Origin of the sequence: Salegentibacter sp. BDJ18 (assembly GCF_017579965.1) — a bacterium.
In the GTDB taxonomy this organism is placed as follows: domain Bacteria; phylum Bacteroidota; class Bacteroidia; order Flavobacteriales; family Flavobacteriaceae; genus Salegentibacter.
Genome location: NZ_JAFLQX010000026.1, coordinates 57,672 through 173,014, shown reverse-complemented (window position 1 = coordinate 173,014; position 115,343 = coordinate 57,672). Strand labels below are relative to the sequence as shown.

Annotated in this window: 107 protein-coding genes and 1 tRNA gene (2 of these 108 cut by a window edge); 50 read left to right on the top strand and 58 right to left on the bottom strand. The window is 37.3% G+C overall.

The features are described from left to right. The 4 genes from dapF to J0871_RS15895 form a co-directional block, all read left to right on the top strand. On the top strand, positions 1-189 hold the 3' portion of the coding sequence (dapF, locus tag J0871_RS15910; RefSeq protein ID WP_208226209.1) for a diaminopimelate epimerase. 606 nt of this gene lie to the left of the window's left edge; the window shows 189 of its 795 coding nt (coding positions 607-795); its start codon lies off the left edge, out of view; it ends in the stop codon at positions 187-189. Continuing rightward, a complete protein-coding gene (locus J0871_RS15905; protein WP_208226208.1) occupies positions 177-701 on the top strand; it encodes a GNAT family N-acetyltransferase in 525 nt (174 codons plus the stop codon). Before dapF ends, J0871_RS15905 begins: the two co-directional genes overlap by 13 nt. Continuing rightward, positions 701-1,744, top strand: coding sequence for an endolytic transglycosylase MltG (mltG, locus tag J0871_RS15900; protein ID WP_208226207.1), 1,044 nt, complete (start codon positions 701-703; stop codon positions 1,742-1,744). The genes J0871_RS15905 and mltG overlap by 1 nt, the downstream gene beginning before the upstream one ends. Positions 1,745-1,957: 213 nt before the next feature. Beyond that, positions 1,958-2,629: a peptidoglycan-binding protein LysM gene (locus J0871_RS15895; protein ID WP_208226206.1), complete on the top strand. Its 672-nt coding sequence runs from the start codon at positions 1,958-1,960 to the stop codon at positions 2,627-2,629. On the opposite strand, the gene J0871_RS15890 is transcribed toward J0871_RS15895, so the two are convergent. The 3 genes from J0871_RS15890 to dnaA are packed head-to-tail and all read right to left on the bottom strand — an operon-like array spanning position 2,626 to position 5,259. Further along, on the bottom strand, positions 2,626-3,351 hold the full coding sequence (locus J0871_RS15890) for an SAM-dependent methyltransferase (RefSeq protein ID WP_208226205.1): 726 nt from the start codon (positions 3,349-3,351) through the stop codon (positions 2,626-2,628). The genes J0871_RS15895 and J0871_RS15890 overlap by 4 nt on opposite strands. Next, on the bottom strand, positions 3,351-3,821 hold the full coding sequence (locus J0871_RS15885; protein WP_208226204.1) for a low molecular weight protein-tyrosine-phosphatase: 471 nt from the start codon (positions 3,819-3,821) through the stop codon (positions 3,351-3,353). The genes J0871_RS15890 and J0871_RS15885 overlap by 1 nt, the downstream gene beginning before the upstream one ends. A gap of 10 nt (positions 3,822-3,831) precedes the next feature. After that, entirely contained in the window at positions 3,832-5,259 is a 1,428-nt protein-coding gene (gene dnaA / locus J0871_RS15880; RefSeq protein WP_079714042.1) for a chromosomal replication initiator protein DnaA, read from the bottom strand. A gap of 205 nt (positions 5,260-5,464) precedes the next feature. On the opposite strand from dnaA, the gene J0871_RS15875 reads away from it, so the two are divergent. Beyond that, positions 5,465-5,860 carry a thioesterase family protein gene (locus J0871_RS15875; RefSeq protein ID WP_208226203.1) on the top strand — a complete coding sequence of 132 codons (396 nt, stop codon included), beginning with the start codon at positions 5,465-5,467 and terminating at the stop codon, positions 5,858-5,860. A gap of 118 nt (positions 5,861-5,978) precedes the next feature. Here J0871_RS15875 and J0871_RS15870 read toward each other — a convergent pair whose 3' ends face one another. Genes J0871_RS15870 through ribD form a run of 4 tightly spaced genes read right to left on the bottom strand, consistent with a single transcriptional unit; the run spans position 5,979 to position 9,115 of the window. Next, positions 5,979-6,593 carry a YigZ family protein gene (locus J0871_RS15870; protein WP_208226202.1) on the bottom strand — a complete coding sequence of 205 codons (615 nt, stop codon included), beginning with the start codon at positions 6,591-6,593 and terminating at the stop codon, positions 5,979-5,981. 14 nt (positions 6,594-6,607) lie between these two features. Further along, complete coding sequence (locus tag J0871_RS15865; protein ID WP_208226201.1) at positions 6,608-7,480, bottom strand: EamA/RhaT family transporter; 873 nt, start codon at positions 7,478-7,480, stop codon at positions 6,608-6,610. Then, positions 7,477-8,085: an HAD family phosphatase gene (locus J0871_RS15860; RefSeq protein ID WP_208226200.1), complete on the bottom strand. Its 609-nt coding sequence runs from the start codon at positions 8,083-8,085 to the stop codon at positions 7,477-7,479. Before J0871_RS15860 ends, J0871_RS15865 begins: the two co-directional genes overlap by 4 nt. Next, the gene (gene ribD / locus J0871_RS15855; RefSeq protein WP_208226199.1) at positions 8,078-9,115 is read right to left on the bottom strand and encodes a bifunctional diaminohydroxyphosphoribosylaminopyrimidine deaminase/5-amino-6-(5-phosphoribosylamino)uracil reductase RibD; all 1,038 of its coding nucleotides are present in this window, start codon (positions 9,113-9,115) and stop codon (positions 8,078-8,080) included. The genes J0871_RS15860 and ribD overlap by 8 nt, the downstream gene beginning before the upstream one ends. Positions 9,116-9,143: 28 nt before the next feature. On the opposite strand from ribD, the gene J0871_RS15850 reads away from it, so the two are divergent. From J0871_RS15850 to ligA, 5 genes are all read left to right on the top strand, one after another. Beyond that, positions 9,144-9,629, top strand: coding sequence for a GNAT family N-acetyltransferase (locus J0871_RS15850; RefSeq protein WP_208226198.1), 486 nt, complete (start codon positions 9,144-9,146; stop codon positions 9,627-9,629). A gap of 238 nt (positions 9,630-9,867) precedes the next feature. Further along, positions 9,868-10,713, top strand: coding sequence for a peptide chain release factor N(5)-glutamine methyltransferase (prmC, locus tag J0871_RS15845; protein ID WP_208226197.1), 846 nt, complete (start codon positions 9,868-9,870; stop codon positions 10,711-10,713). A 43-nt stretch (positions 10,714-10,756) separates the two neighbouring features. Continuing rightward, positions 10,757-11,368 carry a TIGR00730 family Rossman fold protein gene (locus tag J0871_RS15840; protein WP_346014351.1) on the top strand — a complete coding sequence of 204 codons (612 nt, stop codon included), beginning with the start codon at positions 10,757-10,759 and terminating at the stop codon, positions 11,366-11,368. Between the two features lie 11 nt (positions 11,369-11,379). Further along, complete coding sequence (locus J0871_RS15835; protein ID WP_208226196.1) at positions 11,380-12,048, top strand: VOC family protein; 669 nt, start codon at positions 11,380-11,382, stop codon at positions 12,046-12,048. A gap of 14 nt (positions 12,049-12,062) precedes the next feature. Beyond that, on the top strand, positions 12,063-14,057 hold the full coding sequence (ligA, locus tag J0871_RS15830; protein WP_208226195.1) for an NAD-dependent DNA ligase LigA: 1,995 nt from the start codon (positions 12,063-12,065) through the stop codon (positions 14,055-14,057). 320 nt (positions 14,058-14,377) lie between these two features. Here the strand turns inward: ligA and J0871_RS15825 are convergent, their stop codons facing one another. Beyond that, positions 14,378-15,286 (bottom strand): metallophosphatase, encoded by a 909-nt coding sequence (locus J0871_RS15825; RefSeq protein WP_208226194.1) that lies wholly within the window; start codon positions 15,284-15,286, stop codon positions 14,378-14,380. A gap of 3 nt (positions 15,287-15,289) precedes the next feature. Continuing rightward, complete coding sequence (locus J0871_RS15820; protein WP_208226193.1) at positions 15,290-16,048, bottom strand: 5'-nucleotidase; 759 nt, start codon at positions 16,046-16,048, stop codon at positions 15,290-15,292. A gap of 343 nt (positions 16,049-16,391) precedes the next feature. Here J0871_RS15820 and J0871_RS15815 point away from each other — a divergent pair, with 343 nt between their 5' ends. From J0871_RS15815 to J0871_RS15750, 14 genes are all read left to right on the top strand, one after another. Continuing rightward, entirely contained in the window at positions 16,392-17,090 is a 699-nt protein-coding gene (locus tag J0871_RS15815; RefSeq protein WP_208226192.1) for a hypothetical protein, read from the top strand. A 200-nt stretch (positions 17,091-17,290) separates the two neighbouring features. After that, positions 17,291-18,169 (top strand): 4-hydroxy-tetrahydrodipicolinate synthase, encoded by an 879-nt coding sequence (dapA, locus tag J0871_RS15810; RefSeq protein ID WP_208226191.1) that lies wholly within the window; start codon positions 17,291-17,293, stop codon positions 18,167-18,169. A 285-nt stretch (positions 18,170-18,454) separates the two neighbouring features. Then, positions 18,455-19,282, top strand: a complete 828-nt coding sequence (gene bamD, locus J0871_RS15805; protein WP_232228858.1) for an outer membrane protein assembly factor BamD — start codon at positions 18,455-18,457, stop codon at positions 19,280-19,282. A 13-nt stretch (positions 19,283-19,295) separates the two neighbouring features. Beyond that, positions 19,296-19,631: a DNA-directed RNA polymerase subunit omega gene (locus tag J0871_RS15800; protein ID WP_075327552.1), complete on the top strand. Its 336-nt coding sequence runs from the start codon at positions 19,296-19,298 to the stop codon at positions 19,629-19,631. Positions 19,632-19,636: 5 nt separating this feature from the next. After that, positions 19,637-20,842 carry a bifunctional phosphopantothenoylcysteine decarboxylase/phosphopantothenate--cysteine ligase CoaBC gene (gene coaBC, locus J0871_RS15795; protein ID WP_208226190.1) on the top strand — a complete coding sequence of 402 codons (1,206 nt, stop codon included), beginning with the start codon at positions 19,637-19,639 and terminating at the stop codon, positions 20,840-20,842. Continuing rightward, a complete protein-coding gene (locus tag J0871_RS15790) occupies positions 20,835-21,722 on the top strand; it encodes a DUF4835 family protein (RefSeq protein ID WP_208226189.1) in 888 nt (295 codons plus the stop codon). The genes coaBC and J0871_RS15790 overlap by 8 nt, the downstream gene beginning before the upstream one ends. A gap of 354 nt (positions 21,723-22,076) precedes the next feature. Beyond that, positions 22,077-23,729: a DNA repair protein RecN gene (gene recN, locus J0871_RS15785; RefSeq protein ID WP_075327549.1), complete on the top strand. Its 1,653-nt coding sequence runs from the start codon at positions 22,077-22,079 to the stop codon at positions 23,727-23,729. A gap of 153 nt (positions 23,730-23,882) precedes the next feature. Further along, entirely contained in the window at positions 23,883-24,710 is an 828-nt protein-coding gene (locus J0871_RS15780; RefSeq protein ID WP_208226188.1) for an SDR family oxidoreductase, read from the top strand. A gap of 452 nt (positions 24,711-25,162) precedes the next feature. Beyond that, complete coding sequence (locus J0871_RS15775; protein ID WP_208226187.1) at positions 25,163-26,170, top strand: glycosyltransferase; 1,008 nt, start codon at positions 25,163-25,165, stop codon at positions 26,168-26,170. Then, a complete protein-coding gene (locus J0871_RS15770; protein ID WP_208226186.1) occupies positions 26,163-27,119 on the top strand; it encodes a CdaR family protein in 957 nt (318 codons plus the stop codon). Before J0871_RS15775 ends, J0871_RS15770 begins: the two co-directional genes overlap by 8 nt. Beyond that, entirely contained in the window at positions 27,116-27,706 is a 591-nt protein-coding gene (coaE, locus tag J0871_RS15765; protein ID WP_208226185.1) for a dephospho-CoA kinase, read from the top strand. The genes J0871_RS15770 and coaE overlap by 4 nt, the downstream gene beginning before the upstream one ends. Before the next feature lie 67 nt (positions 27,707-27,773). Beyond that, entirely contained in the window at positions 27,774-29,345 is a 1,572-nt protein-coding gene (locus J0871_RS15760) for a HAMP domain-containing sensor histidine kinase (RefSeq protein WP_093303682.1), read from the top strand. Between the two features lie 4 nt (positions 29,346-29,349). Further along, positions 29,350-30,072 (top strand): response regulator transcription factor, encoded by a 723-nt coding sequence (locus tag J0871_RS15755; protein ID WP_075327539.1) that lies wholly within the window; start codon positions 29,350-29,352, stop codon positions 30,070-30,072. Between the two features lie 410 nt (positions 30,073-30,482). Continuing rightward, positions 30,483-35,201, top strand: coding sequence for a T9SS type A sorting domain-containing protein (locus J0871_RS15750; RefSeq protein WP_208226184.1), 4,719 nt, complete (start codon positions 30,483-30,485; stop codon positions 35,199-35,201). Between the two features lie 706 nt (positions 35,202-35,907). Here J0871_RS15750 and J0871_RS15745 read toward each other — a convergent pair. The 3 genes from J0871_RS15745 to J0871_RS15735 form a co-directional block, all read right to left on the bottom strand. After that, the gene (locus J0871_RS15745; RefSeq protein ID WP_208226183.1) at positions 35,908-36,126 is read right to left on the bottom strand and encodes a hypothetical protein; all 219 of its coding nucleotides are present in this window, start codon (positions 36,124-36,126) and stop codon (positions 35,908-35,910) included. 60 nt (positions 36,127-36,186) lie between these two features. Further along, positions 36,187-36,639, bottom strand: a complete 453-nt coding sequence (gene coaD, locus J0871_RS15740) for a pantetheine-phosphate adenylyltransferase (protein WP_208226182.1) — start codon at positions 36,637-36,639, stop codon at positions 36,187-36,189. A 915-nt stretch (positions 36,640-37,554) separates the two neighbouring features. Beyond that, positions 37,555-38,535: a D-alanine--D-alanine ligase gene (locus J0871_RS15735; protein WP_208226181.1), complete on the bottom strand. Its 981-nt coding sequence runs from the start codon at positions 38,533-38,535 to the stop codon at positions 37,555-37,557. A gap of 178 nt (positions 38,536-38,713) precedes the next feature. Between J0871_RS15735 and J0871_RS15730 the strand changes: the two genes are divergently transcribed. The 4 genes from J0871_RS15730 to J0871_RS15715 are packed head-to-tail and all read left to right on the top strand — an operon-like array spanning position 38,714 to position 40,921. Further along, positions 38,714-39,331, top strand: coding sequence for a PASTA domain-containing protein (locus J0871_RS15730; protein ID WP_075327534.1), 618 nt, complete (start codon positions 38,714-38,716; stop codon positions 39,329-39,331). Next, positions 39,331-40,377 (top strand): RluA family pseudouridine synthase, encoded by a 1,047-nt coding sequence (locus J0871_RS15725; protein WP_208226180.1) that lies wholly within the window; start codon positions 39,331-39,333, stop codon positions 40,375-40,377. The genes J0871_RS15730 and J0871_RS15725 overlap by 1 nt, the downstream gene beginning before the upstream one ends. A gap of 36 nt (positions 40,378-40,413) precedes the next feature. Then, on the top strand, positions 40,414-40,647 hold the full coding sequence (locus J0871_RS15720; protein WP_093303672.1) for a hypothetical protein: 234 nt from the start codon (positions 40,414-40,416) through the stop codon (positions 40,645-40,647). Beyond that, a complete protein-coding gene (locus tag J0871_RS15715) occupies positions 40,637-40,921 on the top strand; it encodes a type II toxin-antitoxin system RelE/ParE family toxin (protein ID WP_208226179.1) in 285 nt (94 codons plus the stop codon). Before J0871_RS15720 ends, J0871_RS15715 begins: the two co-directional genes overlap by 11 nt. Before the next feature lie 113 nt (positions 40,922-41,034). Here J0871_RS15715 and J0871_RS15710 read toward each other — a convergent pair whose 3' ends face one another. From J0871_RS15710 to J0871_RS15685, 6 genes are all read right to left on the bottom strand, one after another. Then, positions 41,035-41,763: an SDR family oxidoreductase gene (locus J0871_RS15710; RefSeq protein ID WP_208226178.1), complete on the bottom strand. Its 729-nt coding sequence runs from the start codon at positions 41,761-41,763 to the stop codon at positions 41,035-41,037. A 359-nt stretch (positions 41,764-42,122) separates the two neighbouring features. After that, on the bottom strand, positions 42,123-42,371 hold the full coding sequence (locus J0871_RS15705; protein ID WP_208226177.1) for a hypothetical protein: 249 nt from the start codon (positions 42,369-42,371) through the stop codon (positions 42,123-42,125). Between the two features lie 94 nt (positions 42,372-42,465). Beyond that, a complete protein-coding gene (locus tag J0871_RS15700) occupies positions 42,466-42,672 on the bottom strand; it encodes a DUF2805 domain-containing protein (RefSeq protein ID WP_346014350.1) in 207 nt (68 codons plus the stop codon). A 367-nt stretch (positions 42,673-43,039) separates the two neighbouring features. After that, positions 43,040-44,020 (bottom strand): HNH endonuclease, encoded by a 981-nt coding sequence (locus tag J0871_RS15695; protein ID WP_208226176.1) that lies wholly within the window; start codon positions 44,018-44,020, stop codon positions 43,040-43,042. Between the two features lies 1 nt (position 44,021). Beyond that, complete coding sequence (locus tag J0871_RS15690) at positions 44,022-47,165, bottom strand: DEAD/DEAH box helicase (RefSeq protein ID WP_208226175.1); 3,144 nt, start codon at positions 47,163-47,165, stop codon at positions 44,022-44,024. Further along, positions 47,162-47,548 (bottom strand): (deoxy)nucleoside triphosphate pyrophosphohydrolase, encoded by a 387-nt coding sequence (locus tag J0871_RS15685; RefSeq protein ID WP_075328011.1) that lies wholly within the window; start codon positions 47,546-47,548, stop codon positions 47,162-47,164. Before J0871_RS15685 ends, J0871_RS15690 begins: the two co-directional genes overlap by 4 nt. Positions 47,549-47,775: 227 nt before the next feature. Between J0871_RS15685 and J0871_RS15680 the strand changes: the two genes are divergently transcribed. The 4 genes from J0871_RS15680 (at position 47,776) to J0871_RS15665 (ending at position 51,631) form a co-directional block, all read left to right on the top strand. Then, complete coding sequence (locus J0871_RS15680) at positions 47,776-48,267, top strand: CIA30 family protein (RefSeq protein WP_243870522.1); 492 nt, start codon at positions 47,776-47,778, stop codon at positions 48,265-48,267. Positions 48,268-48,413: 146 nt separating this feature from the next. Continuing rightward, complete coding sequence (gene yaaA, locus J0871_RS15675; RefSeq protein WP_208226173.1) at positions 48,414-49,175, top strand: peroxide stress protein YaaA; 762 nt, start codon at positions 48,414-48,416, stop codon at positions 49,173-49,175. A 745-nt stretch (positions 49,176-49,920) separates the two neighbouring features. Next, positions 49,921-50,829, top strand: a complete 909-nt coding sequence (locus J0871_RS15670) for a L,D-transpeptidase (protein ID WP_208226172.1) — start codon at positions 49,921-49,923, stop codon at positions 50,827-50,829. Between the two features lie 40 nt (positions 50,830-50,869). Beyond that, positions 50,870-51,631 carry a hypothetical protein gene (locus J0871_RS15665; protein ID WP_208226171.1) on the top strand — a complete coding sequence of 254 codons (762 nt, stop codon included), beginning with the start codon at positions 50,870-50,872 and terminating at the stop codon, positions 51,629-51,631. A gap of 494 nt (positions 51,632-52,125) precedes the next feature. On the opposite strand, the gene J0871_RS15660 is transcribed toward J0871_RS15665, so the two are convergent. The 8 genes from J0871_RS15660 to J0871_RS15625 form a co-directional block, all read right to left on the bottom strand. After that, positions 52,126-53,403, bottom strand: coding sequence for a hypothetical protein (locus tag J0871_RS15660; RefSeq protein WP_208226170.1), 1,278 nt, complete (start codon positions 53,401-53,403; stop codon positions 52,126-52,128). 52 nt (positions 53,404-53,455) lie between these two features. After that, positions 53,456-53,848: a hypothetical protein gene (locus J0871_RS15655; protein ID WP_208226169.1), complete on the bottom strand. Its 393-nt coding sequence runs from the start codon at positions 53,846-53,848 to the stop codon at positions 53,456-53,458. Positions 53,849-54,006: 158 nt separating this feature from the next. Continuing rightward, complete coding sequence (locus J0871_RS15650) at positions 54,007-55,014, bottom strand: TlpA disulfide reductase family protein (protein WP_208226168.1); 1,008 nt, start codon at positions 55,012-55,014, stop codon at positions 54,007-54,009. 726 nt (positions 55,015-55,740) lie between these two features. Further along, entirely contained in the window at positions 55,741-55,881 is a 141-nt protein-coding gene (locus J0871_RS15645) for a hypothetical protein (protein WP_156858155.1), read from the bottom strand. An 80-nt stretch (positions 55,882-55,961) separates the two neighbouring features. Next, entirely contained in the window at positions 55,962-56,498 is a 537-nt protein-coding gene (locus J0871_RS15640) for a 2'-5' RNA ligase family protein (protein ID WP_208226167.1), read from the bottom strand. 27 nt (positions 56,499-56,525) lie between these two features. Further along, positions 56,526-56,897 (bottom strand): hypothetical protein, encoded by a 372-nt coding sequence (locus J0871_RS15635; protein ID WP_208226166.1) that lies wholly within the window; start codon positions 56,895-56,897, stop codon positions 56,526-56,528. 3 nt (positions 56,898-56,900) lie between these two features. After that, positions 56,901-58,133, bottom strand: coding sequence for a diaminopimelate decarboxylase (lysA, locus tag J0871_RS15630; RefSeq protein WP_208226165.1), 1,233 nt, complete (start codon positions 58,131-58,133; stop codon positions 56,901-56,903). A gap of 112 nt (positions 58,134-58,245) precedes the next feature. Continuing rightward, positions 58,246-59,418, bottom strand: coding sequence for an MFS transporter (locus J0871_RS15625; protein ID WP_208226164.1), 1,173 nt, complete (start codon positions 59,416-59,418; stop codon positions 58,246-58,248). A gap of 266 nt (positions 59,419-59,684) precedes the next feature. Here J0871_RS15625 and sucC point away from each other — a divergent pair, with 266 nt between their 5' ends. From sucC to J0871_RS15610, 3 genes are all read left to right on the top strand, one after another. Further along, on the top strand, positions 59,685-60,878 hold the full coding sequence (sucC, locus tag J0871_RS15620) for an ADP-forming succinate--CoA ligase subunit beta (RefSeq protein ID WP_208226163.1): 1,194 nt from the start codon (positions 59,685-59,687) through the stop codon (positions 60,876-60,878). A 199-nt stretch (positions 60,879-61,077) separates the two neighbouring features. Next, the gene (locus tag J0871_RS15615; protein ID WP_208226162.1) at positions 61,078-61,395 is read left to right on the top strand and encodes a hypothetical protein; all 318 of its coding nucleotides are present in this window, start codon (positions 61,078-61,080) and stop codon (positions 61,393-61,395) included. A gap of 222 nt (positions 61,396-61,617) precedes the next feature. Further along, positions 61,618-61,950, top strand: coding sequence for a hypothetical protein (locus J0871_RS15610; RefSeq protein ID WP_208226161.1), 333 nt, complete (start codon positions 61,618-61,620; stop codon positions 61,948-61,950). 35 nt (positions 61,951-61,985) lie between these two features. Here the strand turns inward: J0871_RS15610 and J0871_RS15605 are convergent, their stop codons facing one another. The 7 genes from J0871_RS15605 to J0871_RS15575 form a co-directional block, all read right to left on the bottom strand. Continuing rightward, complete coding sequence (locus J0871_RS15605; RefSeq protein WP_208226160.1) at positions 61,986-63,149, bottom strand: IS4 family transposase; 1,164 nt, start codon at positions 63,147-63,149, stop codon at positions 61,986-61,988. A gap of 187 nt (positions 63,150-63,336) precedes the next feature. Further along, positions 63,337-64,149, bottom strand: coding sequence for an MBL fold metallo-hydrolase (locus J0871_RS15600; protein ID WP_208226159.1), 813 nt, complete (start codon positions 64,147-64,149; stop codon positions 63,337-63,339). A 64-nt stretch (positions 64,150-64,213) separates the two neighbouring features. Next, the gene (locus J0871_RS15595; RefSeq protein ID WP_208226158.1) at positions 64,214-64,672 is read right to left on the bottom strand and encodes a GNAT family N-acetyltransferase; all 459 of its coding nucleotides are present in this window, start codon (positions 64,670-64,672) and stop codon (positions 64,214-64,216) included. Between the two features lie 77 nt (positions 64,673-64,749). After that, positions 64,750-65,115: a DUF1622 domain-containing protein gene (locus J0871_RS15590; protein WP_075327510.1), complete on the bottom strand. Its 366-nt coding sequence runs from the start codon at positions 65,113-65,115 to the stop codon at positions 64,750-64,752. Beyond that, complete coding sequence (locus J0871_RS15585; RefSeq protein ID WP_208226157.1) at positions 65,112-66,110, bottom strand: formimidoylglutamase; 999 nt, start codon at positions 66,108-66,110, stop codon at positions 65,112-65,114. Before J0871_RS15585 ends, J0871_RS15590 begins: the two co-directional genes overlap by 4 nt. Then, positions 66,110-67,348, bottom strand: a complete 1,239-nt coding sequence (hutI, locus tag J0871_RS15580; protein ID WP_208226156.1) for an imidazolonepropionase — start codon at positions 67,346-67,348, stop codon at positions 66,110-66,112. Before hutI ends, J0871_RS15585 begins: the two co-directional genes overlap by 1 nt. Positions 67,349-67,593: 245 nt before the next feature. Then, positions 67,594-68,649 (bottom strand): NAD(P)-dependent alcohol dehydrogenase, encoded by a 1,056-nt coding sequence (locus tag J0871_RS15575; RefSeq protein ID WP_208226155.1) that lies wholly within the window; start codon positions 68,647-68,649, stop codon positions 67,594-67,596. Between the two features lie 179 nt (positions 68,650-68,828). Between J0871_RS15575 and J0871_RS15570 the strand changes: the two genes are divergently transcribed. The 6 genes from J0871_RS15570 to J0871_RS15545 all read left to right on the top strand — a co-directional run bounded on the left by J0871_RS15570 (position 68,829) and on the right by J0871_RS15545 (position 72,713). Continuing rightward, on the top strand, positions 68,829-69,983 hold the full coding sequence (locus tag J0871_RS15570; protein ID WP_208226154.1) for a PLP-dependent aspartate aminotransferase family protein: 1,155 nt from the start codon (positions 68,829-68,831) through the stop codon (positions 69,981-69,983). 186 nt (positions 69,984-70,169) lie between these two features. After that, positions 70,170-70,886 (top strand): bacillithiol biosynthesis deacetylase BshB1, encoded by a 717-nt coding sequence (gene bshB1, locus J0871_RS15565; RefSeq protein WP_208226153.1) that lies wholly within the window; start codon positions 70,170-70,172, stop codon positions 70,884-70,886. 144 nt (positions 70,887-71,030) lie between these two features. After that, positions 71,031-71,106: transfer RNA gene (locus J0871_RS15560), tRNA-His, on the top strand. A 191-nt stretch (positions 71,107-71,297) separates the two neighbouring features. Further along, complete coding sequence (gene mazG, locus J0871_RS15555; RefSeq protein WP_208226152.1) at positions 71,298-72,071, top strand: nucleoside triphosphate pyrophosphohydrolase; 774 nt, start codon at positions 71,298-71,300, stop codon at positions 72,069-72,071. Positions 72,072-72,161: 90 nt separating this feature from the next. After that, positions 72,162-72,392 carry a hypothetical protein gene (locus tag J0871_RS15550; RefSeq protein WP_208226151.1) on the top strand — a complete coding sequence of 77 codons (231 nt, stop codon included), beginning with the start codon at positions 72,162-72,164 and terminating at the stop codon, positions 72,390-72,392. A gap of 3 nt (positions 72,393-72,395) precedes the next feature. Beyond that, positions 72,396-72,713: a type II toxin-antitoxin system RelE/ParE family toxin gene (locus J0871_RS15545; protein WP_208226150.1), complete on the top strand. Its 318-nt coding sequence runs from the start codon at positions 72,396-72,398 to the stop codon at positions 72,711-72,713. A gap of 33 nt (positions 72,714-72,746) precedes the next feature. Here J0871_RS15545 and J0871_RS15540 read toward each other — a convergent pair whose 3' ends face one another. The 8 genes from J0871_RS15540 to J0871_RS15505 form a co-directional block, all read right to left on the bottom strand. Then, on the bottom strand, positions 72,747-73,373 hold the full coding sequence (locus J0871_RS15540) for a class I SAM-dependent methyltransferase (protein ID WP_208226149.1): 627 nt from the start codon (positions 73,371-73,373) through the stop codon (positions 72,747-72,749). Between the two features lie 10 nt (positions 73,374-73,383). After that, positions 73,384-75,660: a DUF349 domain-containing protein gene (locus tag J0871_RS15535; RefSeq protein ID WP_093303630.1), complete on the bottom strand. Its 2,277-nt coding sequence runs from the start codon at positions 75,658-75,660 to the stop codon at positions 73,384-73,386. Positions 75,661-75,772: 112 nt separating this feature from the next. Continuing rightward, entirely contained in the window at positions 75,773-76,501 is a 729-nt protein-coding gene (locus tag J0871_RS15530) for a shikimate dehydrogenase (protein ID WP_208226148.1), read from the bottom strand. After that, positions 76,498-77,523, bottom strand: a complete 1,026-nt coding sequence (locus J0871_RS15525) for a DUF368 domain-containing protein (protein ID WP_075327500.1) — start codon at positions 77,521-77,523, stop codon at positions 76,498-76,500. Before J0871_RS15525 ends, J0871_RS15530 begins: the two co-directional genes overlap by 4 nt. After that, a complete protein-coding gene (locus J0871_RS15520; protein WP_208226147.1) occupies positions 77,510-78,448 on the bottom strand; it encodes a DUF368 domain-containing protein in 939 nt (312 codons plus the stop codon). The genes J0871_RS15525 and J0871_RS15520 overlap by 14 nt, the downstream gene beginning before the upstream one ends. A gap of 40 nt (positions 78,449-78,488) precedes the next feature. After that, the gene (locus tag J0871_RS15515) at positions 78,489-79,886 is read right to left on the bottom strand and encodes a tetratricopeptide repeat protein (protein ID WP_208226146.1); all 1,398 of its coding nucleotides are present in this window, start codon (positions 79,884-79,886) and stop codon (positions 78,489-78,491) included. A 178-nt stretch (positions 79,887-80,064) separates the two neighbouring features. Next, the gene (locus J0871_RS15510) at positions 80,065-81,264 is read right to left on the bottom strand and encodes an aspartate aminotransferase family protein (protein WP_208226145.1); all 1,200 of its coding nucleotides are present in this window, start codon (positions 81,262-81,264) and stop codon (positions 80,065-80,067) included. Continuing rightward, complete coding sequence (locus tag J0871_RS15505; RefSeq protein ID WP_208226219.1) at positions 81,257-83,200, bottom strand: OstA-like protein; 1,944 nt, start codon at positions 83,198-83,200, stop codon at positions 81,257-81,259. The genes J0871_RS15510 and J0871_RS15505 overlap by 8 nt, the downstream gene beginning before the upstream one ends. A 212-nt stretch (positions 83,201-83,412) precedes the next feature. Here J0871_RS15505 and J0871_RS15500 point away from each other — a divergent pair, with 212 nt between their 5' ends. Together J0871_RS15500 and J0871_RS15495 are read left to right on the top strand one after the other, a co-directional pair. Beyond that, a complete protein-coding gene (locus J0871_RS15500; RefSeq protein WP_208226144.1) occupies positions 83,413-84,153 on the top strand; it encodes a ferritin-like domain-containing protein in 741 nt (246 codons plus the stop codon). Positions 84,154-84,182: 29 nt separating this feature from the next. Beyond that, on the top strand, positions 84,183-85,016 hold the full coding sequence (locus J0871_RS15495; protein ID WP_208226143.1) for a ferritin-like domain-containing protein: 834 nt from the start codon (positions 84,183-84,185) through the stop codon (positions 85,014-85,016). Between the two features lie 100 nt (positions 85,017-85,116). On the opposite strand, the gene J0871_RS15490 is transcribed toward J0871_RS15495, so the two are convergent. The 8 genes from J0871_RS15490 to J0871_RS15455 all read right to left on the bottom strand — a co-directional run bounded on the left by J0871_RS15490 (position 85,117) and on the right by J0871_RS15455 (position 96,835). Then, a complete protein-coding gene (locus J0871_RS15490) occupies positions 85,117-86,388 on the bottom strand; it encodes an adenylosuccinate synthase (RefSeq protein WP_208226142.1) in 1,272 nt (423 codons plus the stop codon). Between the two features lie 12 nt (positions 86,389-86,400). Then, on the bottom strand, positions 86,401-86,856 hold the full coding sequence (locus J0871_RS15485; protein ID WP_037315154.1) for a transcriptional repressor: 456 nt from the start codon (positions 86,854-86,856) through the stop codon (positions 86,401-86,403). Between the two features lie 29 nt (positions 86,857-86,885). After that, on the bottom strand, positions 86,886-89,096 hold the full coding sequence (locus J0871_RS15480; RefSeq protein WP_093303616.1) for a bifunctional (p)ppGpp synthetase/guanosine-3',5'-bis(diphosphate) 3'-pyrophosphohydrolase: 2,211 nt from the start codon (positions 89,094-89,096) through the stop codon (positions 86,886-86,888). Between the two features lie 35 nt (positions 89,097-89,131). Further along, a complete protein-coding gene (locus J0871_RS15475; RefSeq protein WP_208226141.1) occupies positions 89,132-90,370 on the bottom strand; it encodes a M48 family metallopeptidase in 1,239 nt (412 codons plus the stop codon). 52 nt (positions 90,371-90,422) lie between these two features. Next, positions 90,423-91,217 (bottom strand): RNA methyltransferase, encoded by a 795-nt coding sequence (locus J0871_RS15470; protein WP_208226140.1) that lies wholly within the window; start codon positions 91,215-91,217, stop codon positions 90,423-90,425. A 101-nt stretch (positions 91,218-91,318) separates the two neighbouring features. After that, positions 91,319-92,620 (bottom strand): amidohydrolase family protein, encoded by a 1,302-nt coding sequence (locus tag J0871_RS15465; protein WP_208226139.1) that lies wholly within the window; start codon positions 92,618-92,620, stop codon positions 91,319-91,321. Between the two features lie 15 nt (positions 92,621-92,635). After that, positions 92,636-95,629, bottom strand: coding sequence for an amidohydrolase family protein (locus J0871_RS15460; protein ID WP_208226138.1), 2,994 nt, complete (start codon positions 95,627-95,629; stop codon positions 92,636-92,638). A gap of 132 nt (positions 95,630-95,761) precedes the next feature. After that, positions 95,762-96,835, bottom strand: coding sequence for a DUF3810 domain-containing protein (locus J0871_RS15455; RefSeq protein WP_208226137.1), 1,074 nt, complete (start codon positions 96,833-96,835; stop codon positions 95,762-95,764). 239 nt (positions 96,836-97,074) lie between these two features. Here J0871_RS15455 and J0871_RS15450 point away from each other — a divergent pair, with 239 nt between their 5' ends. Further along, complete coding sequence (locus J0871_RS15450; protein ID WP_075327487.1) at positions 97,075-98,535, top strand: aminoacyl-histidine dipeptidase; 1,461 nt, start codon at positions 97,075-97,077, stop codon at positions 98,533-98,535. Positions 98,536-98,701: 166 nt separating this feature from the next. Here the strand turns inward: J0871_RS15450 and J0871_RS15445 are convergent, their stop codons facing one another. The 3 genes from J0871_RS15445 to J0871_RS15435 are packed head-to-tail and all read right to left on the bottom strand — an operon-like array spanning position 98,702 to position 101,436. Next, positions 98,702-99,823, bottom strand: a complete 1,122-nt coding sequence (locus tag J0871_RS15445; RefSeq protein ID WP_208226136.1) for a peptidylprolyl isomerase — start codon at positions 99,821-99,823, stop codon at positions 98,702-98,704. Between the two features lie 42 nt (positions 99,824-99,865). Continuing rightward, positions 99,866-100,426, bottom strand: coding sequence for a gliding motility-associated peptidyl-prolyl isomerase GldI (gene gldI, locus J0871_RS15440; protein ID WP_208226135.1), 561 nt, complete (start codon positions 100,424-100,426; stop codon positions 99,866-99,868). Beyond that, complete coding sequence (locus J0871_RS15435) at positions 100,423-101,436, bottom strand: bifunctional oligoribonuclease/PAP phosphatase NrnA (RefSeq protein ID WP_208226134.1); 1,014 nt, start codon at positions 101,434-101,436, stop codon at positions 100,423-100,425. The genes gldI and J0871_RS15435 overlap by 4 nt, the downstream gene beginning before the upstream one ends. Positions 101,437-101,795: 359 nt before the next feature. Here J0871_RS15435 and J0871_RS15430 point away from each other — a divergent pair, with 359 nt between their 5' ends. Both J0871_RS15430 and J0871_RS15425 read left to right on the top strand, forming a co-directional pair. Beyond that, the gene (locus tag J0871_RS15430) at positions 101,796-102,215 is read left to right on the top strand and encodes a nucleoside-diphosphate kinase (protein WP_079713956.1); all 420 of its coding nucleotides are present in this window, start codon (positions 101,796-101,798) and stop codon (positions 102,213-102,215) included. A gap of 350 nt (positions 102,216-102,565) precedes the next feature. After that, a complete protein-coding gene (locus J0871_RS15425) occupies positions 102,566-103,165 on the top strand; it encodes a hypothetical protein (RefSeq protein ID WP_208226133.1) in 600 nt (199 codons plus the stop codon). A gap of 74 nt (positions 103,166-103,239) precedes the next feature. On the opposite strand, the gene J0871_RS15420 is transcribed toward J0871_RS15425, so the two are convergent. Further along, the gene (locus J0871_RS15420) at positions 103,240-105,384 is read right to left on the bottom strand and encodes a M3 family metallopeptidase (RefSeq protein WP_208226132.1); all 2,145 of its coding nucleotides are present in this window, start codon (positions 105,382-105,384) and stop codon (positions 103,240-103,242) included. A 175-nt stretch (positions 105,385-105,559) separates the two neighbouring features. Here J0871_RS15420 and azu point away from each other — a divergent pair, with 175 nt between their 5' ends. Both azu and serA read left to right on the top strand, forming a co-directional pair. Beyond that, on the top strand, positions 105,560-106,108 hold the full coding sequence (gene azu, locus J0871_RS15415; RefSeq protein ID WP_075327480.1) for an azurin: 549 nt from the start codon (positions 105,560-105,562) through the stop codon (positions 106,106-106,108). Positions 106,109-106,426: 318 nt separating this feature from the next. Further along, positions 106,427-108,319, top strand: coding sequence for a phosphoglycerate dehydrogenase (serA, locus tag J0871_RS15410; protein ID WP_093303604.1), 1,893 nt, complete (start codon positions 106,427-106,429; stop codon positions 108,317-108,319). Between the two features lie 75 nt (positions 108,320-108,394). Here serA and J0871_RS15405 read toward each other — a convergent pair whose 3' ends face one another. The 3 genes from J0871_RS15405 to J0871_RS15395 form a co-directional block, all read right to left on the bottom strand. Next, the gene (locus tag J0871_RS15405) at positions 108,395-108,796 is read right to left on the bottom strand and encodes a hypothetical protein (RefSeq protein ID WP_208226131.1); all 402 of its coding nucleotides are present in this window, start codon (positions 108,794-108,796) and stop codon (positions 108,395-108,397) included. 69 nt (positions 108,797-108,865) lie between these two features. Then, on the bottom strand, positions 108,866-109,549 hold the full coding sequence (locus tag J0871_RS15400; protein ID WP_208226130.1) for an amino acid racemase: 684 nt from the start codon (positions 109,547-109,549) through the stop codon (positions 108,866-108,868). Positions 109,550-109,554: 5 nt separating this feature from the next. Then, entirely contained in the window at positions 109,555-109,800 is a 246-nt protein-coding gene (locus J0871_RS15395; protein ID WP_208226129.1) for a hypothetical protein, read from the bottom strand. A gap of 206 nt (positions 109,801-110,006) precedes the next feature. Here J0871_RS15395 and J0871_RS15390 point away from each other — a divergent pair, with 206 nt between their 5' ends. Both J0871_RS15390 and J0871_RS15385 read left to right on the top strand, forming a co-directional pair. After that, positions 110,007-111,389 (top strand): MATE family efflux transporter, encoded by a 1,383-nt coding sequence (locus J0871_RS15390; RefSeq protein WP_208226128.1) that lies wholly within the window; start codon positions 110,007-110,009, stop codon positions 111,387-111,389. A 71-nt stretch (positions 111,390-111,460) separates the two neighbouring features. Further along, positions 111,461-112,609: an MFS transporter gene (locus tag J0871_RS15385; protein ID WP_208226127.1), complete on the top strand. Its 1,149-nt coding sequence runs from the start codon at positions 111,461-111,463 to the stop codon at positions 112,607-112,609. A gap of 14 nt (positions 112,610-112,623) precedes the next feature. On the opposite strand, the gene J0871_RS15380 is transcribed toward J0871_RS15385, so the two are convergent. Together J0871_RS15380 and J0871_RS15375 are read right to left on the bottom strand one after the other, a co-directional pair. Further along, positions 112,624-113,217: a hypothetical protein gene (locus tag J0871_RS15380; RefSeq protein WP_208226126.1), complete on the bottom strand. Its 594-nt coding sequence runs from the start codon at positions 113,215-113,217 to the stop codon at positions 112,624-112,626. A 233-nt stretch (positions 113,218-113,450) separates the two neighbouring features. Further along, positions 113,451-115,343, bottom strand: the 3' portion of a protein-coding gene (locus tag J0871_RS15375; RefSeq protein WP_243870521.1) for an FtsX-like permease family protein. It continues 657 nt past the right edge of the window; the window shows 1,893 of its 2,550 coding nt (coding positions 658-2,550); its start codon lies off the right edge, out of view — the gene reads right to left on this strand; the stop codon is at positions 113,451-113,453.

Sequence of the window (115,343 nt, the reverse complement as noted above, 5' to 3'; positions counted from 1 at the left end):
ACGGGAGTTACTGCGGTTGCCCTGGCGGCACACGCTTCTGGAAAGGCAAATACAAATACGGTAAAGCTAATTGTTCCCGGGGGCGAATTATCGGTTTCTTTTAAAAAGGAAAACGAAACTTATACAAATGTTTGGTTAACCGGCCCGGCAGAGCAGGTTTTTAAAGGAGAAATAGTATGCCAGGCTTAAGAGGAAATAAGGTTTATCTACGTGCTTTGGAACCCGAGGATCTCGATTTTGTTCATACTGTGGAGAATATTGAAGAGTTTTGGGAAGTAAGTGCCACCCAAACCCCTTATTCCCGGTTTCTTATTAAGCAATACCTGGAAAACGCGCATCGTGACATTTACGATATTAAACAATTGCGCTTGGTAATTTGTGATCTTCAGGATAATGAAGTTGGTCTAATAGATATTTTTGACTTCGAGCCAAAAGACCAAAGAGCAGCTTTGGGAATCTTAATTGCCGATCCCTCTGAGCGCGGAAAAGGATATGGTGCTGAAGCTCTAAAATTACTTTGCAATTACTGTTTTACCCATCTCGCCATGCACCAGGTTTATGCAAATATCACCGAAGGAAACGAAACCAGCGTAAAACTTTTTGAAAACCTGGGTTTCCAAAGAGTTGGGATAAAAAAAGATTGGACTTATTCTGAAGGCGGTTTTAAAGATGAAATTCTCTATCAATTGATCAATAAATAATGTACATCAAAAAAATTCTACTGGCTATTGCCATTCTTGGGCTTATAGGCCTTTCTGTTTTTAGCTATTATATTTATACCAGTATTTTTTCAGGGAACACCAGTTTTACGGGAGAGAAAAAGATAGTTTACGTGCCTACGGGTGCAGACTATCAAACCGTGATAGATAGCCTTCAGCCTTACGTGGAAGATATGGAATCTTTTGACCTGGTTGCCCGAAAAAAGGGTTATGCATCAAATATCAGGGCGGGGAGATACGCTATTAAACCCGGGATGAATAATAATGAATTGGTAAATGCTTTGCGAAGCGGAAATTTACCGGTAAAACTTACATTTAACAACCAGGAGAGACTGGAAAATCTTGCCGGAAGGGTTGCCCAGCAAATTGAAGCCGATAGTGCAGCTTTAATTAAAGCTTTTAAGAATGAAGAATTTTTAGCTGAAAATGATTTTACTGAAGCTAATGCCTTAGCAATGTATATTCCTAACCAATATGAATTTTACTGGAATACTTCAACTGAAGAATTTAGAGAGCGAATGAAACGGGAATACGATCGATTCTGGACCGATGAAAAGAAGCAAAAAGCCGAAGAAATAGGCTTGAACCCTAAAGAAGTTTCCACACTGGCTTCAATAGTTCACAAAGAAACCGCTAAGGTAGACGAACGCCCAAAAGTAGCGGGAGTTTATATGAACCGGTATAAAAACGGTTGGAAATTAGACGCCGATCCTACAGTGATCTACGCATTGAAAAATAAAACCCAAAAATGGGATACCATTATTAAAAGAGTGCTTTATAAAGATCTGGAATTAGATTCTCCTTATAATACCTATATATATAAAGAGTTACCACCGGGACCTATTTTTATGCCAGATATTTCTGCAATAAACGCCGTGCTTAATTATGAAGATCACGATTTCTTCTATTTTGTAGCCGATGTTAAAAATTTTGGTTATCATAAATTCGCCAAAAATTTAGCACAGCATAATCGAAATAAGCAGGAATATGTGCGTTGGATTAACAAACAAGGTGTAAAAAGATAAAAATAATTTTTACTCCAAATTATTAAGAAAGTTCTAACGCCTTAGCATACGTACTCTTAGAGCGATGTTAAGTCATTCCATAACTTTATAATTTACTTAACAGGTTGTGCTTCAGATTTTTAAAATTTGTTGTACATTTGCACGGCAAAATTGAAAGGGGCGTAAGCTTAATTTTTTTAGCCCAAACCGTTAACCTTTCAGAAACAAAATGTAATGAGAAGGAAAATTGCAAAATTTTCAATCTTGCCTGTTTTTGCAGGCTGCATGTTTTTCAGTTTTTCAACTAGAGAAGCAGCGAATTTGGAAATTGAAGGTTATTCAACTTCCAATTTAGATCTAAACTATACCGTAGCCCTTATAGAGGAAAGCGAGTTAGCAAAAGATCAAAGCCTTGAAAGGGCGTTACCTGAACTGGGAAAGTCCTATGTTGGTTTTAAAGAAGCGCTGGGTTTTAAAGAATCTCGCGGAAATTATCAAACAATTAATGAGTTTGGTTATATGGGAAAATACCAGTTTGGTATTGGAACCCTGGAATTACTTGGCATTTACAATAGTGCAGAATTCCTTAACTCACCACAACTCCAGGAAGCTGCATTTTATACCAATGCTTCCAGAAACAAATGGATATTAATTCGTGATATTGCACGTTTTGAAGGCAAAGTAATTAATGGGGTAGAAGTAACCGAGTCTGGTATTCTTGCCGCTGCCCATCTTGCGGGACCGGGAAGTGTGAAAAAATACCTTAGAAGCTGGGGCGCCCAGTCTTTTAGTGATGCTTTTGGAACTTCAATTAGAAATTATTTGAAGAAATTTGGAGGTTATGATACTTCGTTTGTAAAGCCTGAAAAAAACCCGAGAGTAGATATTCAAGCTTTTAGAGCTTAAATTTCTTTCTGAAATATAAAAATAGCAGGCCTCTTATGGAGGTCTGTTTTTGTTTTACTCCATTCTGAAACAGGTTTGGTCATAATGTATTCCGTAGGAAGGGTGAGATCACAGGCTACACAAAGCCTGGTAGTTGGATGTAAAAGGTGTAAAAAATCTTCTAGTAATTTATTATTGCGGTAAGGAGTTTCAATAAAAATTTGTGCTTCCTGTTTTTCAAAAGAAAGGCGTTCTAAATCTTTAATTTCCTTTTTCCGTTCTTTTTTGTCTATCGGTAAGTAGCCGTTAAATGTAAAACGCTGCCCGTTCATTCCGCTGCCCATCATTGCTAATAGAATTGAAGAGGGGCCCACTAATGGAATTACCTGTATGCCTTCATTATGTGCAATTTTCACAATTTCAGCACCTGGATCTGCAACGCCGGGACAACCCGCTTCGCTCAATAAACCTATATTTCTTCCCTCTTTACAATCGTTTAAAAATGAAGGAATTTCTGAAGCTTCAGTGAATTTATTTAGATGAAAAAATTTTAAAGTAGATTGTTGCTTTTCAGGAACCAGTTGTTTTATATGTCTTCTGGCGGTTTTTTCATTTTCAGCAATAAAAATATCCAGGTTTTCCATAATTTCTTTAACCTGAATGGGTAAGACCTGCATTGGGTTTGCCGCTCCCATAGTGGTGGGAATCAGGTAAAGTTTTCCTGAATATCTAAAGTCAGCCATTATGCTTTGTTTTCTTTCTTCAGCTGGTCTGCTATTTTTTCGCAAGCTTCATCTAACATCTGGTAAACATTTTCAAATCCGTGATCACCACCAAAATAAGGATCTGGAACATCAACGTTCTCGGCTGGAAAAATCTCATCGAGAATCAGTTGTACCTTCGCCTTATCGTCGTCATTCCTGGCAAGAGAGATCACATCTTTAAAGTTCTGATTATCCATCACATAAATGCGATCGAATTTATCAAAATCTTCCACCTGAAATTGCCTTCCGCGCTGGTAGGTAATATCCAGGTTATTCTTTTTCGCTATTGCAACAGAGCGAGGATCTGGCGCATCGTCTATATGGTAATCTCCGGTCCCGGCCGAATCTACAAAAACCTTAGATTGGTCTACCTTAGATTTTAAAATTTCCTCGGCAAGCGGTGATCTGCAAATGTTGCCGAGGCACACCATCAATACCTTAGTCTTCATAAAAATGCTTTTATATGGTAAGTTTTTTGTTGAGGTCTTCAACAAACTTTTTGAATTGCTTATCGGTCGTAGCCAGGTTATCTACCGTTTTGCAAGCGTGTAAAACCGTAGCGTGATCGCGTTTTCCAATTTGAGAGCCAATGCTTGCCAAAGAAGCTTTTGTAAACTTTTTAGCAAAGAACATGGCCAGTTGTCTTGCCTGTACAATATGCCTTTTTCGGGTTTTAGACTGCAAAGTTTGCACATCCATTTGGAAATAATCACTCACCACTTTCTGAATATAATCTATAGAAACTTCGCGCTTGGTATTTTTCACGTAGTTGTCTACAATCTTTTTGGCGAGTTCTAACGTGATATCTTTTTTGTTGAAAGAAGAGTGGGCAATAAGGGAAATAATCGCACCTTCCAGTTCCCTGATATTGGTTTTTATATTATTAGCCAAAAACTCAACAATTTCTTCCGGCATTTCTACCCCGTCACGATAAAGTTTGCTTTTAATAATAGAAATACGGGTTTCAAAATCGGGATGTTGTAATTCTGCTGAAAGTCCCCATTTAAATCTTGAAAGCAGGCGTTGTTCAATATCCTGCATATCTACCGGCGCTTTATCACTGGTAAGAATTACCTGTTTTCCGTTTTGGTGTAAATGATTAAAGATGTGGAAAAATACATCCTGCGTTCCTGCTTTTCCTGAAAGCAATTGGATATCATCCACGATCAAAACATCAATAATCTGGTAAAAATGAATAAAATCGTTTCGGTTATTTTTCTTTACAGATTCTATATACTGTTGGGTAAATTTTTCAGCAGAAATATATAAAACCGTCTTTTCTGGATATTTATCTTTTATTTCAACTCCAATAGCGTGCGCCAAATGTGTTTTTCCCAATCCTACGCCACCAAAAATTAATAGCGGATTAAAAGAAGTTCCACCTGGTTTATTGGCTACAGCTAACCCAGCCGATCTTGCTAACCTGTTAGAATCTCCTTCCAGGAAATTTTCAAAATTATAACTCGGGTTAAGTTGAGACTCAATTTTTACATTTCTAATCCCGGGAATTATAAAAGGGTTTTTTAATTCGGGGTTCTTATTTTTTAAAGGCACATCTACTTCCTGAGAGGCCATATGACTGCGCTGCGTACTTGGTATTTTTTCGGTAAATGGCATTTTATTACCGTAGGTATTTTCCATTTTGATCACATAGACCAATTTGGCTTTTTCACCTAATTCTTTGGTAAGAGAAACTTTTAAAAGCTTAACATAATGTTCTTCTAACCATTCGTAAAAAAACTTTGAGGGCACCTGTATGCTTAGTGCACAATCTGTAAGTTTTACTGCTTGTATAGGTTCAAACCACGTTTTGTAAGCCTGTGGAGTGATGTTATCTTTGATAAAAGCCAGACAGCTATTCCAAACTGATTGCGCAGTTTTTGACATGCTTTGTGTTGTATTATTTTAGATTAGTAGTGGTTTATTAGCAGTTAAAAGATTTAGGAGTCTCTCAACTTTGGTAGAACAAATATGTGAACAAATTATGTAATAAAAAAACCGGTTTAGGGTTGAATTTTAAGAAAAAATTGTGCATACTTAATTCCGCTTATGAAAGTACAAAACCTCGTTCACTTTAGCTGTTAAATTCAATATGAAAAGTCACGTTTCTTATGTTAAAGTCCGCTATGCGGAAACCGATCAAATGGGTGTGGTGCACCACGGTAATTATGCTCAATATTTTGAAATTGCCCGATTAGACTGGCTTTCAGCTCTTGGTATATCTTATAAATCTATGGAAGAAAACGGGGTGATGTTACCTGTTTATGAGCTAAATACGAAATTTTTAAAACCCGCGGTTTTTGACGATGAACTTAAAATTGAAGTAAGATTAAAAGAACTTCCGTCGGTAAAAATTACTTTTGAGTATTTAGTTTTTAACCAATGTGGAGACTTAATTACAAAAGCTTACACAACTTTGGTTTTTATGGATTCTAAAACTAAAAAACCAATTCGCTGCCCAGAATATATTTTGGAAAAATTGAAGTGAATTTATTTCGTTTAGTAAATCGTCATTACAAACAGATTGAAGTAATCTGTCAATGATTAGTTCAATATTACAGATTGCTTCTCCCGATTATCATTGGGATCGTAATAACAAGAAAAAATCAATCTTCCAATCTCTTAATCTCCACCTTATAAGTTGAATCAAACTTTTCAAAAATTGTTTCGGCCTCTTTTTTTCTTACTGAAATATAAATCTTGCAATCCAGCTCCAGTTTTTGCTCAATGATGTTGAGGTTATTTTCCTTAATTAAGCGCATCACAATATTCATTTCAGGATAGTCAAAACTGATCTCGAAAAGCTCATCTATGGTTCTCTTTACGATATTGGCTTGTTCCAGTGCCATTTGCGCCGCGGTCTTGTACGCGTTTATAAGTCCGCCTACCCCAAGTTTTACTCCGCCAAAATATCTCACAACTACAATTAAAATATTGGTCACTTCAAAAGATTGTATTTGGCCATATATAGGCATCCCTGCCGAATTTGAAGGTTCTCCATCATCATTAGCGCGATATTGAAAATCGCCTTCAGATTTCCCAAACTGCCAGGCATAACACCAGTGCCTCGCTTTATGATGTTTTGTCTTTAATTCTTCTAAATGAATATTCGCTTCCTCTTCTGTCTTTACCGGAAATGCATAGCCGAAAAACTTTGAATTTCGGTCTTTGAATAAGACTTCTGGAGAAGCTTTGGTTATGGTTTTGTAGGTGTCTTTCATTTTGATCTAATCTTTTACTGGCTACTCGCCACAAGGATAATACTTATCACTGCTAACGCAATCCCAATCCAGTTTTTCTTCAAAAGAACTTCTTTAAAAAGTATAATTCCCAGTATGGTTGAAGCTAAAACAATTCCCACGTGGTTTAAGGTAAAGATCACCGAATTTTCAATTCCTGGAGCACGTAATGCCATAACCAGGAAATAAATAGAAAAATAGTTTGGAATTCCCAATGCAATACCGCCGGCTATATTTTTCCAGGTAATTTTTAATTTTCCTAAAACTGCCTGTCCAATTAAGATTGTTATTCCAATAATCCCGGCGATTCCAAAAATACTGGAAGAAAAAAGGCCAACATCGGTTTCAGAAACATAAAAATTTTCAAGGTAGTTTATGGTGGTGTCAATAATCCCACTTCCAATAAAAACTAAGAGGGGAAATATTAAGTTCCTTTTCTTTATTTTAATGCCCTTCTCGGTTTTTATTGAACTTAAATAAACCGCTGCGAGTGCAAGTAGAATTCCCGAAATTTTTAAAAATCCCAGGCTTTCATCATAAATAAATATTCCGAAGAAAACGGGAATCGCAACCGACATTTTGGTGGCTACCGAGACTACCGAAAGTCCACTGCGTTGGGTGGTAATCGCGGCAAGGTTAAAAACCGTAATAAAAAGTGCTCCCAAAATAAGTGTTCCAAAAAACCATTTTTCTGAAGGAATTCTCACAATATCATCAACACTTTCTATATAGCCAAAAAAGCCCACAATACAGGCAATAAAATAGTTAACTATGATGGCTTGCAGTGTATTTACCCCGTATTTTTTATAGAGCCTAAATACGATAAAAATTACCGTAGAAGAAATTATGCTTAGCAGCAGGTAAATCAAAATAACTCTTTTTTAGCAGTAAATAAATCGATGACATCTTCTCGGGTAGGTTCAATATTCCAGGTGTGGATTCCTAAATATTTTGCAGCATCAGTGTTTTCCTTGGTGTCGTCAATAAAAAGACATTCTTGCGGTTTCAAGCCGTGTTGTTTTAGCACAAACTCATAAATTTCAGCATCTGGTTTTCTAAAATTGATCTCGTGAGAAAGATAAAAAGCATCAAAACAAGCTTTAAAATCTTCAAAAAATGGAACATTTTCTTTAACCCAATCAATATGAATTTCGTTGGTGTTGCTTAAAAGAATTAATTGGTAATTTTTTTCTTCTGAAAGTTTCTTCAAAAACTGGTAACGATATTCAGGGAAATCTATTAAAATAGCGTTCCAGGAATTTTTAAAATGTTCTGTTTGAAGCTGAGTATATTCGCTCTGGTAAGATTTTACAAATTCTTCAGAAGAAATAAGTCCTTTTTCATATTGCTGGTTGATATTCAGCAAACTTTCTGAAAGTTCTTCGATTTCATATTTATTCATTTCACGCATCGTGGCTGGTTTGTCCAGGTTGATGAATACGTCTCCAAAATCGAAAATTATAGTTTTAATCATTCTTATAAATTTTTAAAGTATCACGCTCCAAATTAGTTTCTGAAAGCTTAATTCCTGAAAATTTTGGTGCGTTTATTCCCTCGTGAAATTCAGAAACTCCGGTAAAAACTCTCGTTTCATCCCAAAGATTGGCGTCAATAAAAGTCTGAAGCGTTTTTGCACCACCTTCAATAATAACCGATTGTAAATTATGCCGGTAAAGTACCTCGCAAATCTGTTTCGGTAGGTCTTGTTGAAAATCGAGTTTTTCAAATATTAAATTGTCTCCTGAATTTTTTACATTTTCGGTTAAAACAATGGTCTTGATACTGCCATCAAACAATGCAGATTCCTGCGGAATTTTTAATTCTTTGTCTATCACCACCCGAACCGGGTTTTTGCCATTCCAAAGCCTGGTGTTTAGTTTGGGATTATCGGCGATTGCGGTGTTAGTGCCCACTAAAATAGCCTGTTCTTCACTTCTCCATTTATGCACCAGTTGTTTAGAATACTGATTCGTGATCCAAACTGGCTCGCGTTTTTCCTGGACTTTTGGAGCGATAAATCCATCAGTGGTTTGGGCCCATTTCAAAATAATATAAGGCCGTTTCTTTTGATGAAAAGTGAAAAAACGTTTGTTGAGATCCTGGCATTCTTTTTCCAGAATTCCCACCTGAACTTCGCAACCGGCTTCCATCAATTTTTTAATGCCACGCCCGGCCACTTCAGCAAAAGGATCTACTGTACCAATAATCACTTTTTTAATACCCTTAGCGATAATTAGATCGCTGCAAGGTGGCGTTTTTCCAAAATGACTGCAGGGTTCCAGGCTCACATAGATGGTAGACTTATTTAAAAGCGATTCATCTTTCACAGAATTTACCGCGTTTACCTCTGCGTGTGGGGCTCCTGCTTTTTGGTGCCAGCCTTCACCAATAATCTTGTTTTTATAAACAATTACGCTGCCTACCAGCGGATTGGGATACGTAGCTCCCAGTCCGTTTTTGGCCAGTTCAATACAGCGCTTTATATATTTTTCGTGTATATTCACGCCTCTAAAATAGGATTATTTACCAAGAATGAGCACGTTAAAAATACGGGAAATTCAACCCGAAGACAATCAACAAGTTGCCGAAGTTGTAAGAAAGGTTTTGGTAGAAATGGGCGTTCCAAAAGTAGGAACCGCCTATGAAGACAAGGCGCTGGACGATATGTATGCAACTTACCAGCACCCGCGAATGAATTATTTTGTGGTGGAAGAGGGAGGAAAGATAATTGGTGGCGCTGGTATTGCTCCATTAATTGGACTCGAAGAAAAAATATGCGAACTGCAAAAAATGTATTTTCTGCCGGAAGCCCGTGGCAAAGGTCTGGGTGCCCAAATGATGGATACCTGTCTTAAGTTCGCCAAATCCCAGAATTTTGAACAATGTTATATTGAAACCCTTCCTTATATGGAAAGCGCCCGGAAACTCTACGCACGAAGTGGCTTCAAATCTTTAGAAAAACCCCTTGGAGACACCGGCCATTATAATTGTACGATGTGGATGATTAGGGATGTTTGAGAAGTAGGAGTAAAGAGTGAAGAGTGAAGAGTGAGGAGTCTTTTTTACGTTATCGCGAGACAGGGACGAACGCGGCTTTTTAATCAAGAGAAGAGTAGAGAGAAGAGAAAAAAGATTTAAGAAACAAGATCAGGAGATAAGAATCAGGAATTTGGATTTTCCTCAAACTGAAAACTCACAACTGATAACCGATAACCCAAAACTGAGAACCGAGAACTCACAACCGACAACCGAAATAATGAAACTAAAAGCCCAAAAAGAAATATTCACTAAATCGCTGGAAAATGAATATCCTGTGGAAGAAGTGAATTCTTTTTTCTTTATGCTAACAGAAGCTTTTTTCAAGATCAATAGGTTAAATCTTGCTTTAAACCCTGAGCTTGAAATTGATAAAAGTCAGGTTGAAAAACTAGAGTCAGCCTTAGCGCGTTTAAAAAACCACGAACCCATTCAGCATATTATTGGGGAAACAGAGTTTTTCGGATTGACTTTTAAGGTCGATAAAAATGTATTAGTACCAAGACCGGAAACAGAAGAATTGGTTGAATGGATTTTAGAAGACTTTTTCGAAGAGGAATCTGGGCGAATCCTGGATATTGGGACGGGGAGTGGTTGCATTGCTATTAGCCTGGCGAAAAATCTTCCGGAAGCTCAAATTTCGGCTATAGATATTTCTGAAAAAGCCTTGCAAATCGCAAAAATCAATGCAGAAATTAACCAGGCTAAGATTAATTTTATTTCAGAAGATATTTTAAGAACTGAAACTCTAACCGGAAATTGGGATGTGATTGTCTCTAATCCGCCCTACGTGCGAGAGCTGGAGAAAAAGGAAATGCACCGAAATGTTTTAGAATACGATCCACCTACTGCATTATATGTAAAAGACGAAAATCCTTTAATTTTCTATGAGAAAATCACGAAATTGGCTAAAACCGCTTTAAACCCAGACGGGAAACTCTATTTTGAGATCAACCAATACCTGGCGGAAGAAACCGAAAAGATGATGCAGAAACAAGGCTTTAAAACCGAATTGCGAAAAGATCTTTTTGGGAATTTCAGAATGCTAAAAGGAGAACTGCGTTAATATTAAAGTTTTAGAACCCTGTAGGTGAAAATTTCATAAACTAATAATTTTGGAAAACAACATTAAAAACCAACTTAAAAGCATTGCCGTTTTTTGTGCAAGCAGCGAAGGCAACGATGAGAAAATTTTCTCAGAATCTTATCGTCTGGGAAAAGTTTTAGCTCAAAAGAATATTAAATTGGTATTTGGTGGAAGTAAACTTGGCTTAATGGGGCAGGTTGCTGCCGGGACCCTTCAAAACGGAGGAGAAGTTATTGGGGTGATTCCAGATTTTTTAAAAACCAAAGAAGTGGTTCATACCGGTTTAACCGAATTGATCACTACCAAAGATATGCACGAGCGAAAGCTTAAAATGCACGAATTAAGCGATGGATTTATTGCCCTGCCAGGCGGATTCGGAACTTTTGAAGAGCTTTTTGAAATCGTAACCTGGGGCCAATTAGGGCTGCATCAAAATCCTATTGGATTATTAAATATTAATGGGTTTTACGACGATCTTATCGCGATGCTTAAAACCATGGTAAGAAAAGGTTTGCTTAGGAAAGAAAATTTTGATCTATTGCTTATTGGGGAAGATATAGAGGAATTGCTGGAAAAAATGTATAATTTTAAACCTATGCCGGTTCCCAAATGGATAAATAAAGACCAGACCTAAATTAAAACATTATGAAAATCCATAAACTTCAAATATATAGCGATAATTTAAAAGAGCAATTGCGTTTTTATCGGGATACCTTAAATCTAAAGATCACCGATAATAGCGATGATTATTTTGAAGTTGAAACCGGGTATTCTACCATAAAATTTCAGCAAAAAGAAAACGCAACAGCTTACCATATCGCATTTCATATTCCCGATAGGCAGCATAAAGAAGCCCTGGAATGGGTAAAAGAACGGGTTCCGGTTTTGGAAGGCAATGGGCAGGAAATTGTAGATTTTATGGCCTGGAATGCTAAATCTTTGTACTTCTATGACGAAGATAAAAATATCATAGAATTTATCTCCCGTGAGAGTTTCAGTAAACCGGAATCGGCATTGTTTTCAGAAAAAAGTGTTTTGGGAATTAGTGAGGTAGGTCTGGTAACAGAGAACATTCAGGAGAAATTCGACTTTTTAAGCACCAACTTTGAATTGGAAAAATATGATAGCGATTTTGAGCATTTTTGTGCGGTAGGTGATGACGAAGGTTTGCTCATTACCATAAACCAAAAACTTAAAGATTGGTTTCCTACAGATGATAAAGCCTATAAATCTGAATTTAAAATTGAATTTACGCACCAGGGAAAAAAGCATTCCCTTGTTTTTGAAAACGATCAACTAAAAGCCCAGCAATAACTTACCAGCCTTTTATGAATACCGAAGAAAAGATCAAGCAGTTACGCGAAGAATTACACCGACATAATTATTTGTATTATATAGAGGATAAGCCCGAGATCAGCGATTACGATTTTGATATGAAGTTGAAAGAATTGCAGGAGCTGGAAGAAAAAAATCCTGAATTTGATGACCCTAATTCTCCCACGCGCCGTGTAGGTGGAGCGATAACTAAAAATTTTGAGACTGTAGTTCACGATTATAGAATGTACTCCCTATCCAATTCCTACTCTAAAGAAGAGCTGGAAGACTGGGAAAAGCGAATCGAGAAATCTATTGGAGGTAAAGTACAGTATGTTTGCGAATTAAAATACGATGGCGCTTCTATTAGTCTGACTTATGAAGATGGTAAATTAAAACGTGCGGTTACCCGTGGGGATGGGTTCCAGGGAGATGATGTGACCAATAATATAAAAACCATTAGATCTGTACCTTTAAAGCTGAAGGGCGAATTTCCGCAGAAATTTGATATTCGGGGTGAAATAGTGTTGCCTTATGAAGGTTTTGCAAAAATGAATGCCGAAAGGGTAGAAGCCGGGGAAGAACCTTATGCAAATCCTAGAAATACAGCTTCCGGAAGTTTAAAACTCCAGGATAGTGCTGAGGTCGCCAAAAGACCTCTTGATTGCTTGCTGTATAGTTTGGTGGCCGATAGTTTGCCGGTGAAATCACAATTTGAAGGCTTGGAAAAAGCCAGGGATTGGGGCTTTAAAGTTCCACCTGAAGCCGAGTTAAAAGATAGTATTGCTGAAGTTCTCGATTATGTAAATTATTGGGACCAGCACCGCCACGATTTGCCTTATGAAACCGATGGGGTAGTGGTAAAAGTAAATAGTTTTGATCAGCAGGATGAATTAGGTTATACAGCGAAATCTCCGCGCTGGGCAATGGCTTATAAATTTAAGGCCGAACAGGAGAGCACCAAATTAAATAAGATCACCTACCAGGTTGGAAGAACCGGGGCGATCACGCCGGTAGCAAATCTTGAACCGGTGCAATTGGCCGGAACCACGGTAAAACGTGCGTCTTTACACAATGCCGATCAGATTGAGAAACTGGATGTAAGGGAAGGAGATACCGTTTTTGTAGAAAAAGGCGGAGAAATTATTCCGAAAATTGTTGGGGTTGATTTCACCAAAAGGGATCCGGAAACTCCCGAAACTAAATATGCCGAAACTTGTCCCGTATGCGACAGCGAATTAATTAGAAAAGAAGGCGAAGCACAACATTACTGCCCTAATTATAATGGTTGTCCGCCGCAAATTATAGGGAGAATTCAACATTTTATTTCTCGAAAAGCGATGGATATAGAAGGCCTGGGTGGGGAAACCGTTGCTTTATTGGTTAATGCAAATTTAATTACTAATTATGCCGATCTCTATACCCTGAAAAAAGAAAATGTTCTTCCATTGGAACGAATGGCAGAGAAATCGGCAGAAAACCTTATTAATGGAATTGAAAAATCTAAAGAAATTCCTTTTGAGCGGGTTTTATTTGCCCTTGGGATAAGATATGTGGGCGAAACCGTAGCTAAAAAACTCGCAAAACATTATAAAAATATAGATGCTTTGGCTTCTGCTTCAACCGAAGATCTTACAGCGGTTGATGAAATTGGAGAGCGTATAGCCGAAAGTGTAACCGATTTCTTTGCTTCCGAAGAAAACAGGGAGATCGTGCAGCGTTTAAAAGACTATGGACTTCAATTGGAAATTGCTACTGAAGAACTGGAAAACCAAAGCAATATACTTGATGGTAATACTTTTGTGATTTCCGGAGTTTTTGAAAAAGTTTCCAGGAATGAACTTAAGAAAATGATAGAAGATAACGGCGGGAAAGTTTCCGGCTCGATTTCAGGAAAAACCGATTATTTGGTTGCAGGCGAAAATATGGGGCCCAGTAAACTGGCAAAGGCCGAAAAACTGGGAACTAAAATTGTGAGCGAAGACGAATTCCTTAAAATGCTTGATTAAATTTTTTATTGGTTTACTGCATTAATAACTTATAGTTTGGCGGCCTACCGAAAATTTATCGTCAAATTTAAAGCGAATACACCGTGAAATTTTAGGCTGTTTGAGCTCTATGGTTATTTCTTTCTAACTAATTTATTCAGGCGAGTTCCTAAAATTTAGGTGTCGAGCGATAAATTTAGATAAAGTTTCGTAAGCCTAGATTTTTTTGGTTCGTTTTTTCATCAATGGAAAAAATGAACACGAGGAATAATAATTATAAGGTTGAGGTTTTATAGAATTATGAGAAAAACTTTCTTTATAGAGGTTTAAACTTTCAAAATTTAAACCTCAATCTTGACTCCGTTAGCTTCAATATTATTTTTATCATCTAAATAAAAATCAATTCTTCCCAGATAAAGTCCATAACAACCCACCTGGTTTACTAAAACCTTTTTACCGGCTTTGTTGGTTTCCACAGTTGGTTTATCCAAAAAAGTATGGGTGTGGCCGCCAATTATGAGATCTATATTTTCGGTGGTTTGCGCTAGTTTAATATCAGAAATCTTATCGCTGCTGTATTTATAGCCTAAATGTGAAAGGCAAATTACGAGATCACAATTCTTTTCTTCTTTTAGAATTCGACTTTGATCCTGCGCAATTTCTACCGGATCAAGGTATTTTGTTTCTTTATAAAGACTATCGTTCACCAGGCCCTGCAATTCAATTCCCAAACCAAAAATTCCAATTTTCACGCCATTTTTAGTGAAAATTTTATGATCGTGGGTATGGCCATCCATCACCGTATTACTGAAATCGTAATTAGAAGAAATAAAATCGAATTCGGCATGCGGAAGTTGCGCATATAAGCCATCTATCCCATTATCAAAATCGTGGTTTCCTATGGTAGCTGCATCGTATTTCATTTTACTCATCAGCTTAAACTCCAGTTCGCCTCCATAGAAATTAAAGTAAGGCGTCCCCTGAAAAATATCCCCGGCGTCTAATAATAATGTATTGGGATTTTCATTTTTAATCTGCTGAATTAAAGTCGCTCGCCTGGCAACACCTCCCATATTAGGATTCCTGGAATCATCAGGGCCAAAAGGTTCTATATGGCTATGAACATCATTGGTGTGTAAAATGGTAATGTGCTTTTTATAATTAGGTTTAAAAGAAAGTGAACTTAAGCCACCAATTCCTATAAAAGCGGTTGCTGCCGAGGTTTGTTGTATAAAATTTCTTCTTTTCATTTCTTACTTTCTTATAAATCTATTGTCTTTCTCGACCCTTAAAGTATCTACCTTTTTAAAATAATCTATAATGGCATTGCGCAGTTTATAGTCTACTTTATATAATTGGATTGGCTCTTTAAAAAAGTTCATATTATCACCGCCTTGCTGTAAATAATCTGAAGTAGCTACAAAATAGGTTTTATCTTCATCAATATCTTCACCGTTAATTTTTGCGCTGATAACTTTATAATCCTGATCCATTTCAATATGGATACCGCTAACGGGATGAGCGGTTTTTGCACGTTCCAGGTAAGTAAGCATTTCCTTAATTTTTTTCCCAGAAAGTTCTGCTACCACAATTTCATTTTCAAAAGGCATTAGGGCGTAAGCACTTCGGGTAGAAATATTTCCTTTGTTGAGGCCAGCTCTAATTCCGCCGTGATTTAGCAAAACCATATCTATTTCATTTCCGGTTCTGCTTTTAAAAATGGGGTTGGCCTGTTCTATTACCAAATCGGCCATTAAGTTTCCAATTGCGGTGTTGAGGTCGCCGTCACTTTTCACCATATCATTTGGATTGTAGGCTAAGGTGCTATCTAGCGTTTTATTGAGATGCTCTTTAAACGGTGCTACAAATTCATCAATTTCGGGATCGGGTTCAATATTTTCATCTATAGCAATTCGTTGCCCTTTAATTTCGGAAGGTTTAACCTCATTCCCTTTACAACTTAATAGAATTGCTGAGAGAAGCAGGAATAAACTTAATCTGGTTTTTTTCATTCGTATATAATTTTTACCCTTTTTTATGAATTTGAAGATAATTATTTATCAATTTCTGGGATTGGGAAATAGGCCGGTTATATCTCATCTTTAAAAATTCAAAGATAAATAGATTATCCGGGTCAAACTTAACTGTTCAACTCTAAAGCCCGGAATATTTTTATAAAACGACTCTTGAAATTGAATCAGCGAATTTTCTGTTAAAAAAATAAAGGTATTTCAGCGAAATAATTAATCCTTTTGTCGAAAAATGGGTTAAAATTTCTAAAAATAGCAATGCTTTACTCAAATGGACATTATTGATAACATGAATTTTATATTTTCGGTCCGCAATTGAATGAAAATGAGTCTTTTTCAGTACATTTTAATTTTACTCGTTCCGCTTCTGGCTATAAATTTATATGCTGCGATTGCTGAAGCCGATTGGTTAATGCAGGCCACACAGCTTATTTTTGTGCCCGGCCTTGCCGGTATTTATATTAAGCATAAAAAGAATATGAGTTTGAATGCTATACTCTTTTTTATCTTTTTTTTTCTGGCTCAAATTAATGGCTTCATATTTAATACTAATAACTTAACTCTTATTTCCTTCTTCTTTTATATTATAGCCTATTTTGGTTTAAGCAGGGAAGCTTTGCAGAATACCCAACTGGAAACTGCCAGTAAAACCATACTGGTTTATTTTTTTCTATTAATAGCCATAAATGCTTATTTGCTATTTACCCACGTGCTGGAACTTAAACAATATATGAGTGATGAACTTGAATTTGGTATTTATATAGCTTATTACGGCGTCTTACTGGTAATGGGCATTATTTCCCTCATTTATTATTTGAATTCTTACTCAAAAAAATCAATTTATTTTATCACACTGGTTCTTACTTTTATTTTTTCAAATGTGTTTAGGGATTCCGCTTATTTTTATATGAAAGATTCTGCTATTTTAATAACCGGTAATTTGTTGTGGTATAACGGCTTAATCTTTAGTTTGCTGTTTTTTCTAACTCCAGAGAGAAAGCTGCGTTTATTGAATCTTCTCTAAAAAGCGAAAGCTTATTCCTGTTTATTTTTTAACAGAAAAAACAAAGCTGTTAAATATGTGCTTTTCTTTGAATACAAAAGCAGATTTTAGTCCTTGAAATTGGCGAAATCTATACATTTGTCGCCCGAAAATTTTGCATTTTTCAGTTTAAAGTCGAAATCCCGCAAATCTTTTCGATTATCATAAAAAATTAAACAGCAATGAACTCATTTATTGGTACCGGTGTGGCTTTGATAACTCCTTTTAAGGAAGATTTATCTGTAGATGTGCAAGCACTGGAAAACCTGGTAGAAAACCAGATTGAAAATGGAATAGATTACCTGGTGGTTTTAGGAACTACCGCCGAAAGCGCCAGTCTTAATAAAGAAGAAAAACAGCTTGTAATAGATACAGTTGTAAAAAAGAATAATAAACGTTTGCCTCTGGTATTGGGAATGGGAGGCAATAATACATACGCCCTTTGCGAAGAACTCAAAGCTGAAAATCTTTCTGGCTTTGAAGCTATCCTTTCGGTTTCTCCTTTTTACAATAAGCCAACCCAGGAAGGCATTTATCAGCATTTTAAGGCTGTGGCTGCCGCTTCCCCGTTGCCAATAATTCTTTATAATGTACCAGGAAGAACTGCGTCTAATATCCTACCGGAAACAATAAACCGCATTGCCCGGGATTTTAGCAATGTAATTGGCGTAAAAGAAGCTGCCGGCGATATGGTCCAGGCAATGAAATTAATAAGCCTGGTACCCAAAGATTTCCTGGTAATTTCTGGAGACGATATGCTTACCCTGCCTATGGTTTTAGCCGGCGGAAAAGGAGTGATTTCGGTAATAGCACAGGGATTCCCGGTTGAATTCTCTAAAATGGTTTCGCTAGGTTTAGAAGGGAAACCTGCTGAAGCTTACGAACTTCATTATAAATTACAGCGCTCTATAGACTTGATTTTTGCTGAAGGAAATCCTGCAGGAATTAAAGCTTTACTTGCTCTAAAACAAAGTATTCAGAACAACCTGAGATTACCGCTGGTGAAAGCCACACCAGCACTTCAGCAGCAAATTGAAGATTTTTTGAAGAATTTTAGCTAAAATTATTAATTACAAGGTCTAAAAAGTTTTAAATATCGTCATCCTGTTCCGAAGCTTCAGGATTATTTCAGGAGCTAATAAATTGCTAGTCGATTTATGTTAGAAGCTGAAACCAGTTCAGCTTGACGATAGAAAAATTTCTTAGACCTTTTATTTTTTCAGCAAAAGCCTTAGATTATCTTACTTTCAGGATAATAAGAAGGCACATTTTGAGTTATCTAAGCCTGCAACACAAAGTTTTTTTTATACTGAAGAAAAATGTACTTTTGCCAGATGTTTTTACAAATGATGAAGAAAGCAATTTTATTAGTAACAGTTTTAATTTTAACTGTATCCTGTGGGGAGTATCAAACCTTACTAAAAAGTGATGATGCCGGCGCAAAGTATACCTATGCTGAAGAGCTGTACAATGAAGCCCAGGAAGAAAATAGCAATAAAAAATATCGTAAGGCCCTTAGGTTGTTTGAGCAAATTGTTCCACAATATCGCGGGAAGCCTCAAGGTGAGAAACTCAGTTATTTATTTGCCAACACCTACTACCAGTTAGGGGATTTTTACCTTTCTTCATACGAGTTTGAGCGTTTTCAACAATCTTATCCCAATAGTGATAAGGTAGAAGAAGCAGCTTTTAAAAAGGCGAGAAGTTTCTACGAGCTTTCTCCAAGATACGATCTAGATCAAACCGATACGCATAAAGCAATTGCAGAACTTCAGGCTTATTTAAACACTTATCCTGAAGGCGAGCACGCCGAAGAAGCCAACGATATGGCTGCTGAATTACGTATAAAACTGGAAAAAAAGGAATATGAAATTGCCAAGCAATATCATCTAACAGGAGAGGCCAGAGCCGGTAATTACCAGGCGGCAATTACTTCTTTTACTAATTTCCTTTCTAATAATCCCGGGTCTCCTTTTAGAGAAGACGCCCATTATTACAGGTTTGATTCTGCTTACCAATTGGCAGTAAATAGTTTTAGAGATTTAATGCAGGAAAGACTGCAACAAGCCCTGGAATATTCCCAGGAGTATAAAAAATATTACCCTGAAGGTGAATATTCTGAAGCCATAGAAGCTTCAACCGAAGACATAAAATCACGCTTACAAAATTTTTAATAGTAGAAGAAAGATGGATATTAAAAAGACAGACGCACCAATTAACACAATTACCTTCGATAAGAACAAGGTAGACGAGCCAACTAATAATATATACGAGGCTATTTCTGTAGTTGCAAAAAGAGCAAACCAAATAAATTCTGAGATCAAAAAAGAATTGTTGGAAAAGCTTGATGAATTTGCGACTTATAACGATAGTCTTGACGAGATTTTTGAAAATAAAGAGCAAATTGAGGTTTCTAAGTTTTACGAAAAACTTCCAAAACCACACGCGCTTGCTATCCAGGAATGGTTAGACGGTAAGATCTATTACCGGAATACTAAAGATTCTGAAGAAGCAGAAGCTTAATTAAGATGTCTGTACTAAAAGGCAAAAAAGTGCTTTTGGGCATAAGTGGTGGTATTGCCGCTTACAAATCTGCATTTTTAGTACGATTATTTATTAAAGCCGGTGCGCAGGTAAAAGTTGTGATGACGCCGGCTGCAAAAGAATTTGTTACACCGCTTACGCTTTCAACACTTTCAAAAAACGAGGTGTTTTCTTCTTTTACCGAAGATGATGAGGATGAGCAATGGAACAATCACGTAGAACTCGGCCTTTGGGCCGATTTTATGGTTTTGGCCCCTGCCACAGCCAATACCTTATCTAAAATGGCTACGGGCAATAGTGACAACTTTTTGCTCGCAACCTATCTTTCAGCTAAATGTCCGGTATTCTTTGCACCTGCAATGGATTTGGATATGTATAAGCACCCTTCCACAAAAAAGAGTTTCGAGAGCCTTAAGTCGTATGGAAATATTATGATTCCCGCAGGAACGGGTGAACTTGCCAGTGGTTTAAAAGGCGAAGGGAGAATGGCAGAACCCGAAGAGATTATCGAATTTTTGGAAACATATTTTTCTGAAAATTTACCCCTACAGGGAAAGAAAATTTTAATTACCGCCGGGCCAACTTACGAAGCCATAGATCCGGTTCGTTTTATCGGCAACCATTCCAGTGGAAAAATGGGCTTTGAACTTGCTAAAAAAGCCGCTGAACTTGGAGCTGAGGTGATCCTTATTTCCGGACCTACGCATTTAGAAATTGATGATTCAAAAATCAATTTAATTAGAGTGGTTAGCGCTCGTGAAATGTATTTAGCTGCACATGATTACTTTGAAAGTGTAAATGTTGCTATTGCTGCTGCTGCGGTTTCAGATTATAAGCCAAAGATAGTAGCGGCTAAAAAAATTAAAAAGGCTGAAGAAAACCTAAGTCTTGAACTCACCAAAACCCAGGATATTCTTCTTTCGCTGGGTAAAAAGAAAACCCATCAAAAATTGATAGGCTTTGCTTTAGAAACCAATAACGAATTGGAGCACGCCCGGGAAAAACTGGCAAAGAAAAATCTGGATTTTATTGTGCTTAATTCTTTAAACGATGCCGGAGCTGGCTTTAAAAAGGATACCAATAAAATTACTTTGGTCTATAAAGATTCAGAAAAACCTTTTGATTTAAAAACCAAGGCTGAGGTTGCAACCGATATTTTAAACGAAATTGTACATTTGTTAGATGCGTAAATTGCTATTTCTTATTCTTTTAGTTGCCGGGATGCCTTTTGCGGCCGCCCAGGAACTCAACTGTGAAATAGTGATTAATACCGAGCAAACCGGGCAAAGCAATCTTTCGGTTTTTAGAACTTTAGAGAGTTCGTTGCGGGAGTTTGTGAATCAAACCTCCTGGACTAATAAAGAATTTGAACCGGGAGAGCGCATTAACTGCAGTATGTTTATCACCATAAATGAGTTTGAAGGTGAATCTTTCAGCGGCACTATCCAGGTGCAGTCTTCCAGGCCGGTTTACGGCTCTAATATGGTGAGCCCAATTTTAAATTTTAACGATTCTCAATTCAGCTTTAATTATCGGGAATATCAGCCATTAAATTATAGTCAGAACTCATTTTCCAATAACCTGGTTTCAGTAGTTTCATTTTATGTTTACACCATTTTGGGAATGGATGCCGATACTTTTTCTCCTGAAGGTGGAACCGATTATTACCAGGAAGCTAATCGAATTGTAAATACCGCGCAGCAAAGTGGCAGAACCGGTTGGAGTGGAGCCGACGGGCAAACGTCAAGGTTCCGCTTAAATGCAGATTTGCTTTCTAATATGTTTACAGAATACCGTACCGCTTTGTATAACTATCATCGCCGTGGGTTGGATGTAATGCATAAAGATCCTGAAGCCGGGAAAATTGCCATTGCCGATGCACTGGAAAGTTTAACTACAATGAATTCCAGGAGGGCAAATTCTTTATTGCTTAGAAGTTTTTTTGATGCCAAGGCCGATGAGGTAACCCAGATCTTTAGCGACGGCCCCGAAATTAACCGCCCCGGTTTAAGTCAAACACTAAGTGGCCTGGCGCCCCGTTATTCCCGAAACTGGAGAAATATTCAGTAAAGAATTTTTACTTAATAATCGCGGTTTAAAAGTTGAATATCCGTAAACAGTCATACTTTAAAATTTAGACGTCACCCTGAACTGGTTTCAGAGCCTGCTCCGATTTCTATCGGAGGTCTAAATTGAATGGTAGGTACTATTCGTGTTAGATGCTGAAACAAGTTCAGCATGACGATTTTTTCATAAATTCACTTCTATGAGGGAAACCGGATATACATTTGAAAAGTATTATTTCTTTAGCAAACGTCTGTATAATCAAATTTTTCCCTTTTGATATAACTTCCGGGTTTACCCAAAGTTTATTGTTGATTGGGAAAAATTTCTCCCGTATATTTAGCCCAAATTTAGTACACTTTGCTCACAGCTCTATCTATAAAAAATTACGCCTTAATTGAGGATATAAATATCAAACTTCAGGAAGGCTTTACCATAATTACAGGTGAAACGGGTGCCGGTAAGTCTATTATGCTAGGCGCACTTGGGCTCCTTTTAGGTAACCGCGCCGATTACGGAAGTATTCGTGATACTGATAAGAAATGCGTGATAGAAGGTTCCTTCAATATTTCCAATTACAGGCTAAAAGATTTCTTTATCACTGAAGACCTGGATTATGAAGAAAATACCATTATTAGGCGTGAAATTCTGGCTTCAGGGAAATCCCGGGCTTTTGTAAACGATACGCCGGTAAAACTGACTTCTCTTAATAAGCTTGGGGAATATTTAATTGATATTCATAGTCAGCACGAGACTTTGAGTCTCGGAAATAACGATTACCAGTTTCAGGTAATTGATACCATTGCTAATAGTGAAACTTTGCTGTTAGAGTATAAAACCGAATTAAAAGCTTATAAAAAGCTACAAAAGCGACTGGTAGAATTAAAAGAAGAACAGGCACAGGCCACAAAAGAATACGATTATAATTTATTTTTACTGAATGAGCTTGAAGAAGCGCGTTTGGTAAACGGGATGCAGGAAGAACTGGAAACCCGTTACGAAGAATTGAGCAATGTTGAAGAACTTACCGAAAACCTAAGTGCAGCTTTAAATTTACTGGAGCAGGAAGAAATTGGAAGTTTAGACAGCTTAAAACAGGCTCGTGCCTCGCTGGCCAGGATTGCCAATTTATCTGCTAACTATGAAGCTTTGCATCAGCGTATTGAAAGTGTAATTATTGAATTAGACGATCTTTCTTCAGAAGTAAGTGATGCGTTAGATAGGGTAGAGGCCAACCCTGAAGAGCTGGAAGCCACCAATCAAAAGCTTCAGCTAATTTATAATTTACAGAAAAAACATTCCGCAGAAAATATTGCCGAATTACTGAAGATCAAAGATGAACTTCAGGAAAAAGTTTCGGTAAGTGAAAATGCCGAAAATGCACTTTCAGAATTGGAGAACGCCATTGTAAAACAGGAAACCAAATTGGGAGCTGTGGCTGCAAAACTCCACGAAAAACGAAAAGCAATAGTACCGACTTTTATCAAAGAAGCCGAAAGTTTACTGGCCGATCTTGGGATGCCAAACGCCCGTTTAAAAATTGAATTAAAAAAAGCTGCGAATTTTCTAGCCAACGGACAGGATGAATTATTTTGGTATTTGGCAGCGAATAAAGGCGGCGATTTTAAAGAGATTAAAAAAGCAGCTTCTGGCGGGGAACTTTCCAGGATTATGCTAGCGGTTAAAAGTATTCTCGCGGCACAAAGTAAACTTCCAACCATTATTTTTGATGAAATTGATACGGGAGTTTCAGGAGATATTGCGCAAAAAATGGCCGGTATTTTACAACGAATGGGGAATGCCATGCAGGTAATTGCTATTACCCACCTACCGCAAATTGCCGGGAAAGGAAACAGTCATTTTAAGATTTTTAAAGAAGATTCTGCTAACGCCACTACTACCAAGATAGAAGAATTAAAAGGCAGCGAGCGTGTAGAAGAACTGGCAATGATGCTTGGCGGTAAAAATATTGGAGATTCGGCGCGGGCTCACGCACGTGCACTCCTGGATTAAAACTATGGCCTGAAAGTAATTTTGCTATCTTTACCCGATAATCGGGATTTAAAAAATTTCGGGCGGGCCCCGGAATATAAATTTTATATCCAAATCGCTTTGTGAGCTTGCTCCGGGCTGATTTATACTAACAAAACGAAAAAATTTATCACTATGTCATACAACCTGTTAAAAGGAAAAAAAGGAATTATTTTTGGCGCATTAGACGAGAATTCTATCGCCTGGAAAACCGCTGAGCGTGTTAAGGAAGAAGGCGGAGAATTTGTGCTTACCAATGCTCCAATTGCGTTAAGAATGGGAACTCTTAAAGAGCTGGCCGAGAAAACCGGTTCAGAGATTATTTCTGCTGATGCTACTAAAATTGAAGACCTGGAAAACCTGGTTGAAAAATCTATGGAGATCCTTGGCGGAAAAATAGATTTCGTGCTTCACGCTATCGGGATGTCGGTAAATGTTAGAAAGGGGAATCATTATACGGAGCAGAATTACGATTTCACCCAAAAAGGCTGGGATATCTCTGCGGTTTCTTTTCATAAAACTATGCAGGTGCTTTACAAAAAAGAAGCGATGAATGAGTGGGGAAGTATTGTTGCGCTTAGCTATATGGCTGCCCAGCGCGTATTTCCCGATTATAATGATATGGCCGATAATAAGGCGTTTTTAGAATCTATTGCGCGTAGTTTTGGTTATTTCTTTGGGAAAGATCATAAAGTTAGAGTAAATACTATTTCACAATCGCCAACCCCAACTACTGCAGGACAGGGAGTAAAAGGATTTGACGGCTTTATTGCGTACGCTGATAAAATGTCGCCGCTTGGTAATGCAACCGCATTAGAATGCGCCGATTACACGGTAAGTTTATTCTCAGATCTAACTAAAAAAGTTACGCTTCAAAACCTTTTCCACGATGGTGGTTTTGCCAATATGGGCGTAAGCCAGGAAGTTATGGAGTCTTTTATTAAAGGACAGGAGGAGAAGTAAAAAAATGAGTTTAGCGTGACGTTTTGGTTTCACGTCATGCTGAATTTATTTCAGCATCAAAAAGGAACAGAATTTCATTCAACCTAGATTCTGAAACGAGTTCAGAATGACGTTTTGTTGTAAATCGATTTACGATTTCACGTTATGCTGAACTTGTTTCAGACTTTATCCCGAATTTATTTCGGGAATCTAACATGATTTGAATCTATGTTCATCTTAGATCCTGAAATAATCCCGACGCTTCGGGACAGGATGACGTAGTGGTTTGATGAAATATAATCTAGGTGACGTTCAAGGAAAATTAGTTTTTCACGTCATGCTGAACTCGTTTCAGCATATAATATGAATTCAACTTGTACTTAACTGATATCCTGAAAACAATCCCGACGCTTCGGGACAGGATGACGTATTAAAGAAATTGATAACTAAAAGCTCAAAAACCTCTACCAGCTATGACCCTGGAATATTCCTTTATAATTCCTGTATATAACCGCCCCGGGGAGGTGAGGGAGTTGTTAGAGAGTATGCTCAAACTTAAGTTTGATCGGGATTTTGAAATTGTGCTTGTAGAAGATGGTTCCAGTATTTCTTCTGGAGGTATTGCAACCGAGTTCCAGCAACAACTCAACATTAGTTACCACTACAAAAAGAATACAGGCCCCGGAGATTCCCGGAATTTTGGGATGCGAAAAGCCAAAGGCAATTACTTTCTTATCCTGGATTCTGATGTTTTATTACCTGAAAATTATCTGCAGGAAGTAGATAAATTCCTTCAGCAGGATTACTGCGATTGTTTTGGCGGGCCAGATGCTTCTCATCCTTCATTCAGCAAGATTCAGAAAGCCATAGATTATTCCATGACCTCTTTTCTTACCACTGGTGGGATTCGAGGTAAAAAGTCGGCGGTAAATGATTTTCAGCCCAGGAGTTTTAATATGGGGATTTCAAAAAAAGCCTTTGAAGCTTCCGGCGGATTCGGGAAAATTCATCCCGGCGAAGATCCCGATCTTTCGCTTCGGCTTAAAAAAATGGGTTATAAATTATGTTTAATTCCAGATGCGGTAGTGTTTCATAAACGCCGCATAGACTGGTCTAAATTCTATACCCAGGTTCAAAAATTTGGGATGGTACGGCCTATTCTCAATAAATGGCATCCAGGGTCGGGGAAAATCACCTATTGGTTTCCCGCGGTTTTTAGTTTAGGCTTTTTATTCGCTATTTTGCTTTTAAAACTGGGAATTTGGTGGTTATTTCTTTTATATGTACTATATTTTGTGATTATTGCCACAGATGCCGCTATTAAAAATAAAAGTTTAGGAATTGGTTTCCTGGCGGTTTATGCCACTTTGGTACAATTTTTTGGATATGGTTATGGCTTTATAAAATCCCTCTGGCATATTCATATTTTAAAACAGGACCCGGAACACGAATTCCCGAATTTATTCTTTAAAAATGTTTAAAAACATAAGATTTAAAAGAATTTCTATAAAAAAATCCAGCTTAAAAAGCTTCGGGTTTTTCTTGCTGTTTTCTTCACTTATTTGGTTTTTTGTTCAAATTTCTAAAGAATATACGCAAGTAATAGATATTCCGGTTTCTTATGAAAATGTACCTTTAGATAAAACCCTATCTAAAGAACGGCCAGATAATTTACAATTAAGAATTCAGGATAAAGGTTTTGCCATTTGGTACTACCAGATCTTTAAACCCAGGGTGGAATTAGATCTTGGCAAAGCCACAGAAGAAGATGGCGAGCTGGTTTATAATTTTGAAGCCAACCGCGAAGTTTTGGAAGAGCAGGTGAATATCAATTTTGAAAAAGCCCGTTTTATCCAGGAAAGCCTTTCGGTAGAATTTCAACCTAAAAAGAATAAATGGGTAAATGTTACGCCACGTATAGATCTTAATTACGCGGTAGGTTATTCGGCAGGGGAGCCGGTAAGCCTGCAACCCGATTCGGTACAGGTAAGCGGCCCCGAAAATATTATTGATACCCTTCAAAATTTAAATACGGTTTATTTAAAGATCAACAACATTAATACTAATGTTTCCGGCAGGGTGAAAATTGATACTACCAACCTGGGAATGTTGAGTTTTTATAATACCGAGGTTACCTATAGCCAGGAGGTAGAGAAGTTTACCGAAGGCAGCGTAAAAGTGCCGGTAGAAATTCTTAATAAGCCCGAAGACACCAATATTGCTATTTTTCCGAAAGAAGTTTTGGTGTATTACCAGGTGAATTTAAAGCAATACGAAATGGTGAAAGCCGAAAATTTTAGGGTGGTTTGCGATTTTAACGATATAGACGATGGCGACGATTTTATTATCGCTAGGATTGCAGAAGCGCCTTTAATGGTAAGAAATCTTCGGCTTAACGAGCGTAAAATTCAATTTGTTATAAAACGATGATGGTAGTGGGACTCACCGGCGGTATTGGCAGCGGGAAAACTACCGTGGCCGGCTTTTTTAAAGAAAAAGGCATTCCGGTTTATATTGCCGACGATGCCGGGAAACGCCTCCTGGAAACTTCAGCAGAGATAAGGGAAAAAGTTACCGCGCTTATTGGTAAAGAAGCTTATTCTGGCCAAACGCCCAATCGCAAACATATCGCTTCCGTAGTATTTAATGAATCTGATAAACTGGAAGCACTTAACGCTATAATTCACCCAGCCGTAGCCAAAGATTTTGAAAGCTGGAAAAACGAGCAGAATTCGGTTTATGTAATTTATGAAGCAGCAATTTTGTTTGAAGCCGGCGGTTATAAAAAATGCGATATAAATATTTTAGTTACTGCTGATAAAGCAGAAAAAATAAAAAGATTACAACAACGCGATAATAGTTCCCTGGAAGAAATTAAAGCCAGGATGGCCAAACAATGGAGTGACGACCAAAAGAAAAAACTGGCCGATTTTGAAATAGAGAATCACGATTTATCCCTTACCAAATCGCGGGTTGACGAATTACATCAGATTATCTTAAAACGAGGTAAAAATTAGCAGAAGTTTTGTTAACATTTGGTTAAACGCTTGAAGCACTAAATGTTAAAATCTTACTTTTGGCAGCATGAATAAAAAGCTTTTTTTACTTCTCGTTATCTTAATGAGCCTTTCCCTTATCGGTATTATTTTTGTGCAGGGATACTGGATTAAGAGTACCGTAGACGACAAAGAAGCGCAGTTTACCTACGATGTGAAACAGGTACTCCTAAGAGTGGTTAACGAAATTGAAAACCAGGAAATTGAAGATTACTGGATGAAATTTAAAGATGCCGACAGCACAAATAGTCGGTTGCAGGCCGCCACGATTACCGAATATTCCTACGTAAACGAAAACAAATTAAGAAACCAAACCCTCTTTCATTCAGATGCTATTCTGGAAGAAGATTATAAGGTTTCTTCAGGCTTTATAGAATCGGCCCGCGATAGTATTCCCTTCACCAAGCTCATCAATAAAAAGGTGACCAGTATTGTGAATAACCGTAATAATATAGACGGTAGCGGCCTAAGCTCTCAACAGCAAATTGAGCGTATTATTCGTATGGACGAGTATGAGAAGAATTTGCTTAAAGAATATATTGCCGAGCATACCAGCAGGCTTCCGCTGCACCAAAGAGTGAACGAAGCTACTATAGAAAGGCTTTTAGCCCAGGAATTGAGCAACCGCGACATCAATTCAGAATTTGAATATGGTGTTTACAGCAATAGTATTTCTACAAATCTGCACAGCGATAATTTTTCGCTAAGCCATCCCGCCACCTACGGGGTTCCGCTTTTTGCAGACGATATGGGAAATAGCAATTACCAGTTGCTGGTTAATTTTACCGAAAAGAAAAAAGTAGTGCTTTCATCTATAACATTAATGGCTGCACTTTCTATAATTTTTACCCTTATTATCGTGATCGCTTATTCCAGCGCATTATCACAATTGATAAAGCAACGGCAAATTTCACAGATAAAGACCGATTTTATAAATAATATGACGCACGAATTTAAAACGCCTATTGCCACCATAAACCTGGCTTTAGACGCTATTAAAAACCCTAAGATTAGCAGCGACGAAGAAAAGAAAAAGCGCTATCTTAAAATGATTCGTGATGAAAATAGAAGAATGCACGCCCAGGTAGAAAACGTTTTACGAATTTCTAAACTGGATAAAAATGAGCTGGACCTTAAAAAAGAAAGGCTTCAGCTTAATGAGATTGTAGAAGATGCCATTAACCACATAGAATTAATTGTAGAAGATCGTGGCGGTTATATACAAACGCATTTTGGGGCCCTGCGCTCTTCAATTTTGGCCAATCAGGATCATTTTACCAATGTGATAATAAACATACTGGACAATGCCGTAAAATACTCTCCAGAGACGCCTAAGATTGATATTTATACTGAAAATGTAAAGAACTACATCATCCTTAAAATTCGCGACCAGGGAGCGGGAATGTCTAAGTTGGTGCAAAAGAAAATATTTGAAAAGTTTTATCGTGAACATACCGGAGATATCCATAACGTGAAAGGTCACGGTTTAGGTTTAGCCTATGCCAAAAGAATTATTGAAGATCACCATGGGCAGGTATCGGTAGAAAGCGAAAAAGGAAAAGGAAGCACATTTATAATTAAATTACCTCTAATATCTTAAATATATGGAAACTGAAGACAAGAAAATTTTGTTAGTAGAAGACGATCCAAACTTTGGAACTGTCTTAAAAGATTATTTGGCGATGAACGATTACGAAGTAACGCACGCCAAAAACGGAATGGAAGGTTTTGAAAAGTTTAAAAAAGACGATTTTGATCTTTGTATTCTTGATGTCATGATGCCTTACAAAGACGGCTTTACGCTGGCTAAAGAGATAAGGGAAAAGAACGAAGAAATCCCAATTATCTTCCTTACCGCCAAAGCGATGAAAGAAGACGTGCTTAAAGGTTATAAAGTAGGAGCAGACGATTACCTAAACAAACCTTTTGACAGCGAAGTATTGCTTATGAAGATAAAAGCCATTATGCAGCGTAAAGCTACAGATAGCGTGGCAGACTCTAAGCAATTTGAGTTCGAGATTGGTGGTTTTCACCTTAACTCTAAACTAAGGTTTTTAACCTATAAGGATGAAGAAGCTCAAAAACTTTCTCCAAAAGAGAACGAGTTATTGCGTTTACTTGCCTTGCACGAGAACGATTTGATGCCAAGAGAACTGGCACTTACCAAAATTTGGAGAGACGATAACTATTTTACCTCCAGAAGTATGGATGTATATATCGCCAAACTGCGTAAATACCTTAAGAAAGACGAGAATGTAGAGATTTTAAACATTCACGGCGAAGGATTTAGATTGGTGGTAAAAAACAACGAAAATGCCGAAGCATAACGCGAGGTAATTTTCAGTTTCCGGGAATAATGAGAGTGGCTTAAATGTATATTTAGTCCATTTGCCGTCATGCTTAACTTGTTTCAATGGCTCGTCATGCTGAATTTATTTCAGCATCTAAGTTGATGGGAGTTCTAACATGTTAGATCCTGAAACTAGTTCAGGATGACGTGATCACTGAAACTATTCCGAATTATCGGGGCAGCCTAACGTGTAAAAGCGGCTTTAGCAAAAAGCCACTCTCATTGTTTTCTTACCCGGAAAAATTTAACAACACTTCCCCGGCCGCTACCTGGCCATGCATTTTTATGCCCCGGTTTTAATTACGGAAAACCGTATAATTAACGTAATTTTTAAATCTTTCACGCCACAAGTTTTATCTTTACTGCCGGAAGCGCTAAAATCCGGCTATGAAGCAAAGTTACTTTACATCACCCGGTTTTACTTTTCGGCTACAGCCGTTTGGTACATCTTCTGCGCTTTTTTTACTCTTTTTTTTACTGAATTTTACTTTTGGGTTTGGGCAGGGAGTTACTATTTCTAGTGAAGAGCCTAATCCTACTCAAAATAATCCTATTGGAATCTCTATTGAATTTGATGAACGGATTAATGGTTTCGAAGAATCAGACATCAATGTAAGTGAGGGATTTTTATCTAATTTTCATATTGAATGGCCTGATTTTGAGTATACTGATGTTTCAAAAAGATTAAAAGATTTTGAAATAACTATAAATTTAAATCCTTTTTCTGGAAGTACGGATTTTTCTCCTTCTTCAAATTCCGTAATTGCTATTGATATCGATGAGTCAGGATTTATATATGCGCTTACCTTGGACGAAGGCGTTTTTCAATATAATCCTAACGGAAATTTAACATCAAATAACCCATTAATATCAGCTGATAAATTTACAGAACCAAGAGATTTAGCGATAGATGATACCGGAAATATTTTTATTGCTGATTCAGGTGCAGATCAAGTTTTAAAATTTGATAATGATGGGGGAAATATGCAGGTAATAAATTCTGGACTTTCATCCCCATCCGGTTTAGCAGTAGGTCCAAATCAAAGAATATACGTTGCCGATACAGAAAATAACAGGGTTGCTATTTTCAATAATAATGGAACGGTTGCCGGTGAAATCGATAATGGTACAGGACCAGAGGGTCTCATAAATCCTATAAGACTAGCTGTTGATAATATATTCAATGTGTACGTAACCGATGCAGGTAATAACAGAATTCAAATTTATGATTCAAACGGTAATCACACTGGGAGTTTAGCTGGAAATTCAGGAAATTTGAATAATCCTGGAAGTTTGGTGGTTGATGATTATGGATTTTTATATGTAGCGGATTTCGTTGGAGTTGACTTAAACACTTTCCTGAATTTTGAAAATATTGATGAATCTCAAATATTAGAACTTGTTACAAATTTAGAAAATTTGCGAATTCAAGTTTTTAGAGTAGATGATTTAAGTGAAAATCCAAAAACTTTAAAGGATGCCATAAATATACCTATAGATTTGGCGTTAAAACCTTGCGGTTATCTTGCAGTAAATAATGGGGATGCAACAATAGAATTTGAACCAAATTTACCTCCTCGAACTTATATTGAATTTATTTTTGATCTTAAAACCTATGAAATTCTACCCACCAAATTTACTGCAGCATTAGAAATTAATGCAGAATGCATTCCTGCTGAAGTAAGCATTAATGGAGAAGTTGGAGTAGATGCAAATTGTAATTCAATTTCTGCTAGTGATGAGTTTTCTATAATTTGGGACCAAACCAAACCAGAAGTTCAAACCTGTTATCAAGAAGATCAAACTGTAGAAATGGGAGATGAAATCCCAAATTATGGAGAAGAAGGTTTGGTTGTTTTTGAAGATAACTGCGAAGGAAATATAGAGATTGAGCAAACTCCAGCACCTGGAACAGAAATTACCCAACAAACAACTACCGTAAGAATAACCGCTACCGATAAAGCAGGAAATGTTTCTGATGTATGTTCTTTTGATTTGGTGGTTGAGGAAGACGATCTTTTTATAGATTGCCCTTCTGATCAAATTGCAGATTTTCAAGGCGATTGTGAATTTGAACTTCCAGATTATACCGGTGATGCTAATTTTACTTCTGGAGCAAATGTTACCCAATTCCCGGAAGCAGGAACCTTCATAACCGAAAATACAGAAATCACTTTAACTGCAGCACTTGACGGGGAAACAAAAGAATGTACTTTTACCGTTGAAACTACCAACCAGCGAGTAGATTTAGCAATAAATTGTCCTGGAGATCAAACAGAAACTGCTGACGCTAATGATGTTTTTGAAATACCTGATTATACCGATTTAGCAAATGTGGAAAATAGTTGTGGCGCTATTAATGTAACACAAAGTCCAATAGAAGGAACTGAAGTTGTGGAAAATACAACCATAACCCTTAGCGTGGTTGATGAACGGGGAACTTCAATAGATTGTACTTTTGAAGTAATTTTAAATTTCCAGGATGATCTCTTTATAGATTGCCCTGTTACTCAAACCGCAGATTTTGAAGGCGACTGTGAATATGAACTTCCAGATTATACCGGTGATGCTAATTTTACTTCTGGAGCAAATGTTACCCAATCCCCGGAAGCAGGAACCTTCATAACCGAAAATACAGAAATCACTTTAACTGCAGCACTTGACGGGGAAACAGAAGAATGTACTTTTACCGTTGAAACCACCAACCAGCGACCAGACTTAACAATTTCCTGTTCCGGAGATCAAACAGAAACTGCTGACGAGAATGATGTTTTTGAAATACCTGATTATACCGATTTAGCAAATGTGGAAAATAGTTGTGGCGCTATTAATGTAACCCAGAGTCCAATTGAAGGAACTGAAGTTGATGAAAATACAACCGTGACTCTTAGCGTTTCTGATGATCGCGGAGTTTCAGTAGATTGTAGTTTTGAAGTAATTTTAAATTTTCAGGACGATCTTTTTATAGATTGCCCTTCTGATCAAATTGCAGATTTTCAAGGCGATTGTGAATTTGAACTTCCAGATTATACCGGTGATGCTAACTTTACTTCTGGAGCAACTGTCACCCAATTCCCGGAAGCAGGAACCTTCATAACCGAAAATACAGAAATCACTTTAACTGCAGCACTTGACGGGGAAACAAAAGAATGTACTTTTACCGTTGAAACTACCAACCAGCGAGTAGATTTAGCAATAACTTGTCCTGGAGATCAAACAGAAACTGCTGACGCTAATGATGTTTTTGAAATACCTGATTATACCGATTTAGCAAATGTGGAAAATAGTTGTGGCGCTATTAATGTAACACAAAGTCCAATAGAAGGAACTGAAGTTGTGGAAAATACAACCATAACCCTTAGCGTGGTTGATGAACGGGGAACTTCAATAGATTGTACTTTTGAAGTAATTTTAAATTTCCAGGATGATCTCTTTATAGATTGCCCTGTTACTCAAACCGCAGATTTTGAAGGTAATTGTGAATTTGAACTTCCAGATTATAACGGTGATGCTAACTTTACTTCTGGAGCAACTGTCACCCAATCCCCGGAAGCAGGAACTTTTATAACCGAAAATACAGAAATCACTTTAACTGTAGCACTTGACGGGGAAACAGAAGAATGTACTTTTATCATTCAAGCCACCAACCAGCGAGCAGATTTGGCAATTTCCTGCCCCAACGATCAGTTAGAAAGCTTTGATCCCGATACCGGTTTTGAAGTTCCCAATTACGAAAATATGGCCGGGATTTCAGATAATTGTGGTGAAGTAAGTTTCCGCCAAGAACCCGCTGCCGGGGAGATAATTTATAATAACACTACGGTAAATCTTTTTGTAGAAGATGAAGGCGGCCTGGAAGCAAGCTGTAGTTTTGAGCTGGAACTAACCGAAGCCGATGTTTTAAATATTTCCTGTCTATTAGATAAAAATGTAAACCCAGACGATAATTGCAGTTTTTGGTTACCAGATTATACCTCCAATGCCGAAGTTAATTTTCCCGGTGCCGATATAACACAAACTCCACCGGTAGGCACCATACTTACTGAAAGTACCCAAATTAAACTCACCGCCAGCCTTAATGGCGAAACAGACGAGTGCTATTTTATGGTAAACCTGGTAGATGATCAGGACCCGGTTGCAAATTGTGTTTCCGGGTATGTGGTGAATTTAGACAACAATGGTACCGCAAGCATAACTCCAGAAGACCTGGACAATAACTCTACCGATAACTGCGGAATTGTTTCCATGGCTTTAAGTCAGGTAGATTTCACCACCGCCGATATTGGTAATGTACCGGTAACTTTAACGGTTCGAGATGACGCCGGAAATATAGATTCCTGTGAGACCACGGTAGAAGTACGGGGCGAAGCTTCAGGAGAATTTGAATGCCGTGAAAATATTGAAGTTTTTCTTGATGGAAACGGCCAGGCCAATCTCAATATTCAGGAGCTCTACACCGGCGACGCCAGCGGACTTAATTTAGAAGCAAGTCGGTTAAATTTTACTTGCGAAGATTTAGGTGCGGCATTTATTCAGTTAGATTATTCCGGCGATGAAACGGGCAGTTGCACCATAAACGTAGATGTTCGGGATGAACTTCCACCAGAGATCAATACAAACCTGGTAGAACTTACACTAGATAGTGAAGGTTTCGCCTACCTGGAAGAAAGCGATATTTCAGCCGAAGATAATTGCAGCGAAGAGCTAATTTACCGTTTTGGTAAGTCGGTTTTTACCTGTAAAGATGTGGGGATGAATTCAGTAAACCTTGAGGTAGAAGATATTAACGGGAACAGGAGCGATAAAAATATACAGGTAAGAATTAGCGGCGAAGGCTGTGATCTTCCCGAACCGGGGGAGAACGAATATTTATTTCTATACCCAAACCCCAACAATGGTATTTTCACCATTGCCACCCCCGAAGGAATGTTTATAGAGCAGGTTCGGGTTTTTGATTCCCGTGGGCGTTACATTATGCAGCAGGATTATAACGCCAATGCCCGCTTCTACAGAATGACTATCCAGGGTGTGGAAGAATCGGTCTACACCCTACAGATCTTCACCAACGAAGGTGTAATAGTAAAACGCGCGATAATTAAGAGATAGTTTTTTCAGTGAGCAGTTTTTTAGTTGGCAGTTTGCAGTCTCAGTTAGCAGTGATTCAGTAAGCAGTTGGCAGTCTCATTTAGCAGTGGGTTTGTTGATTGTTTTGTGGGATTTTCCGGTTCTCGGTTGTAAGTTTTCAAGCTCTTTACATTCGTCGTCGCGAGCGAGGAACGAGCGCGGCGATTTTTTGTTATGAGTGAGAATCTCCCAGGAAATAGAATTAACCCAAAACAGATTGCCACGTCCTGCTATCGCAGTTCTCGCAATGACGCTTTTTTCAAAAAGCTCTCCTCCTTCCTAAGGAGGAGTACCCGAAGGGGGAGGTGGTTTGTGTTTGGGGATTTCCGGGTTCTCGGTTGTGAGTTTTCAGGTTCTTTACGTTCGTTATCGCGAGCGAGGAACGAGCGTGGCGATCTTTTTGTTAGGAGTGAGAATCTCTCAGGAAATAGAATTAACTCAAAACAGATTGCCACATCCTGCTATCGCAGTTTTCGCAATGACGCCCTCATTTAAAGCTCTCCTCCTTCCTAAGGAGGAGTACCCGAAGGGGGAGGTGGTTTGCTATTTGGACTTCCCCATCACTTCGAGTTTACGACGGAGAAGGAAGTTGATTAGAAAACGTATTAAACGTCATCCTGAACTTGTTTCAGGATCTAAGTTGTGGTTGATTTGGAGTTTGATACCAGTTCAGAAAGATAAACTTTCATCAGGAATTTTTTTTTAAGAAAGATTCGTAAGAAACTCTTTTTCCTTTATCCAACTCTTCAATTCCCTGCCTGATCTCGTTCTGTTCTTTTTCGTTTAACTCCTCCCAGAAATCCGGATTTTCTTTTTGAACAAAATCAGCCACCTTCTGGTTGAATTCTGAATTTTCATTCTCCAAAATTGTTTTAAGTAATTTAAGCTTAGTGGTTTGAATATCCATTCTAATTTAATCTTAAAACAAACTCACTAAAAATATAAACTAATATTGATTAACGGAATTTCACTTCCTCACCACATCTGGCACCATAAACTTATAATCGCCATTATTGCGAATCACGTCCCGAACCACAGTAGAGGAAATATGACTTTTTCCGGAAGAAGTGATAAAAAACAAGGTGTCTATCCCGCTCATTTTGTAATTGGTTTGCCCAATGGCTTTTTCAAATTCAAGGTCCTGTGCGTTTCGTAATCCGCGTAGGAGGAAAGCCGCGTTTTGTTCCTTACAGAAATCAACGGTAAGTCCTTTGTAAGTGGTTACGCTTATTTTGGGCTCATTTTTAAAGGTTTCCTTTAAAAAATGAAGTCGTTCCTCCAGCGAGAACATATATTTTTTATTAGAATTGGTACCAATAGCCAAAATAATTTCATCGAATAACGGGAGTGCTCTTTCAATGATATCGGTATGGCCTAAAGTAATAGGATCAAAAGACCCCGGAAATACTGCTTTTTTCATAAATCAAATTTAGTCTTCCCTTGAAAACGGAAATCTAATTTAGTCATTTTTAGATGAATTTATTCCAGTTTTTCCGTCACTTCGGGTTTTTTGATGTAAGGAGGAAATATGTGAAGTGGAAATTACCAGGGAACGTCATCGTGAGGGAGGCACGAGTGTGGCGATCTTTTGTTAGAAATTAAAACCTCCCAGGAAATAAAACTAATCCAAAACAATTACCACGTCTCACTATCATTTTTCATTTTTTGCTCGCCCAAAAAACGAAACAAAAAAAGGCGTCCTATGTGGAGGTGTTTTTTGGCAACAAGGCCAAAAAAATCGCAAATCAGCAGCTAAATTTTCTCCAGGGCTTCAAAAATTTTTAAGGCTGCTGATTCTCTACACTCACACACGGAGTGTATGTCTCGCTACGCTCGAAAGGTCATATTTTATGTTAGATAATTTTTTCTGAGAGCTTGTACAAACAGACCTCACCTCGATTTTCCGACGTAGGAGGAAGTATGAGAAGTGGAAATTACCAGGGAACGTCATCGCGAGCGAGGCACGAGCGTGGCGATCTTTTCAAAAAGCTCTCCTCCTTCCTAAGGAGGAGTACCCAAAAGGGGAGGTGGTTTGTTGTTTGGAACTACTCGTTACTTCGAGTTCCCAACGCGAGGAGGAAGTATCGAGAAGTGTATTTTGTTACTGAAGCTTTTCTCCATACAGTTTTTTAAAGCTACCACCTTAAAAGTGTTTTAAGCGTCATCCTGAACATGTTTCAGGATCTAAGTTGTTGGTAATTAATACATGTTAGAAGCTGAAATAAGTTCAGCTTGACGAAATAAAAAAATCGCAAAATCACGAACAAAGTAGGCCCATATTTTTTCTCCAATGAGATCCCTCCTTCGGTGCTTGTCCCGAATTTACATCGGGAAGCTAGGGGGCTTTCAGCGCCGTTTCAATCGCACTTCCGTAGAGATCGGTTAACGTGATTCCGGCGGCTTCGGCTTGTTGAGGTAGAATACTCGCCTGACTTAAACCGGGAGTGGTGTTCATTTCAATAAAATGAGGCTCGCCATTATGAAAAATAAATTCCGATCGGGTAAAGCCTCGCATTTTGAGTTTTTTATAAATCAGTTTAGCGATTTCCTGTACCTGCTTGGTTTTCTTTTCAGAAATATTCGCAGGGGTGATTTCCTGTGATTTTCCTAAATATTTAGCTTCGTAATCAAAGAATTCATTTTCAGAAATTATCTCGGTCACCGGTAGCGCCTTTACTTTCCCTTTATAGGTGATCACGCCTACAGAAACCTCGGTGCCATCCAGGAAAGATTCAATAATCACTTCATCATCTTCTTTAAACGCGGTTTTTGTAGCGGGAACTAATTCTTCTTCAGTTTTCACTTTAGTAATTCCAAAACTACTGCCGGCGCGATTGGCCTTAACAAAACAAGGTAACCCCACCTTCGCAATAATTTCTTCCGCATTCACCTTATCCTCTTTATTTAGAAAATAATTAACTGCAGTTTTTATTCCGTAAGGTTTTAAAACGCTTATCAGGTCGCGTTTATTAAAAGTTAATGCCGCCTGATAATAACCACAGGTAGTTTGTGGGATTCCTACTAGTTCCAAGTAAGCTTGCAAGAGTCCGTTTTCTCCCGGTGTACCATGAATAGTATTAAAAACACAATCGAAAGAAATTGTTTTTCCGGCAATTTTTACGGTAAAATCGTTTTTATTAATCGGGTAGGGAGTATCATCATCGGCCACCACAAACCATTCTTTTTGCAAAATATGCACGCGGTATGGTTCGTACAAATCGCGGTTAAGGTGTTTGTAAACCATATTTCCGCTATTGATGGAAATTCTATATTCACTGGAAAAGCCGCCCATGGCGATGGCAATTTTTTTCTTCATTTCTCCGTTATCAGTTGTCAGTTATCTGTTTTCGGTTAACAGTTTTTCAGCTATTTGGCCTGGTTAGAATACTCTTTGAGAACTCAAAACCCAGAACCGATAACTGTAAGAACAAATCTACAAACAATCTGTCACCAAAAGCAGGGGTTTTATATCTTTGCTGCTTAGAAACAAATGTATGGGATTCTTTAAATTTATTTTCAGCAAAACCTTTTTAATTCAATTAGTGATTGCTGCCATTGTAATTGTGGTACTTGCTTTTTTAGCTCTTAGATGGTTAGATTATTCTACCAACCAGGATCAACGAATTGCAGTTCCAGACCTCTCTAAACAGTCTTTAGATGTGGTAGACGATCAACTGGCCGAACTCGATTTAAGGTATGAAATCCTGGATTCGGCAAATTTTAATCCCGATTTTCCTCGATATTCTGTAATAGAACAAGTACCGGAACCGGGACAGTTTGTAAAGGAAAACAGAAAGATTTACCTTACATTGAATCCGTCTGGTTACCGAAAAATAATGATCCCCGATTTGATTAGGAGAACCCGCCGCCAGGCCGAACCTACCTTGCGATCTTTAGGTTTTGAAATTGGTGACGTAAGTTATAAACCCGATATTGCCGAAGACGCGGTATTAGAATTAAGACATAAAGGTAAAAAACTGGAACCGGGAGATGAGTTGATGAAAACTTCTAAAATTGATCTTGTTTTGGGCGATGGCTCGGGAAGATATAGAATGGAAGGTGAAGAAGAGCAGGATAGTATAACTTCTGAAGAGGAGGAAATAGAATTTTAATGAAGGAAGACGAGCAACACGAAATAGAGGAACAGGACGAAACTTTATACGAACATCATAAATTTGAGGCCGGTCCCGGCCAGAGTCCGTTGCGGGTAGATAAATTCTTAATGAATTTTATTGAAAATGCCACGCGGAATAAAATTCAGAAAGCCGCCAAAACCGGTAATATTTACGTTAACGAAGAGCAGGTAAAGCAAAATTATAAAGTAAAAGCCGGTGATGTGGTGCAGGTAATGTTTGAGCATCCGCCGTATGAGTTTTTGCTGACACCAGAGAATATTCCGTTAGATATTGTTTATGAAGATGATACCTTGCTGGTGGTAAATAAACCGGCAGGAATGGTAGTACATCCCGGTCACGGAAATTACAGTGGCACGCTTATAAATGCACTGATTTACCATTTTGAAAATCTGCCGAATAACTCCAGCGACCGGCCAGGTTTGGTGCACAGAATTGATAAAGATACCAGCGGACTTTTAGTTATCGCCAAGACTGAGGAAGCAATGGCGCACCTCTCCAAACAGTTTTTTGATAAAACCAGCGAACGCGAATACGTGGCCCTGGTTTGGGGAAATGTTGAAGAAGATGAGGGCAGGGTAGAAGGCAATATTGGTCGTCATCCTAAAAACCGTTTACAAAACACGGTTTATGAAGGTGATGAAGCCGAAAAAGGAAAACCCGCAGTAACCCATTATAAAGTTTTAGAGCGCTTTGGTTATGTAACTTTGGTTTCCTGCCAGCTCGAAACCGGAAGAACGCACCAAATTAGGGTGCATATGAAACACATTGGGCATACACTGTTTAACGACGAGCGCTATGGTGGTGAAAAGATTTTAAAAGGAACTACTTTTAGTAAATACAAGCAATTTGTAGATAACTGTTTTAAGATTTTGCCCCGCCAGGCACTACACGCCAAAACCCTTGGGTTTATCCACCCAAAAACCGGCGAAGCAATGAGTTTCAATACAGAAATCCCTGAAGATATCCAGGCTTGTATTGAAAAATGGCGTAACTACGCCAAAAAGCAGAAAGAGGTTTTGTAAGGTTTTTTCGTTAACTTTATAAGAAAGCTTGTTGAAATGGAAAACATACACCTAAAAGTTAGTACTAGAGAAGCCTATAAAGACTTAATGGAGTTTTTGGAAAAGTTCGATAAAAATGAACTCGAAATTATCCCTGATTCAGATTTTGAAAAGCAAAAAGCAAATCTTCAAAAGGAGCTGGAAGCAATTGAAGAAGGGAATTCCGATTTAATGGATCTCGAAGAATATGACAGCTATTTGGAAAAGGTTATAAGTGAATATGAAGATTAAATTATCTTCAAAATTCAGGACTAAACTTGAACGTCAGGTAAGATATATTGCAAAAGATAAACCCGCAGCGGCTAGAAAATTTAAAACCGACTTATTGTCTGAAATTCGAAAAATTTCAGATTACCCATACTCTTTTCGTCCATCAATTTATTTTGAAAATGAAAATATCCGGGAAATGATTTTCAAAGGATATGTAATCATTTTCCGGATAGATTCTGAAAATAAAATAATTTTGGTTTTCGCTCTTTTAAAACACGAAGATTTCTCTCAATAAATTGTTTTAAAAACAACCCAAAAAGTTCCTCCCCTTATTTTCAAGGGGAGGTGGCCGCAGGCCGGAGGGGTTTCTGTTCAAATATATTTCTCAATTTTAAAACTTACTGCTTTCTAGCTCTTTCCCGTAGGTTTTATAAGCAACTCATTTACATTCACACTATCGGGTTGAGTGGTAGCATAAAGAACGGCATCGGCAATATTTTTAGGAGCCAATTTTGGTTCGCCATTTCCATAATCTTTGTCTTTCAGTAATTCCTCGTCGGTAATATCTTCCCTAAGACTGGTCTCTACAGTTCCCGGTTCAATAGAAGTCACTCTAATATTAAAGTCGGGAGAAAGTTCCATTCGCATGGCGCGAGAAAGTTCTATCACCGCAGCCTTAGAAGCACCATATACAGCGCCGCCTTCAAAGATCTCTTTTCCGTCTACCGAGGCTATATTAATTATATGTCCGTTTTTTTGCTTTTTCATTGTTGGGAGCGCGGCGTGAATACAACGTAGTGTTCCTTTTACGTTAACTTCAATAGTTTGCAGCCAGTCTTCCAGCTTTCGGTTTTTAAGATAGGTAAGAGGCATCACTCCGGCAGAATTTACCAGGATATCTATTTGTCCGAATCTATCGTATATTTTCTCAAAAGCTTCAGTCACACTTTTATCGCTGGTAACGTCCATTTCCACTTCAAAACTATCGCTAAGGCCTTTTCCTATATCTTTCAATTTATCCAGGCTACGGCTGGCTAAAGCTACTTTACAGCCTTTTTTAGAAAGTTCTTCGGCAATAGATTTTCCAATTCCGCTACTTGCGCCGGTTACAACGGCTACTTTATTATTCAAATTCATGTTGTTGTTTATTGGTTGGTTTGCAAGTTGGGAGGAATTAGAAGTTTAAGGCGTTAAAGAAGTTTGAAATAACAGGAATTTAACGAGTAGGATCTTTAATTAGGGATCCAGGATTAAGGGTTTCCCGTCCCCCCGAACTTGTTTCGGGGTCTAAGTAATTTTAATTCCATCAGATTTTCAGAGCCTGGGCCCAATTCTTGATCGGGGGTTCTAATAGGTATAGATTAATCATCATTCTAGATCCTGAAACAATCCCGAAGCTTCGGGACATCATATCGTGAGATCGTCACCCTGAGCTTGTCTCAGGGTCTAGGTTATTTCTTAAATCTGCAAAAGAATTAAATTTATAAACGCTAATCTCAATTCAACGAACAATTTACCTGGGTCATCATTTTCCAGGCGCAGCTAAATTTTGGAAGTTTTTTAGCCGAATTCAGTTTTTTCTTAAATCTTATTTTTATGAATTTCCCTCCAGAAGTCTTGTATTGGTAATTCGCCGAATTAAGCAAACGCCCGTTATAATCTATAATAATTCCTCCGGTATTTCGCCAAAGAAAACTACCGCTAAAGGCTTTAACAAGCTTGGGATATTTACGGGAACCTTCCATTTTTTTTAGTTATTTGGAAGTATAAGATAAGGAAAAGATGTGTTAAAATTAAGTTTGGGAAGAAATTAATTGATTTCCAGGGGTTTTAAAATTCTTAATATTTCTTTTTTGAAATGCGATTCCCGGTAATTTGGCGTTGTGCGGCAGACTTAAACCTGGAGATCTCCATATCCCTTAGTTTTGCGTGTTTGGTTTTTCTACCCTGTACCCTGGCGCGACATTTTCTCCAATTGCGCGGGTGCATTTGCTCTTGCATAAACTTAATCACCTCTTTTTCGGTAAGTCCAAACTGGTATTCAATAGCTTCAAAAGGCGTACGGTCTTCCCAGCCATAGCAATTACCCGGTCTTGCTGCCGCTCATCTAATTCAAATTTTTTAGCAATCTTCATTTTTTACCCGAAATTTATAAAAATAACCAAGCTTGCCTACTTCAACATTGGTGAAGGTTTTTATAAATTAGTAAGAGGATTTGGGCGTTCCCCTATCGGGTCGGGCTTTCCGCTACACTCTTTTTGCTCGATAATCGAGATTTAATGATTTATGGTTTGTCTTGAAATTGAAGTTTTTTTAAATATTTCAGGTTCTCGCTCTGGGGTAGTTTGCTCGTACCTCACAAAAAGGATTTCCACTTCAATCCCTAACGCAAAAAAAAATGTTGATTATGAATTTATAATATGAAAACTTCTTTATTATGCCATTTTAAAGCTTCCGGTGATGGAAACCAATTTTCATTTTCTGGTAATAAAATTTGCTTTCCTTCAAAATCGGAGAGAGGAAAGCTAGAGTTTTCTTCCTCTATTGTTGGTGAAATTCTAACTAAGAAATCTGAATTAATTGTTAACAGACCACGATCGAAGGCCCGATGAAGTGTTGGTGATAATGCAATACCATTCGTGACTGTGTCATCATTCGAAATGCTGAAAGGATAAATATGGCATGCATCTACCATTTGAACATTTTGAGTAGAATTTATTTTTAAACCCGAAATACAACAGGTGTAATCGTAAATTTTGGGAATAGTTTTTTTAAACATTCCACCTCGCACGAAAATTTCTTCTTCAAAATCGCTCTGCTCCAAAGTTTCCCTTAATTGGGCAATATGACTCTGATAATATTCTTTAGGCTCATTTAGTATCTCGTTTTTAATTTTATCTTCTTCATAATAATTGTCTGGTCTTAAATAATTATTTCTAAAATCAGGAAAAAATGCTTCAATTAAAAGCTGCTCGAACCACAATTGGTTTTTTGGAAGCTGAAGTAAGAAACATAAATCCTTATCTATTTCAGCAAAGGCAATTGTTTCATTTAAGCTATTAAAGCTTTTGATACTTTTAGAACTTGTGGTTACGATATCTTTTCCCGGTTTAGGAACTAGATGCCAGAAGGGCTCTGATCTCATATGAAAAAATGTTAAAGAGAAATTTCGAGAATGACCAGTGTGTACAAGTTCTTCCCAATTTTGCTTAAAAGCCAGAATAATTTCGGAGGTAATAAATATTCTATTTGATTTAATCACTCCTTTAGCAATTAGCTGAATTATGGAGAGAAGAAGGATTGGTTTATGAGGTGCTCTACCTAGATTTTTACTAAAACCACGGGTGAGTTTTTTAAAATAATTCGAATATTTATAAATAATTTCTTCAGACATATTATCCTACTGCCAATTTCTGACTTTCTTTTAAAATATAAGAAGGCATTTCTTCATGAAGTTTCCATTCAACGTTCATTGGTTTAGCGCCTTTAGATTTCACGAAATCTGCTTCACCTAAAAAGGTATAAGACATTGTAAACCCATATTCATCCACGTTCTGTTCTCTAACAAATAAGAGTATTTTTTTTCCTTTATCCCGGTGCTTAATATAGGACTCGCCTTTTGGAGAATCTGGAGCAGTACTGTTTTGCGATTGCCAATGGAATAATCTCTTATTCAATGCATAATCTTCATACATTGTGGTAGGGGAATATTCTTTTTCAGTTTTTTTAAGTGTTACAAAGAGCGCTTCTATATTCAAATCTTTATTTTGAGCTACTCCTTCCCGGTTTGACGATTTCTTCTTAAAGCTACTCAAACCTAATGCTACTAAAATTTCTTCTCTATTATATCTACTATGAAGTTTTAAAGGGAAATCGAATTCCAAATCTATATCTTTTTCTACAAATTCAATTTTTTCAATTTGATGTTCTATGAACTCCTGCATCTCCTGAAGCATAATTTTATTTTTCAGAAGGAAACGAATACTTTCTCTAACATTTGAGAAGCCTAAATTGGTACCAGTTTCTTTCCAAACGTCGTAATGAAACATTAGAAGCATAACCTCTTCCTCTTTGTTTAACAAATCAAGATTTATATTTTCCGAAATCAATTTTTTAATGAATTTCAAGTAAGTAAGAGAATTGGCGTGAATAAGTTTTCTTTGCAGACAAGCAGTTAATTCTTTCTCTTGAGGTTCATTAAAATCTGGAATTACTTTAGCATCTGCACATAATCTTTTCCAATTTCCTTTTTTATAGACCTGTCGGATATCTAAGTGGTGAAACTCTAAAAAATTATGTAATGTAAGCGGGAGTGTCGAATGATGTTTGAATCTTTGAATTTTCTGAAGAAGTTGAGGTCTTCTAAATTCAGTAGCCTCCCTAATATTTCGCAGAATTACTTCTTTAGCTTTTTTCTCTAGTACAATTGAGCATCCTAATGGAAGATGTGGAAATTCATCCTCGATCTCTGTGATTATAGATGTATGAGTTTTACCAACAAGCGCTCTAAACTTATGCTCAAAATCATACTCTGGCCTAGCATTTCCTACAAAATCAAGTACCGTTAAGCAATCTTTATCTTCAGCTAAGCGTAATCCACGCCCTAGCTGTTGTAAGAAAATTGTCAAACTCTCAGTAGGCCTTAAGAAAAGAACTGTATCAATATTTGGGATATCAACACCTTCGTTGAATATATCGACCACAAATAGATAATTAATTTCTTTTTTAATGAGTTTGTTTCTAACCAAATCTCTTGAGCCGCTATTTCCGCTAACGAGATAATCTGCTTTTAAACCAGAAAGAACAAATTTCTCAGCCATATATTTGGCGTGTTCCTGACTTACACAAAACCCAAGAGCTTGAACATCATTAATGTCGGTTAAATATTCTTCACAATTCTTTATAATGTCAGCTAATCGCCGATCATTTTCAGTATAAAGTTTAGTAAGCTCCTTTACTTCGTATTTACCTCGCCATTGAACGCTGGAAAGATCAACGGAATCGGAAAGTGCAAAATACTGGAAAGGACTAAGAAGCTTCCTGTTTAGGGCTTCAGGTAGTCTTATTTCCGCAGCAATTCTATTATGAAAATCTTCTGCTATGTCACCACCATCCATTCTTTCTGGAGTTGCGGTTAGACCTAAGAGAATTTTTGGATTAAATCTTTTTAAAATTGGACGATAGCTGTCAGCTTTAATGTGATGAACCTCATCTATAATTATGTAGTTGAAAAAATCCTCTGCTAAATCTAGCATTTTCAATCTACTGTGCAGTGTTTGAACAGACGCGAATAGCTCATCATACTTTTCTGGTTCATTCCCATCTACCCAAAGTTCACCGAAATTAGCATCGCGTAGAACGTGCTGAAAGGTGGAACGTGCCTGCATCAAAATTTCTTTACGATGCGCAACGAATAAAAATTTTGAGTTTGGATTTTTGTTCTTAAATTTCTTAAAATCAAAAGCAGAAATAACGGTCTTTCCTGTTCCCGTAGCTGCAACTAATAAATTTTTATTTCGATTGTGAATTTCTCTTTCTGCCTGTAATTTAGATAAAATTTCTTCTTGGTAAGAATATGGTTTTAGTTCGAAGAAAGTGGTAATTTGACTTGTATTATATGAACTCTGTCTTTTAAGAGCAGTGCTTAGCTTTTCTCTATGTGTGCCTTTTTTATAAAATTCGAATTCAGGATCTTCCCAATAAGTTTCAAAAGTTTTTTGAAACTTATCTATAATATGACCTATTTCTTGGGTGGTAACTTTAAGGTTCCATTCCAGGCCATTAGTTAAAGCTGAACGAGAAAGATTAGAAGAACCAATATAGCCAGTATGAAAACCTGAATTTCGTAAAAATAAATAAGCTTTTGCGTGCAGCCTTTCGTGTTCTGAATTATAGGAAACTTTTATTTCAGTATTTGCAAGCGATGAGAGGTATTCCACAGCTTTTACATCTGTGGCACCCATATAAGAAGTGGTAATAATCTTTAATTTTTTACCGCTTTTGGTAAATTCTTCTAGTTCCTTTTTAAATATTCGAATTCCAGAAAATTTAATAAAAGAAACTAGCCAGCATATTTCATCGGCAGAAAGAATTTCTTTTTTAATTTCACTCTCCAAGGAAATTCCAACATTGTTTCCGGTAAATAGTTCGCTTTGACTTAACCGAGTGTAAGGAGTAATTTCCTTCAGCCTGGCCTTCAAATTTGAATATGGAAAATCTAGTTTAGAAAAAACAGCCTGTAAAATCTTTCCTTCGTTTTCAATTAAATTTTCAGAGAATTCTGCACTCTTGAGCTCTTCTACTAAAAGATTTATAATTTTATTCGATAATTCAATTTGTTTTAAAGGACGGTCTTTATCTTTGATTTCCTCCAACGCAAATTTGATGTTTTCACTCAAATAAGTACTCAAATATTGAGAAGCTTCTTCCTTATCTAAAGGTGTTTCGCTAACGTGGAATTTCTGTAAATCTACATTTTCGAGTTTATTGGAAACTAATTTAGTTATTAGCTGCTCGTAAAGGCCTGTTTCAAAACTCATTTATACTTATTGATATAATAATTAACAATTGGAATATCTGCTTCAGCCCAATCTAAAGATTTTAATTTTTCAATAGGAAACCATTCTACTTGCGAATGTTCTAAAAGCATAATTTTGAAAGTCTGCAAAGAACATCGGAAAGGTATCAATTGAATTTTCTTTGATTCAGGATAGCTATGTTCGTTGGAGGGTAATTGTTCCAAAACTTTAATTTCTACTCCTAATTCTTCTATAATTTCTCGTGTGAGACACTCTTCAAGAGTTTCTTCTTTTACTTTTCCACCAGGAAACTCCCATTTGTTTGGTAAATGCATTTTACTGCTTCTTTGCGCACACAATACTTTACCCTCATGTTCTATAATAGCACAAGCAACTTTTATCATTAAAGGGATTTTATTAGAAACTAATTCAATAAAGAAAATTATAAAGCTCAATTTAACATTTAATTTAGAAACCAAAAAAGGTTTTCCATAAACCGATAAAATTTTATTAACTCAAAATACTCATAACTATCTCTTCTTAAAATCCCGGATTTACCAAAAGAATTCCCCTAACTTTAAAACAAAAAATGTTTCAGCAGCAATTCTTCTTAATATTAATATTCTTGGTTATGAGTAAATTACTTCTTTTCGATTTTAGTGCAACCGATGACTGGTCGGTTTGGGAAATAGAGAACGACGTGGTGATGGGCGGAAATTCTACCAGCAAACTGGAACGCAGTGAAGCGGGGAATGCCATTTTTAAAGGTTCGGTTTACCTGGAGAATAATGGCGGTTTTGCTTCGGTGCAGTATCATTTTCCATCTAAAAATATCAAAGGTTATAAAAAAGCGCTGATCTTGCTGAAAGGACACGGGAAATCTTATCAATTTAGAATAAAGGCCAATTTAAAGGATAGAGCTTCTTATATCTACACTTTCAAAACCACCGGAGAATGGCAAACAATTGAAGTTCCGCTAAAGGAAATGGAACCGGTTTTTCGTGGTAGAAAACTGGATATTCCTAATTTTTCTGCAGAGAGCATTCAGGAAATTCGCTTTTTAATCGGGAATAAAAAAGCAGAAGATTTTAGGCTGGAAATTGATAAAATAGAGTTGGAATAAGTATCTCGCTGAAAAAGATTTTCCGAATTAAATTCATCGTTTTTCAGCGATAATAAGTCTTAACTATCTTTCTATAAAAAACTAATAATAGGCAGTTTTCCTAATTGCTATGCTTTCACTTATCTTTGAAGTAAAACTACTTACCTATGAAAATTGTTGTTTCCCCGGCCAAAAGCCTGGATTACGAATCTAAATTACCTACTACTCGCGGTACTCAACCCGCTTTTTTAGAAACCACGGCGAAGCTTAATCGCAAGATGGCGAGAATGACGAAAAATGAGATTTCAAAATTAATGGGAATCAGCGATAAGTTGGCCGATCTTAATTATACCCGCTACCAGGAATTTGAGGAAGAACACAATAAAAAGAATTCTCGCCCGGCGATGTATGCGTTTAACGGCGATGTTTACACCGGCCTGGATGCCTATACCATCCCCACCGATAAACTGGACCGCCTTCAGGATACTTTACGAATACTTTCGGGACTTTATGGCCTGCTAAAACCGCTGGATCTTATGCAGCCTTATCGGCTAGAGATGGGAACTTCTGTAGGGATTGAACGTAAGAATAATCTTTATGAAGTTTGGCAATCAAAAGTTACTAAACTCCTGAATGATGAAATGGAGGAAGGCGAACTTTTTATCAACCTGGCCAGCAACGAATATTTTAAGGCTGTTGACACTAAAAAACTAAAAGCTGAGGTGATCTCACCCGTATTTAAAGATTTTAAAAACGGAAAATTAAAGATCATCAGTTTCTTCGCCAAAAAAGCCCGCGGGGCGATGGTACGTTTTATTATAGACAAAGACGTTAAGACCCTGGAAGAGCTAAAAGGTTTTGATTATATGGATTACCGTTTTAGCGAAGAACATACTGAAAAAGAGAACGAACCGGTTTTTATTCGCTAGTTTCTTCAGTTTTCAGTAAGCAGTCTCAGTGGGTAGTGGTTAGGGTTTTTGAGTTCTAAGCGATTCTTGTATTCGTCATCGCGAGCGAGAAACGAGCGTGGCGATCTGTAGTTGCAATTCCTCGTCACTTCGAGTTCTAGACGAGAGTCGGAAGTATCGAGAAATGCTTTGTGTTTAAAAGTTAAGCGTAAAAAGTTAAAAGGTAAAAGAAGAGAGAAAAGAATAAAGTGGCAGAAATCAGGATATTTTTTGAAAACCCAAAACCGACAACTCACAACTGACAACCGAGAACCGACAACAAACAACTATTCCAGAAGAGATTGCCACGTCGGCTATGGCCTCCTCGCAATGACGAAATAAAATATTCGTGAATTCGTGGCGTTCCAGTTTAAATAGGTAGTTCTCCTTGCCGTCATCGCGAGCGAGAAACGAGCGTGGCGATCTGTAGTTGCAATTCCTCGTCACTTCGAGTTTCCAACGAGAGTCGGAATTATCGAGAAGTGCTTTGTGTTTTAAAGTTAAGAGAAGAGAGAAAAGAATAAGTTTCAGAAATTAGAATATTTTTCTAAAACCCAAAACCGACAACTCACAACTGAGAACTCACAACCAAAAACCGAACAACTTTTACCAATCTCCCAACAAATTATTAACGCTTCCTTGGCAGCTGAAAAAAGATTAGCGATCTAATTTCGTAATCGTATAGGAAAGTTTTATTTCCGTGACGCACAACCTAAATCTGCCAATTTTGAAACAACAATACACTAAATTAATCCTGCTTTTTTCGGGGATTATTCTTTTAATTTTTACTGCCTGTAATAATAATGCACAGGAACCGAAGAAAGACGTTCCACCAACGCAATTAGATACTATTTCAATGGAACCACCGGTTTTTAAAACTACTTACCGGTTAGATTCTATTCAGAATAAAGAACATTTGGATAGTCTTTTTAATGATTTTTCTGAAGAAGATGCAAAGCTGGTCTATACGCTAAACCGAATTGACGCTTATCGCGTTAAACCCGGTGCCAAACTTGTAATCCCCGATTCTTTGGTAAAGGATTTGAATGTCTATGCACCTTTTCCGAAACTAATGGAAGCATTAGATTCAATAGAAAAAACTGTGATAATTTCAAAACGAATCCAGGCTTTTGCACTTTACGAAAATGGGAGTTTATTGCATTGGGGGCCGGTGAGTACCGGGAAACAAAGCACAGGCACACCTTCGGGTTTATATTATGGCAATTATAAAGCCAAGCGAAAAATAAGTACCATAGACCAATCCTGGATTATGCCTTATTATTTTAATTTCATGAATTTTGAAGGAATTGGGACGCACGAATATACGCTCCCGGGCTATCCTGCCAGCCACGGCTGCGTAAGGATGTACCGGGAAGATGCAAAAATGATTTATGATTGGGCCAATATGTGGGAATTAAAAAGTGATGTGGTTGTACAAAATGGAACCCCATTTATGGTGATAGGTGAATATGATTATAATGATATTCAACCCTGGTTTAAACTTGCAGAAAACCAGGGAAGTAATGACTTAAACAAGGCTGAGATAGATACGCTAAAAGTTTATGCCCAGCGTTATAAAAACGATCCTTTAAACTTTAAATTTGAAGACTTAAGCGACCAGGATATTGTGCTTTAGATGCTTTTAGATTTTGTATTTTAGTCAGAAATTCGTTTTTATGAAATTTAGATTTTCGATTCCAGCTTTATTTTGTGCATTTTTATTTTGCTTCGGAAGCCTGGTGGCCCAGGAAACTACGGTTATGGTTAGGGCTTTGGCAAAAGATGCGAAATTTATAGGAAGTTCTATTGGCGGCGCTAAAATTATTCTTAGAAATGCTGAAACGCGAGAAATCCTGGACCAGGGTTTAACCTCAGGGAGTACAGGAAACACCAAATTAATTTTGCAAACTCCCAAAAAGCGCTACGATAAACTCACCGATGAAACTACAGCGGGATTTGAAGCTAAATTAAATATAAAAGAACCTACGTTCGTAGATGTAGAGGCCCACGCACCGGTTAATAAAAAACAGGCCAAAGTAATTTCTAGCACTCAACTATGGGTTATTCCTGGGAAAGATATTACCGGTGAGGGGGTAGTACTGGAAATCCCGGGATTTGTGGTAGATATATTATCGCCACAAACTCACGAACGCATTAAAGCTTCTAATGGAATTAATCTAAAAGCCAACATTATTATGATGTGTGGTTGCCCCGTTACCGAAGATGGTGTGTGGGATGCCAATCAATATGAAGTAAAAGCGATCATAACTTCAGAAGGAAGTGAAATTAAAGAAGTCAGCTTAAACCCAACCAATAAACCCAGTACCTTTACTGCAAATACAAATTTAGAAAAAGGCTACTATACCATCACGATCTACGCTTTTGATCCCGTGACAGGCAATACCGGTGTAGATAAAACGAATATTATTATTAATTAAGTTCTCGGTTCTCGGTTCTGAGTTGGCAGGTGCTATTACTTCGTCAATGCGGGCAAGAAACGAAGCCGGCGATCTTTTGATTGGGTTTCCTTCCGTCCCTTCGAGACGGTAGGAGGAAGTATCGAGAAGAGCAGAACTTCTATGAGTTCTCGATACAGCGTTATTTTCGCTTTTGCTCAAATATCGCCATTCGAACTGACGACCGGACGGAATAAGAGAAAAGAGTCGGGATAAAAGAAGCAAGACCAAAGACTCTGAAATATCCCAAAACTCGCAACAACTACAAACCATAAACACCAAACTTTCAAACCCGCAACCGGTTCAACCGGGAACTGACAACCGAGCCCAGTGAAGAATTATTAGTGGATTCGTGGCGTAACAATAACTCGGAAACAATAAATCAAGTACAGATTACCGTGTCCTGCAATCGCAGTTCTCACAAAGACGGAAACTCAAAACTCCAAACAATAAACTGAAAGCTGCCAACTGCCCACTTAATTTTTACATTCAAAACATTTAATTAAAGCCGGGCTTATTTTTGCATCTTCAGAACCTTTAAGGGGTTTGTTCAGTAATTCTTTTTCAGCGATTATTCGGTGGAATTCTTTGGCGTATGCTACTAAATTTTCCCGTCGGGATTTAATCTTTTCTGCAATCTCTTTTCCGTCTAATTCGTAGATTTCCCCGGGCCAAACTTTAAAAGCATCGGCAATAGCTTCATCAGTCATTAATTCCTGTAATTTTTTTGCTTCCGAGGTAAAGATTTCTTCAGGAGTATCAGTAAGGAAATAAACATCGTTAGGATAAACCAATCCCGGCATATAATCTATTTCCTTTTCAAATGGCCGAACTTCCGGTTCAATATTCTCATTCGAAATTATTCCGGGAATAACGCCCTCTAAATTAAAAAAGGCATTATCCCTGTCACCGGCCACGGGAATGGCTTTAAAAGAATTATTTTCTTCCTGAATTACCCAGCCCCACTGCTTGGCGTGCCTGTCCCAATCGCCAATAAGCATATCAAATAATCGAGCTCTCACCAATGCATTTCCATCTATTGAAACTTTTTTAGGATGTTCATTTTTTAATTCCTGCAGGTTCTTGGTGTCAAGAATTTCAGCTACATTTTTATAACCGGTCCAGTTCTTTTCACCTTCGGTTTCATATTCTAAAAGGAACAATCTATTGCCGTATTTCTCGTTATATTTTTCGCCTAGAAAATCCTGTTTTGGAATAAAAACCACTTTGGGATGAGTGTGTAAAACATTTGCCTTTTCTGAAAGTGCAGCGGCGAGAATTGCGCCGTATGGGTGCGAGGCTGAAATTGCATCTATCACAATATTTTCCAGTCCCAGGCTACGGGCAAATTCGGGAACGTGGGTAGATGGATCTTTATTTACGCTGCGCAGGGAATAAAGAAAACCCTCTTGATCTTTTAAACGAAGGGAATGGGTTTGGGTACCGCCACCTTCTTTTACGATTTTCATTCCGCCGTAAAGCGTATCGAGAAAAAGTACAGGAACTTTTACGGGAGTGGCCCAGGCTTCGCGGTAATTTTCTCCCTGCATAATATTTTTAAGCGGATTGATTTTATATAAACTGCTTGCAGCCACTGTAACGGAGTCGTGCTCACGGAAATCTATATCTTCAATATCTTTAAAATCTTCTATCGTTGCGGTTTCAAATTCCTTATCGGTACCTAAAACCGAAAGATAAATAAGTCCTATAAAACCAATAAGAAGTATTAAAACCAGCCAAAGCAGCTTTTTCATTTTCTATAATTTATTGCGATTTAAAAATAGCAATAAAAACGAGGATAAGCATCTAAATTTGTTGAGGCTTTAGCGGAATTTCATTTAAAAGATTGTTAAGCTGATTAAGGGAATGGGAAGCGATCAAACCTTTATGAATTTTAATATTTTGATCTTCCGATTCCAGTATAAAACTATTTTTATATTTTCTAATAGCGCTAAGTTTGGTGAGATCTATACTTTTTGGAAAAAGTGAATTTTTAGTGAGGATATTATTATTTATTTGGAGGTAGTGATATTTATTTTCGTAGTACCAGGTGCCAATTTCTAAAAAGCCCAGGATTAACCAGGGATATATAAAAATAGCTGCTGAATCGATTAAAAAAGCGATAGTACCAATAATTACCGATACGATGCCGTAAAGCAGTTTATACTTCAGTCTTTTTTGTGGATAATATATGGTCACAGCTTAACGTTTAAAATAATATTTGAATAGTACTAATATCAAGATCAATGCCTATTAAGAGACACTTTGAAATTAGATAAAAGGAAATTCAAATAAATTATGATTAAGTTGCTGAAAGATTAGGGGGTAATTTTAATGAAATTAATAAAAAAACCTCATTATTTCAATAATTTTTTAATGTTTTCTTCTAACTCTTTTTCCCTTAAATTGACACCGACCACGCGACCGTTGGTATTTATAAGATAATTGGAAGGTGTGCGTTTTATCCCATAGTTTGTAAAAACGGGACCTTCCCAGCCTTCCAAAGCGCTAAGGTGTTGCCATTTTAAATTGTCTTTTTCTATGGATTTAATCCAATCGGTTTGTGAAGTATCACGTGAAACTGCGACAATTTCGAGTCCGTCTGACTTATATTTCCGGTATAATTTTTTTAGCTCTCGGTTTTGCATTTTACTGGGTTCGCAGGTAGAAGCCCAAAATTGTAAAAGGGTTACTTTACCGGTTAAAGCTGAAAATTTTCGTGTTTCCCCTGTGGGTGTAGATAATTCAAAATCTACATATTTTTCGCCAGGTTGTGGGATGTTGTCATTATTTAAAATACTAAGTATTCGCTTTCCCAAAGCGCTTTCCTGAATTTCTTCAGGAAAAAGATCAAAATAATGAGCCGTGGTTTCCTGTCCCCATTTTCCTGAAACTTCATACAGCATCCGGGCACTAATCAAGGCGTTGGGATTGTTTTTTATAAATTCTTTCTGGCGTTTTCTAAGTTCGGCTTCACTAATTTTATCATAATCTTCATAAACTGTTTTTATTTCGTCAACTAATTCCTGAGAAATAGAGCCGGTAACTTCGGCATCCTGGAAATCGGTAATGCTTGCATCAAAACGCATAGGTTTGTCCTGCAGCCATAATTCTTTGAATTTAGAACGATCTTTAGTGTGCAGCATTACCCACATTCTGGGTTCGGGAAGTTTAGTGTCGAATTTAAAGCTATTATTTTGAACTTTTGCGGAATCCAGCGTTCCTCCGTTTACCAAATCCCGAAAATAAAGCCAGCTTCCATCTTTTATATCATTGGTTTTACCGGTTAAAGAAAAAGAGGGTTCCTGAGCCGTACCAGAAAATAGGCCTAATACAAGCCCGAAAAGGAGAAAGCTTAACCGCATGATTTATTAGGTTTTGGAAATTAATTTAATGAAAATAGCGATTAAAAATTCAAATAAAAATATAGCATTGAATCTTCCGCGATAGTCTGCTTTAATCGTAGCGGTATAGAAAGAGGAATATTCTATTAAAGTGATTCCTATTATTTAGGCTCGGGAAATTTCCACTTCCAAAACTTGAATTTTCCCGTAAGTAGAAACGGAACTCCCACACCGGTTAAAGCCCCGGCAAAGAAATTTAAATTGTAAAATGCAAAGTAGGAGCTCCAGAGGAGCCCTACGAGTATAAGAAAAAGGCCGACTAATCTAGCTGTATTCACAGGGGAAAATTTTTAAAGGGCTTAACCAAGAACAATAACTTCTAAAGCCTGGTCTAAAAATACAACCAGCATAAACGCAGTGAAAATAATTCCTACTAATTTTAAAATATTGATTCGATCTTTCATGATTAAGGTTTTTTAGTATTTCGATAGATATTTTTTGATGCTGCTTTCCAGAAGAAATTCTTATGAATTGAGGAAGCAATATCTTTCGAAAAATCGGTTTTAAATAACTCGATTTTTGTAAAACAAGCGGTAAATATAAGGAAATTTTAAACTTTTAGCCAAATTTATATTTTTTTCGGAGGATTTTATATGGTTTTTGGTTAAAAAATTAGTGGTAATGTAAGACTAGATTCAATAACTTTTTAAATGAAGATAAGGTGAAAAAAAGATTAAGGAATATTCGTTAAACCGGGTTATTCCAGCCTTCTAAAGCAGCCTCTATGGTGAAATCCAGGAAGTAGATTGCAATAATTATTAGAGCTATTATTCCCAGGATTTCTAAGAAAGTATAATTATGTTTTCTGTTAGTCTTATTATTTTCCATACCTGCCTTTAGTGATAAGTAGATGAAAGTATTAAAATGTTACAGAAAACCTTAAAAAGCACTGCTTTGGATTGTAAGGTTTATTCCAATTTAAATTCACAATGGCGATGCCACTGCTTTCCATCGTGCTTTAGCAGTGAAAATGATTTCGCGGTAAAGGAAGCCTGAAACTCACGTTCTTTAAAATCTGCCCAGGCTTCAGGAAATTGTTTATAATGAAGATCTAGCGAAGCAAGCGTAATATGCGGATGAATTTTAGAAAATTTCTCGTGTTTCTTTAACTGCAAATTTGCTGAGATTACTTTTTGCAATTCGGTGTGAAGAATTTTTATTGGCTCGTGATCTTCAATATTTATAAAAATCACTTTTTGGTTAAACCTGCCAAAATCCTTTAAATCTACCCGGAAGCTTTTTTGATTCTCAGCAAAAATTTCCAGGAAACCAATAAGTTTATTCTCTTCTGATTCAGAAAGCTGAAATGGAATTTGCAGGGTAATATGCGCCGGCAGTTTCAATGCATTTTTAGCTTTATATTTTTCAGCAATTTCCTGCTTCAGCGATTTTACTCGCTTACAAATTTCTTCCGGGGGAATTATAGCGAGAAAATATAAAGGCATTTTAGATTGAATTTTCGAGAGTTAATTTTATTCTCTTTCTCTTACAAAAACCGTTTTCTTATTAAAATAATAGATCAATAAGCCGAAAGTGGATAAAAGTAAATTTTGTACAAGGCTGTCTACCATAAAATTTAAATCATCTCCCGTCGCGATTTTTATGAGCTTTCCTATAATTGAAAGCCCGGGGCCAACCATCATGATAATTGCCCAAAAGTGGATGGCCATTTTTGCAAGTCGGTGTTTGTTAAATAGTAAATATAGCAGCGTTAATTCTATAACCACCGCAATTAAGCCGAGGTAATTACCGGAAAGAACCATATAGGTATTCCAAATAAGTATTAGGAAAATATAAATAATGAGCAGCCTATAAAACCATTTGTTTTTAAAAACTGTTTCCATAAATTATTTAGAAGCTTTTACAGTTTTTGGAGTGAAATCCATAACTTTTTGATGCCTTAGCAAATCCTCAAAAGTTTCGCGCTCCCTTATTAAATGGCCTTTACCTTTATACCATAAAACTTCTGGTGGGCGGTAACGTGAATTAAAGTTACTGGCCATTGAAAATGAGTAGGCCCCGGCATTGCTAAAAGCCAGGATATCTCCTTCGGTAATTTCGGCAATTCGGCGGTTATTGGCAAAAGTATCGGTTTCGCAAATATAGCCTACCACCGAGTAAAACCTGAATTTACCTTCGGGATTAGAGACATTTTTAATATCGTGATGTGACCCGTAAAACATTGGGCGAATTAAATGATTAAAACCGGTGTCTACCCCGGCAAAAACCGTAGAAGTGGTTTGCTTTATCACGTTCACTTTAGCAAGAAATTTCCCGGCCTCACTCACTAAAAATTTTCCTGGTTCAAAAACTAAAGTAAGTTCGCGCCCGTATTCTTTACAGAAATTCTTAAAACGTTCGGTTAGTTTTTCACCTAACTCTTCAATATCGGTTTCAATATCATTTTCCCGGTAGGGCACTTTAAATCCGCTCCCAAAATCAAGAAATTCAAGGTTTTTAAAGTTTTTAGCCGAATCAAAAAGAATTTCTGAAGCACGCAAGAAAACTTCAATATCAAGAATATCACTACCGGTGTGCATATGGATGCCGTTAATATTCATCCCGGTATTTTCAACAATACGCAGCAAAAGCGGCATTTGGTGAATAGAAATCCCGAATTTAGAATCTACGTGGCCTACTGAAATTTTAGAATTTCCGCCGGCCAAAATATGCGGATTTATACGAATACAAACCGGTACTTCTGGATGTTTGGCTCCAAACTGTTCCAGGATAGATAGATTGTCTATATTAATTTGCACTCCCAATCGTACCACCTGTTCAATTTCTTCTAAAGAAACTCCGTTTGGCGTATAAATAATATCTTTTGGAGCAACCCCGGCTTTCAAAGCAAGCTTCACTTCCTGTACCGACACTGTGTCCATACCACTTCCTAAGGAATTTAAATATTTCAGGATAGAAATATTAGAAAGCGCTTTTACCGCATAATGAATACGTAAATCTTTAATTTCAGAAAACGCATTTTTAAGTCGGTTAAACTGAAAAGCAATTTTTTCGGCATCATAAACGTAAACAGGGCTTCCAAATTCTTTGGCTACAGCGAGAAGATCTTGATTGGTCATAACAATTGAAAAATTTAAGTGGCAAAAAACAGGAGAAATTTCAACTCCCACAAGTGCAAGTCTCAAAAATAACGAATTCCCCGAAATTGTTAATATTTAAAGAGTAGATACTTTAACTCGCGGTGGCTACAGCGCTTTCTTTTCGTTTTCTAATAAGAATAATCGCCAGGGCGATAAAAACGCCGAGACCCGCCATAACTGCGCCGACCAAAGATGCTGAGGTGAAACCGTAGCCAAATGCTATGGGTAATCCTGCAAAATAAGCTCCAGAAGCATTTCCCATATTAAATGCACTCTGGTTCATTGAAGATCCCAAACTCTCTGAACCCTTTGCAGAGTTGATCATTACCATTTGAATAGGAGTGGAGAGACAAAAAGCGATAGTAGCAATAAGGAAGGTCATAATCAAAATTGCAATTTGATTTTCGGCAACATAAGCATTGGTAATTAAGGCAAACACCATTAAAACCATACTCATAATTACTGCGTAAATAGGAGAGAATTTCTCGGCAAGCTTAGCGCCAATAAGGTTTCCTATTACCATTCCCACACCGGCGAGAATCATAACATAACTAACAAACCCTTCGGGGTGTCCCGCTACATCAGTTATTAAAGGTGCTATATAACTGTACCAGGCAAAAAAGCCGCCAGTACCAATAGTGGTAAGTAAAACCACCATCCAAAGTTCGCCACGTTTTAGCACATTTAAATCTTTTCTAATACCTTCAGAAGAAGATTTTGGAAGTTCAGGCATCCAGAATTTCACACTTGCAATGGCCATTAAACCTACAATTCCTACCAACATGAATGAAACATTCCAGCTATAATTATGGCCTAAAAAGGTACCCAACGGCACGCCAAATACATTAGCCAGGGTGAGCCCCGTGAACATAATGGCTATAGCTTGCGCCGATTTTCCGGGTTTTGCTAATTGGCCGGCCACTACAGCGCCAATGCCGAAAAAAGCTCCGTGTGGTAAACCCGATAAAAAACGGGAAACCAATAATAATTCGTAAGAATTAGCAAAAGCTGAAAGTGAATTAAATACCGTGAACCAAACCATAAGAAGGAGCAGGGTTTTATGCGCCGGCCATTTCCCGCCAAAGGCAGTAAGCAAGGGCGCTCCAACTACTACACCCAGGGCGTAAGCAGAGATAAAATGCCCGGCCTGTGGAATACTGATCTCTAATGCCGAAGCTACATCGGGAAGAATTCCCATAATCACGAATTCGGTCAATCCAATGCCGAATCCTCCAATAGCCAGTGCCACAAGTGCTTTATTCATTCTAAGGTTAATTTTTAGCAAAGGGCAAAATTAAAAGGGATAAACTTAATAATGCATAATTTCATCAAAAAATTACGATAAGCTTATAGTGGGGAAATCGCAGTAATGACGGGCATTTTAAAAATTCCCAAACCTTAAGGAAATGCTAAATTTTCTTCTGGAATTAGATTATCGCAGGGCTGGCAATATCCTAAAAAAGATTGGTACAATAGCTATACATTTGTTACTTTTGCTAACCGTAATTAATACTGAAGAAATAGCTGATTATGAACATACACGAATATCAAGGAAAAGAGATTTTAAGCAGTTTTGGCGTACGCATTCAGCGTGGTTTAGTTGCACATAACGCAAAAGAGGCCGTAGACGCCGCCAAAGAACTAACCGAACAAACCGGTACCGGATGGCACGTTATTAAAGCCCAGGTACACGCCGGTGGACGTGGAAAAGGTGGTGGTGTAAAACTTGCCAAGAACCTTAAAGAAGTTGAAGAAGTTGCTGGTAACATTATTGGAATGAACCTGGTAACACCACAAACCTCTGCTGAAGGTAAAAAAGTACACCAGGTATTAGTAGCCGAGGATGTTTACTATCCTGGAGATAACGAGCCTGAGGAATATTACATGTCTGTATTACTTAACCGTGCAACCGGCCGTAATATGATTATGTATTCTACCGAAGGTGGTGTAGATATTGAAACTGTTGCTGAAGAAACTCCGCATTTAATTTTTACTGAAGAGGTGGATCCTGCAACAGGACTTATGCCTTTCCAGGCAAGAAGAATTGCCTTTAACCTGAAACTTAGTGGAGCTGCTTTTAAAGACATGACAAAATTCGTAATGTCTCTATATAAAGCCTTTGAAAAATCTGATTCTTCACTTTTTGAGATCAACCCGGTTTTAAAAACCAGTGATGATAAAATTCTTGCAGTAGATGCAAAAGTAACCCTTGATGATAACGCACTTTTCCGTCATAAAGACTATGCTGAAATGCGTGATATTCGTGAAGAAAATCAAACTGAAGTTGAAGCTAAAGAAGTTGGACTTAACTATGTAGACCTTGACGGAAATGTTGGTTGTATGGTAAATGGTGCCGGACTTGCAATGGCAACAATGGATCTTATTAAACAAGCTGGTGGAGAACCTGCAAACTTCCTTGACGTTGGTGGTACAGCTGATGCAAAGCGAGTTGAAGAAGCTTTCCGTTTGATCTTAAAAGATGATAAAGTAGAAGCGATCCTGGTAAATATTTTTGGAGGAATTGTTCGTTGTGACCGTGTGGCGCAGGGAATTGTAGATGCATATAAGAATATGGGTGATGCTGTTAATGTACCAATTATTGTACGCTTACAGGGAACCAATGCAGATATCGCCAAGAAATTAATTGACGATAGCGGATTCAAAATCCACTCTGCAGTACAGTTCCAGGAAGCTGCAGATAAAGTACAGGAAGTACTTAAATAATCCCGAAGCATCGGGACAGGAATTATTTCCTGTTAAATTAAGACTGTCTAAAGTTTAATCTTATTAACCCGTCATTCTGAAACAAGTTCAGGGTGACGATAGGAAATAAGAAAAATTTTAGGCAGTTTTTTTGTGTCCTACTGTAACAGCTTAAATAAGAAGATGGTCTCTTGGTTATAAACCCATTAAATCATTCATCATGAAAAATCTAGTAGTTATTTTAGGAATTATCTTCATCGGTCTTAGTAGTTTTACTTCTGTAATAGACAAACCGGATAAAGTTATTATTAAACAGATTTATGCAATGCTGGACGATCTTCCGTTGGAAATTGAGGAAGAACTTCTGGTTGAAGTAAGACTGATAATTAATGAGCAAAATCGAATAAAAGTGTTGTTTGTTGAAGCTGAAGATCCTTTAGTGAGAAAACTAATTAGAAAGCGATTGGATAAGAATACACTGGCAATACCTTTTAAAGTTAAAGGTGCTTATCGCTTGCCAATTAGAATTAAAGTATAAATAATCGGCATTCTGACCCGAAGAGCCAGGGATATTTCAGTATTCAAAATAGACCCTGAAACGATCCCGAAACTTCGGGACAGGGTGACGAAAATTACAGAACCGGTTCATCACCGGTTTTTTTGTTCTCAGATAAGTTAAAATTTCCTGAAATTAATATAAGTCTGTAACATATAGAGGTTTAGGCCGGTCTTTATAGTATAACCTTTAAATTTTATTATTATGAAGACTTTAAAATTAGTATTGTTTGCATTGGCGCTTAGCGCCGGAAGTTTGGTTCACGCCACTCCGGGAAATTCACCTGAAACTTCAGATTCCTTTAAAAAGGAAATCCAGGATTTATTAAAAAATATTGAACTTGATATTGAAGAAGAAGTGGTGGCAAATCTTGTAGTGAGCTTTAACGAAAAGAATGAAATGCAGGTGCTTTATGTGGGAACCGAGCATATTCCTGCCGGGAAATTGATTAAAAAACACCTGAATTATAAAAAGATTAAGACCGTTTTAGATCCTTCTATTAAAAAATATAAGTTACCCATAAGATTAAAACCTTAGTATTTTTTCAATCAAAAAATATCATTACTGTCCAGTTAAAACAGACTGAGTGACAGTTGGTTATAATCAAGTTCTTTGACATTACTATAATCTATATTCATAAAAAGCTCATTTATAGGGGCTTTATCTAATAATGAGATGCCTAAAACCTGTAATATTTCGTAGGTTGAACGCTTCAATTTCAGTTTATCTGCCACGATAGAGACCAGGCAGTAAGCACTTATCGCACAATAGATCTGGATTTTTACGGCATTTTCAGATGTTCCCCAGAAGGATTTTATCTTCAAGTGTTGTTTGACCCATTTAAAGAAAAGTTCCACCTGCCATCTTTTTTTGTACAGTAAGGCAACCTCCTCGGCAGTAACTTTCATGTTGTTTGTCAAAAAGACAAAGGTTCGGTTCGACTCTTTATCATAATATTTCACTCTGCGAAGTTTTTCCGGGTACTCTTGGGAAGTATAAAAACCACTTAATTTTCCAATTTGGTCACATCGGATCCCAGTTAGCTTATCGACTTTATTGGAGTACATCCGCCTGAATTTGGTATTCGATTTTGCCCGAACCACAAAGTAGGCTGAGCAACGTTCTATTTTGTACAACCTAGTGTAATCAAGATATGCACGATCAAATATATAGTGGGCACCCGCTTCATAAACCAGCTCATCCATTGCCTTCACGTCATGAACATTAGCAGGGGTAATATGCAGAAAGGCTGGTATCTGGGTGTTTACATCATATAAGGTGTGAAGTTTAATTCCTCCTTTTGCCTTGCGAAATTTCGCCCACCAAAATACATTTAGACAAAGATCTATGGTGGAGGAATCAAAGGCATAAATGTTTCCTTTGATTTTAAAATCATCACTAGAATGCAATTCTCGGGCTATAGCGATCAGATGATAGGCAAAATCTTCAAAGATTTTTGAGTTCCGAACTTCGTTGGCTTTTGCAAAGTTACTTCTGGTTACACTTTTGCCCAATCCAAGATGATATGATTTTCCACTATGTGCATCAAGCGCAACGATCAGGTCTCGGAGGCTTTCTCGATTAGTCAGCTGACCGAATAGCATACAAAGTAGTTGGTTCCAGCAAGTAAAATGTTTCACATACCTGTTGCCATCATGCTTTTTGACAAACCCATCAAAAACCCGTTGGGGTAAATATCCCGTCAATTGGGAGAAAACGTATTTTCCTTGATTCATGGCCGCCAAATTTTAGAGGCTAAACCTAATCAATTCAAATCGTCACGCGCCAATTAGACTTGTAAAGTATAGATTATCAGTAATTTCAAAGAACATTTAAAAATTTTTAATGGACACTAATGAAAAAATATAAAAAACAAAAAACCCGGTTCATCACCGGGTTTCATTTTTTATAAAAGATTTGTAGTTATTCTTGCTCTCTGTCAGGATACCATTCCAGCATCTCTACTTCAATATCCTTATTGCCTTCGTTTACCAATTCTTTAAATTTATCTACATCTGCAAAACCATCCTGACCTCTAAAATGGTAAGGAATTACCTTTTTAGGTGCAAATGCTAAAACACCATCGGCAGCCTCTTCAACCGTCATTGTGTATGGCAGGTTCATTGGGATTAAAGCAATCTCAATATTTTCCAGTTCCTTCATTTCAGGAATGTTTTCAGTATCTCCGGCAATATAAAGGCGTTGCCCGTTTCTTTCTACAACATATCCATTCCCGCGTCCTTTAGGGTGGTATGCTTCAGGATCTTCTGGAAGGTTGTACATTGGGATAGCTTCAATATAAAATTCAAGTACACGAGTTGTAGCACCATTTTCCAAAACCCTAACTATATCTTTCATTTCGTCAGGCATTTCATCTCTTACAGCTTGAGGCACTATTATATAAGCTCCTTCTAAACTTAAAGCTTCCAGGGTTTCAATACTCATATGATCTCCGTGGATATCGGTAATTAAAACAAAATCGGGATCTTCTATTCCTTCAAAAGCTTCGGCACCACCAACAGGATCTATGTAGAAAGTGGCATCGCTCCAGTTTACCGCGGCAGTAGCGTGAGATATGGGCTTAATGTCTATAGAAGCCGAATCAGCCTCCAGCACGTTCTTTTCTTTTCCGTAAGGATTTTCATTTAGTTTATTTTCAGCATCATTGTTTTTTCCTTCATTCTTGCAGCCGGTAAATAAAATTCCCGCTGCGAGTAAGGTGAATAAATATTTCATAGTTGATTATTTTACATTAAAATTAATTAACCTATACTAGAATAGCCTCGTTTTTTTCAAAATTTTATGCCAAATCCAGTCGCATTTTTATATCTCCACGGCTGTAAGGGTTATTTTCTCCAATAGGAATTTCTTTGAAACCATACTTTTTATAGATATAAATTGCATTCTCAAGTTTTCGATTAGAAAAAATAATTAAATGATTCCAGCCCTGCTTTTTAGCAAAATGAAGGCTATGTTCCATTAATTTCTGACCAATTTTTTTACCCTGGTATTCGGGACTTACTGCCATTTTTGTTAATTCAAAGATGCCGTCTTCAATTTTCATTAAAGCCACGCAACCAATAATTTCTTCCTCATCTTTTACGAAAAATATATTTCCACCGGTTTCAATAATATATTTTTCGGGATTTCCCAGTACTTCTTTATCGTGGGGTTCTACCCAAAAATACTTTTCTAACCAGGCAAGATTTAAGTTTTTAAAATCTTTGGCGTAAGCTGAATTATAAGAGACAATTTCCATTTTTATGTAGCTGTATTTTTGAACAAAAATATAATAATTAAGCTGTAAATTCTAAGTTCAAAAAACTAATCAAAGGTTTATTTCTGGCCTGTAGTACGATCTTTTGATTGTTTCCAGGGGAATTTCCCTTCTATTTCAATTTCTAAAGTAAAGCTTAAAAAGGTACGAATTAGGATTATAAGTCCTAGATTGAGAATCTGCTCCATTTCAGCTCCATAAACCACGGTGGCAATAATATCGGCAGCAATTAGAATTTCCAGTCCAAGTAGAATTGCACGTCCTAATTCTTCTCTTATTTTTTGAAAGCTCCGTACTTTTTCTCCCTGAAGTTTAAATGCATACCTGCCCAGGGCAAGAAAGGTTCCAATTACCATAACCAGAATTCCCACCACTTCTATTACCAGGGCGGTTAGTTTAATAAGTTCTTCTGCTGTATCTGTCATGCCTTCATAAAATCTGTTATAAAAAATGATAGTGCTTTTCCTACTTGCGTGTAATTTTCCTCGCTGGGGGCGGCTTCACAAATATGTAAGTATTTACAATTTTTTTCTTCTGAAGCAATTTGAAGAAAATTTCTAAGCATATTTAAAGCAAAACCAGAAGGCGATTGTGCGCTAGATGGAAAATTTATAATGGCATCACAGTCCAGTTCCAACCCAAAAGGCTGTTTGTTAATAAACTCCAGCTGGGAATTAAAAGCGGCCATTTTTCCCTGGTGGGTTTGCAAAATTAGATCTTCAAAAAGATGAAATTTAATATTTGAAACCGAACTTATTTCGTCAAAAATATATTGTGGAGTATAATTTTTATGTAAACCGAAAATTGAATATTTCCCGAGGAAACCATCTCTTTGCGCAAAACTAAATCCATTGCCACTATGCCGGTGTTCTAACTTTCTTAAATCGGTATGGGCATCAATATTTAAAATATTTAGCGGTTTTTTTATGGCTTTAGAAGTGCCTTTAATATTGCCGTAAGCGTTGTTATGCCCGCCGCCAATAATAATTGGAATTTTCCCGGCTGAAATTATTTCATCAACTAAATAACTTACTTTTTCGTCTATTTTTTCTACCAGGTCACCAAGTTTTGCATAATAATTTGGATCGGCTTCATCAATATTGGCTGCTTTTTGCATTTCGGTTTTGCAGTCAATTTCACCAAGTAAAATAATATTTTCTGGCGCTGTGAATTCATTATTTTGAATATTCAGCAACGAATTTAAGCAAGCTTCCCAGGCTTTTGAAGCACCGGCTTTTCCATGGTTAGCTCTAACGCCAATATCTTCGGGAATACCAAAAAGCACAAATTTTGCCTTTGTTTTTTTAAGATCATCCAGACTTTCTACAAAACCTATTTTTTCCCCAAACCGGGTTTCACCGTCACGAATGGAAATAAGCTTTTCTACCGACTTATAATTATAGATTTTTAAACCTTCCATTACTCTATCATCTTTCCGTTAATAAAAACCGACTCTATAGAATTTGTGCCGAAAGCATAAGGCAAAAAGGTATAAGACGGGATTTCTCCTGTCAATATAAAATTGGCTTTTTTTCCTTTCGTGATACTTCCGTGGGTTTTGCTAAGTTCCATTGCGTATGCGCCGTTTATTGTAGCGGCGTTGATCGCTTCTTCCGGGGTCATTTTCATTTTTATACAGGCCAGGGAAACTACCAAATTCATATTTCCGCTTGGTGTACTCCCGGGATTAAAATCGGTTGCTAAAGCTAATGGTAACCCAGAGTCCAGCATTTCTCTAGCGGGAGTGTAAGGAATGCTTAAAAATAGCGAGCAGGAGGGAAGCGCAACCGGCATTGTACTTGTTTCCTTTAAACTTTCAATATCTTCCGGGCGCATTACTTCAAGGTGATCAACGCTAAGTGCATCGTGTTCAATGCCGGCTTGAATTCCACCGATGGCATTAAATTGATTAACGTGTATTTTTGGTTTTAAACCGAATTTTTTCGCTGCAGAAAGCAGTTTATGGGTATCAGCTACGCTGAAATATCCTTTTTCACAGAAAATATCTATGTATTCTGCCAGGTTTTCTTCGGCAACTTTTGGTAAGATTTTTTCAATCACCAAATCCATATAAGCATCGGGTTTTTCTTTATATTCCTTCGGAATTGCATGCGCACCTAAAAAAGTAGCTTTAATTGGAAGCTCGTAATTTTTCTGAAGTTTCTTTATAACCCGAAGCATTTTTAACTCGCCTTCTTCGGTTAAACCGTAACCCGATTTAATCTCAACAGCACCGGTACCCAGTTTCATAACTTCTTCCAGCCTTTTAGCCGATCGTTGGTAAACCTCTTCTTCCGAAGTTTCCTGCAGGGTTTTAGCAGAGTTTAAAATTCCGCCGCCGCGATTGGCTATTTCCTCGTATGAAAGTCCGTTAATACGATCGGCAAATTCCAATTCCCTGTTCCCGGCATACACAATATGCGTATGAGAATCGCACCAGCTAGGCAGGATTATTTTTCCTTCAGCATCAATAGTTTTATCGGCATTGATTTCAGGTAAAGAATCCATTTCGCCGTAATCGGCAATCTTATCATCTTCAATAAGTAACCAGGCGTTTTTTATAGTTGGTAACTCCTTCATCTCAGTTCCCGATAGTTTATCTACCTTGTTTTCCCTTACCTGAAGTAGCTCTTTTATATTTATAAATAATTGTTTCATCGTGCTTAGTTTTTTGTCTGTTTTCTGCTGAAAATGTGCGTTAAACAAATATAAAAACTAAGCCGGGAAAACCGGCTTTTTCAGTAGAAACAAAAAAAGCTGACTGAATATTCCTGATTCCGTCAAGCTGTCCCGAAGCTTCGGGATTGTTGCAGCTTCTAACATGTTGCTTACTATAATCATATTAGATCCTGAAATAAATTCAGGATGACGTTTAGAAAATCATTTTTCAGTAAACCTTTTTATTAGTTCTTATTTTTCAAGGATTTCATATCAATCACAAAACGATATTTCACATCTGATTTTACAACGCGATCAAAAGCTTCGTTGATATTTTGCATATCGATCATTTCAATATCTGAAACAATATTATGTTCGCCACAAAAATCCAGCATTTCCTGGGTTTCTTTAATACCGCCAATCACCGAACCGGCAATTCGTTTACGTCCGCCAATTAATCCGCCACCGTGCACGGGATCCAGAGGTTCAATTGCACCCACCAGGACCATTGTAGCGTCTCTTTTTAATAAAGCGATATAAGGATTCATATCGTGACCAACCGGTACGGTATTCAAAAGAAAATCGAAACTTCCGGCTTGTTTTTTCATATCCTCTTCGTTTTTTGAAACCAGAACTTCATCAGCACCTAGTTTTTTGGCGTCTTCAGATTTGGAAGGGGAAGTAGTGATCATCACCACGTGAGCTCCTAAAGCAGAAGCAAATTTTACGCCCATGTGACCAAGCCCACCAAGACCAATTACGCCAACTTTATCACCTTTTTTTACATTCCAGTGACGAAGTGGTGAATAAGTAGTAATCCCCGCGCAAAGTAGGGGAGCGGTAGCTTTCGCGTCAATATTTTCAGGAATGCTAAGTACAAATTCCTTATCTACCACAATTTGTTCAGAATAACCTCCAAAGGTATGGCCGCCCAAATGTTTGTCTTTACTATTGTAGGTTAGCGTGGCGCCTTTTTCGCAAAATTGTTCGAGGTCTTCTTTGCAAGAATCGCATTCCTGGCAGGAATCTACCATACAGCCCACGCCTACAAGATCACCTTCTTTAAAATTACTTACGTTTTTCCCAACCTGGGTTACCCGACCAATAATTTCGTGGCCCGGTACCACAGGATATTTAGAATTTTTCCAGTCGTTTCTAACCTGGTGAATATCACTATGGCAAACTCCGCAATATTCAATTTCAATTTGAACATCGTCTGCGGTAATTTCCCTGCGTTCAATGTTAAGTTCTTTTAAATTGGCATCGCTGGCTTGCGCGCCGTATGCTTTTACTTCATTCATATCACTCATTTTTCTTAAAGATAAAGAATAGAAAAGCTAATATTAAATGCCTATCCTGGTTTAACTTAATTTAACTTCTGTTTGATTATGAAAGTTTTTAGGAATAGGAAACAGCCCAAAAACAAAGGATATTTAGAATATTTCTTTTTACATTAGGGCGAATTTTGAAAGCTTTAAAAATGACAAAAAAACATCCCGGAATAAATACCATTTGCACCCATAGCGGAGAACTGGAAGACAAACAATTTAAAGGCGCGGTTTCACCATTGTATATGGCTACATCTTATGCGTTTGAAGATGTTGAAGTGAAGCGCTATCCAAGATATTTTAATACTCCAAACCAAGTGGCTTTGGCTCAAAAAATGGCAGCTTTAGAACACGGGGAGGCAGCGTTGATATTTGGAAGCGGAATGGCAGCGGTAAGCACAGCGCTTATGGCTTTTGCGCAGAAGGGAGACCACGTGGTTTTTCAGAATACACTCTATGGCGGAACCAGTAATTTGATTACCGAAGAATTTGAGAAATTTGGATTGGAATATTCATTTACTAAAGATTCAAAACCCGAATCTTTTGAGGCTGAAATAAAAGAAAATACAAAGGTGATCTATATTGAAACACCGTCAAACCCACTACTTACTGTAACCGATATAAAAGCGATTGCCGAAATTGCCAAAAAGCACAATTTGGTAAGTATGATAGATAATACTTTTGCTTCCCCGGTGAATCAGAATCCTATAGATTTTGGAATTGATATTGTATTGCATTCAGCGACCAAATATATGGGTGGGCATAGCGATATTCTTGCAGGAACGGCGATTGCTTCTGAAGAGCATATAGATAAGATCTTTCAGCTGGCTAAGAATTTTGGCGGAAGTTTAAGTGATTTCACTGTATGGATGTTAGAACGTAGTTTAAAAACTATGGGATTGCGGGTAAAAGCCCAGAATGAAAATGCTTTAGAATTAGCTCGTTTCCTTGAAAAACACGAAGACATTTCCAGGGTTTATTATCCCGGTTTAGAATCGCATCCAGATCACGAACTTGCAAAATCACAAATGAAAGGTTTTGGTGGCATGATGTCGTTTGAATTGCGTGAGGGATTGGATTTTGATCTTTTTCAGAAGAAATTAAAATTGATAAAATCTTCAATGAGCCTGGCTGGAGTAGAATCTACGATCTTATCGCCTTCAAAAACTTCTCACGGCTTACTTTCTCCTGAAGAAAGAGAAGCCCAGGGAATAAAAGATGGCTTGATGCGATTTTCAGTAGGAATTGAAGAAAAAGAAGATTTGATGGAAGACCTGGAACAGGCGTTGAAAGGAGTTAGAGGGTAGAAGTACGAGATGTGAAGTTTGAACGTGAAAAATATCAAATGGTAAATTTCATTTTGAAACGTCATCCTGAATTTATTTCAGGATCTAACTTGTGCGAGAAAAAGAATTTCCTGAATAAACTTAACCTAAGGTGAGTTTGAACAAAATTAAGATTTCCGCCTGCGCGGAAATGACAAAATAAATACTATGAAACTAGATATATTAGCTATAGGCTCGCATCCAGACGATGTAGAATTAAGTTGTTCGGGCACTATTGCAAAAGAAGTAGACCGAGGAAAAAAGGTAGGGATTTTAGATCTTACTCGTGGTGAAATGGGCACGCGCGGCACTGCCGAAACTCGTGATAAAGAAGCAAAAGAAGCTGCAAAAATACTGGGCGTTTCAGTTAGAGAAAACCTTGAGTTTAGCGATGCTTTTTTTGAAAATAATACCGCCCACAAACTGGAAATTATAAAAATCTTACGAAAATATCGTCCCGAAATTGTTTTATGCAATGCAGTAGACGATAGGCATATAGACCACGGAAAAGGAGCGAAATTGGTAAGTGATGCCTGTTTCTTAAGCGGCTTACGTAAAATAGAGACTATTGTTGATAGGGAGAGTCAGGAGGCCTGGCGCCCAAAACACGTTTATCATTATATACAGTGGAAAAATTTAAAGCCTGATGTGGTAGTAGATATTTCGGGATATATGGATAAAAAGATGGAATCGGTGCTGGCTTATAGAAGTCAGTTTTACGATCAGGATTCTAAAGAGCCTGAAACCCCTATTTCCAGTAGTAACTTTTTAGACAGCATTAATTATAGGGCAAGAGATCTTGGTAGATTAATTAATACGGAACACGCGGAAGGTTTCACCGTAGAACGTTACCCGGCGGTAGATTCAATTTTCGATTTAATATAGATTGATTTTTAGTTTTTCCTAATTATTTAATTAGAAGCTTTTTAGCTGTATGTACAGGAAATAGCATTAAAATTCGTTCTAATATTAAAAATTTTTCTTTGGGAAATAGCTAAAATAACCTACATTTGCAACCGCAATTAAAATGGTGGTTGTAGCTCAGCTGGTTAGAGCGCCGGATTGTGGTTCCGGAGGTCGCCGGTTCGAACCCGGTCTTCCACCCCTTTATTCAAGCCTTCAGTTTTCTGAAGGCTTTTTTTATGCAGTGAATTTGAGGAACCTAAGATATTAAATTAGACGCTATGCTGAATTGGTTTCAGCATCCAAGTGGAATTAAACAAAAACTATTTTTTCTAATAAGACTTCCAAAAGCCTAAAATCAATCCTTATTTTTACAACACAAAAATTTCTACTATGAACTCCAGAGAAGAGCAATTAAAAGCATTTGATCGATTATTAACTATCATGGAAGAGCTAAGAGAGCAATGTCCCTGGGATAGAAAACAAACTATGGAATCGTTGCGGCATTTAACCATTGAGGAAACCTACGAGCTGGGCGATGCAATTTTAGATAATGATTTAGAGGAAGTACGAAAAGAATTGGGAGATCTACTGCTGCACCTGGTGTTTTATGCAAAAATAGGAAGCGAAACAAAAGAATTTGATATCGCTGATGTTGCTAATGGAATTTGTGACAAATTAATAGCCCGTCATCCGCATATTTATGGAGATGTAGAAGTAGCAGATGAAGAAGAAGTAAAGAAGAACTGGGAAAACCTGAAACTTAAAGAAGGAAAAACCAGCGTTTTAGAAGGAGTGCCGCGTTCTTTGCCGGCAGTGGTAAAAGCCAGTAGAATTCAGGAGAAAGTTGCCGGGGTTGGATTTGATTGGGAAAAACCGGAACAGGTATTTGAAAAACTTCAGGAAGAATTAGGAGAATTACAGCACGAAATAAATACCGAAAATAAAGATAAAATAGAAGCTGAATTCGGCGATGTTATGTTCTCTATGATTAATTATGCCCGTTTTCTTGGTATAAATCCTGAAAACGCTTTAGAACGTACTAATAAAAAGTTTATTACCCGGTTTCAGTATTTGGAAGGCAAAGCACAAGGACAAAATAAAGCTTTAAAAGATATGACTTTAGCTGAAATGGATGTCTTTTGGAATGAGGCTAAGTTGTTGTGAGATCCATATTTTTTTGAGAAAATTAATCTGGTTTTTAAGTAAATACCTATAAAATTGAAATTCTGTATCTTTGATAAAAAGCTTATTAAAATGGACTTACAAACAAGAAAGAGGAAGTTTATAAAGGAATTTTTGGAAATTGAAAGTGAAGAAACCTTAGAACGATTGGAAGTATTATTGAAGAAAGAAAAAGAAATTTCAGAGCGCAAATTAGACTTAATGAGTAAAGAAGAGTTAAACAGTAGAATTGAACGTTCTGAAATAGATTTTAAGAATAATCGTTTTAAAACCAGTTCTGACTTGTTGACGAAATATCAATAAAAAATGAAGATAATTTGGTCTGAATTTGCTGAAATCCAAATTGACGAAATTTTTAAATTTTATGAAGAAGAAGCGAATTCAGTAATCGCAAGTAAACTTGTTCAGAATATTATTTTGGAAGCTGAAAAGTTAAAAGATTCACCCTACATCGGCCAGAAAGAATGGCGGCTTCAGGAAAGAAAAATTACCTATAGATATCTAGTTTATGCTCATTATAAGATAATTTATTCTGTACAGGAAAATCCTGGGTATATTAAAATTGCAGATGTTTTTGATACAAGACAAAATCCACCCAAAATTGGAAGAAGCAAAATTAGTTGAATAAAAAATACTTACATCTCAATCTTTTCAATCTTATTTCCCAAAAATAATCACCTTAGGATTAATCTCCAATGCTGAAAATCCCAGGTTATTTTTTATCCATTCCAGGCTTTTTGCAGTATAGAAAAAAACATGGGTACGATCGTTTTTATAATACCAGTTATCAAAATCTATTTCTTCAGAATAAATAGAGGTTTTACAATACAATTTTCCACCAGCAGTTAGTCGTTGGGCTAATTCGCTGAATTCACGCTTTGGCTCATAGAAATGTTCCATGACTTCACAACAAATAATAAAATCGTATGTAGCGTTTAATACGGCGGTATTCGGGTAAAAATAAGGATCGTATAAAGCTATGGAATATCCTTGTTTTTCAAGAATGTTTGCGGCTACCGGCCCGGTGCCACAGCCGTAATCCAACCCCGAATGTTTTGAAGTAAAATCCTTGAGAATTTGAGAGGTTATGGGGCTTACAAAATCCTGGTAGCCGAGATCTTCTATGTCGTTATTGTGAGTGAGGTATCGTTTTTCTTCGGCGTATTTTGAAATATAAAAGTCGGGTAAAAGTTGAATGCCACCACAAGTGGTGCATTCAACAAATTCCCTATTCTTACTTTTCCAGAATTCTTTAGTTGCACCTTCGCAAAGAATACATTTCATATCGCTTTTCTTAGTAAAGCGACTTGATTTTACGAAGTTTTTCTTTCCAAACTTCCAGTTGTTCTTTCTGGTCGGCTATATTTTTGTGTACATCCTGTACCAACGGGTTATCATCATCTACATTAGAGAAAAACTGTAAGTTGTTTTCTAACTGTCTAATTTCCGCCTTTGTTTCCTCAATTTTCTTGGTAAGGAAATAATGCTCATTACGAAGTTTTTTATCATCGTCTGCATCATTTATAGCCTGTACCTTATTTTCGTATTTCAGCATCTCAGCTTTGGTGTGATCTACATCTAATTTATTGAAAAGCTGATCTAAAGCTTTATTGAATTTCCCTTCAATAAAACGCTTATTGTGAGGTACTTTTCCAAGATTTTTCCAGTCTTCAATAAATTGTTTAATCTTAGGTAGGTCTTCTTTTTTATCGCCGGTTAGCTCTACAGATTTTACCTGCTCTAACAATTCTTTTTTCTTATCAAAAGCTTCAAATTCTTCTTTATTCTCATCGTCACGATTTTCGTGCATACGTTCAAAATAATGATTGCAGGCAGCTTTAAATTGTTTCCAAACCTTGTCGCTATCTTTTCTTGGCACGTGACCAATCTTCTTCCAATCCGCCTGGATTTTCTTCATTAAAGGCGTTACCGTCTTAAAATCGTCGCTATCCTTATTTTCTTCAGCAATTTTAATTAGCTCTTTTTTCTTTTCAAGATTATCGTATTGCTGCTTTTTTAGGTTTTTGTAGAAAGCGTTTTTATTTCGGTTAAATCGGCGAACGGTTTGTTTGAAATCAGTCCAGGTTTCTTCGTTTTTACTACGCGGTACCTTCCCGGCGTTAAAAAATGCTTCCCGAAGCGCTTCAATTTCCTTAATTTTTTGTTGCCATTTATTGTGGCTTTTATACTCTTCGTCTGCGATTTCCCTAATTTTCTCAATAATAACCTGCTTGGCCTTCCAATTCTCCTCGTAACGCTCATCCATCGTACTAAAGAATTCCTGGCGCTTATCGTGAATTTGTTTGGTAGCACTGCTAAAACGCTCCCAAATATCTTCCCGAAACTCTTTTGCAACCGGCCCAAGTTCTTCTTTCCACATTTTGTGAAGCATTTGCAATTCCCTAAACGCACGGTTTACATCGTTTTCCTGCACCAGTTCTTCGGCACGGTCTATTACTTTTAATTTTTGATCGAGGTTGTGTTTAAAATCAAGATCGCGGAATTCACGATTTAAATGAAGGAAATCATAGAAATTCTCTACGTGATGGTGATAAGTATTCCATACATCGTTATATTTTTCTCGCGGAATAGGCCCCGCAACACGCCAACGATCCTGGAGCTCTTTAAAATGCTTGTAAGTGGTATTTATATTTTCTTCAACATCAATTAGACCTTTTAATTCTTCAATAATTTCCAGGCGTTTGGCCAGGTTTTTATTAAGGTCTTGCTTTAGTTGCTTGTAGTAATTATTACGTTTTTCCCTGTAATCAAAATATAGTGAATTGAAACGTTTTTTTAGCGGAGTAGAGTAGTGGAAGTCTATAATATTCCCGCCTTCAGCAAGAAATTCCTCTTTTTTCTCCTCTTCTTCTTCGTTAAATTTCGCATTAAATTCAGCACGAATTTCAATTACGTGGTCTTTAATTGCCTGAACTTTTTCCTTTTTAAGCAAGGATTCAAATTCATCTGCCAGCTGTTCTTTGCTCATTGCGTGATAATCTTTCTTCGGAATATCATGCCGCTCAGCCTTAGTCTCATCTTCACTGTCTTCTGCAACAGAATCGTCTATATGCTCCTGGTGATGTTTTGAAGTTCTACCGTCTTCTTCTGAAGTTTCATCATCCTCATCGTCATCGTCATCATCATCATCAGAGTGGGCTTCACCTGATTTTTCTTCAGCTTTAGCACCTGTTTCAACCTGATCTTTTTCCTCTTCAGGTCGTTTTTTCTTCCTGCTTTCTTCAAGAATAGCATCATCTTCATCGTCTTCCTCCTTGCTCGCTTTATTTTCTTCTGAAGTGTTTTTAGTATCACCCGCTTCAGCAATCATAGCATCTTCCAGGCTATCATCTTTAGATTTAATTTCAGAGGCAGTTTCTGCCGGTTCAATTACAGCATTTTTCTCTTCTGAAGTTTTTTGGGTTTCAGACTTTTGAGAAAATGAATTTTCCTCTGCATTAGCATCATTATTTTCTTCGCTCAACTTCTTCTTATCCTGAGTTTGTTCAGAATTATTTGTTGATTCGTTAGAAAACTCCTCTTTGTTTTTATCATTTTCTTGCTGAGACATATCTTTCAATGTAAAGGTTCGTGTAAATTAATTAGGCTGAAAGATAGTAACTCCACTAAAATTGGGCAAACAATTCCCTTTTTTTGTAGAATTTAAAAGCAAAAAGTAGTGGTCATTTTGTCCATATCTTCCAGGCGCTTTCGGCTTGTAATTCCAACATTTTTAACCCGTTGGTTGCCGTGGCTCCTTTTGCCTGGGCACGAGCCATTAATTTTGTGGTGCGCGGATTGTAGATAAGGTCGTAAACCAGGTGTTTCTCGTTTATAAACTGAAAAGGAATTTCTGGATTCGCGTCAACATCTGGGTAAGTGCCTAATGGCGTGGTATTTATTATAAGGCTGTATTCTTTCATTATTTCTTCAGAAAGATCATCGTAACTCAATTTATTTTCTCCAGCAGATCTTGATACAAATTTATATTCAATTTTGAATTTCTTTAGGGCATAAGCTACCGCTTTAGAAGCCCCGCCGGTTCCCAGGATAAGTGCTTTTTTATGATGCTCTTTCAAGTAAGGTTTTAAAGATTCAGAAAACCCTATATAATCGGTATTATGGCCAATTAATTTATTGCCAATTACATTAATGCTATTCACTGCACCAATTTCTTTAGCTTCTGGCGCTAGATCGTCTAAATATGGAATAATCTCCTGCTTATACGGGATCGTAACATTTAAACCCTGCAGATTAGGTGTTTCTTTTATAACATCCCGGAATTCTTTTATATTATCCAGGTCGAAATTTCGATATTCTGCGTCAATATTTTCTTTCTTAAACTTTTCAGTAAAATACGTGCGGGAAAAAGAGTAACTGATATTTTTTCCGAGTAGCCCAAAATTTTTCATCGCTTTGCGGGTTTTTGGTTTTTCTTTTCGTACCAGGCGAGTCCCAATACTATAAGTATTCCTACAAAGATAAAGAAAATTGCGAGCCAGGTCTCGGCAGAGGAGAATGCGGGGAAATACCGGTCGTAATAATCTATTACTGCATTTCCCTGGCTGTCTAAAATCATTTCCCCGTTAGCGTCTACTTTAAAAATTTTTTCTTTCCAGGGCCAAACTACACCAAGGGAGCCGGTAATAAAGCCAATAATTGCAGCAAAAGTATCGGTTTTATAATTTTTTAAAACGAAACCAAGAAGGTGGGAAAGGCTTACCAATCCTGCCAGTGAACCTGCCCCGAAAACCAGTAATACTTCTAACAGCCTAATTCGTTCAGGGTCGGCAAGGAAGCTTAGATCCCAAAGTAATAGATTGGCAATAGTATCATAGAGGGCATTTACAGAATCGACTAAAAGAAGTACATAATTCCCTAATAAAATTAGGATAAAAGACCCTGAAAGTCCGGGAAGCGTCATTCCTGAAACGCCTATAATTCCGCAGAAAAATACAAACCAGAGATTATCATTTTCTTTAGCAGGTTCCAGAAAACTTATAGCCACGCCTACAATTATTCCCAGCAATACAAATACCAGGGAACGTTTGCTCCATTCTTCAAAATCTTTACTTATGTAATAAATGGAACCTACGATCATTCCAAAAAAAGCGGCCCAAACGTAAAGTTCATAATGAAGAATTAAGTAATCCAGAACTTTAGAAACACTAAAATAACTAATAAGCATCCCGAGAATAAGTAAGCTCAGGAATTTTCCATTGGTATAGTAGTATAAACTTCTAAACCTACCGTTGATAAGCAGAATAAAAGCTTTGTAATTTATTTTTTGAAGGGAATAGATGAATTCTTCATAGAAACCGGCAACAAAAGCTACAACGCCACCAGATACACCGGGGACTTTATTAGCTGCTCCCATAGCTAAACCTTTAAGTACCAAAAGCACTTTATCTGTAAAGGTTCTAGTTTGTTGCATTTACTTTGGTTGAACTTTTTGCGGCGAAAATTTCCAGACCCAGAATTAATAAAAATCCTGTAAGCATCAAAATAACGGCAAAGAAAGTTTGAGGTTCACCATTAAAATTCCACGGTAAAACCGAAGCTTCCCTTAGAACAACTTCCTTATCGCCATACATTTCTGTTTGCAAGACATGTTTCCAGGGCCAGATCTTATTCAGCGATCCCGCTATAAAACCGGTTAATACGGCCAGGGTTAGACTGCTGTAATGTACAAACAGCCATTTTAATATTTTAGAAAAGCTAAGTAAGCCAATTATGGCTCCTACAGCAAAGATGGCCAGGGTTTGAAAATCGAAATCATGTACGGCATCGGTAAGCCTTTTATAGGCTCCTAAAAGGACTAAGATAAAGGCACCCGAAATACCGGGGAGGATCATTGCACAAATGGCTATAGCTCCTGAGAAAAAGATGTATAAATTACTTTCTTTGGCGGCCATTGGGGGTAGGGAAACGATGTAGAAAGCTACAGCTGCTCCTATTACCAGGGCGAGAAAGATCTTCACATTCCACCTGGGGATTTGTTTTCCTACATACCAAATACTGGCCAATACAAGGCCAAAGAAAAAGGACCAGATCATAATTGGATGATTCTCCAATAGGTATTTAGCTGCCCGCATAAGCGAAAAGAAACTGATAAGGATACCGGTGAAAAGCGCTAATATAAACGGCCCATTTAGCTGTTGCCACATGGATTTAAAACCTTGCTCTTTCCAGGTGGTGATCAGTGAAAAATTAACCCCGCTAATGGTAGAGATCAGTTCTTCATAAATACCTGTAATAAAAGCGATAGTGCCTCCTGAAACTCCAGGAACAACATCTGCCGCGCCCATCGCCATACCTTTTAAGGTTACTGAAAGATGGTCTTTAAAGCTTTTCTGCATGTGAACAAATTAAAATTCCAGGTCAAAGTTAGTAAAATAACTAAGAGAGATTTATAAAGGAATTTATAATTTGCTTTACGCTTTTTCTGTTAAAGATTTGAGGGAATAATTCTTCGATAACTATATAATACTCGGCATCTAACTTTAATCCTTTATTCAGGTGAAAGTAAGCTTTTTCTCCCTCATTATGACTAAAATAAAGTCCGGCTAAACGGAATTCAATCTCGGCGGTATCAGGATAAAACTCTAGCGCCTGATTAAGGTTTTGAATAGCAGTTTCAAATTCGCCAAGATCTATTAAGATATCGCAGCGTCTAACCCAGGTTTCTAATTCATAATTACCAAGATCAAGACTTTTTTTATAGCCGCGCTCTGCTTCTTCAAAAAACTTAAGGCGGTTATTGATTTTAGCGTAACGTTTCCAGTATAAAACATTTTCCTCATCTATATTTATCGCCTTATTTATATAATAAAGCGCTTTCTGGTAATTTTTCTTTTTAATATAGAAATCGGTAATCGCAATCCAGCCTTTATCTAAAAGCGGATCTTCGTGTACGCAATCTTTATAATGTTTAAGGGCGAGTTCGTTTAAACCTAATTTCTCAAAACATTTTCCAATTCGCAAATATGCAAAAGAAGTAGGATCGTCTAACTCCAGGGTTAAACGATAATTTTCTATAGCTTCGTGAAAACGGCCTAATTTTTCCAGAACTTTTCCTTTTTCAAGATAAGCGCCAATAAAATAATCGTCACTAATTATGGCAAAATCGAAAGCCGATAATGCTTTTTCGTAATCTTTTAGGTCAAAATATTGTTTTCCTACCTGGTGCCAGGCAACCTCGCAATATGGATTTTTATCTAAATACATATTAAGGTATTCAATGGCTGCTGTTTTTTGATCAAGAAAATCAAAACAGTACATAATATTGTAAAGTGCCGAATAATCTTCTTCGTCGGCTTCCAGGCATTTCATAAAGCTGAATTTTGCATTTTCAAAATCCTCAAGAAACAAATATTCCATCCCGATTAGGGAATAAACCTCAGCAGGATCCAGGGTAATATCAAGCGCCATTTCTAAAACCTGAATGGCGTGAGCGTGGCGATCGCGTTTAGAAAGAATTTGTGCTTTTTGTATATAAATTTCTTCGTTAGAAGATTCTAATTGTTGTAAATCGGTAAGCATTGCTTCGGCTACATCCAATTTATCTTCAAAAACTAAAATCTCTATTTTAAAGAGTTTTAAGTTGGTAGAAGTAGGATGCTGCGCCAGGCCTAATTTCACGGCTTTTTTAGCCAATGCAAATTTCCCGTTCTCTAAATAATAGTTAATAATATCTTCAAATTCCGCTGAATCAAAGAATAAAACATCGTTAGTTTTAAGCATAGATTCAAATCGGGAAAGTGAGAAATTGTTTTCGTCGTTATGGCTTAATTGCATACGTAGGTAATTACGGGATTTCTACTTTACTCACTAAGTGAGATTTATATATTCCAGGTTAAACCGGAATTATTGATCTTTTTGAATAAAATGCCTTGCGGCACTGCTTTAAGGTATTTCCTAAAATTAAAAATGAATAATGTTAAAAAGCTCAAATATCAATATTGTTGTTAACAAATTAATTAACAGCTTCCTGTTTCTTAATTATATCCTCCAATACGTCAATAATGATGCCACAGCCTTCTTTTATTTCTTCTTCAGAAATGGTGAGGGGAGGAGTTATTCTCACCGCTTTTTTCTCAAATAAAAGCCAGAAAAGAATAAGGTTTTTTTCTTTACATTTTAAGATTAACTGATTCGCAATTTCCTCTGAAAGTGTAATGATTGCAAGCATTAAGCCCATTCCTCTTACTTCTGAAATTAGGGGATGCACCAGTAATTTTCTGAATAATTTTTCTTTTTCCAGGCTTTCTGACATTAAGTCTGATGAAGTGATTTCTTTTAATGTAGCTAAAGCTGAAGCAGCAATTACAGGATTTCCCCCAAAGGTAGTGATATGTCCCATTTTTGGATTGTCAGAAAGGCTATCCATCATTTTAGCTGAAGCCGAAAAAGCGCCAATTGGCATTCCGCCGCCCATTCCTTTGCCTAAAGCAACAATATCTGGCACCATATCAAAATTCTGAAATCCAAAGAGTTTTCCTGTTCTGCCGAAGCCTGGCTGGATTTCATCTAAAATCAATAAGGCACCAACTTCTTCACAACGTTGTTTGATCTTTTTTAAATAATTATTTTTTGGAAGTATAAACCCGGCTCCACCCTGTATACTTTCCAGGATTACCGCCGCGGTTTTTTCGGTAATCTTTTCTAAATCTTTCTCTTCGTTAAACTGAATAAAAGAAATTCCACCTAAAAGAGGTCTAAACGGTTTTTGGCGTTCTTCGTAATCCATTAAGCTTAAGGAGCCCATGGTATTGCCGTGATAAGCCTGGTGAGCTGCAATAATTTCAGCTCTTCCGGTGTAACGCCGTGCAAGTTTTAAAGCACCTTCAATAGCTTCGGTACCCGAATTGGTGAGATAAGTTTTTTCCAAAGGTTTAGGGAATTGTTCTGCCAGTAACCTGGTTAATTCAACGGCGGGTTGCTGGGCGTATTCTCCATAAACCATAACGTGTAGGTACTTTTCGGCTTGTTCCTTTATTGCCTTTACCACTTTTGGATGACAATGTCCCAAACTACAAGCTGAAACCCCTGCTACAAAATCCAGGTGCTTTTTTCCATCTGTGGTAAAAATGTAGGAACCCTTGGCCGATTCCACTTCCAAACCTAAAGGATGGGGAGTGGTTTGTGCCTGGTATCTCAGGAAATCTTTATTCATCTTTTTGATCTTCTTCAGCTTCAGGATTAGCTTTATTTTCTTGCTCTGTAGCTTTAATCATTTCCTGTTGCTTCTTTAATTGAGGGATAGAATCTCTTAGCCTATTTTGTAATTCTTCGGCTTCAGTTTTAGCTGCATTTTCTTCATCTCCGTTTTCAGTATTAATTAACTGCTGTGCATCTTTTAGCTGCGGAATACTATCTTTTGCCCTGTTTTGAAGGTCTTCGGGTTTTAATCTTGATTTATCGTTAAGCAGCATATCGTCTCCTTCTTCGCGTTCATCAAAAAACGCTTCATCTTCTTCCGGCAACGGGATTCCTTCAATCTTAACCAATTCGGGCACCGGTTTGCCTTTAAACAAATCTTCTTTTGTAAGTAATCGCTCATCACCCCGCCAGTTAAAGCCAATCAATTCCCGAACGTTTACGGGAAAATCTTCTTCTGGGGTTAAATTACCATCAACATTCTGGTAGTAATAAATATCTTCAATTTCCCGTTCTTCAAAAAGGATTTTAATTGAACTGGAGAGGGTTTTGTTAATCCCAATAAGTTCCTGGTCGCTATTACGACTGTAATAAAGGGTTTCGGTATTTTTATTAATATCTACCTGATATAGCTCATTGTCTTCAAATAATCCTACCAGTTCCATTCCTTTTACCTGGTTGTACCCATCTATAGTATCTTTTTGAATAAGAAAAGCATTGTTAAAAACCCGCATAGAATCAAGCTGTTCGGTTTTGGTATTGCTTTGCAAATGAATAGTATCTCCCGTCATTTGGCTAAGACCGCTCCACAGCACGGGACTTCGACGTTTCGTGACCGAAGTAACCGGGCCGCTGGTAATATTGATCATTTTGGTTAGACCGGTTTGCTGATTTATATGTACCGAATCACTCTTCCCGCTCATATCGCTTTTGAAAAGTCTAACATCATAAAATCCACGAATTATTCGTTTTTCTGGTTTTCCGGTGATCATTATGGTATCGCCGTGAATAAACAATGAATCCCTATCCTGAACGCTGGCTGCAACCGCTCTTTTAGTAATAAAAACCGAATCTTTATCCCGAAAAACTTCAGCATAATGCCCTGTGACCACACTCTCGTTAATGGTGTCTATCACTTCAATATTATTAGTGGCTGAAGCGAAATTAGTATTCCGGTTAAAATACATGCTGTCGCCTTTAACCGTTCTGTTTTCGTAATCTATTTTTGAATTTTTTACAAAATAACCGGTATCGCCCCTGGTATCATAAAAGCCACGTTCACAATAAACAGTGCTGGTTTCACTTTCTATGGTTGAAGGGCCATACAGATACGCGTGGCCGGTTTCGCCATAAAAATCAAGTTGTTCTGAATTGATAATGTATTCTGGATTAGTAAGCACTACCTCTGAAACAAAAGAATATTTATCATCTTCCATAAAATACCGACCAATATTACTGGTAATCACCCCGCCGGTGTCAATTACTTTACCACCGCTTCTGTAATAAGCCTGTTGTTTTAGCCGGTCAAAGAAAAGACTGTCAGATTCCAGGGTGGTTTGGGGGCGCTTCATCACCACCTCACCACTGGCGAAGGCAAACTGGGAGTTTCCGTTATATTCAGCATAATTACTATTTAATTTTACGGTATCGCCCTGTTGCATTCTCACATTGCCAAAAGCCCTGAAGAAGTTTTCATCTTTATAATGAATGGCGAGATCGCACCAAACTTCAATACCTTCGTGCTTAAAATACACCTGGTTTTCAACCTTACTTAAAACAAATGCTCCGGGATATTTTTCATCCTGAATATTCCTATCGGCACTATAGTCAATTTCTTTTGCTTCCTGAGCCTGAGTTAAAGCGGGAAAAACCAAAAAGGCAAATACTATAAAAAGAATGAATTTTTTCAAGGTGAAAATTTTTTCAAAAGTAATTAAAATTCTTCCATCCATAATGGTAATTGTAGTAAGTCCGTAATCAGATTTTATAATGGAATAACGCAAAAAGCAGTTTTTATTAAATCTTGCTTTAAAAAATTCCAATACTTAATAAAGTTTATAAGGTTTAAGGTGTTTCCTTTTTTTATTTAGAAAACTTTAACGCTAATACAAAAACCGTTGCCGGAATTACTGCGTAAGTATAGGAAACAACTAAAAATTAAATTATGGAAAAACCACGTATTAAGGTTGATGAAGTTTCTGTGAAGCCGGTAAACAACAGCAAATCCCGTAGAAGATTTCTAAAAATGGGAGGACTCGCTATGGCAGGTTCAGGATTATTACTTTATGGATGTAGTAGCGATGACGACGTTAATAACCCGGAACCTATGCCAGAAGAAGTGTTTGACCTGGGCAGTGGCGATGTTGGTATTTTAAATTATGCTTACGCGCTGGAGCAACTGGAAGCTGCATTTTATACCAACGTATTAGATGGTTCTTACTGGGCCGGAGCGACCGCTGAGGAGAAATTGATTCTGGAAGATCTCTATGACCACGAGGTAATTCATAGAGAATTCTTTAAAGCTGCAATTAGTGCAAATGCTGAAGCCAGCCAGGTTTTACCAGAACTTGAATTTGATTTTAGCGGTGTAAATTTTGCCGACAGAGATTCTGTACTGGCTACAGCCCGTGTCCTGGAAGATACCGGAGTGGCAGCATATAATGGAGCAGGTAGATTATTGCAAACACCAGATTTTTTAGTAATTGCAGGAAAAATAGTTTCGGTAGAAGCAAGACATGCGGCTGCTATAAGGTCTATATATCTTGAAAACGATACCGCTTTCGCAGGTGATGATATTATTGATAGTAATGGTTTAGATCTCACCAAAGATCCTCAAACCATTCTTAGCGAAGTGGGAGCTACGGGCTTTGTAGTGACCCCGTTTACCGCTAATAACTTACCTTAATAAGTATTAATCAACTTAAAAACAATATTATGAATATTATAAAATTTTTAGATGAATTTACTTCAGAAGACCTTATCAAAAAGTCTTCTTCAAGAAGAGAAATGCTTGGTAATCTTGGGAGTCTGGGGAAAAAGGCGGCTATGGTAGCTGTACCTTTTGGCCTCGCTTCAACTTCCGGAAAGGCATTTGCACAAAGTAGTGGGAATGATGCTATAGGAGCATTACAACTGGCACTTACCTTAGAATATCTTGAAGCTGAATTCTATATAAAAGCGTTAGATTCTGGAGTATTACCAAGCGGCGGAAGAGCGGAAGCGGTATATAACCAAATCTCAAAACACGAATCTGCTCATGTTGAATTTCTAAAGGCAGGTTTGGGTGACAACGCAGTAGATTCACCAGAATTCGATTTTACTGCTGGCGGAGCTTTCGATCCATTTAATCCAAATAATGATATGGCTTATGCTCAATTATTAGCCTTAGCCCAGGCGTTTGAAGATACTGGCGTGAGAGCATATAAAGGACAAGCTACAAATTTAATGGGCACCGATTTTTTGACGCCTGCATTACAAATTCATTCTGTAGAAGCAAGGCATGCATCTGAAATAAGAAGGTTAAGAGCTGATGTTTTAGGTGATAATACTAACGAGAATGCACTTGGTTGGATCACTTTAAACAATCGCGGACCGGGAATGCCAGAAGCAACGCAGGCTGTGTACGATGGAGAAGAGAATGTAGTACAGGGTGGAGTAAACCTGGTAGATGCTACAGGATTTAGCGCCGAAGCGGTATCACAATCTTACGATGAGCCCATAAGCGGAGAAGTAGCCCAGCAAATCGCGGGATTATTTATTGTGTCATAAGTATAATTGGCTCAATTCTAATTTTTTGTTATTAAGAATTTTTGTGCTAAAAAAAGCCGTTTCAACTGAAACGGCTTTTTAAATTTATAATTGCTTTTTTTTAGCGTTCTATAGTTTGAGTTCTGTCTGGCCCTACAGAAACCACTTTAATAGGTATTTCCAGTTCTTTTTCCAGAAATTCCACATACTCATTAAATTCTTTCGGAAGTTCATTAGCCTTCGTCATTCCTGTAAGATCTGCTGCCCAACCTTTAATTTCGGTATAAACAGGTGTTACATTTTCTGCTTCAATATTATAGGGTAAATGTTGAATTTCCTTTCCCTTATAATTATAGGCGGTACATACTTTAAGCGTTTTAAATCCGCTAAGTACGTCACCTTTCATCATAATTAACTGGGTGATTCCATTTACCTGAACCGCATATTTTAAAGCTACTAAATCCAGCCAGCCACATCTACGGGCCCTACCGGTGGTTGCACCAAATTCGTTACCAACCCGTCCCATAGTTTCACCGTCTTCATCAAAAAGCTCTGTAGGGAAGGGGCCGCTTCCAACGCGGGTGGTGTATGCTTTAAAAATCCCGTAAGCTTCGCCAATTTTATTTGGTGCCACACCAAGACCTGTACAGGCACCTGCCGCAGTAGTGGTAGAAGAAGTTACAAAAGGGTAGGTCCCAAAATCTATATCGAGTAAAGATCCCTGGGCACCTTCAGCCAGAATAGTTTTTCCTTGTTTTTGCGCCTCGTGCAAATAAGCTTCACTGTCTATAAAAGTTAGTGATTTAAGCGTTTTAACCGCATTAAAAAATTCCTTTTCCAATTCGGCAAGATCATATTGAACATCTACATCGTAGAATTTGATCATTTTTTCGTGCTTATCGGCCAGGGTTCTATATTTTTCCTTCCAGTTAGAAAGTTCTAAATCTCCTACACGAATTCCGTTTCTTCCGGTTTTATCCATATAAGTAGGACCAATACCTTTAAGGGTTGAACCAATTTTGGCCTTGCCTTTAGAAGCTTCAGAAGCAGCATCTAAAAGCCTGTGAGTAGGCAAAATTAAATGTGCTTTTCGTGAAATAAGGAGTTTAGATATGTAATCTATATTATGTTTGCTAAGGTTGTCCAGTTCCTTTTTAAAAATTACAGGGTCTATCACAACACCGTTACCTACAAGGTTGATGGTTTCATCGTGAAAAATTCCTGAAGGAATAGTATGTAATACGTGTTTCTGGCCGTCAAATTCCAGAGTGTGGCCTGCGTTTGGCCCGCCCTGAAATCTAGCAATAATATCGTATTTAGAGGTGAGTACATCAACAATTTTTCCTTTGCCTTCGTCACCCCATTGGAGACCGAGTAGTAAATCTACCGCCATTGAAATCTTAAGTTAATTGGTTGTTTTTTTGTTGCCGTAAAAATATAAAGAATGTTTGGTTATTTCTATATCAAACACTTCTTCGATAGTTTTTTTAATAGATTGAATACGCGGGTCGCAGAATTCTATTACTTCACCGGTATCGGTAAGAATAACATGGTCGTGCTGCCGGTCAAAATATGATTTCTCATACTGAGACTGGTTTTGTCCAAACTGGTGTTTTCTTACAAGTCCGCATTCCAGTAATAATTCTATGGTATTATAGAGAGTGGCACGACTTACCCGGTATTTTTTATTCTTCATTTTAATGTAGAGTGATTCTATATCAAAATGATCGTCGTTATTGTAGATTTCCTGAAGTATTGCAAAACGTTCGGGGGTTTTTCTATGCCCTTTTTCTTCCAAATACTTGGTAAAAACGTTTTTAACTACTGCCTGATCGTTCTTATTTACAACTTTTTTGCTCATAGTTCTTTGTACCTTACAAAGGTATGGGATTATTCACGGCTAACCTTATCTATGCCGTTAATTTTTTTGAGTCGGTTCATGATTTTTGTAAGTATCGCATTGTTCTTAACCCTTAGTGTAATTTGCCCGCTAAAAACACCGTCTATACTTTCAAAATTAATCTTTTGCATATTCACATTCAGGTTACTGGAAATTTCCCGGGTTATCTCACTTACCAGGCCTAAATTGTCGATTCCGGTTAGTTTCACCACGGCTTTAAAGTCTTGCTGAGAAGAGTCTATCCATTTGGCAGGAATAATTCTATAGGCATAATTACTTTGAAGCTGAAGCGCATTAGGGCAGTTTTTCTTATGGACTTTAATACCATCGTTTACCGTTACAAAACCAAAAACCTGGTCTCCCGGAATTGGGTTGCAACAATTCGCCAATTTATATTCTAAAGTTTCATCTTCATCGCGTCCAAAAACAAGTTGGTCGTATTTTGAAGTTATTTCATCTTTATTAAGATCTTCGGCGATAACCGGTTTTTTGATCTTTCGTTTAATATAACTTACCAGCGCGTTACTTCTGGATGCAGCAAATTCTTTAAGTTTTTGGTTATCAATTTTGCCAATTCCAACGCGATAAAATAAATCCAGGCTGGTTTTTAGGTTAAAATGAACCACCAGCTCGTTAATTATTTTCTCGTTAAACGGAATTTTTTGAGCTCTTAATTTTCGGGTAAGAATTGCTTTTCCTTCTTCTGCTATTTCCCGTTTTTCGTCTTTAAGAGAAGATTTTATCTTAGCACGAGCTCTTGCAGTTGTTGCATAATCCAGCCAGTTTACATTGGGTTGTGCATTTTCTGAAGTAATTATTTCTACCTGGTCTCCGCTTTTTAACTCGTGGCTTAAAGGTACCAGTTTATTGTTAACCCGGGCACCACGTGTTTTTAAACCAATTTCGGTATGAATACTAAAAGCGAAATCTAAAGGAGTAGAGCCTTTTGGTAGAGATTTTAAATCTCCCTGTGGTGTAAATACAAATATTTCTTTTGAATAAAGATTCAGCTTAAATTGCTCTACAAAATCTACGGCATTTACATCTGGATTTTCCAGGGCTTCCTGAAGCCGGTTTAACCATTCTTCTATTCCGTGATCATCTTGAGTATCGCCCTGCTTGTATTTATAATGAGCTGCGTAACCTTTTTCTGCAATCTCATTCATTCGCTGACTTCTAATTTGAACTTCTACCCAGCGACCTTTTGGCCCCATAACGGTAATATGCAGCGCTTCGTAACCTGTGGATTTAGGCGAAGAAATCCAATCCCGAAGCCGGGTAGGGTTTGGCCTAAAATGATCGGTTACTATTGAATAAATTTTCCAGGCGAGAAATTTTTCGTTGGCCTGGTCACTTTTATAAATAATTCTAATGGCAAATTTATCGTAAACCTCGTCAAAGCTTACATTCTGAGCTTTCATTTTACGATGAATGGAGTAAATAGATTTAGGTCTACCTTTAATATCGTAGTCAAAATTTTCCTGTGTAAGGGAATCTTCAATTACTTTAGAAAACTCCCTAATATAAGCATCCTGCTCTTCTTTACTTTCTTTTATTTTGGTGTGAATCTCGTGGTACACCTCAGGTTCTGTATATTTTAAACCAAGGTCTTCGAGTTCGGTTTTAATATTATAAAGTCCTATTCGGTGGGCTAGCGGGGCATAAATATAAAGGGTTTCTGAAGCAATTTTTTCCTGTTTATCCCGTCTCATAGCATCCATAGTTTGCATATTGTGCAATCTATCGGCTATTTTGATAATAATTACCCGAATATCATCATTCAAAGTAAGCAGCATTTTCCGAAAATTTTCGGCTTGCAGCGAAACATCTTTATCTTTCTTTAAACTAGAAATTTTTGTGAGTCCGTCTACGATAGTCGCTACGGTTTCTCCAAACATTTCCTGAATATCTTTAAGCGTGTATTGGGTATCTTCTACTACATCGTGCAAAAGTGCGGCGATAATAGAAGTGGCATCCAATCCAATTTCTGAAGCTACAATTTTTGCCACCGCAATTGGATGAAAAATATAAGCTTCGCCAGATTTTCTACGTTGGTCTTTGTGGGCATCTACAGCGGTATCAAAAGCCTTTCTAATTTGCTTTTTATCATCGTCACTTAAACTACGGTAACTTATGCGCAGCAGTTCTTTATATTGCCGCGCAATTTGCTTGTTTTCTTTTTCTATAGCTGCTTCTGTCATAATTTAAAAGTACAATTAAGTAGGTAAAGAAACAACTACAAACCACGCTTTAAGTTTCTGAATCTTTGTAAAAGTGTAGGATGCGAATAATGCATAAAAACATAAGCTTTATGCGGAGTAAGATTACTCAGGCTGTTTTTAGTAAGTTTTTTTAAACTCGAAATTAACGGCGCGGCTCCATAGGTGTTCTTCGCATAATTATCTGCCTGGTATTCAAACTTTCGGGATAAATAATTCATTAATAATCCTGTAATTTCTGAAATTGGGCTGTATAAAATTCCAAAAGCTATCAAACCAATATGAAAACTGGGTTCTTCTACACCCAACGCTTGCGATAGGGCAGGGCTACCTACAAATAACGAAAGCAACCACAATGTAAAGCCTGTGGTTAGAATTGAAGCCAGCAAATTCACAATAATATGGTTCTTTTTATAATGCCCAACCTCGTGTGCCAATACCGCTACAATTTCCTCTTCTTCCAAATCTTTTACCAAAGTATCAAAAAGTGTAATACGTTTTTCTTTACCAAAGCCCGAAAAATAAGCATTGGCTTTTGTACTTCTTTTAGAACCATCTATAATAAAAATATTATCTAGGGTAAACCCAACACTTTTGGCGTAGGTTTCAATTTTTGTTCGCAAAGAACCTTCTTCCAATGGGCTTTGCTTATTGAACAAAGGCACAATGAGTTTTGCATAAAACATATTAAGAAATATGGAAAATACAGCTACGAGAATCCAGGCATACCACCAGAAATCGTTACCGGCAAATTGATAGAACCAAACGATAAGCGCAAGAATTCCGCCGCCGAGGATAATCATCATAAACCATCCTTTAATTTTATCCAGGAAAAAAGTTTTTTTCGTGGTTTTATTAAAACCGTATTTTTCTTCTATCACAAAAGTGCTGTACCAGGAGAACGGTGTGGTAAGAATATCGCTGCCAATCATTATTATTCCGAAGAAAATAAGGGCAACCAGAATTGCATTATCGGTGAAATTTCTCGCAATGTCATCTACCCAGGCAAATCCGTCAAAAATAATAAACCCTAAAGTGAGCAATACTGAAAAAGTGGAGGTGATAATTCCAAAACGGTAACGTTCCTTTTTGTAGCGCTGAGATTTTTCGTATTCCTCCTTGTTGTAAACATCACTGAGTTCCTGCGGAATTGGATCATCAAAATGTTTTGCATTTAAAGTATCCAGAATTTTATCGATAATAAAATCGATAATTATAATGGCAATGATGATATAAAATAGGGTTTGGGGATTCAAAGGCTTTTTATTTTAATGCTGAATTATACTTAAAAGTTTTGGTGTTTTTTCTTTAAAAACCGCGCTGTCTTTTAGCTTCAAAAATAAGTATTCCAGCTGCAACAGAAACATTCATAGAATCAATTTCACCGCTCATAGGGATAATAATATTTTGCGTGGAATTTTCGCGCCATTCTTCGCTTAATCCAGTGGCTTCAGTTCCTACCACAATTGCTGCAGATTTTGTAAAATCGATGTTGTGGTATGGTTTTGAAGCTTGCAAAGCTGCTGCGTAGATAGAAATATTATTTTCCTTTAAAAAATCAATAATTTCTGAAGTACTCCCGGTAGCAATTTGGTTGGTGAAGACACAACCCACGCTGGAGCGGATGATATTTGGATTATAAAGATCGGTTTTTGGGTTTGCTATAAAAACAGCATCTACTTTTGCGGCATCGGCAGTTCTTAAAATAGCACCTATATTTCCCGGTTTTTCTGGAGCTTCAGCCACAAGAATTAAAGGGTTTTTAGTTTCAAATTTAATACTGTGCAGATTATTTTCTTTAGTTTTAAAAATGGCTAAAACACCTTCAGTACTACTTCTATAAGCTAGTTTTTCATAAACTTCCGAAGAAATTTCAGTTACTTGAAATTCATCTGAAGTAAATTCCTGAATTTTTTCAAAACTTATTAAATCGGGGCAAAAATAGATTGCCTTTATTTCAAATTCGCCCTTTAAAGCCAATTCGATTTCCCGTTGGCCTTCTACCAGGAAAACGCCTTCTTTCCGGCGAAGCCGGGATTTTTCCTGTAATTGAAGCAGGTGTTTTACCTCCTTATTTTGTGTACTGCTAATTTGCCTAACCATAGGTGTAAAAATAGGGAGTTTAAACCTATTGCAAAGAAAAAGAGGTTAACAAAATACCTGTTTAGATATAGTTGCTAACCTCTTTAATATATTTAAATTTTTTATTTACTGGCGCTCTCGTATTTTTCCATATAACGCTGGTAAAGTTCGGTTTGGTGAGTTTCCAAACTTACTTCCCTGCCCTGAATAAAAGCATGGGTTAAAATATTTCCGCGCATATCTAACGCATCACCTTCGCTAATAAATAAAGTGGCATCTTTTCCTTTTTCCAGGGTGCCCACCATATCATCTATTCCAAGAATTTTAGCAGTATTAGAAGTAATCAATTTTAAAGCTTCTTCTTTACCTAATCCGTAAGCACCCGCAGTTCCGGCATAGAATGGTAAGTTCCTGGTATTCATACGCTCCATACTGCCGCTGCTTTCCAGAGCTACCAAAACACCTTTATTATGAAGGATTCCGGCTAATTTATAAGGAAAATCATAATCGTGATCTTCGCTGTTTGGCTGATCATGCGGACGCTGAACTAAAACAGGAATGTTATTCTCTTTAAGTTCTTCAATAGCCTTATGAGCTTCATAACCACCAACAATTACTAAATGTTCTATTTCCTGTTTTTGTTTAAAATCTATTACATCCAGAATTTCTTTTTTTCCGTCTACGTGAATAAAAACTCGTTTTTCTCCGTTAAAAACGTTTTTCATCGCATTGTAGGCAAGATTGGTTTTTTCGCTGTTTCCTTCCAAATAAGCTTTTGCAGAAGCAAAAAATTCTTCCAACTCCAAAAGTTCTTCCTGGTAATCTTCGCTGGGTTTAATCCCGGGGTCTTCCCCGGCCCACCAACGGCCTCGGGTAAAACTGCTGGGCCAATTTATGTGCAGCCCATCATCTTCCTTAATAACCGCGTCTTCCCAGTTCCAGGCATCAAACTGTACAATAGAAGAAGTTCCAGAAATTCTACCTCCACGAGGAACAATTTGCCCCATTAAAACCCCGTTTGGTCGCATGCTTTCTACCAGTTTACTTTCAGCATTATAAGCGATTATACTTCTAATATGTGGAAGCATAGATCCTATCTCATCTTCATCATCGGTAGCTCGAACTGCATCAATTTCTACTAAACCTAAAGTGGCGTTGGGTGCTATAAATCCCGGGTAAACGTGTTTTCCTTTGGCTTCAATAATACGGCCGCGGTATTGCATTTTTGTAGCAGTGGCATCTAGCACCTGGGTGATTTTACCGTCTTCAAAAATAATTAAACTGTTTTCTATTATTTCACCATTTCCTAAGTGCGCGGTGGCACCAACTATGGTAATTGCTTCGGTTTGTTTAGAAGCAGGTGTTTGCTGCGCAAAAGAATTTCCTATACAGGTAAATAGTGCGAGTAGTACTAAATATTTCATCTTCATTTGTTCTTTTTAGTGGATTTCTTCCAGGGTATTACAATGGATATGTTGTTCTTCTTTCTTTGTTACCGGTTGTGTTTTTAGGCCTTTATTTTTAGCCTCCAACATTTGGGTAATTAATTCACTTCTTTGCTGCTGAATTTCTTCCCGCAACTTTTTATCTCTCTCAATATCAAAGAAAACTTTTCCCTGAATTAAAGTTTTTTCGGCTTTGGCGTAAATCGATAATGGGTTATCTGACCATAGCACCAAATCTGCATCTTTTCCCGTTTTTACACTTCCAACTCGATCGTCTATGTGCAATAATTTTGCCGGATTCAAGGTTACAAATTTCCAGGCTTCTTCTTCAGAAACTCCACCGTATTTTACAGATTTTGCTGCTTCCTGGTTTAATCTTCTGCTCATTTCGGCATCATCACTATTAATTGCAGTTACTATTCCCTGGCTATGCATAATTGGTGCATTAAAAGGAATGGCATCATTAACCTCATATTTATAAGCCCACCAGTCAGAAAAAGTAGAACCGCCTGCGCCGTGTTCCTTCATTTTATCGGCCACTTTATAACCTTCTAAAATATGCGTAAACGTATTAATTCTGAAATCAAAATTCTCAGCGACTTTCATCAACATATTAATTTCGCTTTGAACGTAAGAGTGCGCCGAAACAAAACGTTCGCTATTAATGATCTCCAAAAGGGTTTCCATTTCCAGGTCCTTTCTAAAGTCTTTATCGTTTTGTTTTGCTTTTTCATATTCTTTTGCGCGGGTAAAATAATCGGTAAAAACCTGTTCTACACCCATCCTGGTTTGTGGAAACCTGGAACGGCTTCCCCAGTTAGATTGCTTTACATTTTCACCCAATGCGAATTTTATAAATTTAGGGGAGTTTTCAAAGATCATATCCTCAGCATCTTCACCCCATTTTAACCTTAAAATCGCAGAACGGCCGCCAATAGGATTCGCCGAACCGTGTAAAAGCTGTACGGTAGTTACCCCGCCTGCAAGATTGCGATAAATATTCATATCTGTGGGATCTACCACATCTTCCATAGTAACTTCTGCAGTAGAGTTGTGGCCGGCCTCGTTAATAGCCGAAGCCGCGATATGTGAATGTTCATCTATAATTCCTGAAGTAAGGTGTTTTCCGGTGGCATCAACTACGCGTGCATTTCCGGCGTTGAGGTTTTCTCCAATCCTGGAAATTTCCCCGTTTTTCACCAAAACATCGGTATTTTCTAAAATTCCTTCTGCTTCGTTTGTCCAAACTGTTGCGTTTTTAAAAAGAATAGTTTCTTCTTTAGGCATTTCTGAAAATCCGTAAGCTTTATTCGGAAAACTTACCGGCATAATTTCGCGAATATCTTCCTCTTTATCTTCTCCGTTTTCTTCTTCGTCTTCTTCCGCTGCAGCGGTTTCAACTGAAGTTTTCCTAGTAGCCGTGAAATTGGTTTCAGAACCATCGCTTAAATAAGCCGTACCAGAAATTTGTTCTTTATTATCCTCGGTTTTTGCCACTAAACGGGTAAAACCTGTTTTGGTAGTATCGGCAGGAGAAAGCAATAAATTCATCCAATTATCAGAAAAGCTAAGTTTTGCACCCAATTTTGTATCTCCAGATTTTACACTTGCCTTTGGAACTTCGGGTTTTCCTGTAATCTTTAATTCATACGTTTTTCCTTCTAAATTAAGATCGTAGGTTCCGGTAATATCTGTAGTGTTCATTTTATTGATCACTGTTTTTTCGCCCTGAATCCAGTTTTCAAAAACACTGGTTTCTTTATCAAAATAATCTCCTGAAGTGATTATAAAGTTTGCCCACGCGCCTTCTTTTAAAGTTCCTAAACGATCTTCTTCGCCAAGAATTTTTGCAGGGGTAGTGGTTAAGGCAGCAAGAGCATCTTCTTTACTTAAACCGTAGGAAACGGCTTTTAATAAATTATTTCTGAAATTTTTTTCAGCATCAAGATCGTGTGTCGTGATCGTAAAAGGAATATCATTTTCGGCAAGCATTTTTAGGTTTGCCGGGGCCTGGTTCCAGGTTTTCATTTCTTCCAGGCTTACGTGTTCAGCTAAAAATGGATTTTCTATATCGTATGCATCGGGGAAATTAAGGGGCACAATAAAAGTGCTTCCGGTTTCTTTAATTTCCTCTAGACGCTGATATTCTTTTCCGTCTCCCAGGATCACATAATTCACATTGAATTCGTTACCTATTTTTCCGGCTCTTAAAGCATCCAATAGGTTATCTGTTGCGAAAATTTGAGTCAGATTTTTATTTCGGTTTAAAGCTTCTAAAGCTAAATCTTTGTTGTTAGATTTTCCTTTTCCGTACCATTCGGCATCTAAATATGTCTGCCGAATTAATGCCATTGCACCCATTGTTGAAGTAGGGTAAGATTGGCGAGACAATTTACTTTTATCAAAAGACAGGTATTGTGCCGAGCGATCTTTTAAAATTCTATCTCCCTCGGTGCCTCCGGGATTTAAAGCTACCAACATCCCGGTACCGCGAATAATCCCATCTGGAACGTGTGTATTTACGGCGCCAAACCCTGCTTTATGGAGGGAAGTTGCCGTTTTTTCATCATAATTAAAGTGTTGTACCGCCTCGGTTTCCGCCCTTATATGGTCGTTCCAGTAATAGCCTTCCCGGTTCGCATCATATTGCGGCTGGCCGTTCCCGTTACTGGCTTCTTTAGGTTCCTTTATTCCAAAGCTGCTGTAAAGATCAATAAAAGAAGGATAAACTTCTTTCCCTTTTAAATCTATAACAATGCTGTTTTGTGGTTCGCTAACCGATTTACCAATGGCAGTAATTTTGCCATCTTTTACCACGAACATTCCGTTTTCTATTGTTTGCTGCGGACTTACGTGAATTTTTGCATTTTTAAATACCGTGTAATTGGTTTGTGGGTTTTTAACCCCGTCGTTTTTGGGGAAGTATTCCTGGGCGTTGCTTTGCAAACTGACCAGAAATACCAGACATAGTAAAAGTCTTATTTTCATAAATTGTAGCTGAATTAAATGTGGCTTAGAAATTAAAGGAGGTAAATTAAGAAAATTATAACAAAGCCGAAATTGGTTTTCGTACTATGTGAGAATTTATTTTTCTTTCTAACTATTTCATTAATTATTAGGTTAAAGTCTATTGTTTTCTTCTGAAAAATAATTCACCAAAAGTGCTACCACATAACTATAGCTTTTCATTCCATCGGCCTGGTTATTTACAATTAAAAACCGATTGTAAAATGCCTGAAATATGGGTTCAAAAGGATTTTGATGCGCTAACCAGAATTCTTCTACTTCCCGATAGTTTTCTAAAATACCCGGATTCATTTTCGCCTTTAAATTTTTAAACTTATCCGGATCCCTTCGGTATAACTCATTTAAGCAATATCGCAAGGCAAAAGTATATCCTGAATACCGGAAATAAGCATCGGGATGATTCATGGTGCTAAGGCAGGCAATAAAATTAGCTTCATTCTCTTTTGCAAAACCCAGTTGATGTCCGATTTCGTGACTCGCGGTAGTGGGAATTTTATAAGGTACAATTTGGGTGTTTACCTGGGCTTCCCCGGTTAGTGGATTCAAATAACCATTGAACCCCATATAAGAAAGCGGTATGCTATATAAGGAGCGTTTTAGCGATTCTCCTTTATAGGTAAGTTCAGGGAAATCTTTGCTAATATTGGTATAACCTTCTATTGTTTTTTCAAAGATTTCATTTTTAGAATAGGGAATTACCACGCTAACCGAATCATTTTCCGTTAGTTGATTGTGGAGTTTGTTAGACTCAATAATTAATATTTCTGAAAGTTGATAAAGCTCTTCGGTGGTATAATCGTTTTCAATTTCTAAAGCTTCGTGAAGCGGTAAGCGGTAATAATTAAATCCCCAGAAAATATGAAAACAGGCATATACTACTGATAATACAGCAAGAACATCTATCACCCAAAAACGAGGGTTTCTAAATTTTTGCTTAAAACGTCTTAGTAGCCAACGAATTATTAAAATTCCGAAGAAAGTATATAAGAGATCACCAAGAGAAAACGGTAAAAATCCGTGCCCATAGCGCATTAATTTTGAAAATTCAGGGTATAGAAATCGGCTGTACCAATTTTCTACCAGCTCGGGATGCCCGGCCAGGAAAAAGATAAAAATGATCTGCACGGGGAGCAGAAATGCTAAAATATAAAGTCCTTTTTTCTTCACTCGATAATCGAGATTTTATTCTCCGAGATCTGTCTCGAAATTAATAACATTATTTTCTATAATTGCTTCAAGAGCTTGCTACAGGGTAGTTTGCTTTTTAAAATTACAATTATTAGCAAAACACGGCTTAAAATTTTAAATAACTGTTCTTCATTTGGTTAAATAAGTTTTAAAAAGCCTGTAAATTTTCCTTCTTTGTTTATTACCAATACCTTTGTGAAAGACCAAAATATAAAACAATGAACGAAGAAATTAGGGAATTAGAACCGAAAATCTTATGGAATAAATTTGCCGATCTAAACGAGGTACCACGACCTTCAAAAAAAGAAGAGCGGGTTATTGAGTTTATGAAAAACTTTGGAAACAAACTTAACCTGGAAACCCTGGTAGATGAAACCGGAAATGTAGTTATAAAAAAACCTGCTACTTCGGGGATGGAAGATAGAAAACCTATAGTACTGCAGGCGCATTTAGATATGGTGCACCAGAAAAATAACGATACCGATTTTGATTTTGAAACCAGCGGAATCAATATGTATGTAGATGGAGATTGGGTGCGAGCTAAAGGAACAACCCTAGGTGCCGATAACGGCCTGGGCGTTGCCAGTATGATGGCGATTTTAGAAAGTAACGATATTCAGCATCCTGCTCTTGAAGCTTTATTTACGATAGACGAAGAAACCGGGATGACCGGTGCCAAAGGTTTGGATTCTAATTTACTGGAAGGAGATATTCTTTTAAACCTGGATACCGAAGAAGACGATGAAATTGGGATTGGATGTGCCGGCGGCGTAGATATTACTGCGGTTAGGGATTATGAAGTAGAGCACACACCCGATAATTCGGTTGGTTACCAAATAAAGGTAAAAGGTTTGCAAGGCGGGCATTCTGGGATGGATATTATAAAAGGTCTGGCCAATGCTAATAAAATTATGGCGCGTGTACTTTTTGATTCAAATCGTGATTTTGGTTTACGCGTCTCCAGCATAAAAGGTGGCGGATTACGAAATGCCATTCCTCGTGAAAGCGAAGCTATTGTGGTGGTAGATAAATCGAATACCGAAACTTTTTTAACCGAAATTATTCAGCAGGTTCGTGAGATTAAAGCTGAATTTGCTTCGCTTGAACCTAATATGGATATTGAAATTTCTGAAACTGAAGTTCCAAACGAAGTAATGAAAGTTGAAGATCAGCAAGAAGTAGTTAAGGCAATTTCTGCAGCGCATAATGGGGTTTACAGAATGAGTCCTGATATTGAAGGTTTGGTTGAAGCTTCTAATAATATTGCCAGTGTAAAAGTTGGGGATGGAAAAGTGAAAATTAACTGCCTTACAAGATCATCGGTAGAATCTTCAAAAGATGATTTGGCCAATAGTTTGGAAGCAACTTTTGAGCTGGCGAAATTTAAGGTGAAATTATCTGGGGAATATCCAGGTTGGGCACCAAATCCTAATTCTGCAATTTTAAAAGTTGTAGATGGATTATATCAAAACCTGCATAATGAGAAAGCCGATGTTGCAGCCTGCCACGCTGGTTTGGAATGCGGAATAATTGGAAACCATTATCCTGAAATGGATATGATTTCTTTTGGTCCTACCATTAGAGGAGCACATTCACCTGATGAACGCGCAAGTATTTCTTCAGCCCAGAAGTACTGGAAATTTCTAATTGAAGTTTTAAAGAATATTCCGAAGAAATAATTCGGGAATATTTTAAATAGAAAAAGGCTGTTTGAGTTTTTTTCTCACGTCATCCTGAACTTGTTTCAGGATATAGTTTTAATTGAACTTAGAAGCTGAAATAAATTCAGCTTGACGTAAGAAAGATTTTATACTCAAACAGCCTTTCTTATGTAAAATCAGGAAATTATTCCTGTATACCTACCAATTCTACTTTAAAAACAAGATCGGTGTTTGGAGGGATTACACCACCGGCGCCTCTTTCTCCATAACCTAAATGACTTGGGATATAAAGTAAAGCTTCATCTCCAACTTTTAATTGCTGAATGCCTTCTTTAAATCCTGGAATCATAGGAGCATCTGGACCGTAAACTACTGTCATGGGACCGTAACCACCCTGGTTTTTTCTTGCTTCGTTAAATAAGCCCATTTCTTTGGCCAGTTCTTCTTTGTTTGTATCAAAGATTTCACCGTCACTAAAATAGCCTTCGTAAAGCACTTCTACCATTTGTCCGGTTTTGGGTTTTTCACCTTCACCTTCATTTAAATAGTAAATTTTTAGTCCGCTATCTAATGTTTCAGCATCACCTTCGTGGCTTTCAAATTCTTCAGCCTGGGCTGCTTTAGCTTCCTGGCGCTTTTTAGCTTCGGCATCTTCCTTATCTTTTACTGCCTGTAGTTCTTCTTCAAATACCGTAGGCGCGTCAAAATTCTTGGCAGCTTTACCTTTTCTAATAATGTTTACCTCTTCCATGGTAACCGTCTTTACAGGCTTATCTCTTGGGCCTGTTTCAACTTTACCTATAGAATCTACAACATCCTGGCCTTCTACAACTTTCCCAAAAACAGTATGCCTGCCATCAAGGTTTGGAGTAGGAGCAAGTGTAACAAAAAACTGACTTCCGTTTGTGCCTGGGCCGGCATTAGCCATAGAAAGAATTCCTTTAGAATCGTGGCTTAAGCTATCTACAATTTCATCAGGAAATTTGTAGCCTGGGCCACCACTCCCGGTTCCAGTGGGATCACCTCCCTGTATAACAAAACCGTCTATAATTCTGTGAAAAGTTAAGCCGTCGTAATAATTTTTGCCTTTATGGGTGCTGTCTACCATTTTGTTATTGCCTTCGGCAAGGGAAACAAAACTGGCTACGGTTATTGGAGTTTGTTCAAAGTAAAGTTCAGAAACAAAAGTTCCGTAATTGGTTTTAAATTCAGCATACATCCCATCTTCTAGATCTGGATATTCGTCGTTACACGCAAACATGGTAAATACCACGGCAAATAGTAATAAAAATTTACTGGTTCTCATTTATTATAAAAATTAAAAAGGCTTAATAAAGCCCGGGTTTACTTATTGTTGATTTTGAATTTCTTCTTTTTCAGTAATATTATTGAGGGTGACTTTTGTTTTTAAAGGCCAGTTTGTACCTATTTTATTTTTATCTCCATAATATCCAAAAGCTTTATACGAAGGAAATAAAAAAGTTACGGTTTCTCCTTGCTTCATTAATTTTATGCCCTGTCTTAAGCCGCTAAAAAGTTTTTCCTGGTCTATGGCATAAGTTCTGGTAGCTTTTTCTCCTTCGGCATAAATCACTTCATCATTTAAGGTGGAAATGCTATAATCGAATTCTACTATATCGCCAAATTCTGGTGTGGTTGTATTGATAGAATCTTCAATTTTTTTATGGTAAGCATACCAAAAACCATCTTGAGAAGAGTGATATTCTCTTGTAGAATCCCTTTGTATGGCAGTTTTAATAAGTGTTATTTCTTTTTCCAGTAATTCCTGGTTTTTAGCAATAGATTCGCTAAAGTGAGAACCCGATTTTTGGGTTACAGGGTAACGGGCTTCAGGAGATTTACAGGCTCCCAAAGCGAGTATTGCTATAAAAATTAGATATTTATTCATTTTTGCAAATCCTTATAACTGGGAAGAATGGTATTAAGTTTTGTGATGGTGTCTTCCATAGAAAGCTCACTTTTACCTCCGGCTGCATTATTATGGCCTCCACCTTCAAAATGAGCCCTGGCAAATTCATTTACGTTAAAATCACCTTTAGATCTAAATGAAATTTTAATAATTCCTTCTTGTTTATTTTCAATAAAAATTATGGCAAAAACTACCTTTTCTATCGCCAGGCCGTAATTTACAAAACCTTCGGTATCTCCTTTTTGAAAATTATGTTTATCCAGCTCTTCCTGAGTTAGAGTTATATAAGCCGTTTTATACTGAGGTTTTACCCGTAAGTTTTGCAGCGCAGTTCCTAAAAGCTGAAGCCGGTCTTCATTATAGGTGTCAAATATATTGTTATGAATTTCGTGATTTACCGCTCCTTTATCAATTAAATCGGCTATCACGCGGTGTGTTTCGGCACTGGTGGCACTAAATCTAAACGAGCCCGTATCAGTCATAATACCTACATAAAGGCAGGTGGCGATTTCGGGAGTGATTTTATGTACGGCGCGTAATTTATCAATAAAATGATACACCATTTCGCAGGTAGAACTCATTTCGGCATCGCTATAGGTATAGTTAGCAAAGTCTGAGGGTTCCCTGTGGTGGTCTATCATAATAAAAACAGCTTGCGAAGCTGTTAAGATCTCCTGCATATCGCCAGAGCGGTCTAAATGATTAAAATCCAGAGCAAAAACCAGGTCGGCTTCATTTATAAGATTTTCGGCATTTACTTTATCTTTTTCATAGATAATTACCTCATCATTTCCCGGTAGCCATTTTAGAAACCTGGGATAATCGTTTGGTGAAATCACATTTACCTTATGGCCTTTATCCCTTAAAAAATGCATTAAACCTAAGGTAGATCCCATGGCGTCACCATCGGGGCCTTTGTGTGGTACAATAACTATATTTTTAGCCTGGGAAAGTTCGGCAGTGATCTCTAAAATTGCTTGTTCTATCATAATTTAATATAAAATACCACCGGGATAAATCCTCAAGGTATTATGTTGAAAAATATGAAACAAAAAAGTTTCAAATTTCATTTCCTTTAGTGAAAAACCCAGCGCTGTAATTCAATCTCTTGCCCGGCGAGTAATCAGTAAAGATACAATTTATTAATACCAGCTTAAAAAACCAATCTGTATTTTTGTATTCAACAAATCAACAAAAAATGAAGGTAATTTTATCGCTCTTTCTAAGCTTTTTTCTATTTAGGCTTTAAAAAATGCAGCAGCCTGAAAGCTAAATTCATATAAAACTTAAAGGAGCTTGTATTTGCAGCTTATTTAATTATTTTTGCCAAAATTTAAAAAACCATAAGATGGCAGGAAAAAGAACATTCACCATGATAAAGCCCGATGCTGTTGAAGCCGGGAATGTAGGTGCAATATTAGAGCAAATTACCGCTTCAGGATTTAGAATTGTAGCTTTGAAAATGACTCAAATGACTACCGCTGATGCTGAAGAATTTTATGCAGTACACAACGAACGTCCTTTCTTTGGAGAGTTGGTAGAGTTTATGACTCGTGGGCCAATCGTATCGGCTGTGTTAGAAAAAGACAATGCCGTAGAAGACTTTAGAGCTTTAATTGGAGCAACAAATCCAGAAGATGCTGCTGAAGGAACTATAAGAAAAAAATACGCGAAATCTGTAGGTGAAAATGCTGTACACGGAAGTGATAGCGACGAAAACGCACAGATTGAAGCTGCTTTCCATTTTTCAGGTAGAGAGATGTTCTAAGCAGAACTTTTTAAGTAATATAAAAGCCATCAGTTATTCGCTGATGGCTTTTTTTGTTGACCCGTCCTAAAATAGGCTGTCTGAAAAAGTCTGATTTCGTCAAGCTTAACTCGTTTCAGCTTCTAACATGTTTTTTGACGATAACATCATAGATCCTGAAATAAATTCAGGATGACGATTTTCAAAATTTTTCATATAGTCTCTTTTTATTGTATGGCTTTAAGTTTAATATATTCTCCTACAAACACTTATAATTCCGTTTTTCATCTAAATAATAAGAAAACTATCGAATAAATAAGGTTTTTAGCCGGCTATTTTATAAATTATTGTTCAACTTAAAATGTAGAATTATGAAATTTATTGATAGCTGTTTTGTCTTTTTTATTTTGTTATTAAGCACATCAATTACTGCGCAGGAATTAGAAGGAAAATGGATTGTCTCGGGAAATAAAAGCTTTGGTGGTTTTCCCGGAATACATTTAATGGAAGTGAGTGAAGATTCCTTATCTCACTATAATTTTGATCAATTTGTGACAAAAACTGCATATCAAACTGAAGATAACAAGTTGAAAATAGATACACTCGCCTTTGCCGATTTCAGTTTTAAAAACCCTAACCGATTAAGTATTTCTTCAGAAAGATTGGAACAACCTATAGATTATATAAGATTAGTTCCCACTAAAACAGATTTAAACGCTGCAAAAATTAAACAGAAAAAATACAATTTAGAACGGGGTGGCAAAAATTTCGAAATAGATTTTCAAAATCATCCCGATAGTAAAATTATGCATTCATATTTAAAGAAAATAGATGAAACGTATTTCCTGGTAATTCATCGTTATGGTAACCCAATTACTGCGGTACCCATTGAGAAAATTACCGCAGATAAATTGCACTTATATGGATTTATGGCTGGCCCCGAAAAACTCGTAGCTAAAGCCATTCAATAATTGAAATAGTATAAATAAAAAACCTGCCTAAATGAAGTTTTGAAGGCAGGTTTCACAAAATTTTCTTCGATATTTTATTTTTCTTCAGGTACCGGGAAGCCACGGTCACGCATTAACGCATCAATTTCTGCATCACGGCCTCTAAATTTTCGATAAGCTTCAGCGGGATCCATTGCGTTTCTTGGCGCAAACAGATATTTCACCAATTTTTCTGCCATATTCTCATCGTAGAATCCTCCGGGAGATTCAGCAAAAGCTTCCGCAGCGTCAGAGGTTAATACATCTGCCCATAAATAGCCGTAATATCCGGTAGCATAACCTTCACCTGAAAATACGTGTCCAAAGTGCGGAGAACGGTGACGCATCACAATTTCATCTGGCATTCCCAGTTCGTCTAAAGTTTCTTTTTCAAACTTTCTCGGTTCAATTTTATCGGGATCTGTGGTATGGTATTTCATATCCATTAAAGCCGAAGCTAAAAACTCGGTGGTAGCGAATCCCTGATTGAAAGTAGCTGCTTTTTTAATTTTAGCTACTAATTCATCTGGAATTACTTCCCCGGTTTCATGATGTTTTAGAAAGCGGTTTATCACCTCATCTGTAGATAACCAACGTTCCAGTAATTGCGATTGAAACTCGGTATAATCACGAACACCGCTGTTTAGGGTTGGGTATTTAATATCTGCAGCTAAAAAGTGTAGCGCGTGGCCAAATTCGTGGAAAAAAGTTTCAGCATCATCCCAGGAAACTAAAACGGGTTCTCCGGGAGCTGGTTTTATAAAGTTAGAATTATTGGATGCTAAAACGGGTTTTGCGCCTTCTAATTCAGAATAACTTCTATAGGTAGTTGCCCAGGCACCTGAACGTTTTCCCTGGCGCGCAAAAGGATCTAAATACCAAAGCCCAATAAGTTCGCCAGAATCTTTATCGGTTACTTCCCAAACATTTACATCTTCGTGAAAAACAGGGACGCTACCTTCTTCTACCGGTTTAAACTCGAAATTAAAAAGCTCACCAGCGGTATAGAAAAGCGCATCGGTTAGGTTGCCCAGTTCTAAATACTGCTTTACTTCCTCACTATCAAGATCGTATTTTTCTTTTCTTACTTTTTCTGCATAATATCTATAATCCCAGGGTTTAATGGTAATATTAGCACCTTCACCATCGGCTACAGCTTGCATATCTTTTACTTCCTCTTCTACGCGGGCAAGGGCAGCCGGCCAAACGGCTTCCATAAGTTCCATTGCGTTTTCTGGGTTTTTAGCCATTCGGTTTTGTAAACGCCATTGCGCAAAATTCTCGTATCCCAATAGTTCTACTCGTTCATCGCGAAGTTTCAGGATTTTTTTAATCACCTCATTATTATCAAATTCATCATCATTATCACCTCGTGAATAATAGTTTTTCCAAACTTTTTCACGCAGTTCACGTTCATCAGAATAAGTTAAAAACGGATCCATAGAAGAGCGCGTGTTGGTTACGGCATATTTCCCTGCTTCTCCATTGGCTTTAGCAGTGCTCGCTGCAGCTTTCACATAAGATTCCGGAAGACCGCTAAGTTGATCTTCGGTTAAATAAACAATGTAGTTTTCTTCTTCAGCAAGAACATTATTAGAGAATTTGGTATATAATTCAGACAGTTCACTGTTTATTTTGGCGTAACGCTTTTTATCTTCTTCGTTTAAATTGGCGCCTTCCATCGCAAATTCTTCATAAATAAGATCAATTACGCGTTGCTCGGGAGCCGGTAGCGGATTTTCTTCTGAATTCTCATAAACGGTTTTAATCCTTTCGAATAGTTCTGTGTTTTGAGAAATTTTTGAACTGTATTCAGAAATTTCCGGAGAAAGTTCGCGCTGTATTTCCCTAAATTCAGGACTGGAAACATTGCTGCTAAATATGCCGTAATAAGTAAATACCCTGTTTAAAAGATCGCCAGAATCTTCAAAAGGCACAATAGTATTTTCAAAAGTTGCCGGTTCAGTATTTTGGGTAATTTTTTCGATTTCAGCAAGATGCGCATCCATCGCTTTAAGCATTGCGGGTTTTACAAGTTCTACCTGCATTTTATCAAAAGCGGGAACGCCGGCATAAGGGCCAGTCCATTCAGCAAGTAAAATGTTATCCATATTCTGTTTGGGGTTTTGTTCCTGGGAATTAGCTTGAAAGCCTGCGACCAGCGCAAAAATCCCCAGGCCTTTTATAATGTCTTTTTTCATTTTGTGTGGTTTTATTTCTAATCTATGAAGGTAAGGATTTTGGGAAAATTGGCTGCTATAGAACATTTATAAATTCCCTGAATTATGAAAAATTAAGGCTTAAATACATTAGCAATTAAAAATAATTTATCTTTGATATTGTAAATAACTAATTACAAACTATAAATAAGTAAATATGAAATTTTTAAGCAAAACTGTATTGATTTTAGGAGCCGTAGCAATGATTGCCTGCGGAGATAAAAAAGAGGAAAAAGAGGATAAAATTACTATTGGTGATGGTACAAGCCCACAGTCTCAAACTGAAGCCGCCACAGATAAATCTGCTTCAGAAATGAATTCTTCAGACGAAGATGTGGTTGAGGTGACTATTGAAGGAAATGACCAAATGCGTTTTAATAAAGACGAGATTAAAGTAAAGGCCGGGCAAACCGTTAGACTTACTTTAAAACACGTTGGTGAGATGGAAAAAACCGTGATGGGCCATAACTGGGTATTGCTAACTCAAGGTACCGTAATTAACGAATTTGGACAGAAAGCTGTACAGGCTAAGGATAACGATTATATCCCTGAAGGAACTGATGCGGTTATTGCCCACACTAAAATGATTGGTGGCGGAGAAGAAGTAACTATAGAATTTGAAGCTCCTGAAGCTGGTGAATACGACTTTATTTGTAGCTTCCCAGGTCACTATTCTGTGATGAAAGGTAAATTTATCGTAGAATAAGAGAATTTTTTAATTTTTTAGAAATGCCTTTACTGCGGAGATTTCCGTTTAGTAAAGGCATTTTTATTTTAGAGAGGTTATTTGAGTTCTGATTTTAATTTCTTCTAAAAGTTTTTTATTTGAAAAACCGAAGAAATTTCATTTTTAACTACTAATTTCAGTGGCTTTTTATAAGCTCTGTATTTTATAGCAGCTCATTTTATGAATTGTTGAAAATATTACCATAGCTAAAATTTTGACCGTGTATTTTTACTAAAATTGGTACGCTAAGATTGCTAAAAATAGTAGTTTTAGGCTTCATTTTAGATTACCTTAAATATGAGTGAGAACAAGCACTTTGTAATAGATTTTGATAGTACATTTACCCAGGTAGAAGCCCTGGATGTTTTGGGAGAAATATCCCTGGCCAACGATCCCGATAAGCAAAAAAACCTTGATGAAGTAGAAGCTTTAACCGATAAGGGAATGAAAGGAGAAATTTCTTTTAGAGAATCCCTGGTAGAGCGAATTCGGCTTCTAAAAGCCAATAAAAGTGATTTGCCAAAATTGGTAGAAAACTTAAGTGAGCGGGTATCTTCTTCATTTGTTAGAAACCGGGAGTTCTTTAACGATCATCACGAAAATATCTATATTGTCTCCAACGGTTTTAAAGAATTTATTGTTCCTATAGTTGAACCGTATGGGGTTAAGCCCGAAAATGTTTTTGCCAATACTTTTGAGTTTGATGAAGATGGTGAGATTGTAGGTTTTGATAAAGAAAACGTGCTTTCTTCAAATAACGGAAAAGTAGAACAACTTAAAAGATTAAAGTTAAAAGGCGATGTTTACGTAATTGGCGATGGTTATACCGATTATGAAATTAAAGCCGCCGGACTCGCCAATAAGTTTTATGCCTTCACCGAAAATGTAGAAAGGGCAAATATTCTTGAAAAGGCAGACCATATCACACCAAGTTTAGACGAATTTTTATTTGTACACAATATGAACAAAGCAATCTCTTACCCAAAAAATAGAATTAACGTACTTCTTCTTGAAAATGTTCACCAGGACGCAGTAGATATAATGAAGAAAGAAGGTTATAATGTAACTGTACATCCCGGAGCGATGGATGAAGATGAACTTTGTGAAAAAATCAAAGATGTATCAGTAATAGGGATTCGTTCTAAAACACATTTAACCGAAAAAGTGCTGGAAAATGCCAACCGCTTAATTGCCGTGGGTGCTTTTTGTATAGGAACCAACCAAATAGATCTTCAGGCCTGCTTAAAGAAAGGAGTTGCAGTTTTTAATGCGCCTTACAGTAACACAAGATCTGTGGTAGAACTGGCTATTGGGGAGATTATTTTATTGATGCGTAACCTGCCCGATAAAATGCGCTTAATGCACGAAGGGAAATGGGAGAAATCGGCTAACAATAGTTTTGAAACCAGGGGTAAAAAACTGGGGATTATTGGTTATGGAAATATAGGTGCCCAACTTTCGGTAGTTGCAGAATCTGTTGGTTTTGATGTTTATTACTACGATGTTGAAGAAAAATTACCAATGGGTAATGTTACCAAGTGTAACTCTCTAAAAGAACTTCTTGAAACTGTAGATATTGTGACCCTTCACGTAGACGGAAGAAAGGAAAATAAAGATATTATTGGGGAAAAGGAATTTGGTTATATGAAAGATAACGTGATCTTCCTGAATTTAAGCAGGGGGCACGTAGTAGATATTAAGGCGCTTAAAAAGAATATAGAATCTGGCAAAATAATGGGGGCGGGCATAGATGTTTATCCGCAGGAGCCAAAAACCAATAATGAAGAATTTGTTTCTGAATTAAGGAATTTACCAAACGTGATTTTAACGCCTCATATTGGTGGAAGTACCCTGGAAGCCCAGGAAAATATTGGGAATTTTGTTCCGGGAAAAATTATAGAATATATAAATACCGGAAGCACCACCAACTCGGTTAACTTCCCCAACTTACAATTACCGGTGCTTCAAAATGCACATAGGCTAATTCATATTCACGAAAACAGACCCGGAATTCTGGCAGAGATTAACAGGATTCTTGCCGGGCATGATATTAATATTGAGGGCCAGTATTTAAAAACCAATGAAACTATTGGTTATGTAATTACCGATATTGATAAGAAATACGATAAAAAAGTAATCAAAGACCTAAAAGGCTTAAAAGGAACAATACGTTTTAGAGTATTATATTAGAAAATATTTTTTCTGAAAAATATATCCCGGGGTTATTTTCAACTTAAAGAAATAGCTTCCAGGATTTGTTTGTGTTTAATCTAACTGAATTTCCAAAGGTCCTGAAACATGGTAAATGTGGCAGCAATCTGCACCAACTTTATATTCCTGTTCCAGTATTAAATTTTCCTCCTGAAATCCTTTAAAAAGAAGATTTATTTCATCATTTTTATACTCAGGGACTAAATTATCATTGAAAATGGAATAAAACCCATTTCCTGCATTTTCTGTCGAATTAAGGTCAATTTCGCGATTGTTGGTAATATCTCTAAGCGCAATACTGTCTAAAACTACCGGGTTTCCTTCAGCATTTGTTACTTTAACACTAATACTTCTAAATTCTTCGGTGCAAATTCCGTTGCATTCTCTTTCTTCCTCTTTTCCGCAGGAAAAAGTGAATAAAAGGATTCCGACGAGTAAAATAAATCTATGTAGCATACAATTAACTATTTTCTATAAGATACAGAAAACGTATAATGGTTGCGTAAAATTTGGAAGAAAAAGTGCTTAATCTTTCAAAATAAATTCTGTAGCTAATTGGGCGTGTAGCCTTGTAGTATCAAGAAGAGGAATTTCGGTATCCTTTTCTTTAATAAGCATTGGCAGTTCGGTACAGCCCAAAATTATCGCATCTGCGCCACGATCTTGTAGTAGTTGCATTTGCTCTAAATAGAAGTTCTTTGCTGTTTCGGTAAAATTTCCCTGCGTTAATTCTTCAGAAATAAACCTGTGGGTTTCATCAATATGTTCCTGCGAGGGAATTATAGTTTCAATTTGGTGGTTTTTCTTAAGTCTACCCTGAAGAAAATCGCCCGTCATTGTTGGTTTTGTTCCCAGCAAGCCAAGTTTTTTAAAATCTTTCTGTTTTGCTTCTTTAGCTATTGCATCGGCAATATGAAGAATGGGAATATCAATTTTTGGTTGCACAAAATCGTAAACCAAATGCGGAGTGTTGGCACAAATAATTATAGCGCCGGCACCGGCATTTTCCAGTTTTTGAGCAATTTCTAAATATGAATTTTTAATTTTTTCGGGATCGTTTTTACGCATCAACTTTACATTGAGGCTGTATAAAAGAAGTGGCGGATTTTGCTGCTTCCCAATTTTTTCGCCTACAAGCTCATTTAAAAGTCGGTAATATTCTATGGTAGAATGCCACGAGGTACCACCAATCATTCCCAGTAAATTCATAAATTTTAGTTTTCCCCTAAATTATGCAATTTTCGGTTTTCGTTAAATTCTTCTTTTTCTTTATGTCGAAATGAACTTAAAACCCCCACAGCTTCTAGAGCCGCAAATTCTGAATTATAGATAAATGTAATTTTAGACGCTTCTGAATCTGCATAAATATCACAAATGTCTTTAATTTTAGAAAGTTCTTTGGTAATGTATGTTATGCAATTACCAACATTAAGTTCTTCCAGTAACATAGTAGCTTTCATAATTTCTGATTTTAATTTACTACAAATATAAAGGCAGGACTCGGTAAATTTTATGAGGAAAATCAGTTTAAGCTATTTTACTTGAGAAAACCAGGGCTTCTTTCTTACTTTTGCAAATTACTTTTTAAAAAAACGCTGATAAAATAATGCCTAAGTAAGAGATTGAAATTTTCTTACCGGGAAGAATTTTTTAAAATTTAAAGAAATTGCGCAAGAAAAGGCAACCCATAAAATATACCGAAGGCAGGATTTTTAGCTCCCTGGCCAACCTGGCCTGGCCTATAATCCTGGCTAATATTTTACAAACCGCTTACCAGTTAATAGATACTTTTTGGCTGGGAAGACTGGGGGCCAATGCCGTAGCTGCGGTGAGTATTAGTTTTCCCATACTTTTTCTTATTCTCTCATTGGGCGCCGGTTTAACCCTTGCGGGAACAGTGATTGTTTCTCAATATAAAGGTGCTGAAAATCAGGACCAGGTTAATTACAGTTCTTCACAAACCGTTTTTGTAATATTTTTTATTTCGGTTTTACTGGCTATTGTAGGCTATTTTTCGTCAGAACCATTAATGAAACTCATAGGCGCAGGCCCGGAAATTTTAAGCGATTCGGTAAGTTATTTTAAAGTATCGTCTCTGGGCTTTATTTTTCTGTTTATGTTCTACGTTTTTCAGTCACTTATGCGGGGCATTGGTAATGTGCTGCTGCCCATGTATATAGTTCTTGCTACCGTATTTCTTAATTTAATTTTAGATCCGCTTTTTATATTTGGTTTTGGTCCTATTCCCGGGTTTGGAGTAGCGGGAGCTGCTGTTGCCAGTGTAATTACCCAGGGTATATCGGCCTTAATAGGATTACTTATTCTTTTCCGCGGAAATAAAGGCATAAAAATTAGTTTTAGCAGAATGAAATTCGATTTTAGCTGGACCCGAAGTATGTTCAATATTGGGATTCCTTCCAGTATAGAAATGTCTACCCGAGCCGGCGGAATGACGGTTATGGTAATGCTGGTAACCAGTTTTGGAAGCGAAGTTGTAGCCGCTTACGGTATTGGAAGCCGGGTTCTAAGTCTTATTGTAGTACCCGCGCTTGGTTTTGCTATTGCAACTACTACTTTAGTAGGGCAAAATGTTGGTGCCGGAAAAATAAAACGCGCTGAAAAAATTGGAAATTTAAGTGCTAAAATCGCTTTTTTTGGACTCACGGGAATAGGGATGGTTCTTTTCTTTTTAGCTGAACCAATTACTGCCTTTTTCGTGCCTAACGATCCCGGCGTGATTAGGGACGGTTCTTTGTTTATTAAAATTATGGCCCCCAGTTTTGGAGTGCTCGGTGTGCAGCAGGTTCTAAATGGTGTTTTTAATGGCGCCGGGTTTACTAAAGCTTCTTTGCTAATTTCTGTATTTGCCCTTTGGATTGTGAGATTTCCTACTGCTTTTATTCTGTCTAATAATACCGATCTTTCTTTTGAAGGAATTTGGTGGGCGTTCCCAATATCTAACCTAATCGCTGCCATTGTAGCTTTCACTTATTATAAAATGGGTTATTGGAAATTAAGAACTATTCGTTACCGGCACCGCCAACTTTAAATTTTTAGTTTTCTGAATTATTGTCCTGATAAAAAATAAACACCAATTTTATTCCCTCATAAGTTTTAAAAATGAAGATCGAAAACCAACAGCGAATTGCACTAAGCACTTACTTTTTTCTCTCGGGCTTTTGCTTTTCTACCTGGGCTTCCCGAATTCCTACTATTAAAATGGCATTCGATTTAAATGAAGCCGAATTAGGAAATCTACTTATGGTAATGCCGGTGAGTTCTTTAATTGGGCTTCCGGTTTCTGGCTGGTTGGTTTCCCGTTTTGAAAGCAGGTATCCGTTAATCGTTTCTTTTGTTTTACTTGCCGTCTCCCTTAATATTATAGGAATAGCCGACAGCCTTTTGTTATTAATAATAGGAATATTTTGCTTTGCATTTTCTATGCGAATTTTTAACATCGCTATGAATACCCAGTCTTTAACCTTACAAAAAGCATTTCCTAAAAAAATTATTGGATCCTTTCACGGTCTTTGGAGCACCGGCGGACTTTTAGGTGTAGCTTTTTCAACTTTGCTAATTAAATTTGATATTCCTATTTATCAGCATCTTCCGGCGGTTGCTGGTTTTACTTTTATTTTAGCTTTTCTTGCTTTCTCATTTTTGCTGAAAAAGGATCGTTCTACCCAGGGGAATAAGCTTCGCTTTGGAAAACCCGATAAACCTACCATGTATCTTGGTTTTCTGGTTTTTCTTGCAGCAATTAGCGAAGGTGGAATGTTCGACTGGAGCGGAGTTTATTTTAAAGAAGTGGTGAACGAAGATGTTTTTACGCTGGGCTACTTAATATTTATGATTTTTATGGCCCTTTCCCGTTTCTTTTCAGATAGAATTGTTGAAAAAATAGGAATGGAAAAGAATTATATCATAAGTGCTTCCCTGGTATGTTTAGGGGTTTTACTAATGATTGTTTTCCCTTATTTCTGGCCTGCATTAATAGGTTTTTGCCTGGTAGGTATAGGAGTGGCCGCAATAATTCCCATGACTTTTCTTCTCGCCGGTTCCTCTAAAAAATATTCGCCAGGAATGGCTATTTCAATAATTACCACCTATGCAATAGTGGGAATGCTTTTAGGCCCACCACTGGTTGGTTATTTAGCGCATTTATTTAATTTGAAAGTATCTTTTATCCTTTTCTTTATTTCGGCTTTAATGCTTATTCCTATTTCGCAGCTATTTTTTAGGCAGAAAGAAGAAAATATTCAGGAATAAATTTCAATAAATGCCTAATTCTTATCTGCCGGAGTAATCATAATATGAGCACGGTGCGTGCCGGGATCCATTAACCACGGCATTCCGGGAGTGTGAGGTTTGTCTGGAAGTCCGGTTTCCTCGGTAGTAGCATAAGGCATGTAAATCACATAACGCAGTTTTGCATCTTTAAGCTCCCCGGTCTCACGATTTAAATTTGCTTCTTTTCCAGAAAGTATGTAGGTCATACTCGGGGCATCGGGCATTTTTAATTTTCCGCTTTCTACTTCCTGCTGGCGCACTGCACGAGTATCCATCATATCTTTACCTTCAGCTTTTAATTCCCTACCGCGAGCCATAAAAGGCTCAAGTTTTTTATTATAACAACTTACTGAAACTCCGTTCATATTAGGATCGTCTGCAATACAAACCAGGTTGTTGGTGCCTTCTTTTAATAAAACGGGTTTCCCGTCACGATCATAACCATACACAGTTACTGCATCCCTGTCTTCTTCCGGCGCAGCCATACTGGCCATTTTTATTTGAATTTCTTCAGATAAATAATCTTCCTGGACTATTCCGTTAAAACTAAAAGCCAGAATCATTAAGCTATAAATTGCATTTTTCATTTTAAATTTATTTTAATTCACATTGTTTAAACTGCTAATTCCAGGATACGTCATGCTGAACTTGTTTCAGCATCCAGGATAAAAAGTATTTTAATTTAGCTTAGACCCTGAAACCATCTCGAAACTTCGGGACAGGGTGACGATTCAACCTAAGATGAGAATACTTTTTAAAAAGTCAAAAATTATTATTAATTATAATTTTTGGTAATCCTTTTCAGCTAAAGTTACATATTTTAAGTTACTTCTTTTCTTAAAACCTCCAGAGGTGGTTTTCGTATTACGCTTAAACTATTGCTTAATCCAATAATCAATACCAGTAAGACAATTCCCGGGAATACTACTAAAAATGGAACCAGAGATGGGGTAAATGGCGATTCAAAAACCAACCAGGCCAATAACTGACTGCTAATTAGAGAAAGTAATACACCAGATAAACCGCCTAAGGTTCCCAGGTAAATGTATTCTAAAGCGGTAATATTTAGAATTTGGCTGCCTTTAGCCCCCAAAGTTCGCAATAACACACTTTCGCTAATTCGTTGATATTTACTGGTTCTTATTGCTCCTAAAAGCACAATAACTCCCGTTAAAATACTGAAAAATGCCATAAAATTAATGATCCAGGAAATTCTTCCCAGGAGCATTTCAATAACATTTAAAACCTGTCTAAGATCAATTATAGAAACATTGGGAAACTGTTTCACCAATTCCTGCTGTAATTTAGCCGATGCATCTTCCCCCGGAACTTTGGTGGTTAATACGTGAAATTGCGGCGCGTCTTCTAAAACACCTGTTGGGAAAACCAGGGAGAAATTCAGTTGCATTCTAGACCAGTCTACAGTTCTAATACTACCCACAACTGCATCTAATAAAACGCCCTGCACGTTAAAAACAAGCTCGTCTCCAACTTTAACTTTAGCATCTTCAGCAAAATTATCGCTTATAGAAATAGGAACGGGACTAATATTTCCTCCTTCGGCGGTCCATTCTCCGCTTTCAATAAATTCAGAAGCAATAATTGAATCGCGATAAGTAACCCTAAATTCGTGGTTTAAAACCCAGCCGTTAATTTGGGAAGTAGTATCATTTCTTATCTCATTAACCGATTTTCCTGCTATATTTTGTACTCGCATAGTGACAATAGGAATATCGCTTAAAACGGGTAAATTATTCGCTTTTATTGTTTGTGCTACGGCTTCACGTTGTTCAGATTGTACATCTAAAAGAATCATATTAGGGCTATCGGCCTGGGATTCTATAGAAGCCTGGGCCAGTAGCAAATCTTTACTAAAATAAAGCGTACTAATTAGAAAAGTTCCTACACCAATGGCAAGTACCAGCGTTAAGGTTTGATTTTGTGGTCTAAAAAGATTCAGTAAGCTTTGCCGCGCTACAAAACCCCAGCTATGCGGAAAATATTTACGAATAGCCCGCATAAATAGATAGGCTATTCCAGCCAGGATTGAAAAAGTAACTAAAATTCCGCCTACAAATGAGAGTGAATATTTCCAATCTTCCAGTAGCCAAAGCGAAAACAAAAAGATGAATAAAAAGATTCCTAATGAAACTAAAATAATTGCCTTTCGGGATTTTTTAGAATCTTCTTTTATTACTCGTAGTGCCTGTAGAGGAGAAATATAAAGTGTTCCGATTAACGGGTAGAGCGCAAATAAAACCGACATCAAAATTCCTAATAAAATTCCCATCAAAATTACCTGTAAGGAAAAAGTGATTTGAACATCTACCGGTAACAAGCCTTCTAAAAGCCAGGGAAATAATTGCTGAAGAATTAAACCGAGGGCAGTACCTATAATTCCACCAATTAAGCCCATAAAAGCAACCTGGATAAGGTAAATTAAGAAAGTTTGTTTTTTACTGGCGCCCAAACATTTTAGAACAGCTACGGCTCGTAATTTTTCTTTAATGTAAATATGAATGGCGCTCGCAATACCAACACAACCAAGTAAGAGGGCAATAAAAGCCACAAGATTAAGGAACTTGCCGAAATTTTCATAGCGTCTTCCCAATCGGTCACTGGTGGAGGTGTGGGTATCTATATCGGCTTCTTCAGCATCAAGAATTGGATCCAGTTCTTCATCCAGCTTTTCCATATCGGTTTTAGGATCGGC

What these genes read in the sequence shown, in the direction of transcription:
- J0871_RS15905 (WP_208226208.1), top strand. Translation starts at nt 177, where the DNA reads ATGCCAGGCTTAAGAGGAAATAAGGTTTATCTACGTGCTTTGGAACCC.
- mltG (WP_208226207.1), top strand. Translation starts at nt 701, where the DNA reads ATGTACATCAAAAAAATTCTACTGGCTATTGCCATTCTTGGGCTTATA.
- J0871_RS15895 (WP_208226206.1), top strand. Translation starts at nt 1,958, where the DNA reads ATGAGAAGGAAAATTGCAAAATTTTCAATCTTGCCTGTTTTTGCAGGC.
- J0871_RS15890 (WP_208226205.1), bottom strand. Translation starts at nt 3,351, where the DNA reads ATGGCTGACTTTAGATATTCAGGAAAACTTTACCTGATTCCCACCACT.
- J0871_RS15885 (WP_208226204.1), bottom strand. Translation starts at nt 3,821, where the DNA reads ATGAAGACTAAGGTATTGATGGTGTGCCTCGGCAACATTTGCAGATCA.
- dnaA (WP_079714042.1), bottom strand. Translation starts at nt 5,259, where the DNA reads ATGTCAAAAACTGCGCAATCAGTTTGGAATAGCTGTCTGGCTTTTATC.
- J0871_RS15875 (WP_208226203.1), top strand. Translation starts at nt 5,465, where the DNA reads ATGAAAAGTCACGTTTCTTATGTTAAAGTCCGCTATGCGGAAACCGAT.
- J0871_RS15870 (WP_208226202.1), bottom strand. Translation starts at nt 6,593, where the DNA reads ATGAAAGACACCTACAAAACCATAACCAAAGCTTCTCCAGAAGTCTTA.
- J0871_RS15860 (WP_208226200.1), bottom strand. Translation starts at nt 8,085, where the DNA reads ATGATTAAAACTATAATTTTCGATTTTGGAGACGTATTCATCAACCTG.
- J0871_RS15850 (WP_208226198.1), top strand. Translation starts at nt 9,144, where the DNA reads ATGAGCACGTTAAAAATACGGGAAATTCAACCCGAAGACAATCAACAA.
- prmC (WP_208226197.1), top strand. Translation starts at nt 9,868, where the DNA reads ATGAAACTAAAAGCCCAAAAAGAAATATTCACTAAATCGCTGGAAAAT.
- J0871_RS15835 (WP_208226196.1), top strand. Translation starts at nt 11,380, where the DNA reads ATGAAAATCCATAAACTTCAAATATATAGCGATAATTTAAAAGAGCAA.
- ligA (WP_208226195.1), top strand. Translation starts at nt 12,063, where the DNA reads ATGAATACCGAAGAAAAGATCAAGCAGTTACGCGAAGAATTACACCGA.
- J0871_RS15825 (WP_208226194.1), bottom strand. Translation starts at nt 15,286, where the DNA reads ATGAAAAGAAGAAATTTTATACAACAAACCTCGGCAGCAACCGCTTTT.
- J0871_RS15820 (WP_208226193.1), bottom strand. Translation starts at nt 16,048, where the DNA reads ATGAAAAAAACCAGATTAAGTTTATTCCTGCTTCTCTCAGCAATTCTA.
- J0871_RS15815 (WP_208226192.1), top strand. Translation starts at nt 16,392, where the DNA reads ATGAGTCTTTTTCAGTACATTTTAATTTTACTCGTTCCGCTTCTGGCT.
- dapA (WP_208226191.1), top strand. Translation starts at nt 17,291, where the DNA reads ATGAACTCATTTATTGGTACCGGTGTGGCTTTGATAACTCCTTTTAAG.
- bamD (WP_232228858.1), top strand. Translation starts at nt 18,455, where the DNA reads ATGATGAAGAAAGCAATTTTATTAGTAACAGTTTTAATTTTAACTGTA.
- J0871_RS15800 (WP_075327552.1), top strand. Translation starts at nt 19,296, where the DNA reads ATGGATATTAAAAAGACAGACGCACCAATTAACACAATTACCTTCGAT.
- coaBC (WP_208226190.1), top strand. Translation starts at nt 19,637, where the DNA reads ATGTCTGTACTAAAAGGCAAAAAAGTGCTTTTGGGCATAAGTGGTGGT.
- J0871_RS15790 (WP_208226189.1), top strand. Translation starts at nt 20,835, where the DNA reads ATGCGTAAATTGCTATTTCTTATTCTTTTAGTTGCCGGGATGCCTTTT.
- J0871_RS15780 (WP_208226188.1), top strand. Translation starts at nt 23,883, where the DNA reads ATGTCATACAACCTGTTAAAAGGAAAAAAAGGAATTATTTTTGGCGCA.
- J0871_RS15775 (WP_208226187.1), top strand. Translation starts at nt 25,163, where the DNA reads ATGACCCTGGAATATTCCTTTATAATTCCTGTATATAACCGCCCCGGG.
- J0871_RS15770 (WP_208226186.1), top strand. Translation starts at nt 26,163, where the DNA reads ATGTTTAAAAACATAAGATTTAAAAGAATTTCTATAAAAAAATCCAGC.
- coaE (WP_208226185.1), top strand. Translation starts at nt 27,116, where the DNA reads ATGATGGTAGTGGGACTCACCGGCGGTATTGGCAGCGGGAAAACTACC.
- J0871_RS15760 (WP_093303682.1), top strand. Translation starts at nt 27,774, where the DNA reads ATGAATAAAAAGCTTTTTTTACTTCTCGTTATCTTAATGAGCCTTTCC.
- J0871_RS15755 (WP_075327539.1), top strand. Translation starts at nt 29,350, where the DNA reads ATGGAAACTGAAGACAAGAAAATTTTGTTAGTAGAAGACGATCCAAAC.
- J0871_RS15750 (WP_208226184.1), top strand. Translation starts at nt 30,483, where the DNA reads ATGAAGCAAAGTTACTTTACATCACCCGGTTTTACTTTTCGGCTACAG.
- J0871_RS15745 (WP_208226183.1), bottom strand. Translation starts at nt 36,126, where the DNA reads ATGGATATTCAAACCACTAAGCTTAAATTACTTAAAACAATTTTGGAG.
- coaD (WP_208226182.1), bottom strand. Translation starts at nt 36,639, where the DNA reads ATGAAAAAAGCAGTATTTCCGGGGTCTTTTGATCCTATTACTTTAGGC.
- J0871_RS15735 (WP_208226181.1), bottom strand. Translation starts at nt 38,535, where the DNA reads ATGAAGAAAAAAATTGCCATCGCCATGGGCGGCTTTTCCAGTGAATAT.
- J0871_RS15730 (WP_075327534.1), top strand. Translation starts at nt 38,714, where the DNA reads ATGGGATTCTTTAAATTTATTTTCAGCAAAACCTTTTTAATTCAATTA.
- J0871_RS15725 (WP_208226180.1), top strand. Translation starts at nt 39,331, where the DNA reads ATGAAGGAAGACGAGCAACACGAAATAGAGGAACAGGACGAAACTTTA.
- J0871_RS15720 (WP_093303672.1), top strand. Translation starts at nt 40,414, where the DNA reads ATGGAAAACATACACCTAAAAGTTAGTACTAGAGAAGCCTATAAAGAC.
- J0871_RS15715 (WP_208226179.1), top strand. Translation starts at nt 40,637, where the DNA reads ATGAAGATTAAATTATCTTCAAAATTCAGGACTAAACTTGAACGTCAG.
- J0871_RS15710 (WP_208226178.1), bottom strand. Translation starts at nt 41,763, where the DNA reads ATGAATTTGAATAATAAAGTAGCCGTTGTAACCGGCGCAAGTAGCGGA.
- J0871_RS15705 (WP_208226177.1), bottom strand. Translation starts at nt 42,371, where the DNA reads ATGGAAGGTTCCCGTAAATATCCCAAGCTTGTTAAAGCCTTTAGCGGT.
- J0871_RS15695 (WP_208226176.1), bottom strand. Translation starts at nt 44,020, where the DNA reads ATGTCTGAAGAAATTATTTATAAATATTCGAATTATTTTAAAAAACTC.
- J0871_RS15690 (WP_208226175.1), bottom strand. Translation starts at nt 47,165, where the DNA reads ATGAGTTTTGAAACAGGCCTTTACGAGCAGCTAATAACTAAATTAGTT.
- J0871_RS15685 (WP_075328011.1), bottom strand. Translation starts at nt 47,548, where the DNA reads ATGATAAAAGTTGCTTGTGCTATTATAGAACATGAGGGTAAAGTATTG.
- J0871_RS15680 (WP_243870522.1), top strand. Translation starts at nt 47,776, where the DNA reads ATGAGTAAATTACTTCTTTTCGATTTTAGTGCAACCGATGACTGGTCG.
- yaaA (WP_208226173.1), top strand. Translation starts at nt 48,414, where the DNA reads ATGAAAATTGTTGTTTCCCCGGCCAAAAGCCTGGATTACGAATCTAAA.
- J0871_RS15665 (WP_208226171.1), top strand. Translation starts at nt 50,870, where the DNA reads ATGAAATTTAGATTTTCGATTCCAGCTTTATTTTGTGCATTTTTATTT.
- J0871_RS15660 (WP_208226170.1), bottom strand. Translation starts at nt 53,403, where the DNA reads ATGAAAAAGCTGCTTTGGCTGGTTTTAATACTTCTTATTGGTTTTATA.
- J0871_RS15650 (WP_208226168.1), bottom strand. Translation starts at nt 55,014, where the DNA reads ATGCGGTTAAGCTTTCTCCTTTTCGGGCTTGTATTAGGCCTATTTTCT.
- J0871_RS15645 (WP_156858155.1), bottom strand. Translation starts at nt 55,881, where the DNA reads ATGGAAAATAATAAGACTAACAGAAAACATAATTATACTTTCTTAGAA.
- J0871_RS15640 (WP_208226167.1), bottom strand. Translation starts at nt 56,498, where the DNA reads ATGCCTTTATATTTTCTCGCTATAATTCCCCCGGAAGAAATTTGTAAG.
- J0871_RS15635 (WP_208226166.1), bottom strand. Translation starts at nt 56,897, where the DNA reads ATGGAAACAGTTTTTAAAAACAAATGGTTTTATAGGCTGCTCATTATT.
- lysA (WP_208226165.1), bottom strand. Translation starts at nt 58,133, where the DNA reads ATGACCAATCAAGATCTTCTCGCTGTAGCCAAAGAATTTGGAAGCCCT.
- J0871_RS15625 (WP_208226164.1), bottom strand. Translation starts at nt 59,418, where the DNA reads ATGAATAAAGCACTTGTGGCACTGGCTATTGGAGGATTCGGCATTGGA.
- sucC (WP_208226163.1), top strand. Translation starts at nt 59,685, where the DNA reads ATGAACATACACGAATATCAAGGAAAAGAGATTTTAAGCAGTTTTGGC.
- J0871_RS15615 (WP_208226162.1), top strand. Translation starts at nt 61,078, where the DNA reads ATGAAAAATCTAGTAGTTATTTTAGGAATTATCTTCATCGGTCTTAGT.
- J0871_RS15610 (WP_208226161.1), top strand. Translation starts at nt 61,618, where the DNA reads ATGAAGACTTTAAAATTAGTATTGTTTGCATTGGCGCTTAGCGCCGGA.
- J0871_RS15605 (WP_208226160.1), bottom strand. Translation starts at nt 63,149, where the DNA reads ATGAATCAAGGAAAATACGTTTTCTCCCAATTGACGGGATATTTACCC.
- J0871_RS15600 (WP_208226159.1), bottom strand. Translation starts at nt 64,149, where the DNA reads ATGAAATATTTATTCACCTTACTCGCAGCGGGAATTTTATTTACCGGC.
- J0871_RS15595 (WP_208226158.1), bottom strand. Translation starts at nt 64,672, where the DNA reads ATGGAAATTGTCTCTTATAATTCAGCTTACGCCAAAGATTTTAAAAAC.
- J0871_RS15590 (WP_075327510.1), bottom strand. Translation starts at nt 65,115, where the DNA reads ATGACAGATACAGCAGAAGAACTTATTAAACTAACCGCCCTGGTAATA.
- J0871_RS15585 (WP_208226157.1), bottom strand. Translation starts at nt 66,110, where the DNA reads ATGGAAGGTTTAAAAATCTATAATTATAAGTCGGTAGAAAAGCTTATT.
- hutI (WP_208226156.1), bottom strand. Translation starts at nt 67,348, where the DNA reads ATGAAACAATTATTTATAAATATAAAAGAGCTACTTCAGGTAAGGGAA.
- J0871_RS15575 (WP_208226155.1), bottom strand. Translation starts at nt 68,649, where the DNA reads ATGAATGAAGTAAAAGCATACGGCGCGCAAGCCAGCGATGCCAATTTA.
- J0871_RS15570 (WP_208226154.1), top strand. Translation starts at nt 68,829, where the DNA reads ATGACAAAAAAACATCCCGGAATAAATACCATTTGCACCCATAGCGGA.
- bshB1 (WP_208226153.1), top strand. Translation starts at nt 70,170, where the DNA reads ATGAAACTAGATATATTAGCTATAGGCTCGCATCCAGACGATGTAGAA.
- mazG (WP_208226152.1), top strand. Translation starts at nt 71,298, where the DNA reads ATGAACTCCAGAGAAGAGCAATTAAAAGCATTTGATCGATTATTAACT.
- J0871_RS15550 (WP_208226151.1), top strand. Translation starts at nt 72,162, where the DNA reads ATGGACTTACAAACAAGAAAGAGGAAGTTTATAAAGGAATTTTTGGAA.
- J0871_RS15545 (WP_208226150.1), top strand. Translation starts at nt 72,396, where the DNA reads ATGAAGATAATTTGGTCTGAATTTGCTGAAATCCAAATTGACGAAATT.
- J0871_RS15540 (WP_208226149.1), bottom strand. Translation starts at nt 73,373, where the DNA reads ATGAAATGTATTCTTTGCGAAGGTGCAACTAAAGAATTCTGGAAAAGT.
- J0871_RS15535 (WP_093303630.1), bottom strand. Translation starts at nt 75,660, where the DNA reads ATGTCTCAGCAAGAAAATGATAAAAACAAAGAGGAGTTTTCTAACGAA.
- J0871_RS15530 (WP_208226148.1), bottom strand. Translation starts at nt 76,501, where the DNA reads ATGAAAAATTTTGGGCTACTCGGAAAAAATATCAGTTACTCTTTTTCC.
- J0871_RS15525 (WP_075327500.1), bottom strand. Translation starts at nt 77,523, where the DNA reads ATGCAACAAACTAGAACCTTTACAGATAAAGTGCTTTTGGTACTTAAA.
- J0871_RS15520 (WP_208226147.1), bottom strand. Translation starts at nt 78,448, where the DNA reads ATGCAGAAAAGCTTTAAAGACCATCTTTCAGTAACCTTAAAAGGTATG.
- J0871_RS15515 (WP_208226146.1), bottom strand. Translation starts at nt 79,886, where the DNA reads ATGCAATTAAGCCATAACGACGAAAACAATTTCTCACTTTCCCGATTT.
- J0871_RS15510 (WP_208226145.1), bottom strand. Translation starts at nt 81,264, where the DNA reads ATGAATAAAGATTTCCTGAGATACCAGGCACAAACCACTCCCCATCCT.
- J0871_RS15505 (WP_208226219.1), bottom strand. Translation starts at nt 83,200, where the DNA reads ATGGATGGAAGAATTTTAATTACTTTTGAAAAAATTTTCACCTTGAAA.
- J0871_RS15500 (WP_208226144.1), top strand. Translation starts at nt 83,413, where the DNA reads ATGGAAAAACCACGTATTAAGGTTGATGAAGTTTCTGTGAAGCCGGTA.
- J0871_RS15495 (WP_208226143.1), top strand. Translation starts at nt 84,183, where the DNA reads ATGAATATTATAAAATTTTTAGATGAATTTACTTCAGAAGACCTTATC.
- J0871_RS15490 (WP_208226142.1), bottom strand. Translation starts at nt 86,388, where the DNA reads ATGGCGGTAGATTTACTACTCGGTCTCCAATGGGGTGACGAAGGCAAA.
- J0871_RS15485 (WP_037315154.1), bottom strand. Translation starts at nt 86,856, where the DNA reads ATGAGCAAAAAAGTTGTAAATAAGAACGATCAGGCAGTAGTTAAAAAC.
- J0871_RS15480 (WP_093303616.1), bottom strand. Translation starts at nt 89,096, where the DNA reads ATGACAGAAGCAGCTATAGAAAAAGAAAACAAGCAAATTGCGCGGCAA.
- J0871_RS15470 (WP_208226140.1), bottom strand. Translation starts at nt 91,217, where the DNA reads ATGGTTAGGCAAATTAGCAGTACACAAAATAAGGAGGTAAAACACCTG.
- J0871_RS15465 (WP_208226139.1), bottom strand. Translation starts at nt 92,620, where the DNA reads ATGAAATATTTAGTACTACTCGCACTATTTACCTGTATAGGAAATTCT.
- J0871_RS15460 (WP_208226138.1), bottom strand. Translation starts at nt 95,629, where the DNA reads ATGAAAATAAGACTTTTACTATGTCTGGTATTTCTGGTCAGTTTGCAA.
- J0871_RS15450 (WP_075327487.1), top strand. Translation starts at nt 97,075, where the DNA reads ATGAACGAAGAAATTAGGGAATTAGAACCGAAAATCTTATGGAATAAA.
- J0871_RS15445 (WP_208226136.1), bottom strand. Translation starts at nt 99,823, where the DNA reads ATGAGAACCAGTAAATTTTTATTACTATTTGCCGTGGTATTTACCATG.
- gldI (WP_208226135.1), bottom strand. Translation starts at nt 100,426, where the DNA reads ATGAATAAATATCTAATTTTTATAGCAATACTCGCTTTGGGAGCCTGT.
- J0871_RS15435 (WP_208226134.1), bottom strand. Translation starts at nt 101,436, where the DNA reads ATGATAGAACAAGCAATTTTAGAGATCACTGCCGAACTTTCCCAGGCT.
- J0871_RS15430 (WP_079713956.1), top strand. Translation starts at nt 101,796, where the DNA reads ATGGCAGGAAAAAGAACATTCACCATGATAAAGCCCGATGCTGTTGAA.
- J0871_RS15425 (WP_208226133.1), top strand. Translation starts at nt 102,566, where the DNA reads ATGAAATTTATTGATAGCTGTTTTGTCTTTTTTATTTTGTTATTAAGC.
- J0871_RS15420 (WP_208226132.1), bottom strand. Translation starts at nt 105,384, where the DNA reads ATGAAAAAAGACATTATAAAAGGCCTGGGGATTTTTGCGCTGGTCGCA.
- azu (WP_075327480.1), top strand. Translation starts at nt 105,560, where the DNA reads ATGAAATTTTTAAGCAAAACTGTATTGATTTTAGGAGCCGTAGCAATG.
- serA (WP_093303604.1), top strand. Translation starts at nt 106,427, where the DNA reads ATGAGTGAGAACAAGCACTTTGTAATAGATTTTGATAGTACATTTACC.
- J0871_RS15405 (WP_208226131.1), bottom strand. Translation starts at nt 108,796, where the DNA reads ATGCTACATAGATTTATTTTACTCGTCGGAATCCTTTTATTCACTTTT.
- J0871_RS15400 (WP_208226130.1), bottom strand. Translation starts at nt 109,549, where the DNA reads ATGAATTTACTGGGAATGATTGGTGGTACCTCGTGGCATTCTACCATA.
- J0871_RS15395 (WP_208226129.1), bottom strand. Translation starts at nt 109,800, where the DNA reads ATGAAAGCTACTATGTTACTGGAAGAACTTAATGTTGGTAATTGCATA.
- J0871_RS15385 (WP_208226127.1), top strand. Translation starts at nt 111,461, where the DNA reads ATGAAGATCGAAAACCAACAGCGAATTGCACTAAGCACTTACTTTTTT.
- J0871_RS15380 (WP_208226126.1), bottom strand. Translation starts at nt 113,217, where the DNA reads ATGAAAAATGCAATTTATAGCTTAATGATTCTGGCTTTTAGTTTTAAC.